The sequence below is a fragment of the Agromyces bauzanensis genome (assembly GCF_014645655.1).
Taxonomy (GTDB): Bacteria; Actinomycetota; Actinomycetes; order Actinomycetales; family Microbacteriaceae; genus Agromyces; species Agromyces bauzanensis.
This window is the reverse complement of sequence record NZ_BMMD01000001.1, coordinates 1-111,930: the sequence shown is the minus strand read 5'-3', so window position 1 is coordinate 111,930 and position 111,930 is coordinate 1. Positions and strand designations below refer to the sequence as shown.

Below are 111,930 nucleotides of genomic sequence, written 5' to 3'. Positions count from 1 at the left end.
CACCCGGGCCACCTCGCGTGGGTGCTCGAGGAGCTCGTCGCCGGTCGCGTCGTCAACCGCATCGCCGTGGCCGACGAGGTGGCCGAGCCGGCGCGCCTCGCACTCGAGCGGATGCTCGCGGCGAAGCCGCCGGTCGCGGCGCCCGGCGCGCCCGCGGCACCCGGGGCGGCCTGACATGGTGCACGTCCTCGTCGTCGGCGGCGGCATCGCCGGGCTCTGGACGGCGGTGAAGGCCGCCGACGCCGGGCACACGGTCGAGCTCGTCACGAAGACGGCACTCGTCGACGGCAACACGCGGCACGCTCAGGGCGGCATCGCCGCGGCGCTCTTCCCCGACGATTCCACCGAGCGGCACTTCGACGACACGATCGCGGCCGGCGCGGGCCTCGCCGACCCCGAGGCCGTGCACGTTCTGGTCGACGAGGGCCCGGCGCGGGTACGCGACCTCATCCGGTTCGGTGTCGAGTTCGACCGCGGCGAGTCGGGCCTCGAGCGCGGGCTCGAGGCGGCGCACTCGCGCGCGCGCATCCTGCACGCGGGCGGCGACGCGACGGGCGCGGCGATCGAAGCGGCGCTCGTGGCGACCGTGCGGCGCCGGGCCGTGCGGATCGAGGAGGAGACAATGCTCGCCGACCTCCTCGTCGAGCGCGGCCGGGTCGTCGGGGCACGCCTGCTCGGAACATCCGGAACCGTCACCGAACGACCCGCCGACGTCGTGGTGCTCGCGACCGGGGGCAGCGGATGCCTCTACTGGCATACGACCAACCCGTCGGTCGCGACCGGCGATGGTGCGGCGGCCGCCTGGCGGGCCGGCGCGGCGGTCGCGGACCTGGAGTTCGTGCAGTTCCATCCAACCGCGCTGGATGCGCCCGGCACGCCGCTCATCTCGGAGGCGGTGCGCGGCGAGGGCGCCCTGCTCGTCGACGGCGACGGCGAGCGGTTCATGCTCGACGTGGACCCGCGCGGCGAGCTCGCACCGCGCGACGTCGTGGCGCGTGCCGTGTGGCGGCGCATGGCCGAGCAGGGCGGTGCGCCCGTGTTCCTCGACGCGACCGGCTTCGGGGCCACGTTCCTGGCGCAGCGGTTCCCGAGCCTCGACGCTGCGATCCGCGATGCCGGGTTCGACTGGTCGGCCGAGCCCGTGCCGATCACGCCCGCAGCGCACTACGCCATGGGCGGCGTCGTGACCGACCTCGACGGGCGCACGACGCTGCCCGGGCTCTTCGCCGTCGGCGAGACGGCCCGCTCGGGCGTGCACGGCGCCAACCGGCTGGCGTCGAATTCGCTGCTCGAGGCGGCCGTCTTCGCTGATCGGGCGGTGCGCGCGCTGGGCTCCCCGGCGCCTGAGCTCGATAGGCGTCGGACTACGTCCGGCGCTGCTCGATCACCGGTCCGGTCGTCGAGTAGCGCCGCCGGAGGCGACGCGTATCGAGACGCCGCGCGCATCGTCGACCGGGCCGAGCTGCAGCGGCTCATGTGGGAGCACGTCGGGCTCGAGCGCGTCGGGGAGGGCCTCGCTGCGGCATCCGCTCGACTCGCCACGTGGCGCGCGCCCGAGGTGCGCGACCGCCGCACCGCAGAGGACCGGAACCTGCTCGACCTGGCGCGGCTCACGGTGGCCGCCGCGCTCGCGCGCACGGAGAGCCGGGGCGCGCACTTCCGCACCGACGACGCGGTGACCGACGACCTCGCGACGATCGTCGCGGCCGGGGAGGCGGCTTGATGACCGGGATCCGCGAGATCGACCGCATCGTCGGCGCCGCCCTCGACGAGGACGCGCCGTGGGGCGACCTCACGAGCGAGACGCTCATCCCCGCTGCGGCGACCGCCACGGCCGAGCTCGTCGCCCGCGAGCCGGGCGTCGTGAGCGGCATCGAGGTGTTCGCCGCCGCGTTCCGCCTCGTCGATCCGCGCATCGTGGTGCAGCGGATCGCCGGTGACGGTGACCGGTTCGCGGCGGGCGAGGTGCTCGCGCGGGTGCAGGGGCCGGCTCGCGGCATCCTCACCGCCGAGCGGGTGGCCCTCAACCTGCTGCAGCGCATGTCGGGCGTCGCCACGCTCACCGCGCGCTACGTCGACGCGGTCGCCGGCACGAGCGCGCGCATCGTCGACACCCGCAAGACCACCCCCGGCCTGCGCAGCCTCGAGCGCCAGGCGGTCCGGGACGGCGGCGGCCGCAACCACCGCCGCTCGCTCTCCGACGCGATCATGGCGAAGGACAACCACTTGGCGGTGCTCACCGCCAGCGGCCGCGACCTCGCCACCGCGCTCCGCGAGGCACGCGAGCGGATGCCGCACACCGCCCACCTCGAGGTCGAGGTCGACCGGCTCGACCAGCTCGACGCGGTCCTCGCCGGCTGTGCCGACACGATCATGCTCGACAACCTCGACCTCGACGACCTGCGGGAGGGCGTCGCGCGCATCGGCGGACGGGCCGTGGTCGAGGCATCCGGCGGCGTCTCGCTCGAATCGGTCGGCGCGATCGCCGCCACGGGCGTCGACGTGATCTCGGTCGGCGCGCTCACGCACTCCGCCCGCGCGCTCGACCTCGGGCTCGACGTGGTGATCGAGGCGCCGGCGGACGGGAGCCGAGCCTCCGAGGACTCCACGTGATCTTCCTCGACCACGCCGCGACGACCCCCGTGCGACGGGAGGCGCTCGAGGCGATGTGGCCGTTCCTCACCAATGCTTTCGGCAACCCGTCGAGCCATCACGGGCTCGGCGACGAGGCGGCGCGTGCGCTCGCGGCGGCCCGCGCCGAGGTGGCCGCGGTCATCGGATGCCGCCCCGGAGACGTGGTGTTCGCGAGCGGCGGCACCGAGGCCGACAACCTCGCGATCAAGGGCATCGCGCTCGCGAACCCGCGCGGCCGCCACATCGTGGTGACGCCGATCGAGCACGAGGCGGTGCTGGAGTCGGCCGATCACCTGGCGCGGGTGCACGGGTTCCACGTCACCTTCGTCGACGTCGACGAGCACGGGCTCGTGCATCCCGAGGCGCTCGCGCGCGTCATCCGCGCGGACACCACGCTCGTCTCGGTGCAGCTCGCCAACAACGAGATCGGCACGGTGCAGCCCATCGCCGAACTCGCGGCGATCGCGCACGCGTCGGGCTCGGCGATGCACACCGACGCCGTGCAGGCCGCCGGCTGGCTCCCGCTCTCCCTCCGCGCGCTCGGCGTCGACGCGATGTCGCTCGCCGGCCACAAGGTCGGGGCCCCCAAGGGCACGGGCGCGCTCGTCGTGCGCGGCCGCGTCCCGCTCGAGCCCGTGCTGCACGGCGGCGGTCAGGAGCGCGGCCGCCGGTCGGGCACCGAGAACGTCGCCGGCGCCGTCGCGTTCGCGACCGCGCTGCGGCTCGCCGACGGCGAGCGGGCGGATGCCGCGGCCCGCGTCGGCGCGCTCGCCGCCGACCTCGTGGCGCGGGTCACGGCCGAGGTGCCCTGGGCACGGCTCACGGGCGACCCCGTGCGGCGACTGCCGGGCACCGTCTCGTTCGTCTTCCCTGGGACGAGCGGCGAAGCGGTGCTGCTGGAGCTCGAGCGCCAGGGCGTGGTCTGCTCGAGCGGGTCGGCGTGCGCCGCGGGCAGCGACGAGCCGTCGCACGTGCTCACCGCCATCGGCGTGCCCGGCGAGCTCGCGCAGACGGCCGTGCGCTTCACGCTCGGCGCCGAGACCACGGCCGACGAGATCGCCGAGGCCGCGGCATCCGTGGCCCGGGCGGTGTCGGTGGTGCGCGATATCGTCGCGCCATGACCGATCCCACCGCCATCCCGGCCGACGACGAGCCGATCGCCACGTTCTGACCGTCGGCCTCCGGCACCGACACGGTCGCACGGCGCGCGACGCATTTCCATACGTTCCGATTCATCCGGCGATCTGGGAATAGCACGTCGTCCGAGGCCGGTTGTCCCCCATGTTCGATTGTTCGACGCTCTTCTCCGGCGCAGCCTGCGCCGAACTCGATTGGATGCCCTTCTCTTGACAGAACGCACCGCTTCCCATCTCGATGACGTCGTCGTGCCGGACCACGACGACGACTTCCAAGAACACTCCGACGCCGAGGCGTTGCACGGAGCCCGGAACAACCGGGTCATCTGGTTGCTCCTCGCCGCCACGTTCGTCGTCTTCCTCAACGAGACGATCATGGGTGTGGCGATCCCGCACCTCGTCGACGACCTCGACATCACCCTGTCGGCCGCGCAGTGGCTGACCACGGCGTTCATGCTGACCATGGCCGTCGTCATCCCGATCACCGGCTTCCTGCTGCAGCGGTTCGCGACGCGGCCCATGTTCATCGCCGCGATGAGCCTGTTCTCGTCGGGCACGCTCATCGCCGCCCTCGCGCCCGGCTTCGAGGTGCTGCTGCTCGCGCGCGTGGTGCAGGCGACGGGTACGGCGATCATGATGCCGCTGCTCATGACGACCCTCATGACGCTGGTGCTCCCATCCGACCGCGGCCGCATCATGGGTCGCGTCTCGATCGTGATGTCCGTCGCACCCGCCATCGGGCCGACGATCTCGGGCCTCATCCTGAACTTCCTGTCGTGGCGGTTCATGTTCTGGCTCGTGCTACCCATCGCACTCGTGATGCTCGTCATCGGCATGCGTCGCGTCGAGAACGTCAGCGAGACGCGCGTCATCCCCATCGACGTATTCTCGATCGTGCTGTCGGCGTTCGGCTTCGGCGGCCTGGTCTACGGCCTGAGCCTCGTGGGCGGCGCCGTGAGCGGCACCGATGCGGCGGCAGCGCCGCAGATGTGGATCGCGCTCGCCGTGGGTACCCTGGGCGTCGCCGCGTTCATCGTGCGCCAGCTCTTCCTGCAGCGCCGCGACCGGGCGCTGCTCGACCTGCGCACCTTCCGCACCCGCAACTTCTCGGTGTCGGTGGGGCTCATGGCCGTGATGATGGCGGCCCTGTTCGGCACGATCATCCTCCTGCCGGTCTACCTGCAGGACGTGCTGCACCTCGAGCCGGTGTATACCGGACTGCTGCTCCTGCCCGGCGGCCTGATCATGGGACTCCTGGGCCCCACCGTCGGCCGGCTCTACGACCGCGTCGGGCCGACGCCGCTGCTCGTGCCGGGCTCGATCGTCGTGAGCGGCGTCCTGTGGTCGCTCACACTCGTGACCGAGCAGACATCGCCGTGGATGCTCCTCGCGGCGCACATTGCGCTCTCGGCCGCGTTGGCCTTCATGTTCACGCCCCTGTTCACGTCGGCGCTGGGGTCGATCGAGCCGCGCTTCTACTCGCACGGCTCGGCGACCGTCGGCACGATTCAGCAGGTCGCGGGCGCTGCCGGCACCGCGCTGTTCATCACGGTGATGACCTCGCGCACCGCCAGCGCGGCGACGACGGGCGCGACCGCAGAGGTCGCGGCAGCCGCCGGCATCCGGAGCGCGTTCCTCGTGGGCGCGATCCTCTCGCTCGTCGCGATCGTCGGCGCGTTCCTCGTGCGCAGGCCGGCCGACATGATGGCCGGCGCGCATGCCGAGCACGGGAGCGACGAGGCCACCGTCGCCTGACCGCCTGATCGACCGCGAAGGGCCCGGCGCGAGCCGGGCCGTTCGTCGTGCCACTCGTGTCAGCCGCAGTTCGGGCGGCACGTGCGCTGCGACAGCGCGTCGACCAGCACGATGCCGAGGTCCTCGGGCTTCGAGGCGGAGTACGCCGCACCCTTCGTCGCCTGTGCGATGCGCTGCATCGCCGCGAGGTCGGTGTCGGGGCCGAACCCGATCATGATGACCGCGACGGGCTTCGTCGGGTCGTCGATCTTGGCGAGCTCCGCGAGCAGCGTGTCGAGGTCGATGCCGTTCTCGTCCTCGTTCTTGCCGTCGGTGATGACGAGCACCGTGTTGACCTTCTCGGGGTCGTACGACTCACGCACCCGCTGCACGGCGGCGAGCGTCGTGTCGTAGAGCCCGGTGGCACCGCCGAGCCGGCCGGGCAGCGACTGGATGATCCCGGCGACCTCCTGCTTGTGCGCGAGGTCGGCAAGCGGCGCGATGGGCGAGAGGTCCTCGTAGTCCAGGTCGCCGTTGCGCGCGGTCGAAAAGACCCAGACGCCGAGCTCGACCTCGCCCGAGAACTTCTCCATGGCGCCCACGGCCGCCTGCTGGAAGATGTCGATACGGCGCAGGCCGTTCTCGGCGGGCTCCTCCATCGAGCCCGAGACGTCGATCACCGCGAGCATGCGCGACCGCAGCGTCAGCACGCCCCACGCACGCAGGACCTCGAGCTGCGCTCCGGCGTCGAGCTTCGCCTCCGCGGCCGGGGGCGCCTCGGCGGCGAGGCCGGGCACGTCGAGGGCGCCGGTCCCGTCCGAGGCGCGGAATCCCGCGGCCGCGAGCTGATCGGCCCCGTCGCGCACGGTCGCCTCGAACGCCTCGACGAGCTCGGCGTGCGACGGGGCGGCGCCGTCGCCCGCGGCTCCCACGTTGCCGGCGTCGGCATCCGTGTCGTCCGCATCGGCAGCGACGTCACCCGACGTGGACAGTCGCACGAACGGGTAGTCGAGGAGCACCGTCCCGTCGGCGGGATACGCGGCCACGAGCGTCTCGGCCGGCTCGTCGAGGTTGTAGGCGGCCACCTGGGCCTCGGTGGTGACGACGACGCTCGGCTGCGGTGCCGTGGCGAGCGACCCGAAGGCCGCGCTCGTGGAGGCGGGGATGGACTTACCGAGTTCGATCATCGCGCCGGCGAACTGCCGGGGGTCGTCGGGCGAGGAGTGGCCGCGCAGGGCGAGCAGGCCGGCGAGGCTCGCCGACGAAGCCGCGGGGTCGGGCAGAACGGTGGGCAGTGTTCCCGACAGGACGCGGGCCCAGGTCACGGGCTCGGTCGCGATCTGCGCAGCCCTGGTGGCCGGCGCCGCGAACACGACGGGCGTCGACGCGACGGGCTCGCCGATCTGCGTCTCGGGCGCACTCCGCCCGAGCGACGCCGCGGTGGCGACCGTGCGATCGAGCCAGACGCTGGACTCGGGTACCCACACGTCGGCGACGAGGCTTCCGGCGGCGAGCACGGCCGAGGTGTCGGCGGAGTCCTGAGCCCTCACCACCGTGTCGACGCAGGCCTCGGACGCGGCGTCGAAGTCCTCCGCGATCTCGGTGATGGCCGGTGCGATCGAGGTGTCCGCGACGACGATGAGCTGCTCGTCATCGACGCAGCCCACCTCGGCAACGGCGAAGATGGGGTTCAGATACCCGCCGACCCAGAGGAAGACGCCGGTGGCGACGACGCCGACGACGGCGGTGGCGGCGATGAGGGACAGGATGAGCGCGCGGCCCGGCCTCTTCGCCGGGGCCCTGATGCTGTGACGCCCCACGAACACTCCAAGCCCGACGACGCCGTGGCCTCGCCGATTCCCTGTCGGGACGGGTTCCCCCGGTCCTGGGGGAAGGATTTCCTCAGTGTAAGCGACCCGCCCACGAACGCGAACTTCGCTCGCATCGCTCCCGGGCATGGGAAAACGCGGGTCGGATGACCCCCAGTCATCCGACCCGCTCCCCCGCCCTGGGCGTCGACCCCTCAGTCGGCGCGCAGGCGTCTTCGGTTTCCCAGTCCGGCCCACTGCGTCCGGGTGCTCCCCTGATCCGTGGCATTGCGCCGTTCGTAGCAACGACGCTAGGTCCCCGGTTCTCCGCGGCGAAAGGGGTTGACGATGGGATGGCCGCCCGCTAGAGAAAGGGACGAAGCGCATGCCTGAAGGCGCCCCCGCGAGTGCTGGCGTCGACCGTTGCGACGTGCCAGCATGAAACGCACGCGACACCACGAGACCGAGGCACTGCCGAATGACGATCATCCGAACCATCCCCGAGAGCGAGGCCGTCGGCGACGTCGCGGCCCTCTATGCCGAAGACCTCGAGGTCGTCGGCTATGTGCCGACGCACACGAAGGCCATGGCATTGAACCCGGCCGCTTCCCGGGCGTTCGAGGCGCTCATCCGGTCGGTCGCCAAGCCGCTCGGCCTGCGGCGGTACGAACTGGTCACGCTGGCCGCAGCCCGCGGAACGCGGTCGAAGCACTGCCGGCTCGCGCACGGCGTGAAGGCGCTCAGGGTGTTCGGCGAGGAACAGCTCGAACGCATCGCCCGCGACTACACCGACGCCGGGCTCTCCGACGCCGAGGTCGAGATGATGCGGTTCGCCGAGCAGGTGGGCCGGGATGCCGCTGAGCTGACGGACGTCGACGCGCAGCGGCTCCGGGATGCGGGCTTCAGCGACCAGGAGATCGTGGACATCACGATCGCGGCGTCGGCCCGCGTGTACTACGGCAGCGCGCTGCTGGCCCTCGGCGTCGAGGTCGACCTGCCGCCGATGCTCAGCGAACCGCTCCGGGCCGCGCTCGTCGACGGTCTCTAGGGGCCGACGCCGCGGTCGGGCCCGCGTCCGTGGAACGAGGGAGGACGACATGGACTACTTCAACGACCGGCGGGACGCAGGTCGGCGCCTCGCGGAGGCGTTCGAGGGCCGCGAGCTCGATCGACCCGTCGTGCTCGGACTCCCCCGCGGCGGCGTGCCCGTCGCCGCGGAACTCGCACGGGCCCTCGGCGCGCCGCTCGACGTGCTCGTGGTGCGCAAGCTCGGACTCCCGCGTCAGCCCGAGGTCGCCATGGGGGCGATCGGCGAGCGAGGTGCCCGGGTGCTGAACGACGACGTGCTGCGCTCCGGCGGTGTCTCGGACGGAGAGCTCGCGGCGGTCGAGCGCCGAGAGCGGGCCGAGCTCGAGGCGCGGGTCGCGCGGTTCCGCGGCGGCGCACCGCCCGTTGACCTCACCGGGCGCACGGCCGTCATCGTCGACGACGGCGTCGCCACCGGGGCGACGGCTCGGGTGGCCTGCATGGTCGCACGGGAACTCGGCGCGGCATCCGTGATCCTCGCGACACCGGTCGGCGCACCCGACAGCATCGCCGAGATCGCCGCGATGCCCGAGGTCGACGAGGTCGTGTGCCTGTCGAGGCCCCGCGGGTTCATGGCCGTCGGCATGCACTACCTCGACTTCTCGCAGACGACGGATACCGAGGTGCAGGCGATCCTGGCCGAAGCGCACTCGGGCGGCGGCGGTTCGCCGACCTGATCGCGACGCGTCGCGGCGGGGCTCAGCGTCGCCCGACGACGACCGTCGCCGCGATCTCGTCGTCGTGCAGGATGCGGGCGTCGAGTCCGCCCGCCGCGACGAGCGCGGCCGTCGTCGCGGCCTGCTGCCGGCTCGTCTCGATGAGCAGGTGGCCGTCCGGAGCGAGCCAGTCGCGAGCGGATGCCGCGACGAGGCGGTGCACGTCGAGCCCGTCGACGCCGCCGTCGAGCGCCATGCGCGCCTCGTGGTCCCGCGCCTCGGGCGGCATCATGCCGACGTCGTCGGTCGGCACGTAGGGCGCGTTCACTGCGAGCACGTCGACCTCCCCGCGGAGCTCAGCGGGGAGGGCGTCGTAAAGGTCGCCCTCGACCACCAGGGCCCCGAGCGGCTCGAGGTTGTGGCGCGCCGCACGCACCGCGGCCGGGTCGAGGTCGGCGGCCACGAGCCGCATCGGAACCGCAGCATGCGCGACCGCGGCACCGATCGCGCCGGCGCCGCAGCAGAGGTCGACCACGACCGGATCGCGATCCGGGCGCGCCGCAGCTCGGGCCAGCCGGCCTGCCTCGGCCGCAAGGAATTCGGTGCGGCGGCGCGGCACGAACACGCCCGGCTCGAGCAGAATTCGCAGGCCCGCGAACTCCGCCCAGCCGAGCACCTGCTCGAGCGGCTCGCCCGCCACGCGCCGCTCGACGAGCCGCTCGAGCTCGGCCGGAGCATCGGGATGCCCCATGGCGGCCGCCACGAGGAGCACAGCCTCGTCCTCGGCGAAGACGCAGCCGGCGGCGCGCAGCCGGGCGACGGTCCGATCGTCGGGCGTCGAGGGCGTCGCGGGCGTTGCAGAGGTCGCGGGATCGGACGGAGTCGAGGGGACGGTGGGAGGCATGTGCGACCAATGCTAGAGTGCAACGCATGACCGCGTCGACCCGCACCTGGTGGCCCGCCTCCTAGGCGGACTCCACGTTTCGACGTACGACGACCGCCCGAGGGCGGTCGTTTCGCGTTGCAGCGGGATGCTCCGGCCGAGGGCCCGACCGGAGGCCCACATGACCCGCCTGCTCACCTCGCTCGACGCCGCGAGCCAGACCCCGCCGTTCGTGGTGATCCACCGCGAGCACGAATCCAAGCTCGACGTGCTCGTCGGCGACGTCGTCGATGTCGACCTGCTCGCCGGCATCCCGCTCGACGGCGCCGAGGTGCTCGCGCTCGTGCCGTTCCGGCAGGTGCGCGAGCGCGGCTTCGCAGCCCACGACGACGGGGCGCCCATCCGCTGCCTCGTCGTTCGCGAGCGCGAATCGGTGCCGCTCGCCGAGGCGATCGGGCTGCTGCCGCGGCATCCGGTGATCGTCGACGACCTCGACGTCGACGTGAGCGACGCCGACTACGCGGCGACCGTGCGACGGGTCATCGCCGAGGAGATCGGCCGCGGCGAGGGCGCCAGTTTCGTCATCCGGCGCGAGTTCACCGGAACGACGGATGCCGCGCCAGCGACGGCCGTGCTCGGCTGGATGCGGGCGCTGCTCGAGCACGAGTCGGGCGCCTACTGGACCTTCGCCCTGCACACCCCTGGCCTTGCAGCGGTAGGCGCGACGCCCGAGCGGCATGTGTCCTCGATCGACGGGACGGTGTCGATGAACCCGATCAGCGGCACGTTCCGGCACGGCGACGAGGCATCCGACGACGACCGTTTCCTGTCCTTCCTGCACGACGTCAAGGAGCGCGAGGAGCTCGTCATGGTCGTCGACGAGGAGCTCAAGATGATGAGCGCCGTCTGCCCCGACGGCGGTCGCATCCGTGGTCCGTTCCTGAAGCGGATGTCCCGGCTCACGCACACCGAGTACCTGCTCGAGGGGCGTTCCGAGCTCGATCCGCGCGAGGTCCTGCGTCGCACGATGTTCGCGCCCACCGTGACCGGGTCGCCCCTCGGCAACGCCTGCGCCGTGATCGCGCGCCACGAGGCGACGCCGCGGGGATACTACGCGGGGGTGCTGGCGCGGTTCACTCCGCGCGGCGGGGGCTACGACCTCGATGCGCCGATCCTCATCCGCACGGCGTATCTCGGGGCCGGCGGGCGGGTGAGGGTGCCGGTGGGCGCGACGCTCGTGCGTCACTCCGATCCGGCCGGCGAGGTCGCCGAGGCGCTCGTCGTCGATGCGAACGACGACTTCACCACGATGCTCGCCCACCAGCTGCGCCACCTCGGGGTGGCCGCGCGGGTCGTGCCGTGGCACGAGGCGGCGCTCGTGGCATCCGAGGGTCTCGTGGTCTTCGGTCCCGGCCCGGGCGACCCGCGGAACCGGGCCGACCCGCGGGTCGCGCGGCTACGCGAGCTCATCATGGCGCGGCTCGCGTCGGGACGCCCGATGCTCGCGGTCTGCCTCAGCCACCAGGTGCTCGCCGACCTCGCCGGGCTCCCGCTCTCGCCGCTGCCCGTGCCGCGACAGGGGCTGCAGCTCGAGGTGGAGGTGTTCGGGCGGGCCGCGGCGATCGCCTTCTACAACACGTTCTCGGCCGTCGCGCCGAATGGCTCGACGACCCCGGCCCGGGACCTCGAGGTGGCGTCGGATGCCACGACGGGCGTCGTGCACGCGCTGCGCGGTGCGGGCGTGGCCTCCGTGCAGGGCCACCTCGAATCGGTCACGTCGCCCGACGGCCTGGCCACGCTCGAGCGCCTGCTCGACGGACTTCTGCCTGATGAAGAGGTGATTCCCCGGCACGTCACCCTCGCGAGCGCGCGCCGATGATCCCGCACTCGCCGGGGTTTGGCAAGGCATTGCGGCAATTCGTCCGTACGGAGTTCACTGGTGCCGACCCGACCCGAGGAGGCGGATTTCCGTGGAAACCAGCACCATCGTCTGGATCATCGTCGGCATCATCGTCGTCATCGCGATCGTCGTCGTCGTCTGGCTCCTGACCAGCCGGCAACGTCGCGAGGCGCAGCTCGAATCCGAGCGCAGGAAGGCCGCGGAACTGCGGCAGAGCGCACAGGAGGCCGATGTTGCGCGGCGCGAGCGCGAGGCCGAAGCCGCTCGGGCGGCCGCGGCGGCGAAGCAGGCCGAGGCAGACGCCGCGCAGGCCCGGCTCGACTCGGAGCGGTTCGCGCGCGAGAGCACCAGCCACCGGTCCGACGCGGAGAAGCTGCGCGCCGAGGCCGAGGAGCGGTTGCAGGAGGCCGATACGGTCGACCCCGACGTCGACGCAGATCGACGCGACGCCGCGACGACCGCGGAGCGCGGCACCGTGCGCGACGAGCACGAGGCGGCCCGTCGCGAACAGGACGCGGCGTACGCGGCCGACACCGCGAACCGCGACCGCGACAGCCGCGCCGACACGACGCCGAATCGCAACACCGATACCGGCCGACGCGTCTGACGGTTCGTGACGACCGGGCGGCGGAGCACCCACTCCGCCACCCTTCGTCATGCCGAGGCGGCGTGGTGCTCGATGAGCACCCGCACCTCCTCGACCAGGTCCGCGACGGGGCCGTCGACACGCAGGGCGGGCGCCACCGTGGAGATCGGGAGCGTCGCGACCGGCGACGACGCCGCACCCACCGCCGCCCGCCACGACGCGATCTGCTCGGCCGACGCGACGTAGACGATGCGCCCGAGTCCGACCCAGGCGTGCGCGGCGGCGCACATCGCGCAGTGCTCCCCCGACGTGTACACTGTAGCGGCCGCGCGCTGCGCGGGCGTCAGCTGAGTGACCGCCCACCGTGCGATCTCGAACTCGGGATGCCGCGTCGGGTCGCCGGTGGTCGCCTCCCGATTGCGATCGGCGAAACGCTCGATGCCCGCCGCATCGACGAGCACCGAGCCGAACGGGCTGTCGCCCGACTCGGCGGCCTCCCGCGCGAGCTCGACCGTGCGGCGGAGGTGGACGAGATCGGTCTCGGTGATTCCCATGTCTCGAGTCTGCCGCGGACGTCAGCCGAGCGCGATGACCGCGTCGAGGGTCTCGGCGTCGAGTGGTCGGTCGGCGAAGAAGAGGCGCTCGAGGTGGGTCGAGTCATCGGGACCGACGGGCGCCTCGCTCGAGGTGCCCCGCCAGGCGAGCGTGAGGTCGACGCGCTCGAGCACCCGCACCGAGGCGGGATTGCTCGCGGGCACGCGGACCGTGACGGGCGTCTCGGGCCGGATGGACCGCGCCGCGGCGAGCGCGACGCCGGCCGCCTCGAGAGCGAAGCGGGCCGCGCCGCTACTTGAGCAGTCGCGACAGCACCCGGTCGGCGAGCGGCTTGCCGCCGGTCTGGCAGGTCGGGCAGTACTGGAACGTCGAGTCGGCGAAGATCACCTCGCGCACGGTGTCGCCGCACACCGGGCACGGTTCGCCCGTGCGGCCGTGCACCTGCATGCGCGTGCGCTTCGAGTCCTTGAGCTCGTCGGGGCGCTTGCCGGCCGCCGCGTCGATCGCGTCGGCGAGCGTGTCGCGCAGGGCGTGGTAGAGCCGCTCGACGTCGTCGGTCTTCAGCTTCGCGGCGAGCGCATACGGCGACATCCGGGCGTTATGCAGGATCTCGTCGGAGTAGGCGTTGCCGACGCCAGCGAAGATCGACTGGTCGCGCAGGAGGCCCTTGACCTGCGTGCGCCGACCGGCGAGGATCGCTGCGAAGTCGTCGAGCGTGAACCCGGGTGCCGTGGGGTCGGGGCCTAACCGGGCGATGCCCGGCACCTCGGCGGGGTCGCGCACGACGTAGACGGCGAGCGACTTCTTCGTGCCCGCCTCGGTGAGATCGAACCCCGAGCCGTCGTCGAGGCGCATGCGCAGGGCGATGGGCGACTTGCCCGGCTTGATCACCGTCTTCGGCAGCTCGTCGTACCATCGCAGCCATCCGGCGCGCGCGAGGTGGAACACGAGGCGCAGCCCGCCGACCTCGAGGTCGACGAACTTTCCGTGCCGGGATGCCGCGTCGATCGTGCGCCCGGTGAGCTCCTGCAGGGGTGGATCGAATGTCTTCAGCGCCGAGATCGCCGCGACCGAGGCGCCCACGACGGCACGGCCCACCGCGCGCTCGTGGAGAAACCCCACGAGCGCGTCCACCTCGGGCAGCTCAGGCACGCTGCAATCGTCTCACCGTCTGCCGACATCCGGCGCGCGGAATCCGAGGATCGTCGGGTGATCGATCCCATCGCCCTGTGAGTACTCGAGCGCAACGGGTTCACGCACACCGGCTTCGCGCCGGGCTCCCTCAAGATCACCGGCCGATGGCAGGACCACGAGCTCTTCCAGCGCATCCTGCATGACTGAACCGCGAGTGCGTTCAGCTCACCCGACCGGACGGGGCGAGCCGTCGCGATTCCGCCTGCCCCGCGGCATCGGGCCGGGAACGCCTCGCCCCGATGCCACCTCACCGACGACCTCGTGCGGTGTACGGCACCTTCGGTCTCTCAGAGGGCGAGTTCGACGTGCTCGCCACCCTGCGCCGTGCGGGGGCGCCGTTCGAGCGCACGCCGAAGGGGCGTGAGCTCATCGACAAGGCGTTCGCCGCGCACGTGGCGAACGAACGAGGCCTCCTCGACGAAGCCCTCTCGCCGTCGGATGCCGCCGCGCTCGAGCAGGTGCTCACGACGTGGCTCGCGATCTACGAGTCCTGAACGAGCGCCACGGTGGAAGACGTGCGTCACGCTGTGGATGAACGGCGTCACGAGCACCGAGACCACGTTAGGGTCGAAGCCATGCGCACCGACGAACTCAGTGGCGTCCGCGTCCTCTACCTCGACGCCGAGGGCGACCCCATCTCGACCCCCGACGACGCGGCCGACCTGGTCGGCAGCGCCTGGTCGCATCGTGCGACCCTGGTCGCGGTCCCGGTCGAGCGCCTCGATGCGAAGTTCTTCAACCTGCGCTCGGGCCTCGCCGGCGAGATCACGCAGAAGGTCGTGAACTACCGGTTGCAGCTCGCGGTGATCGGCGACATCGGCACGCAGCTCGAGAAGAGCACGGCGCTGCGCGACTACGTGCGCGAGTCGAATGCGGGCGACCACGTCTGGTTCCTCGACGACGAACCCTCGCTCGCCGACAAGCTCGCCCGTCGCGCGGCACGCGCCACGGCCCGCTGAGGTTCGAGGCTCGGCGCCCCCCGCTCAATCGGCGCGTGCCGCTCACTCGGCGCGTGAAGGCGATCGGTCGGATGCCTCCGACAGCAGCACGCCGCCGGTCTGGCAGGTCGGGGAGTACTGCGCCGTCGTGCTCCCGAACGCGAAGTCGCGGATGGTGTCGCCGCAGCGCGGACACGGCTCCCCCGCACGGCCGTGCACCCGCATCGCCGCGACCTTGACCTCCTTGAGCCGATCGATCGGCACGCCGTGCCGCGCCTCGATCGCCGACGAGATGACGCCGACGGTCGCCTCGAAGAGGCGTTCGCGCTCGGCTTCGGTGAGCGCGGACGCGTGCACGACGGGTGACAGCCGCGCCTCGTGCAGGATCTCGTCGGAGTAGGCGTTGCCGATGCCGGCGAGCGACTCCTGGTCTTGCAGGACGGCCTTCAGCTGCTTGCGACGACCGACGACGACCCGATCGAGGTCCTCCCTCGAGAAGCCCGGATCACCCGGGTCGGGCCCGAGCTTGGCGACCGCCGGCACCTCGACGGGATCGTCGACCACCCAGCAGCCGAGCGACACCCAGCTGCCCGCGTCGGTGAACTCGAGGGTGTTGCCGTCGTCGAAGGCCATCGCCACGAGCGTCGGTGGCGGCGGTTCAGCGGATGCCTCGGCAGGGACGGTGCCCGCGGTGGCCTGATCGACGGCGGCGCCCACGCCGGGGCCGCCGTCGGCGTCGGCCTCGCGCCATCGCGCCCAACCGTGCCGGCCGAGGGAGACGACGAGATGCTGGGATGCCCCCACGGCGAGGTCGAGGAGCTTGCCGTGACGCGCGACATCCGTCACGTGCTCGCCGACCAGACCCGAAGGCGGTCGCGCTCGCGTCTTGATCGTGCGGAACTCGACGACGTCGACCTCGGTGATCGCGCGCCCGCGGAGCCGCGCACCGAGTTCGTCGGCGAGCGCCTGCACCTCAGGCGATTCCGGCATGACGCCAGCATGGCACACGCCACCCACCCTCGAATCGGCGCATCAGGATGCCTCGGAGGACCTGCGCCGTGGCATACGGCGGCTCACCGGTGAGTCGCCGCCCGGGTTCCGGCCGGAACGCCACCACGTCGAGCCCCGCCTGCGCGACGAGCATCAGGACGGCCCTGCGCCGGAGCGAATTCGCCGTCGATCGGGCTCGGACGGGTCAGACGTCGAGCACCTCGCGGAGGCCGGCATCGATGTCTCGCATCAGGTACTCCGGAATGCCGCCGACGACCTCGTCTTCGAGCCGATGACGGTCCACCGTGGCGAGGGCGGTCACGTTCACGACTCCGTCCTTCGGAAGTCCAGTCGCGGACGCGGGCAGGAACACGTTGCCGGGCATCTGCGCAAGCGCGGTGTTCGACGTGAGCACGACGACGATGACCGTCTGGAGACGGGAGCGGTTGAAGGCGTCGCCCTGGATGACGACAACCGGCCGACGAAATCCGGGTTCCGATCCGATGGGCTGTCCGAGATCGACCCAGCGAACCTGCCCGCGGCTCACCATTCGGCGCGACGCAGCGTGTCGAGTCCGGCCCGGCCGGCGACCTGGTTCGAGTCGTCTCCGCCCGCGGCATCGAGGGCTGCGTCGATCTGGTGCGTCACCGATGACTCCTCGAGCTGCTTCGCATACGAGTCCGCGGCCGCGCTCATGAACTGGGAGAAGTTCATGCGCGACCGCTTGGCAGCCGACCTGGCTCGCTTCTCGGTCGAGTCCGGGATCGAGATCGTCACCTTCATCACACGAGTATAACCCGGTCATACCGGGTCTGGTGGTACTCGGTCATACCGCAGTTGACGACTCGTCGCGTGCCGACCATGGGATCCAGGCCCGGCCAACGGGACGAGCTCAGGTGTCTGCTCGACGACCTGGTCGCCACCCAGGGACGCGGACGACGCGGATTCCCGGGCAGTACCCGCTGTGAGGTGCTCGATGACCCCGACCTGCTCGTCGAGATCGCGGACTGGGATTCGGTCGAGGCCCGGACGGAGCACCTGCGGCCGGCGCCGCCCGAGTCACACGTTGAAGCGGAACTCGACCACGTCGCCGTCCTGCATGACGTAGTCCTTGCCCTCCATGCGGACCCTGCCCTTCGCGCGGGCCTCGGCGACCGAGCCGGTCGCGACGAGGTCGTCGAACGAGATGACCTCGGCCTTGATGAAGCCGCGCTCGAAGTCGGTGTGGATGACGCCCGCCGCCTGCGGAGCCTTAGTGCCCTTGTGGATGGTCCACGCGCGCGCCTCCTTCGGGCCCGCCGTGAGGTACGTCTGCAACCCGAGGGTGTCGAAGCCGACGCGTGCGAGCTGGTCGAGGCCCGGCTCGTCCTGTCCTGTGGACGCGAGCAGTTCCGCGGCATCCTCGGGGTCGAGGTCGATGAGCTCCGACTCGATCTTCGCATCGAGGAAGACCGCTTCGGCGGGCGCGACGAGTGCTGCGAGCTCCGCCTTGCGAGCGGCATCCGTCAGCACCGCCTCGTCGACGTTGAAGACGTAGATGAAGGGCTTCGCGGTGAGCAGGCCGAGCTCGCGAATCGGTGCGAGGTCGACGGATGCCGCAGACAGGGGCGTGCCCTTCTGCAGCACCTCCTGCGCCTCCTTCGCTGCGGCGAGCACCGACGGATCGAGCTTCTTGCCCTTGACCTCCTTCTCGAAGCGCGGGACGGCGCGCTCGAGGGTCTCGAGGTCGGCGAGGATCAACTCGGTGTTGATGGTCTCCATGTCGGCCTTGGGGTCGACGGTGCCCTCGACGTGCACGACGTCGGAGTCCTCGAAGCCGCGCACGACCTGCGCGATGGCGTCGGCCTCGCGGATGTTCGCGAGGAACTTGTTGCCGAGGCCCTCGCCCTCGCTCGCGCCGCGCACGATGCCGGCGATGTCGACGAACGCGACCGCAGCGGGCAGGATCCGTTCGGAGCCGAAGATGTCGGCGAGGGTCTTCAGCCGCGGGTCCGGCAGGTTCACCACGCCGATGTTCGGCTCGATCGTCGCGAAGGGGTAGTTCGCCGCGAGCACCTGGTTCTTGGTGAGGGCGTTGAAGAGGGTCGACTTGCCGACGTTCGGGAGACCGACGATTCCGATGGTGAGAGCCACGGGGGTCTATCGTACCGGCCGGTCGGTCGTCGCTTCCGCCACCCCCACCCCCGTCGGGCGACGTTGATGCAACGTCAGGTAGACGCCCGCGACCACGAGCGCGCCGCCGATGAATGCCGGCAGCTCGACCGTCGCGCCGAAGGCCAGCGCGATGACGACCGTGAACACGGGCAGCAGGTTGAGGAAGATACCGGCACGCGCCGGACCGATCTTCGACGCGCCGATGTTCCAGAGCGCGTAGCCCGCCATCGACGGGAAGACCACGATGTACGCGAGGCCGAGCGCGCCCGCCCCGCTCGTCGGCAGCGACACCCCGGCGACGGCGACGACCGGCAGCATCGTCACGACCGCCAACACGCCCTGCACGGCCGTCGCGGTGATGGGCGGGGTCACCAAGCGCCGCGAGATCAGCGAGTACGCGGTCCACACGAGCACCGAGCCGATGACCAGCAGGTCGCCGACGCCGAAGCCCTGCTCGACGAGCCGGCCGAGGTCTCCGCCTGTGAGCACCACCGTCACGCCGATGAAGGCGACGACGAGGCCGGCAACCTGCACGCGGTTCAGCCGCTCGTGGAGGAAGAGCGCCGCGGCGAGCGCGATCGTCGCAGGATTGGCGGCGCTGATGACCGCCGCGTTCACGGCGCCCGTGAGTCCCAGCGCCGCGTACAGCAGCAACGTGTAGCCCGTGAGGCCGAGCACCGACTGCAGCAGATGCAGTCTCCACTCGCGCACGGCCTCGCGCCAGTTCGGGCGCTCGATCAGCCACGCGAGCCCGAGCAGCGGCAGGAACGCGAACGCCCACCGGAAGAACGTGAGCGAGATCGGCGTGATCTCCCGCGTGACCATCTCGCCGAACACGTAGTTGCCCGCCCAGAACAGGTTGGCCAGCGCCAGGAAGAGGTACACCCGGCCGCGTTTCACCGATCCAGCCTACGTCGTCGCCGCGCGCACGCCCGACGCGGTCGGGCGGCGCCGCCCGCCCGCACCCGGTCAGCCGAGCCGGGCCCGGAAGCAGCGCGTGACGTAAGGCACCGCGAGCTCGGCCGCTCCCGCGACGTCGGGGTGCGTGTCGAGCAGTGTCTCGAGCGCCGCGAGCGTCGCGGCCCGCTCCGCGGGGGTCGCGGTGATGAAGTAGCTGCGCGATCGCACCAGGTCGAGGAAGCGCGCCCGCGACATCCGCTCGGTCCATTCGACCGTGTGCTCCTCGATCGGGCCGAACGGCGGACCGATCCGCACGTACCCCTCGAACGTCGCGCTCGCGTCGTGGCCCTCGTGCATGATCGCGCCGGCCTGCCTGAGCCAGTCCGAACGGATGTCGCGGCTGTTCCACACGAGGCCCAGCACCCCGCCGGGGCGCAGCACGCGCGCGATCTCGGGCACCGCACGCTCGGGCACGAACCAGTGCCACGCCTGCCCCGCGACCACCGCGTCGACCCAGTCGTCCTCGATCGGGATGTCCTCCGCCGTGCCGAGGATGCGCGGCACGCCCGGCACGGCGACCTCGAGCTCGTCGAGCATCTCCTCGACGGGGTCGACGGCGACCACGTCGCGGTCGAGCGCGACGAGCGCCTCGGTGAGCTTGCCGGTGCCCGCGCCGAGGTCGAGCACGCGCACGGCATCCCCGATGAGCCACTCGATGGCCTCCACCGGGTAGCCGGGTCGCGACTGGTGGTAGACGGATGCCGCGGCGCCGAACGAGCGGGCGACCTGCACCGTCGCGGGATCGCTCGGGTCGACCACGACGCCGTCGGGGCCGCGGTTCACGCGCTCGGCATCCACGCCGCCCATTCCACGCCCGCGGCGGGGCATCCGTCAACTGTCGGCACCGCGTGCGACGATGCTCACGTGCCAGTGGACTTCACCGCGATCGACTTCGAAACAGCCAACTCGTCGGGAGCGTCCGCCTGCTCCGTGGGCCTCGTGAAGGTACGCGACGGCCGGGTCGTGGATCGGATGCACCGGTACATCCGCCCGCCGTTCCCGCACGACGAGTTCTCGGAGTGGAACATCCGCATCCACGGCATCACGCCCGAGATGGTGGCGGACGCACCCGGCTGGGACGTGCACCTGCCCATGTTGCGCGAGTTCGCCGGCAGCGACGTGCTCGTGGCCCACAACGCCGGCTTCGACATGGGCGTCATCGCCAAGACGACCGCCGCGTTCGGGCTCGACGTGCCCGACTTCCGCTCCCTGTGCAGCCTGCAGGTGGCCCGCCGCACGTACCACCTCGATTCGTACCGCCTGCCCGTCGCCGCCATGGCCGCCGGCTTCGAGGGGTTCTCGCACCACGACGCGCTCGCCGACGCCGAGGCGTGCGCCGCGATCATCGTGCACGCCGCGAAGCGGCACGAGGCCGACGACCTCGAGCGGCTCGCGCACGTGACGCGCGTGCAGTTCGGCGCCATCGGCCCCGTCGCCACTCGCGACCAGCGCACCGCGCACGGCCCCATGGCGCTGCAGTAGCTGCCGCCCGGGCCGCCGACCAGTCCTTCGGGTCCGGATGTCCCGCCCGGCCGCGCCCGTTCCCGGGCGATGTCGGCGGCCGCTGCGACACTGTCGACATGGACCTCCTCGCACTCGTCATCGGCCTTCTCGTCGGCGCGATACTCGGCGGCCTCGGCGTCGCCGTGGTGGCGTCGCGCCGCGCCACGAAGGCGCCCGCGGCCGAAGACCCCGCGCTGATCGAGGCGCTGCACCAGGCGCAGCTCGCCGAAGTGCGCGCCGCCGAGGAGTCCGCGAGGTCGCTCCTCCGCGAGGAGCTCGCCGCCACCCAGGCCACGGCCGAGCTGCTGCGCGAGCAGATCGTCGCCGGCCAGCAGCAGCACCGCGAACTCGTCGAACAGCACCGGGCCGAGCAGCAGGCGCGGGAAACGCGCGAACAGGCCGAGAGCCGCGTGCTGCAGGCCCTCGCGCCGGTGAAGCAGTCGCTCTCCGAGATGCAGGCGAAGGTCACCGACCTCGAGTCGCAGCGCAACCTCCAGCACGGCGAGCTCGCCCAGCAGCTGAAGTCGGCCGCGGAGTCCGAGGAGCGGTTGCGCTCGACCGCCGAGTCGCTCGCGTCGGCGCTGCGCTCCAACAGCACGCGCGGCGTCTGGGGCGAGACGCAGCTCCGCAGCGTCGTCGAGGCGGCAGGCCTCATCGAGCGCGTCGACTTCGACATGCAGTCGAGCATCTCGAGCGACTCGGGCGCCGGCCGCCCCGACATGGTCGTGCGCCTGCCCGGCGGCAAGTCGATCGCCGTCGACGCCAAGGTGCCGTTCAACGCCTACCTCGAGGCGAGCCAGATCCCCGCCACGGCGAGCGGGGCGGATGCCGCGCGCCGCGCCGACTTCATGAAGCAGCACGTGCAGGCGGTGCGTGCCCACATCACCGCGCTCGGCTCGAAGGGCTATTGGAATGGCCTCGACGCCTCGCCCGAGCTCGTGATCGCGTTCATCCCGAGCGAGTCGCTCGTCTCGGCCGCGCTCGAGGCGGACCCCAGCATCATGGAGTTCGCGTTCGCCAAGCGCGTGGCGCTCGCCTCCCCCGTGACGCTCTGGTCGGTGCTCAAGACCGTCGCGTTCTCGTGGCAGCAGGACGTGCTCACCAACGAGGCCAAGACCCTGTTCGACCTCAGCCGCGAGCTGTACTCGCGGCTGGCCACCACGGCGAGCCACATCGAGAAGCTCGGCCGCACCATCGAGCGCAGCGTCAAGGACTACAACGCGTTCGTGGGCTCCCTGGAGCGCCAAGTGCTGCCGACCGCCCGCAAGCTCGGCGCGCTCGACGAGTCGAAGGTGCTCGCACCGCTGCGGGGCATCGAGGAGGCACCTCGCGAACTGACGGCCTACGAGCTCGTCGCCGGTGCAGGCGCCGACCTCGATCCTGAGCTCCGTCGGCAGCTCGAGGCCCCTGCCGCGGCGAACGACTGACGCCGGCCCGTCACGGTCGCCACCCGCAGGCGGGACGCGACCGCGATCAGCTAGGAACACGACTCCAAGCATGGTTCAGGACTCAGGAGACGTGGCGAGCCATGCCCGTCGTCCAACTCGAATCGACCGCCCGACCAGAGCGGGCATGGGTAACGATCCTGGATTCTGGACATCACGGCGCGACGCGATCCCGAATTCTGAACATCGCGAGCCGCACGCGGGCACGCGCACGCGTCCCGCGTCCGTCACGGGTGCGGTTCGTCGACGGGCGGCGCGAGGCCGGCCGCCGCCTGGGCGCCCGTGACGGTCGTGGCATCCGGCACCCGATCGAGCGGGTGCGCGAGCTCGTCGCGGCCGAGCCGTGCGAACGCGAGGGTCATCGCGGCGAGCAGCCCCGCGACGCCGAACCCGGCGCCGCGCACGATCTCGACGACGAGCAGGATCCACCGCTGCGGGATGCGGTCGGCGGCGCCGCCGAACAGCACGGCAAGGACGAGCCCGAGGCTGGCGCCGACCGCGACGAAGGAGAGGTCGACCGGCGTGCCCCCGAGTTGCACGACCTGCCACACGACGGCGACGATCCAGGCTCCGGCGCTCAGCAGCGACGCCGAGAGCGCGACGGCGAGCAGGCGGTACTGGGCCGAGCCGAACGGCCGGAGTGCGCGCGGAAGGCGTGCGGCATCGACGGTCATCCGCTCATTTTGTCGTGTGCCGCGGACATCCGCCCGCGGCATCCGGTCACCGGTCGGTCTTGTCGAGCCACTTCTCCACGAGGTGGTCGGCGATGATGCGGCGGATCGTGCCCGACCTGCCGCGCAGCACGATGCTCTCGGTGCGGATGATCGGGCCCTTCTTGCGCACGCCGTCGACGAGCTCGCCGTCGGTCACGCCCGTGGCGACGAAGAAGGTGTTGTCGCTGCGCACGAGCTCGTCGAGCTCGTACACCTTGTCGCAGTCGAGCCCGGCGGTCTCGCCGCGCTCGCGCTCGGCGTCGTCCTTCGGAGCAAGCCGGCCCTGCATGAACCCGCCGAGCGCCTTGATCGCGCACGCCGTCGTGATGCCCTCGGGGCTTCCGCCGACGCCGACGCACATGTCGATGCGCGACTCGTAGCGCGCCGCGTTGATGCCGCCGGCCACGTCGCCGTCGCTGATCAGGCGCGTGCCCGCACCGGCGGCGCGGATGTCGGCGATGAGCTGCTCGTGGCGTTCGCGGTTGAGCACGGCCACGCGGAGCTCGCCGACGTCCTTGCCCTTGGCTGCCGCCAGCGCGCGCAGGTTCTCGCCGATGGGCTTGCGGATGTCGACGACGCCCCTGCCCGAGGCATCCGTCACGATCTTGTCCATGTAGAAGACGGATGACGCGTCGAGCATGGTGCCCCGATCGGCGACCGCGATGACCGACAGCGCGTTCTGGCGGCCGGCGGCCGTGAGCGAGGTGCCGTCGATGGGGTCGACCGCGATGTCGCACGCCGGACCGCGCCCGTTGCCGACCTTCTCGCCGTTGAAGAGCATGGGCGCCTCGTCCTTCTCGCCCTCGCCGATGACGACGACGCCGTCGAAGTTCACGGTGCCGAGGAACGCGCGCATGGCGTCGACCGCGGCACCGTCGGCGCCGAGCTTGTCGCCACGGCCGATCCAGGGGTAGGAACGGATGGCGGCCGCCTCCGTGGCGCGCACCAGCTCGAGCGCGATGTTGCGGTCGGGGTGCAGGTAGAGGGTAGCGGTGTCGGTGCTCACCATCGAGGGGTCCTCCTGGAACGTGGTCAGGTGTCGACGTCCGAATCCGCGTCGAGGGGTGCGGCGGCGTCGCTTCGAGACTATGCGAGAAGACCTCATCGGGCGGTCGAGTTCGGGACGGATCGACGCGAAAGATCGTGCAATCTTTCCGGATGCGGCGAACCCGCGGGCCGGAGCGGCGAACGCGGGTCGCGACGCCGGTGATCTCCGGGGGCCGCCCGCGGCATCCGTCACCACCTGAGGTCTGCTCGGCGACTGGCTAGACTCGTGCTGAACCCACTGTCACCCAGTAAGGAGCAGCATGCCCATCGCAACGCCCGAGCAGTACGCCGAGATGCTCGACACCGCCAAGGCGACGGGCTTCGCCTTCCCGGCGATCAACGTGTCCTCGTCGCAGACCCTCAATGCGGTGCTGCAGGGCCTGGCCGAGGCGGGGTCCGACGGCATCATCCAGGTCACCACGGGCGGGGCCGACTACTTTGCGGGCCACACGGTCAAGGCGCGCACGGCCGGTGCGCTCGCGTTCGCGCGGTTCGCGCACGAGGTCGCGAAGAGCTACCCGATCACGGTGGCCCTGCACACCGACCACTGCCCGAAGCCGGCCCTCGAGGACTTCGTCTACCCGCTCATCGCCGCCTCCGAGGAGGAGGTCAAGGCGGGCCGCAACCCGATCTTCCAGTCGCACATGTGGGACGGTTCGGCGGTGCCGCTCGCCGAGAACCTCGAGATCGCGAAGGAGATCCTGCCCCGCATGAAGGCCATCAACGCGATCCTCGAGGTCGAGATCGGGGTCGTCGGCGGCGAGGAGGACGGCCTCAGGCACGAGGGCTCCAACGAGGCGCTCTACACGACCCTCGCCGACGCCATCTCCATGGTCGAGGCGCTCGGCCTCGGCGAGCAGGGCCGCTACATGGCGGCGCTCACCTTCGGCAACGTGCACGGCGTCTACGCGCCCGGCAACGTCAAGCTCCGCCCGTCGCTCCTCAAGGAGATCCAGGACGGCTTGGCCGCCAAGTACGCCACCGGCGAGAAGCCGCTCGACCTCGTCTTCCACGGCGGATCGGGCTCGACCGACGCCGAGATCGCCGAGGCCGTTGCGAACGGCGTCGTGAAGATGAACATCGACACCGACACGCAGTACGCGTTCACCCGCTCGATCGCCGGCTACATGTTCCAGAACTACGACGGCGTGCTCAAGGTCGACGGCTCGGTCGGCAACAAGAAGCAGTACGACCCGCGTGCCTGGGGCAAGATCGCCGAGACGGCCATGGCCGCGCGCGTCGTCGAGTCGACGCAGCAGCTCGGCTCGGCCGGCCACTCGATCAGCGCCTAGGTTCCGGATGTCGCAGCCGCACGTTCCGGGAACGCCCGACGAGTCCGCCCACACGACGGGCGCCGACGGCGTATCCGGGGCGTCCGCGCAGCCGGCGCCCGCGCAGCGCGACGAGCGGCCGCGGCCGCAGTACGGGGAGTACGCCCCAGAGGGCTGGACGTGGCAGCCGCCCGCCGGCGAGCACACCTCCGACCCGGCGCCGCAGATGTCCGCCCCGCCGCCCCCTGCGCGGGGGCGCTGGGGAGCCGCCGCGGCATCCGGAGCCCCCGGTGCGGTCCCAACCGCCACGCGGGCCCCGTCGTGGGATCGCGTCGCGACGATCGTGCTGCTCGTGGTCGGCGCGTTCGGCGCCTGGAGCACGGCGGCGTCGATGCAACAGCTCGCCCAGCAGATCCGGCTCAGCCACACCATGCTCGGCATCGGCGAGTACACCCCGCCCGCGTGGCTGCCGACGCTCTCCGTCATCGGCATGGTTGCGCAGCTCGCGTTGTACGCGGCCGTGCTCCTGCTCTCGCTGGTGCGCCTCCGGGCGCGCCGAATCGCCTTCTGGATCCCGCTCGCCGGCGGCGGCGTCTCGTTCCTCGTCACGGCGGTGATCCTCGCCGTCGTGATGCTGAACGACCCGACGTACCTGTCGTTCCTCGAGTCGGGCGGAGTGCCGACCGCGCCACCCACGCCCTGAGCCGATCGGGCTCGGGCACGAACCCGCTCGGGCGCGATTCCGCTCAGGCCTGCGTTGCGCGGGCCCGGCCGCCGAGCGCTCGCGCATCGCGGTTGCCGGCGAGGTCGCGGCGGAGCTCCTTCGGCAGTGAGAACATGAGGTCCTCCTCGGCCGTCTTGACCTCGGCGACGTCGCCGTAGCCGGCGTCGGCGAGTGCGTCGAGCAACTCGCGCACGAGCTCCTCGGGAACGGATGCCCCGCTGGTCACGCCGACGGTCTCGACGCCGTCGAGCCACTCCTGCCGCACCTCGCTCGCGTAGTCGACGCGGTAGGCGGCCTTGGCCCCGTACTCGAGCGCAACCTCGACGAGGCGCACGCTGTTCGAGCTGTTGGCCGAGCCGACGACGATGACGACGTCGGCCTCCTGCGCGACCTTCTTGATGGCGACCTGGCGGTTCTGGGTGGCGTAGCAGATGTCGTCGCTCGGCGGGTCCGCGAGCTTCGGGAACTTCTCGCGCAGGCGCCGCACGGTCTCCATGGTCTCGTCGACCGAGAGCGTGGTCTGCGACAGCCACACGACCTTGTCGGCGTCGCGCACCTCGATGTTCTCGACGTCGTCGGGGCTGTTCACGAGCGTCACGTGGTCGGGCGCCTCGCCGGCGGTGCCCTCGACCTCTTCGTGGCCCTCGTGGCCGATGAGCAGGATCTCGTAGTCGTCGCGGGCGAAGCGCACGGCCTCGCGGTGCACCTTGGTGACGAGCGGGCAGGTCGCGTCGATGGCGTGCAGGCCGCGGTCGGCGGCGGCGTTCACGACGGCGGGCGACACGCCGTGCGCGCTGAAGACGATGTGGGCGCCCTCGGGCACCTCGTCGACTTCTTCGACGAAGATGGCGCCCTGCTGCTCGAGCTGGGTCACGACGTGGATGTTGTGCACGATCTGCTTGCGCACGTACACCGGTGCGCCGTAGTGCTCGAGCGCCTTCTCGACCGCGATCACCGCACGGTCGACGCCGGCGCAGTAGCCGCGCGGCGCCGCGAGCAGCACCCGCTTGTGTCCGGGGACCGGGATATCCTTGAGCCGGCCGCGCACGCCCGGCACCCTGGGCATGCCGAGGCCGATCCTGGGGGCATCCATCGTGCTCGTCACGGTGCCCATCCTACGCGGCGATACTGGACAGGCGGCCGTGAGGGCCACGGCGACGGAGGGGACCGACTCGATGGCGGATGCACCGGCGACACGCGAGGCTCCCTGGCCCGTCGCGCTCCTGTCCGGCAAGCTCAAGGAGTACCTCGACCGCCTCGGCACCGTCTGGGTCGAGGGCGAGATCACCCAGTTTGGCGTGTCGGGCGGAAATGTCTACGGCAAGCTGAAGGACCTCGAGGCCGACGCCACGCTCTCGTTCACCATGTGGTCGTCCGTGCGCGCGCGCCTGTCGGAGCAGTTCAAGCAGGGCGACCACGCGGTGCTCCTCGTGAAGCCGAGCTGGTGGGTCAAGGGCGGCTCCCTCTCGATGCAGGTCTACGACATGAAGCACGTCGGCCTCGGCGACCTGCTCGAGCGGCTCGAGCGACTGCGTGCACAGCTCACCGCCGAAGGCCTCTTCGAGGCGAGCCGCAAGAAGCGGCTGCCGTTCCTGCCGGGCGTCGTCGGCCTCGTCACCGGACGCGACAGCGACGCCGAGCAGGACGTGCTGCGCAACGCGCGGCTGCGCTGGCCGAGCGTCGAGTTCCGCATCGCCTACGCCGCCGTGCAGGGCGACCGCACGGCGGTCGAGGTCGTCTCGGCGATCCGACGACTCGATGCCGATCCCGAGGTCGAGGTCATCATCGTGGCGCGAGGCGGCGGCGACTTCCAGAACCTGCTGGGGTTCAGCGACGAGCGCGTCGTACGGGCCGCGGCCGCGGCATCCACCCCCATCGTCTCGGCCATCGGCCACGAGGCCGACCGACCGCTGCTCGATGAGGTCGCCGACCTCCGGGCCTCGACGCCGACGGATGCCGCGAAGCGCGTCGTGCCCGACGTCGCCGAGGAGCTCACGCGTGTGGAGCAGGCGCGGGCACGCCTCGGCATGCGCCTCGCGTCGATGCTCACGCGCGAGATCGACCGCATCGGGCACCTGCGCACCCGGCCGGCGCTCGCCGACCCCGGCTGGATGATCGACCGTCGCGCCGAGGAGCTGACGCGCTGGGTCGCACGCGGCACCGAGCTCATGGAGCGGCGCATCGAACGGCAATCGACCCGCGTCGGCGAGTTGCGAGGCCACCTCAGGGCGCTGTCGCCGCAGGCGACGCTCGACCGCGGGTACGCCATCGTGCAGCGCGACCACGACGGCGTGCTCACGCGCCCCGACCAGGCCCCCGAGGGCACGCGGCTGCGGATCACGCTCGCCGAGGGCGGTCTCGGGGCGGTCTCGACGGGTCGGCCGATGGACGACGAGTCGACGGCCGACGCCGCGGAGTAGCGTCGGCGCCGCCGAATAGAATGGAACCCATGCCCTCACCCACGGATGTCGCCGAGCTCAGCTACGAGCAGGCACGCGACGAGCTCGTACAGGTCGTCGCCGAGCTCGAACAGGGCTCCGCGACCCTCGAGCAGTCCCTCGTGCTGTGGGAGCGCGGCGAGGCGCTCGCCGCCCGCTGCGAGGAGTGGCTCATCGGCGCGAAGGCGCGGCTCGACGCCGCCCGTGCCGGCGCCCGGTCCGCGGCATCCGACGACTCCGGCGTCCGCTGATGGCCGCCCGCAGCCCCCGCGTCGTCGCCGAGCTCGGCCGGCCAGAGACCCCAGAGGAGACCGCGGCCCGCAAGGCCGAGGATTCCCTCAGGCACCGTCAGCGGCAGACCGTCAGGAACCTCGTGCTCGCGCTCGGCGCGAGCCTCCTCCTGGTGCTCGTGATCGTGCTGCTCGTGCCGCGCAGCGACACCCCCGTCGACCGCGACGTCGACGTCGGCGCCGTCGCCGTGCAGGCCCAGGCGGCGAGTGACGATCCGCTCGCGGTGCCCGAACTGCCAGAGGGGTGGCGCGCGAACGCGGCCGAGCTCCGAACGAGCACCGCCGACGGCGTCACGGCCTGGTACGCGGGGTACCTCACGCCGGGCGACGAGTACATCGGCATGTACCAGGGCCTGGAGGCCAACCCCACCTGGGTCGCCGGGCTGCTCGCCAGCACGCTCGCCTCCGGCACCGTCACCATCGACGGCGTCGAGTGGACCGTGTACGACAACCGCCGTTCGAGCGCCGATGTGGGCAACGCCCGCTACGGCCTCACGACCGAGGCGGGCGACAGCACGTTCGTGTTGCTCGGCACGGCGAGCCCCGAGGAGTTCGACACCATCGCGGCGGCGCTCGTGCCCGCGATCGAAGCCCAGGACTGACCCACCCCCGCACACCGACGCCACACCGACGAACCCGAGAGGATCCGCCGTGAGCGAGCAGCCCACTGAACGTCCCGAGACTCCGTCTGCGACGTGGCGCGAGCTCCGTCGCGGCAACGAGCGGTTCATCGCGGGTGAGCCGCGGCATCCCCGCCAGGACGTCGACCACCGCACGTCGCTCGCGGGCGCCCAGCGCCCGCACGTCGCGGTGTTCGGCTGCAGCGACTCGCGACTCGCGGCCGAGATCATCTTCGACGTGGGACTCGGCGATGCGTTCGTCGTGCGCAACGCGGGCCAGGTGGTCTCCGACTCGGTGCTGGGCTCGCTCGAGTACGCGGTCGGCGTGCTCGGCGTGCCGCTCATCCTCGTGCTGGGCCACGACGAGTGCGGCGCGGTGCGGGCGGCGATCGAGTCGCAGGCGCCCGACGCCGCCCCCCTGCCCCCGCACATCGCGAGCGTCGTCGAGCTCATCGTGCCCGCGGTCCGCCGCGTCGCCGGCGTCGAGCCCGATCAGGCCGTCGACCCCGACGACGTCGACGCCGCCTACGTCGGGCGCGAGCACCTCCGCGACACCGTCGCCGAGCTCGTCGAGAGTTCCGAGATGATCAGCGACGCGATCGCGGCGGGTACGCTGGCTATCGTCGGTGCGAACTACCGCCTCGTCGAGGGTCGCGCCGAGACCGACATCGTGGTCGGTCGGATCTGACCGCCGAAGATCTCCGACCGCCGCAGTCGAGGCCCGCGCCGGGTCTCCGGCATGCAACCGAAAGGGAACACACCGTGGTGGACAACGCCGCCGAGTACCGCATCGAGCACGACACGATGGGCGAGGTGAGGGTGCCCAAGTCGGCGCTCTACCGTGCACAGACGCAGCGCGCCGTCGAGAACTTCCCGATCTCGGGCTCGCGCCTCGAGCCGCAGCAGATCCAGGCGCTCGCACGCATCAAGAAGGCGGCCGCGCAGGCCAACGCGCGCCTCGGCGTGCTCGATGCCGACATCGCGAAGGCCATCGAGGAGGCCGCCGACGAGGTCATCTCGGGCCGACACGGGTTCATCGAGCACTTCCCCGTCGACGTCTACCAGACGGGAAGCGGCACCTCGTCGAACATGAACATGAACGAGGTGCTCGCCACGGTCGCCACCGACAAGCTCGGTCGCCCGGTTCACCCGAACGACCACGTGAACGCCTCGCAGTCGTCGAACGACGTCTTCCCGACGTCGGTGCACATCGCCGTCACCGCGGCGCTCATCGACGACCTCATCCCCGCCCTCGACCACCTCGCCGTCGCCCTCGAGGCCAAGGCCGAGCAGTGGGCCGACGTCGTGAAGGCCGGCCGCACCCACCTCATGGACGCGACGCCCGTGACCCTCGGCCAGGAGTTCGGCGGCTATGCCCGACAGGTGCGCCTGGGCATCGAGCGCGTGCGCACGGCGCTTCCCCGCGTCGCCGAGGTCCCGCTCGGCGGCACGGCGGTCGGCACGGGCATCAACACGCCCGCCGGATTCCCGCAGCTCGTCATCGAGCTGCTCCAGCGAGAGACGGAGCTGCCCATCACCGAGGCTGCCGACCACTTCGAGGCGCAGGCCAACCGCGACGGTCTCGTGGACGCATCCGGTGCCCTGCGTACCATCGCCGTGAGCCTCACGAAGATCGCGAACGACCTCCGCTGGATGGGTTCCGGCCCGAACACCGGCCTCGGTGAGCTGCTCATCCCCGACCTCCAGCCCGGCTCGTCGATCATGCCCGGCAAGGTGAACCCGGTCGTGCCCGAGGCCGTGCTCATGGTGTGCGCCCGTGTCATCGGCAACGATGCCACGGTCGCGTGGGGCGGGGCATCCGGCGCCTTCGAGCTCAACGTGCAGATCCCCGTGATGGGCACGGCGCTGCTCGAGTCGATCCGCCTGCTCTCCAACTCGGTGCGCGTGCTCGCAGACAAGACCGTCTCTGGCCTCGAGGCCAACGTCGAGCGGGCCGGGGAGCTCGCCGGCATGTCGCCGTCGATCGTGACGCCGCTCAACAAGCTCATCGGCTACGAAGCCGCCGCGAAGATCGCCAAGCACTCGGTGGCGAAGGGCATCACCGTGCGCGAGGCCGTCATCGACCTCGGCTACGTGGAGCGCGGCGAGCTCACCGAGGAGCAGCTCGACACCGCGCTCGACCTGCTGTCGATGACGCGGCCGCCGCAGGCGAAGTAGAGGGCCTCTGCGCCACTTCCACACCCTGCGCGCCTCCTCGAGTGGCGCAGCGGGCGCGGAAGTGGCGCAGGCGCCGCGCCGCCGGACAGCCGGACCGCCGACGTCTTCCACTGCTCGAAGGCGTTCCCGCAGTCGAAGGCCTGGAGCCCCGAGATGTGGGACGCCGCCGCGCCTCGGCGCGCGCTCATCGCGCACGCCCTCGTCACCGCTCGCCGCGATGAAGTTCACGTACCCCGACCCGTCGAGGCCGAGCGCCCGGCTCGTGAAGTCCGCCCATTCGCGGCCGGCCGCGGCCGCCGCGGGGTCCGGCGAGAGCGCGCCCACCGAGGCCATGAGTGCCCGCGACCGGTGCGCGAACGCCGTGGCATCCTCCGGCACCTGCGCGATCGCGCCGCCCATGTGGCGGAGGTTGACGACGCGCCCTGCGTGGGCGCCTCGCCGACGAGTGAGATCTCGAGGTCGGCGCGATCCGTGTCGAACGCGTCGGCGAAGGCGGTGCGCATGGCCACCCGGTTGGGCGCGACATCCGGTCCCGCCTGGAACATCGCGGGATACGGTCGCTCGCCGACCAGGTCGGCGAGCATCGGTCCGGCCGAACGGAACGACGCGAGCGACGCCTCGGCGTGCTCCGGCCGACCGGAATGGCAGACGAACGCGAGGACGATCGGCCGCCCGTGGTGATCGGCGGGGAGGAAGGGCACCGGCGGTGCCTTCATCACGTTCACCATCGTCGACACCGTGTCGTCCGCCTCGCGCGCGGCGCGGATGAGCGCCTCCACGGTCGCTCCCCGCGCCTCGAACGCGAGGATCCCACCCGTCACGACCGGTGTCTCGTGCAGCCGCAGCCGCAGCGACGTGACGACGCCGAAGTTGCCGCCGCCACCCACACCGATGCGGCGCGCGGGGTCGATCTCCAGGCCGGCCCCCGAACGTCGACCAGAATGCCGTCGTCGACGAGCGCGTGGGCGTAGCCGTGCCCGCCTCCCCGGACGCCGAGCGGCGTGCCCGATTCGGCGGCCACCGTGACCACCGCGGCAATCCCGTGCTCGCCGCGCCGCGCGACCCCGCCGGCCCCGGTCTGCGCTACGTGAGCTCGGCTCCGTCGAGCATCTCCGACACGAGGGCCGCGATCGCCGAGCGCTCCGAGCGCGTGAGCGTGATGTGGGCGAACAGCGGATGCCCCTTCAGCGTCTCGATGACGCTCGCGATGCCGTCATGGCGACCCACCCGCAGATTGTCGCGCTGCGCGACGTCATGGGTGAGCACGACGCGCGAGTTCTGCCCGATGCGGCTGAGCACCGTGAGCAGCACGTTGCGCTCGAGCGATTGCGCCTCGTCGACGATCACGAACGCATCGTGCAGGGACCGGCCGCGGATGTGCGTGAGCGGGAGCACCTCGAGGATGCCGCGGTCGACGACCTCCTCGAGCACGTTGTCGGTGACCACCGAGCCGAGCGTGTCGAACACCGCCTGGCCCCAGGGGTTCATCTTCTCGCCCTGGTCACCCGGCAGGTACCCGAGCTCCTGGCCGCCGACGGCGTAGAGCGGCCGGAACACCATGATCTTCTTGTGCTGCTGGCGCTCGAGCACCATCTCGAGACCGGCGCAGAGAGCCAGTGCCGACTTGCCCGTGCCGGCGCGCCCGCCGAGCGAGAGGATGCCCACCTCGGGGTCGAGCAGCAGGTCGATGGCGAGCCGCTGCTCGGCCGACCGACCGTGCACGCCGAACACGTCGCGGTCGCCGCGGACGAGCTTCACCTCGCGCTCGCCGACGACGCGCCCGAGTGCCGAACCGCGCTCGGACTGGATGACGAGCCCCGTGTTCACGGGCATGCCCTCGACCTCCGCGGTCGTCATGTGCTCGTGCTCGTAGAGCTTCGCCATGTCGTTCGAGCCGAGCGACAGCTCGGCCATGCCCGTCCAGCCGGAGTCGAGGGCGAGCTCGGCACGGTACTCCTGAGCGTCGAGGCCGATCGACGCGGCCTTCACGCGGAGCGGCAGGTCCTTCGAGACGACGGTGACCGCGACCCCGTCGTGCGCGAGGTTGGCGGCGCAGGCGAGGATCCGCGAGTCGTTGTCGCCCAGCTGCAGCCCGCTCGGGAGCACTGAGGGGCTCGAGTGATTGAGCTCGACCCGCAGCGACCCGCCGTCGCCGACGGGGATCGGGAAGTCGAGCCGCTCGTGCTCGATGCGCAGCTCGTCGAGGATGCGAAGCGCCTGCCGCGCGAAGTATCCGATCTCGGGGTCGTTGCGCTTGGCCTCGAGTTCGGTGATGACGACGACCGGCAGGACCACGGCGTGCTCGGCGAAGCGGAACAGCGCCCGCGGATCGGACAGGAGCACCGACGTGTCGAGCACGTACGTGCGTTCGGCCTGCGCCACATCTTCAGGCAGAGACACGTCAGGGCGTGCCTTGGCACGCCCTGTGATCCGACCGTTGGAGTTGGAGGTTTCGAGTGAGGCCACGACCGCTCCTGCCCCGAGCGATTCCGCTCGGCTTCCGAGCCGGCCGGCGAATCCTCCTACGAGCGCTTCACGAAGCCGTCTCGACCGGGCACCTTGCCCGATGTCTCAGACGCTACGTCGCCAGGGCCTGATCCGCGACAGCGACACGCGAATCGTCATCTGCCGTTCACATTCGAGCGGACGCCCCGGGCGGATGCGACCAGGCGGACGCCGCGGGATCCCGCTGTTCGCAGACGGCCGCTCAGTACGACGCCGCCGTTGCGTACGACACGAACGCGGCGCGCAGCATCTCGAGCGTCTCCTCGCTGGTGGCGGCGTGGACGCTGAGGCGAACCCGCCCCTGGCGGGTGGTCGCCGTGACGCCGTGGTTGTGCAACGACGCCGTGAGGAACGTCACCTGCTCGGCGGGCGGCTGGAGGATCACGAGCCCGGCGCGTTCCTGCTCGTCACGGGAGGACGTGACGGCGATCGCGAACTCGTCGGCGAGGTCGATCACCTCGCTCACCCGCTCGGCGATCGCGGCGTTGATCTCGGCGACGCCGGTGGCCGAGATCTCCTCCATGGCGGCGGCGAAGCGCGCCTCGGCGATCGGATCGGGGTTCGAGACCCGATACGCGCGCGCGTCGGGTGCAGGCGGCGGCACCTCGCCCCAGGGCTCGGGCTCCTCGGTGCCGGTGAACCCCGAGAACACGGGCGTGAGCCGTTCGAGCGCACGTTCGGAGAGCGCCATGATGCCCGTGCCCCACCCGGCGCGGCACCACTTCTGGCCGCCCGACAGCACGACGTCCGCGGCCGCCCAGGGCGCGTCGACGACACCGAAGCCCTGGATCGCGTCGACGATGAGCAGCCGGTCGCCGATCACCTGCCGGATGCCCTCGATGTCGCACAGGTAACCGGTACGCGGATCCACGAGACTCACCGCCACCGCCCCGATGTTCGCCTCGAGCTGCTCGCGGATCTGCCCCGGCGTGACCTTGCCGTGATCGGTCTCGAGCCAGACGGGCTGCACCGAGTGCAGTGCCCCCTGTGCACGCACCGCGGCGATGGGCAGGCTCGGGAACTCGCCGGCCGACAGCAGCACGGCGCCGGTGATGCCGAACGTCGCGTGCATGATGCCCTGCGACGTGTTCGGCTGGAAGACGATGTGGTCGATCGGAAAGCCCGTGAGCTCGGCGGCCGCGCGGCGCAGGCGCGCATCCTGCTCGTCGAACACGTCGAAGCTGCCGTGCCGCCCGCGCTGGAGCAACTGCGTGAGCGCCATGCTCTCCTCGGCGGCCGACGTCGCGAGCGGACCGACCCGGGCGTAGTCCAGGTATCCGGGCTCCTCAGCGAACCCCGCGATGTATGCGTCGATCGTCACGATCGCCCCCTTCTCCGAGCCATATCATGGCAGACCCGCGGGGCGCGCACGAACGGGATCAGCCCCCGAACCTGCGGTGACGACTCACGTAATCGCGGAGCGCCCGTAGGAAGTCGACTTGCCGGAGGTCGGGGCCGAGGGCCTCGACGAAGTAGAACTCACTGTGGGCGGCCTGCCAGAGCATGAAGTCGCTCAGCCGCTGCTCGCCCGACGTGCGGATGACGAGGTCGGGATCGGGCTGCCCGCCCGTGTAGAGGTGCTCGCCGATGAGGTCGGGAGTGAGCCGCTCCGCGAGGTCCTCGAGACTGCGTCCCTCGGCGTGATGCGCGGCGACGATGGAGCGCATCGCGTCGGTGATCTCCTTGCGTCCGCCGTAGCCGACGGCGAGGTTCACGTGCATGCCGCGCTTGTCGGCGGTGCGGTGCTCCGCCGCGTCCAGCGCGGCGACGAGCGGTTCTGGCAGCCCAGCGTCGGAGCCGACGTGCTGCACGCGCCAGTCGCGGTAGTGCGAGAGCTCCTCCGCGAGCTCGGCGATGATCTCGATCAGGTCCGCGAGCTCGGAGCTCGGCCGGTTGCCGAGGTTGTCGCTCGAGAGCAGGTAGAGCGTCACCACCGAGATGCCGAGATCGTCGCACCATTCCAGGAACTCGCGCATCTTGGCCGCGCCGGCCCGGTGGCCGTGCGCGGCGCTCTCGTAGCCGAGCTGTCTCGCCCACCGGCGGTTGCCGTCGATGATCATGGCGACATGCCTCGGCAGGGCGGCGGGGTCGAGTCCGCGCTTCAGCCGGTTCTGGTAGAGACGGTAGAGGAGTCCGCGACCGAGGGGCTGATCGCTCTTCTGCACGGCACTACGCTACCCCTCCGCCGCCACGTGCACTCACAGCGGAACGTGATCGACGACGCCCTACGCTGTGTCCATGAGCCCAGAGCACCGCGACGATTCCTCCGACTTCGCCGAGGAGCTCTCCCGCCCCGTCGCCGCCGAGGACACGGCCGATGCCGCCATCACGCGCGAGGCGCACGGACCCGACCTGCCCAACATCCCGCTGCTCGACGACTCGCTCTCGCACGCCGAGCCCAAGCCGACCTGGCGCGGCTGGATCCACGCCGGGACCTTCCCCCTGGCGATCGTGGCCGGCGTCGTGCTCATCGTGCTCGCCGACGGCGCGCCCGCGAAGTGGGCGTCGGCGGTGTTCACGCTCACCTCGATGCTCCTGTTCGGCATGTCGGCGCTCTACCACCGCTTCGACTGGAAGCCGCGCACGAAGGTCCTCCTGAAGCGCATCGACCACGCCAACATCTTCCTGTTGATCGCGGGCACGTACACACCGCTGGCGATCCTCGCGCTGCCGCCCGACAAGGGTTGGCTGCTGCTCGGCTTCGTCTGGGGCGGGGCCCTCCTCGGCATCGGCTTCCGCGTGTTCTGGATCCACGCGCCGCGCTGGCTCTACGTGCCGCTCTACCTACTGCTCGGCTGGGCCGCGGTCATGTACCTCGGCGACCTGCTCGAGGCGAGCGTCGCGATGATGGTCCTCGTGATCGTGGGCGGCCTGTTGTACACGATCGGCGCGATCGTCTACGCGCTCAAGAAGCCGAACCCGTGGCCCGGCCGGTTCGGGTTCCACGAGATCTTCCACACCTGCACGGTGCTCGCCTTCATGGCGCACTGGGCGGCGACCCTGATCATCGCGATCGACCCCGTCTACCACCTCGGGTGACGGATGCCGCGGGCGCGACGGGTGCGGTGGGCGCGACGGATGCCGCGGGCGCGTCAGCGCGTCGGCGGCGTGTCGTCCTCGTCGTCGGATGCCGCGGCCGCTTCGGCCTCCGAGGTCGCCGTCGTGGCATCCGGACCGTCCGCTTCGCCCGCGTCGCTCGCGGCGAGCTCCGCCTCGAGACGCTCGACCTCGAGCTGCTGCCGCACCTCGGCGCGGTAGTTGACGCGGCGGATGCGGCGCACCATGTCGAGGATGAGGAGCACCACCACCACCATGACGAGGAACGTCGCCACGAAGCCCACGACGCCCGGCGTCACGAGGTCGGGGTCGAACTCCTCCTCTTCCGCACCTACCAGGAAGGGCACCGCCGCAGCGATCACGAGCGTCGTCCGACGGCGGGACTGGCGGGCAGGGCGAGCATCGGGATCCCTTCGCGGGGCGGGTTAGGCTGGATTCACAGCCTAGACGATCGAGGTGGGATGGAGCCGTGGTGACCGGGCAGCAGACCGCGGCGCTGGACGCCCGCTACGGGCGCACTCGGCCTCGTCGCACGCGCGACCGACTCCTGCTCGTCGCCGGTGCGGTCGCCGTCGCGATCGTGCTCGTCGCATGGGTCGTCTGGGCCGGCCTCGACGGCTCGACGCCGTCGGTCGAGGCCACCGACACCGGGCACGAGCTCATGAACGACGAACGCGCCGTCGAGGTCTCGTGGACCCTGTCGGTGCCGCCCGGCAATGAGACCGCGTGCATCGTGCAGGCGCTCGACGAGGACTTCACCGTCGTGGGCTGGAAGGTCGTCGAGATCCCCGCCTCGGATCGCCACCTGCGTGAGTTCACCGAGACGGTGCGCGTCGCACAGGAGGCCAACACCGGTTTGATCTCCCGGTGCTGGCTGAGCTAACATAGGAGATTCGCTCCGACCGAACGTCGGGGCGACATCTCTATTCCGACACGTCTAACTCAGGAGTGCACCATGGCGCAGGACGCCACCGTCACCTGGCTCACGCAGGATGCCTTCGACCGGCTCGCCGCCGAGCTCGAGGAGCTCTCGACGCACGGTCGCGAGGAGATCGCCAAGCGCATCGAGGCGGCGCGTGAAGAGGGTGACCTGAAGGAGAACGGCGGGTACCACGCCGCGAAAGACGAGCAGGGCAAGCAGGAGGCACGCATCCGCCAGCTCACCGAACTGCTGCGCCACGCGAAGGTCGGCGAGGCGCCCGAGTCCTCGGGCGTCGTCGAACCCGGCACGGTCATCACCGCGGTCATCGCGGGCGACGAGGAGCGCTTCCTCATCGGCAGCCGAGAGATCGCCGGCGACTCCGAACTCGACGTGTTCAGCGAGCAGTCACCGCTCGGCGCCGCGATCCTCGGCCTGAAGGTCGGAGACGCCACGAGCTACACCGCGCCCAACGGGCGCGAGATCGCCGTGCAGGTCACGGGCGTCGAGACCTGGGGCGGCCAGTAGGGACCCCGGCCGCGGTTCGGACCAACACCGTAGACGACGGCCCCCTCGCTCGCGAGGGGGCCATTCATCATTCGTCGACGATCCGCGGATCGTACCCGGCCCGACGCAGCACTTCGACGACCGAGGCGCGGTGGTCGGGCCCGCGCGTCTCGACCGAGAGCTGCAGTTCCACCTCCGAGATCTGCAGCCCCGAGCCGTGTCTTGTGTGCAGCACCTCGACGACGTTCGCGTTCGCCTCGGCGAGGAGCTCCGCGACCCGTGCGAGCTGGCCGGGACGATCGGGCAGCCCGATGCTCAGCGTGAGGTAGCGGTCGGATGCCGCAAGCCCGTGCGCCACGACGCGCTGCATGAGGAGCGGGTCGATGTTGCCTCCGGAGAGCACCGCGACGACCGGTCCGTCGGACACGACGGCGCCGGTCATGATCGCCGCCACCGCCACGGCTCCCGCGGGCTCCACGACCAGCTTGGCGCGTTCGAGCAGCACGAGGAGCGCCCGGGCGATGTCGTCCTCGGACACGGTGACGACCTCGTCGACCGTCTCGCGGATGATCGCGAAGTTCAGCTCGCCCGGCCGGTACACCGCGATGCCGTCGGCGATGGTGGGCACGACCGGCACCGGGCGCGGCTCCCCTGCCGCGAGCGACGCGACGTACGGCGCCGCATTCTCGGCCTGCACGCCGATGACGCGCAGCGGGCGCCCCTCCCTGGCCGCCTGCTGCTTGGCCGCGCTCGCGATGCCGGCGGCGAGCCCGCCGCCGCCGATGGGGACGACGATGGTCGTGGCATCCGGAGCCTGCTCGAGGATCTCGAGGCCGAGCGTGCCCTGACCCGCGACGACGTCGGGGTGGTCGAACGGCGGGATGATGACGGCTCCGGTCTCGGCGGCGAACGCCGCGGCCGCCTCGAGCGTCTCACCGATCGAGCTGCCGGCCAGCACGACGTCGGCACCGTACGAACGGGTCGCCTCGAGCTTCGGCAGGGCGACGCCGACCGGCATGAAGATCGTGGCGCGGATGCCGAGCTCGCGCGCGGCGAAGGCGACGCCCTGCGCATGGTTGCCGGCGGATGCGGCCACCACGCCGCGCTCCCGCTCGGCCTCGCTCAACGACGACATCCGGTGGTAGGCGCCACGGAGCTTGTAGGACCCGGTGCGCTGCAGGTTCTCGCACTTCAGGTACACGGGCACGCCGAGACGGGCTGCGAGAAACCGCGACGTCTCCATGGGCGTGCGACGGGCCACGCGGCCCACGACTTCGCGCGCCCGTTCGAACTCGGCGAGGCTCGGCCCCGGAATGGTCGTGATCACGCGCTCATTCTCCTCGCTGGTAACCCGGTCGTTGCGGCACGGTGCGCCAGAGCGGCGAGTGCGCCTCCTCCACCGGTGGACCGGCGGCATGCTTCCACGAGCCGCCCGCGATGTAGTTGATCATCACGTTCGCGACGGCGGCGACCGGGACGGCGAACAGGGCGCCGGCGATGCCCGCGAGCAGTGAACCCGTCGCGACCGCGGTGACGACACCGAGCGGATGCACCTTCACCGCCGTTCCCATGATGAGCGGCTGCAGGATGTGGCCCTCGACCTGCTGCACGAGCAGCACGATGCCGAGCATGATGAGCGCGATGACCCAGCCGTTGTAGACGAGCGCCACGAACACGGCGAGCCCACCCGTGACCACGGCGCCGACGATGGGGATGAACGAGCCGAGGAACACCAGGATCCCGATGGGCACGGCCAGCGGCACGCCGAGGAAGAACGCGCCGAGGCCGATGCCGACGGCGTCGATCGCGGCGACGAGCACCTGCACCTTGACGAAGTTCTGCAGCGTCGCCCAGCCTGCGTTGCCAGCGCCGTCGACCGCCGCGCGTGCCCGGCGCGGGAAGACGCCGACGATCCAGGTCCAGATCCCGCGGCCGTCGATGAGCACGAAGATGGTCGCGAACAGGGCGAGCAGCATCCCTGCGAGGAAGTGCCCCACGGTCGACCCGGCCGAGAGCGCACCGCTCAGCAGGACGTTGCTGTCCGCCTGAGCCGAGGCGAAGACCTGGTCGACGAAGTCGTTCAGCTGTGTCTCGGTGATGTGCAGCGGGCTCACGAGCAGGAGCGCCTTGAACTCGTCCCACGCGACGAGCGACTGCGCGGCGAGGTCGTCCAAGCCCCGGACGATCTGCGTGATGCCGAGCGTGAGCAGCCCCCCGACGACCGTGAGCGCGGCGAGCATCGCGACCGCGATCGCGAGCCACCTCGGCCAGCGGTGGCGCTGCAGGAACTGCGAGAAGGGCACGAGGAGCGCGCCGAGCAGCACCGCCACGAGGATCGGGATGATGATGAACCGCAGCTGGAAGATCAGGAAGATGACGACCGCGAGCACGCCGCCCACAAGCAGGAGCCGCCACGACCAGGCCGCCGCGAGCCGCATGCCGTAGGGAACGGACTCCGAGGCGTCGCGACGCAACGGCGTTGCAGGGGCCGTCGCCTGCTGCCCCGAGCGTCGGCGCCGCGCGACCCTGCCCCGAGCCCGACCGTTCGACTCAGTCATCGCTCCAGTCTAGGCGCGGGGCATGCGCGAGACGGCATGCGGGCGGAAGCCCACCAGAGGCCGGTGTCGGAGGCGGCGGCTAGTCTCGTGGAACCATGGTCGATTCGGTCAGTCCCGCGCTCGCCCGCCGCATCTCGCTCTCCGCCCAGGGCTTCGGGCGCATCGCGCCCGACACCGCCGGCCTGCGCCAGGTGCGGGGCGTCGTCGAACGCCTCGGGCTGCTCCAGATCGACTCCGTGAACGTGTTCGAGCGCAGCCATTACCTCCCCGCGTTCAGCCGCGTCGGCGCCTACGATCGCGCCCTGCTCGACCGCCTCGCGCACGGCAGGCACGGTCGCCTGCTCGAGTACTGGGCGCACGAGGCGGCGTTCATCCCGAGGGAGCTGTGGCCACATTTCGAGTTCCGCCGCGAAGAGTACCGGCGGCGCGGAAGCGAGTGGGGCGGCTGGCTCGTCGAGAACCGCACGCTCGCCGACTGGCTGCGTCACGAGCTCGCGGCCAACGGGCCCATGCCCGCGAGCGCCATCGAGCACGATGCGAACGAGCGCCGCGGTCCGTGGTGGGGCTGGTCCGACGTCAAGCGCACGCTGGAGTGGATGTTCCGCGTCGGCGAGGTGGTGTGCATCGAACGCCGCCGATTCGAGCGCGTCTACGCCCTCCCCGAGCAGGCGCTTCCGCCCGCGCTGCTCGGCGAGCCGCCCGCCGAGGCCGACGCCGTGCGCGAGCTCATACGGCGTGCTGCATCCGCCCTCGGCATCGCGACCGAGGCCGACCTCGCCGACTACTGGCGCATGAAGCGGCCGGGCGTGCGCGCGGCGATCCGCGACCTCGAGGATGCGGGCGAGCTCCTGCCGGTCGAGGTGCCCGGCTGGACGACGGGTCGGCGCCCGACGCCCACGTGGGTGCATCGCGACGCCCGTCGTCCGCGACGCCTCGAGGCGGCCGCCGTGCTGTCGCCGTTCGACCCCGTGGTGTGGTTCCGCCCGCGCACAGAGCGCATCTTCGACTTCCACTACCGCATCGAGATCTACACTCCCGAGCCCGAGCGCAAGTTCGGCTACTACACGCTGCCGGTGCTCGTCGACGACGACCTGGTCGGGCGCGTCGATCTGAAGAGCGACCGCAAGTCCCGCGTGCTGCGCGTGCAGTCGGCATGGTCCGAGGCCGGGGCCCCGGCCGACACCGCGGCCAGGCTGGTGCCGGTGCTCCGGCGCGCCGCCTCGTGGCAGGGTCTCGACGAGATCGAGGTCGTCGATCGCGGCGACCTGGCGCCTGCCTTGCGCGCAGAGCTCGTTGCGTCCTGACGACGGCGCCGCCTAGAACGCGCCGCCCATCTGCTCGAGCCGCTTGACACGGTCGGCGATCGGGGGGTGCGTCGCGAACAGCCGGTCGATGACGCCGGGCTTCAGCGGGTCGGCGATCCAGAGGTGGGCCATCGAGGAGTTCTGCCGCCGCATGGGGCGTCCGTACGCCTCGAGCTTCTCGAGCGCCTTGGCGAGGGCGTCGGGATGCCGCGTGGTCATCGCGCCCGTGGCATCCGCGAGGTACTCCCGCTGTCGCGACACGGCGAGCTGCACGAGGCTCGCCACGAGCGGGGCGATGAGCATGGCCACGAGGCCCACGATGAGCATGACAGGGTTCTGGTTGTTGTTGCGACCGCCGAAGAACGTCATGCGAAGGAACATGTCGGAGATGAACCCGATGGCCACGACGAGGCCGAAGACGATCATCGAGAGGCGGATGTCGTAGTTGCGCACGTGGCCGAGCTCATGCGCCATCACGCCCTCGAGCTCCGCGTCGTCCATGATGTCGAGCAGGCCCGTGGTGGCCGCGACGACGGCGTGCTCGGGGTCTCGCCCGGTGGCGAAGGCGTTGGGGGCCGGGTCGGAGATGACGTACACCTTCGGCATGGGCGTGCCGGTGGTGATCGAGAGGTTCTCGACCGTGCGCCACAGCCGCGGGTGGTCGGCCTTCGAGTGCAGCTGGACGGCACCCGACATGGCGATGGCCTGCCTGTCGGCGGTGAAGTACTGGAACAGGGCGTACGCCGACGCGACGACGACCGTCACGATGACGATCGTCAGGTCTTGGTAGACCCAGGCCGCGAGCCAGCCCAGCCCGCCGATGATGGCGAGGAAGAACAGGATGATGAAGACGGTGTTGCGCTTGTTCCTGGCGATCGCTCGGTACAACGCCGACCCTTAGAACTGCACGCGCGGCGGCTCTGCGATCGCCGCAGGCTCCGTCACCTCGAAGAACTCCCGCTCGTGGAAGCCCAGGCTGCGCACGAAGAGCGTGTTCGGGAAGACCTTGATCTTCGTGTTGAGCTCACGAACGCCGCCGTTGTAGAACCGACGCGACGCCTGGATCTTGTCTTCCGTGTCGACGAGCTCGGCCTGCAGCTGCAGGAAGTTCTGGCTCGCCTGCAGCTGGGGGTACGCCTCGGCCACCGCGAATATCGACTTCAGGGCCTGCTGCATATGGTTCTCGGCGACACCCGCCTCGGCCGGACCGTGCGCCTGCAGCGTCTCGGCGCGCGCGCGCGTGACATTCTCGAAGACCGCCTTCTCGTGTGCGGCGTAGCCCTTCACCGCCTCGATGAGGTTCGGGATGAGGTCGGCGCGACGCTTCAGCTGCACCGTGATGTCGCTCCACGCCTCGTCGACGCGCACGTTGAGCGTGACCAGCGAGTTGTAGGTCGCCCAGAGGTAGATGCCGATGATCACCACGAGTGCGACGACGACGATGACGGGGATGAGCCATTCCATGGCACGGACTCCTAGCACTCTCGCGACGAAAACGGATGAACGGTGTTCCACCATCCTACTGAGCGGCGGTCGCATGAGCCGGGCTTCCCATGAGACTCGGAGGGAAGTTCCGGCCGGCTCGTGGGCGAGGTTCAGGCAGACGCGAGCCCACGGAGCGTCAGGTGCCGAGCACCCGGTCGAGGTACGGGTTCGCGAAACGCCGCTCGGGGTCGAGCTCGTCGCGAACGCGCAGGAAGTCGTCGAACCGGGGATAGAGGTGGCGCAGCGACTCGGCCGCCTGCGTGTGCATCTTTCCCCAGTGCGGGCGGCCGCCGTACCCGCGCATGATCTCCTCCACGGCCGTGAAGTATTCGCGCGGGTCCTCGCGGACGTAGCGGTGCACGGCGAGGTACCCCGTCTCGCGTCCGTATGCGGTCGAGAGCCAGTTGTCGTCGGATGCCGCGGCCCGCACCTCGATCGGGAAGCTGACGCGCCATCCCTTCCGCTCGATGAGGGCACGCACCTCGCGGAACGCGTCAGGTACCGCCTCGAGCGGCACGGCGTACTCCATCTCGCGGAATCGGACGCTGCGATGCGTCGTGAACACCTTGGGCGAGAAGTCGGCGAAGTCGCGGCCGCCCGAGAGACGTTCGACGATGCGCGCCGAGCGGGGCGTCGTGCCGGGGGCGACGGCGCCGAGCGCGCAGATGGCCCGGTACGCGCCGTTCGCGAGCAGTTCGTCGTCGACCCACCGAGACGTGCGACCGAGCGGCTTCCGCGGCGCGTCGCCCGGAAGCCGCGTATTGGTCTTCGTGAGCGCAGCGTCGGTGTGCGGGAACCAGTAGAACTCGAAGTGGTCGCGGCTCCGCACCCGGTCGAGCCACTGCTCGAGCACCTCCGCGAGCGGCTCTGGCCGCTCGACGGCGTGCAGCACGTACCGCGGCACGAGCTGCAGCGTGAGCTCGACGAGCACGCCGAGCGCGCCGAGGCCGAGGCGCACGGCCGGCAGCAGGTCGGGGCGCTCGGTCTCGCTCACGGTGAGCGGCTCCCCCGTGCCGGTCACGAGCTTCACGGCGACGATCTGCGTCGCGAGCCCGCCGAACGCGAGCCCGGTGCCGTGCGTGCCCGTCGCCGTCGCACCCGCGATCGTCTGCCGGTCGATGTCGCCCATGTTCGCCATGGCGAGGCCGTACGGCGCGAGCAGCGCGGGCAGCTGATGCAGCCGGGTGCCTGCGGCGAGCGCGACCCGGCCGGTCGCGACATCCGCGTCGATGACCCCCGTCAGGTCGGTGAGGTCGAGCTGCACGCCCGGCGCCACCGCGACGCCGGTGAAGCTGTGCCCCGAGCCGACGGGCTTGATGCGCAGGCCGGATGCCGCGGCCGCGACCACCGCGCGCTCCACCGCGCTCGCCGTGGCCGGCCGCTCGACGCGCAGCGGCCGCACCGACTCGGTGCGCGCCCAGTTGCGCCACGTGGCTCCGCTCGCCGTCACAGGAACGCCCTCCCCTCGCCCCGGTACGTCGGGATCGCGTCGACCACGTCGCCGCCGTCGACGACGGCGAACGCGTTCAGGTGTTCGGCGAGCTCGCCCGACTTCGTGTGCCGGAACCACACGCGGTCACCCACGCGCAACCGCCGAGCGGCGCGCCCGGCGACCGGGGTCTGCACCTCGCCCGCGGACTCGCGGGCGAGCACCGAGAGGCCCTCTGGCCACACGATCCGCGGCACGCGGTCGGCGCCGGGCGGCCCCGACGCGATCCAGCCGCCGCCGAGGATGGTGGCGTGCTCGGGACTCGGCGAACGCACCACGTCGAGCGCGAACGCCGCGGCGGGAGCCGGAGTGAACTGCGCGTAGCCATCGAAGAGATGGCCGCCGAACAGACCCGAACCTGCGGCGATCTCGGTGACCGAGGCATCCGCCGCCGTGGCCTCGAGCGAGCCGGTGCCGCCGCCGTTCACGAACTCGAGCTCGACGTGCTCGCGCACCGCGGCGACCGCGTGCGATCGACGCTCCACGAGCTCGGGCATCGACCAGGACTGCATCCACCGGTTCACCGCGCCGTCGACCGGCCGGCCCGCGGGCCGGTTCGCGACCCCGGCGATCTGCGCCTCGTACGCCATCATGCCGACGAGGCGAAACCCCCGCCGGCCCGCGATGTAGGCCGCGAGCGCCCCCGCCTCGGCCGGCTCGTGCACGGGCGAGCGGCGCACGCCGACATGGCCGAGCACGGGAACCTGCCATGACACGTCGAGTTCGAGGCACACCCGGATCGTCTCGCGCTCGCCGGGCGGCAACACGGCGTCGATGAGGTCGAGTTGCTGCGGCGAGTCCACCATGAGCGTGATGCGGCTCGCGAGATCGGCGTCGCGGCCGAGCCGGCGGATGCCGCCGCGCTCCGCCGTGGGATAGCCGACCACGAGGTCGTCGACGGTGTCGGCGAGCCACAGCGCCTCGGCGAGGGTGTAGGCGAGCACGCCGCGGTATCCCGGCTCGCTGAGGAGCGCCTCGATCACGCCGCGCACCCGCACCGACTTCGAGGCGATGCGAATGGGCGTCCCCCCGGCGCGCCGGACCATGTCGATCGCATTGTGCCGCAACGCCGGGAGGTGGATGGCTCCGACCGGCGCGTCGAGGTCGCGCGTGGCGGCGGTGAGGGCGGGCCAGTGCCGTGCGGGATCGAGCCAGCTCGGGGCATCCGTCGTCGCGGCGGCCATGCGCAGGTCGAGGCCCGTCATCGGGTGTCTGCCATTCTCGAGAGGGCGTCCGCGGCTGTTCTCACCACTGCGCGGGCGGCGGCGTCGTCACGGTCGACGAGCCAGGTGATGGTAAGCCCGTCAGTGAACGCGACGAGCACGTGCGCCACCTCGGCGACCGGGCGCCGCCAGGTGGTTCCGGCCGCTTCGGCGGCGATCTCGAGCGAGTGCTCGGCCAGTTCGGCGTAGCGGCGGTACTGCGCGACGGCGAGCGGATACCGCTCCGGCGAACGGAGCGCATACTGCGTGAGCTCGAGCATCGCCTGCTCGTGATCGGGGTCGGCCTCCAAGTGCTCGAGGTAGCGGAGGAGGCCCGATTCGAGGATCCGGCGAAGGTCCTGCCCGGGCACGATGTCGGGGATGACGGCCTGCTCCTCGCGGGCGACGACGGTGGCGATGAGCTCGTCGATGAGCTCATCGCGTGAGTCGAACGCGTAGTGGAAACTCGCGAGCGACATTCCCGCCTCGGCGACGATCGCCCGGGTCGTGGCCCGCGCGATCCCCTGCCGCGACACCACGCGAAGGGCGGCCTCGACCAAGGCGTTGCGGCGCTCGGATGCGGGGATGCGGGCCACCGGGCTCCTCTCGACGCCGTCGCCGACCAAAGTGGGACAGTCGTCCCACTCGCACCAGTATGCAGGAAACGCGTCGTCGGATGCATCCGTCGCCAGTACGCTCGAACCATGCGCCTCGGGGTCCTCGACGTCGGTTCCAACACCGTGCACCTGCTCGTCGTCGACGCCCATCGCGGCGCGCGGCCGATCCCCATGACCTCGCAGAAGTCGGTGCTGCGCCTCATGCGGTATCTCGACGGCGACGGCTCGATCCGTCCCGAAGGCGTCGACGCCATCCTCACCGCAGTTGGCGAGGCATCCGACGCCGCCCGCCGAGCGGGCATCGATGAGCTGCTCGCGTTCGCGACCTCCGCCATCCGCGAGGCGTCGAACGGGGAGGAGGTGCTGGCCCGGGTCGCCGCCGAGACCGGGGTGGAGCTCGACGTGCTCTCAGGCGACGACGAGGCGAGCCTCACGTACCTCGCGGTGCGGCGCTGGTATGGCTGGTCGGCCGGCCGTATCCTGCTGCTCGACATCGGCGGCGGCTCACTCGAGCTCGCGCAGGGCATCGACGAGGTGCCAGATGTCGCGCGGTCGCTGCCGCTCGGAGCCGGCCGCTCGACCATCGAGTTCCTCCCCGACGACCCGCCATCCGCCGATCAGGTCGCGAACCTGCGCGGGCACGCGCGGGCGATCCTCGCCGAGGCGGTCGCCCCGGTCCGCGATCTGCCCGCGCCCGAGCACGTCGTGGGCTCGTCGAAGACGATCCGCTCGCTCGCGCGGCTCGCCGGCACGGTCGAGGAGGGCGTCGGGGCATCCGATCGCAGCATCCTCACCCGTCACGGCCTCGACGACTGGACGCCGCGGCTCGCGAAGATCCCCTCGGACGCTCGACCCGCACTGCCCGGCATCACCGCCGACCGCACGTTCCAGATCGTCGCGGGTGCGGTGGTGCTCTCGGAGGCGATGCGGGCCTTCGGGGTCGATGAACTCGAGGTGTCGCCGTGGGCCCTGCGCGAGGGCCTCATCCTGCGGCGGCTCGACCGGTTCACCGCGTAGCGCCGCGGCTCATACGGCGATCCCGCACGCCGGTGGCCCCCGCGGGAACCGGCCTGAACCTTACTGAGCCCGCCCCAGGTGGACGAACTGATGGCGCTCTACACCTTCGGGACGTTCACGCACGTCATGGAGGCCCTGGGCGACGCCGGCGTGACCGTCTACGTTGTCGGGAACGTCCTTCATCGCCAGATCACGACCCTCATCCTGGACGGGCTCAATGCCGCGCCCACCACATCGCCGAGCGCGTCGAACCGGTCCGAGGCCGAGCGGCGTTGACCTCATGGCCAGAGTCCGGCGATCGCGGCGGGGACGGCGCTCGGTCCGCTGACCTCGGCCGCCCGGCCGCCGACCGCGCGCGCCAGCGCGCGCGCCTGCACGCCGGACTCGTCCGGGCCGACGGGCGCCAGTACGAGTAACTCGTCGAGGGCGCGCGCTGCCGCAACCGGGTCGTCCCCGGTCGTGGCGCGCCCGTCGGAGAGCAGCAGAGTGATGCGCCGCGACGCGGTCGATTCGGACAGTTCGCGAGCGGCGGCCCGCAACGCGGCCGCCAGATCGGTGCGGCCGTGGCCGCGCAGGCTCAGCAGGTCTTCCACGACGCCCTCCACCGCGCGCGGCTGACGCTGCGCCTTGACGATGCGTACGGACGAGCCGAAGGCTATGACGCTGTAGTCCTCGATGTCTCGCAGCGCCACGGCGGCCGCGGCAACCGCCGCCGTGGCAAGCCTCGCGCCCCCCATCGATCCGGACCGGTCCAGCACGAGACTGATCGCGGTCGCTGGCCGGGTCCAGCCGGGCCCGCGCAGTCCGGCGGGGTCGGCGGCCCGTCCGGCGAGGTTCGAGACCATGAGCTCGTCCAAGCTCGCGTCCACGTCAACGTCGACGCCGGGCTCCCAGCGTCGCGATCGGATGCGACCGGCGCCGGGCCGTGGTGCGCCGCGCGGCGACGCCGCACGGACCATGACCCGGCCCGACAGCGCCAACGCCAATCGTCGCAGCCGTTCGTCGGTGGCACCGCTCATCTCCGCGAGCAAGGTCAGCGCGGCATCCGGGTCCCGTCGCTCGAGCTCGCTGAGGGCCCCTTCGTCGAGCATCCCCAACCGCGGGGAGACCTCGTCGAACCCCGCTATCGCCTTCAGCAGGTGACGGCCCGTTGAGGCCTGCGGCTGGTCGCCCCGATCGCCACGCGGCTGCGGGTCGGGGCTCAGCCCGTTGCGAGGGGCGCCGGTCGGGTGGGGCCGGTCGCCCCGCGCGCTTTTCCCGGTTCGGCCCCCGCGTCCGCTCCCGGTTGCGGTACCGCGGTCGGACCGTATACGCGATGCCACAGCTCGATGATGATGTCCTCGGCGCTGCGCTCGCCCCCCTCCTGCACCCGGATGCGTCCGGTCAGTGCGGCGAGCGCCGCATCCAGACTGACACCCGCATCCGTTGCGTCCGTGCCGCGCAGCACGGCGAGCCGGTCGGCGACGAGCATCATGTCGATGGCACCGCGTACCGACGAACCGATGCGGACGTCGGGGTGGCTGCGGGTCGCGCGCACGAGGGCGACCACGAGGTCGACCTCGAGCGGCTGCCGACTCCCGTCGGGCACCGCGGCGGCACCGTCGGCGTTGACGGCGCGCTCGACCACGCGTTTCTCATCGGCGGCACTCTGGTAGTCCATCCGGATGCGACAGGTGCGGTCGTACACGGCCGCGGAGATCCGAGCGGTGCCGACCGCGTCGAACGGATTCATCGCTGCGACGAGAGCGAACCCCGGCGCCGCCGGCACGAGACCAAGGCGCGGAACATGCAGCTCGCCCTCGCTCATCACCGTGATCAGGACGTTGATGGTCTCCTCGGGAACGCGGTTGAGCTCCTCGAGGTACAGCAGCGCGCCGGCCCGCATCGCCTGCACGAGCGGGCCGTCGAGGAAGTTCTCATCGCGGTATCCCTCGGCGAGCAGCCGACTCGGGTCGTGGCTGCCGACCAGTCGACCAGGGGTCAACTCGGCGCTGCCCTCCACGAAGACCAGGCCGATGCCTGCGGCGTCCGCAAGCGTGCGCAGCAAGGTGGACTTGCCGGTGCCCGGCGGGCCTTCCAGGACGACGTGGCGACCCGCCGCCAGTGCCGCCAGGAGTACCTCGGTCTCGCGACGACGACCGATCACCGCCTCATCGAAGGCGGCGAGGGTGGCCGGGGTGAGGATCGCCGCGACCCCGCTCGGCGGACTCGCGGCGATCCCCTGGTGCGAGGTCACGTCAGTTGTAGACGATCACGCCGCGGATGTTCTTGCCGTCGCGCATGTCCTGATAGCCCTGGTTGATCTCCTCGAGGCTGTAGGTCTTGGTGACGAGCTCGTTGAGCTTCAGCTGCCCGTTCTGGTAGAGGCTCAGCAGGCGCGGGATGTCGGCGCGCGGGTTGGCCTCACCGAACAGCGAGCCCTGCAGCCGCTTCTGCGAAAGCGTCAGATCGAACAGCGACATCGTCACGTCCATCTGGGAGCCATGGCCGATGCCGGTGACCACCGCGGTGCCGCCCTTCGTGGTCAGCGCCATGATGCCCGCGATCAGCGCCCCCTCCACGACCCCTGCCGTGTAGATGACCGCATCGGCCATCGCACCGCGTGTGATCTGCTGCACGAGCGGGAACGCCTCCTCGATGCTCGCGGCGGTGTGGGTGGCGCCGAGCGATTGCGCGTTCTCGCGCTTGAACTCCACCGGATCGACCGCGACGATGTACTTCGCCCCGGCGATCCGCGCGCCCTGCACCGCGTTGGAGCCGATCCCGCCCACGCCGACGACGACCACCACATCGCCCGGCTGCACGTCGGCGCTGTTGACCGCCGATCCCCAGCCGGTGGTCACGCCGCATCCGACGAGCGCCGCGAGCTCGAGCGGGATGTCGTCGTCGATCTTCACGGCGGATGCCTCGTTCACGACGGTGTAGGGGGAGAAGGTGCCGAGCACGCACATCAGTCGGGCATCCTCGCCCTTGACGTGGTGGCGGGAGGTCCCGTCGGTGATCTGCAGACCCTCGAGGATCCCGGCGCCGAGATCGCAGAGGTTCTGGTGACCCGTCGAGCACATCTTGCACCGGCCGCACGCCGGGATGAAGCTCAGCACGACATGATCGCCGACCTTGAGGCTCTCCACTCCCGGGCCGACCTGCTCGACGACGCCCGCGCCCTCGTGGCCGCCGATGTAGGGGTGGGCCGGCACCGGCATGTCCCCGGTGAGGATGTGTTCGTCGGAGTGGCACAACCCGGACGCGGAAAGCTTGATGAGGACCTCGCCGTGCTTGGGATCGTCGAGCTCGAGCTCTTCGATACTCCAGTCCTGGCCGACGCCCCAGTTCACGGCCGCTTTGGTCTTCATGGCAATCTCTCCTTCGACATCTTCGTCACAGCAAGCCACTGACGCAGCTGGTCAGCGTGGGTTCAGGCTATGCCTGCCCCGGCCCCGTGTGCAACGAGCGAGCGAGTCTGCACACGGGATGCTCGCGCACGAGTGGTGCAAGGTGCGGTCACGGCTTCCCGGCCCCGAGTCGCCGCGGCAGTGCGCATTGACATGCCCCCGCAGCGGTGGCAGCCTGTGAAGACCAGACGAGCTGTTGCGGAATGGTCCGCGCGAGCGCACGGGACACGCACGGAACCTGGCAACGGAGCTGAGGAGACAAGCCTGTGGGCGCATACGCCACCATCAATCCGGCGACCGGCGAAGCACTCGCCGAGTTTCCGGTGATCAGCGACCGCGAGGTCGACGCGATCCTCGACCGGGCCCACACCGCGTACCTGTCGTGGCGGGAGACGCCGTTGGCCCAGCGCACCGCGGCGCTCGCACGCGCCGCGCAGCTGAGCACCGAGCGCATCGACGAACTGGCGAAGTTGCTCACCCTCGAGATGGGCAAGCCGCTGATGCAGGCCCAGGGCGAGGTGATGCTCGTCGCCTCGATCTTCAAGTACTACGCCGAGAACGCGGAGAAGTTCCTCGCCGACGAGGTGCTCGATGCTGTCGGCGGCGGCGAGGCCGTCGTCCGCACCGAGCCGATCGGCGTCATCCTGGGCGTCATGCCGTGGAACTTCCCCTATTACCAGGTGGCCAGGTTCGCCGCCCCGAATCTGGCTCTCGGCAACACCATCGTGCTCAAGCATGCGCGCAACTGCCCGCAGTCGGCCTTGGCGATGGAGAAGCTGCTGCACGACGCCGGCATCCCGAAGGATGCCTACATCAACGCGTTCATCGACAGCCGTCAGGTCGCCGAGATCATCGCCGACCCGCGCGTGCAGGGCGTCTCCCTCACCGGGTCGGAGAAGGCGGGCTCGGCGGTGGGCGAGGTGGCCGGTCGACACATGAAGCGCTACGTGCTCGAGCTGGGCGGCTCGGATCCGTTCATCGTGCTCGAAGACGCCGACGTCGACGGCGCGGTCAAGGAGGCCGTCATGGGCCGGGTGATGAACGCCGGGCAGGCGTGTACCGCGTCGAAGCGGTTCATCGTCGTCGATTCGGTGTACGACGAGTTCACCCAGAAGTTCATCGGCGCGATGACGCAGATCCCCACCGGCGACCCCACTGATCCCGCCACCATGGTCGGGCCGCTCTCCTCGGCGCAGGCCGCCAAGGATCTCGGCGAGCTCGTCAAGGACGCGGTCGACAAGGGCGCTGAGCTGCACTCGGCACCGCAACCGGACGGCGGTGGAGCTTACTATGCGCCCGCCGTGCTCACCGGGGTCACCTCCGAGATGCGTGCGTTCTCCGAGGAGTTGTTCGGTCCGGTTGCGACGGTCTTCCGCGTGCCGTCGCCGCAGGCGGCGGTCGAGTTGGCGAACTCCTCGCCGTTCGGCTTGGGCGGCAGCATCTTCACGAAGAACCTCGACCTCGCTCGCGAGCTGGCGGGGGATCTGGAGACCGGGATGGTGTGGATCAACGCGGTCACCGGGAGCTCCGCGGAGCTGCCGTTCGGCGGAGTGAAGCGCTCCGGCGTCGGCCGCGAGCTCGGCAAGTACGGGATGAGCGAGTTCGCCAACAAGAAGCTCGTACGCGTGCCGCAGCCCGCGTGATGGTGCGAGCGCGCGCGGTGCACCCGCAACGCAGCGGCCGGGTCATCCGATCGCGCGATGTCGCGCGGTGCCGGGCGCTCCGCCCCGAGCGGTCCCTAAGCAGCACCATCGAACATCGAGGTGACCGAGCCGTCGTCGAAGGCGTCGTGGTCCCACCGCTTCTCCTCCGGAATCGGGAGCGTGTCGGTGACGACGACCGAGTCGATGAACTCGCTGCAGGATCTCGGTCGCCGGATCGGAGAGGATCGCGTGGGTCGCCGCGACCACGACGCCGATCGCACCATTGGTCTTGAGTACCTCGACGGCTCTGACGATCGTGCGGCCCGTGTCGATCATGTCGTCGACGAGCAGGCATACCCGGCCCTGGACTCCACCGACGATCTCTTGCACGCAGACCCGGTTGGGCACCAGCGTGTCGCGTGTGGATGATCGCGAGCGGGGCGCCGAGCTTGTCGCTCCAGATGTCAGCGACGCGCACCCGGCCCATGTCCGGGGAGACGACGGTCAGCATCGCGGGGTCCAGCTGCTTCCGGAAGTGCTCGACCGCGACCGGTTCACGGGCAAGGCGGGGGTTCGAGCCGGCCTCGCGAGGCGGTACAAGGGCATCCCCGACGTGCACTACGGCAACGATCGGCACTTGGTCTGCTCCGACGGCTTCGGCGTGTCCGAATCGACGCCCACCGGCACCTCCATCGCGGGCCAGTCGCTCGAGGTGCGCGGCGTCGACCTGCTCGAGTACGACGACGACGGCAGGATCACCCGCAAGGACTCGTTCTGGAAGCTCCTCGAGTGACGCACGTGGGCGGTGCTCCCGCTGGGACTCGAACCCAGACTGAGGCGATTTTAAGTCGCCTGCCTCTGCCGATTGGGCTACGGGAGCGCGGTGCCACGCCGTGGCGGCACCGCTCCACACTACTTCGCCGCGACCGGCTCGCCCTTGGCTTCGACCTTGGCCGGCCTGGACACCCCGGCTCCGGCCGTCGTCCTCACGGTCTTCGAGGTGTCGCCAGCGGATGCCGCGACCGCGGGTGCCGGCGCAGGAGCCGCCGCGGCGGGTGGCTTCGGACGGGCGGCGAACGCCTCGAACTGTGCGCGCGGGTCCTGGAGCGCGGCGAGCGACACGATGTCGCGACCGAGCCAGAAGTTGTTCCACCAGCCCCAGAACACGCGAAACTTGCGCTCCCAGCTCGGCATGGCGAGGCCGTGGTAGCCGCGGTGGGCGAACCAGGCGATGAGCCCCTTGAGGGCGAGGTTGCCCGACTGGAAGACGCCCGAGCCGATGCCGAGACCGGCGACCGCACCGAGGTTCTTGTGGAAGTACTCCTTCGGCTCCTCGCCCCGGAGCACCGCGACGATGTTCTTGGCGAGGAGCTTGCCCTGACGCACGGCGTGCTGCGCGTTCGGCACGCAGTACCCGCCGACGCCACCACCCGAGAGGTCGGGCACCGCGGCGATGTCGCCGGCGGCCCATGCGTCGGCCACCCAGTCGTCCTCGTCGCCCACCCGGAGGTCGGCGCGGGTGAGGATGCGGCCGCGCTCCTCGACGGGAAGGTCGCTGGTGCGCACGATGGCCGGGTTGGCCATCACGCCGGCGGTCCAGACGATGAGGTCGGACTCGAAGGTCTCGCCGGTCGAGAGCTCGATCCTGCCGTCGACGGCGCTCGTGAGCTGAGTGTCGAGGTGGATCTCGGCGCCGCGCTGGGCGAGGTGCTTGATCACCCAGTGGCTGGTCGGAAGCGAGACCTCGGGCATGATGCGGCCCATGGCCTCGATGAGGTGGAAGTGCGTCTCGTCGAACGTGAGCTGCGGGTAGTACTCGAGCAGAGCGCTCGCGAACGAGCGGAGCTCGGCGAACACCTCGATGCCCGCGAAGCCGCCCCCGACGACGACGAACGTGAGCAGGCGTTCGCGCTCGGGCCCCGGGGGGAGGGTCGCGGCCTTGTCGAAGTTGGTGACCACGCGGTCGCGGATCGCGACGGCCTCCTCGATCGTCTTCAGCCCGATCGCGTTCTCGGCGATGCCGGGAATCGGGAAGGTGCGCGAGACGGCGCCGCCCGTGACGACGATGACGTCGTACTCGAACTCCCACGGCTCGGCGAGCTCGGGCGTGATCGTGGCGGTCTTGGTCGCGTGGTCGATGCCGGTGACCTTCGCCGAGACGATGTTGGTCTTCTTCAGGTGCCGGCGCTGGGAGACCACCGAGTGCCGCGGCTCGATCGAGCCGGCCGCCACCTCGGGGAGGAACGGCTGGTACGTCATGTAGGGAAGCGGGTCGACGATCGTGACCTCAGCCTCGCCGGAACGCAGCCACTTCTCGAGCTTCCACGCTGTGTAGAACCCCGCATAGCCGCCGCCGACGATGAGAATCTTGGGCACGGTGAATGGACTCCTCAGTTTCTGATCAGTAGCGGGCTGAGCGTGCGATCACTGCTCACGAGTGCGAACAGTCCGCTTGGTATGCCGAGTGGCGCCGATGCCCAACAGCGCTGCTAGCGTACCAAATCCGGCGACCAACGAGAGCGGGACGGTGATGTAGGCCAACGTCCAGGCCGTCGGGAGCAGGGTCTGCGCGCCGTCCGACCGGGGCGGCGGCGGGTCGGCGATCGGCACGATCTCCTGGTTCTCGCCGTCGGTGGCAGGGGCCTCGACGTCCGCCCGCCGATGCAGTTCGATCCAGTCCGCGAGGCTGCCGAGCGGATTGGCATCGACCCCCGGCACGTCGGCGGTGAGCGCCGCGACCGGATCGATGAGCCCCCAGCCGTAGAGCGGGCTCGGCACGTCGTGGCCGTTCGGATCGGCCGTACGGATGACTCGTTCGATGACGTTCGCCGCATCCAGCTCGGGATACTCGCTGCGAACGAGCGCCACGAGACCCGACACGATCGGCGCCGCGGCGCTCGTGCCGTCCCACTGCACGTACCCGCCGTCGGGCAGCACGCCGACAAGGTCCTCGCTCGGTGCCGCCGCCGCGATCGTGATGCCCTGGGAGCTCGCGTCGAAGCTCGCGTTCTTCTCGCGATCGACGCCCGCGACCGTCAGCACGCCCGGGATGGTGGCCGGCGCACCGACCTCGCTGGTGCCGCTGCCGCGATTGCCGGCGGCGGCGACGACCACCACATCGTGCTCGAACGCGTACGTGAACGCGTCGTCCCAGCTCTCGGGCCAGTCGCGGGTGTTCCGGGTCAGCGACATGTTGATGATGTCCGCGCCGGAATCGACCGCCCAGCGCACCGCCTCGGCGATCTGGTCGTCGTTCGACTTCTCGGCGCCGGTGTCCTGCCCGAACGCGACCGACGCCGTCAGGATGTCGGCCGCGGGCGCGACGCCGATGACGCCGTTGCCCTCGCCCGTGCCGCGGCCCGCGAGGAGCGACGCCACGAGTGTGCCGTGGCTCGGATCATCGCCGACCGGGGTCTGGCCGTCGGGACTGCCGAGGCCCGAGACATCCGTGCCGCCGACCACCGCGCCACGCAGCTCGGCGACGTTGCCGTTCACGCCCGTGTCGATGACCGCCACCGTGACGCCCTCGCCGCGCGACGACGTCCACGCGGTCGTGAAGCCGTAGTCGGTGAGCCAGTACTCGAGGTCGCGCACCGTGTCGGCGTGCGCGGGCGAGGCGCCCGCGAGCGCGATCGTCGTGGCCGCGGCGAGCGCCGCTGCTGCCTTCGCCACGCCGGAGCGCACCCGGCCGGCACGCCCGGTCATGCCCGGCTCCGGGTGTCGTCGTCGGTGGGATCGGCCGGATCGGGAACGTCGACGCCGTAGTCGGGGCACTGGCAGACGTCTGGCGACCACGACGAGCGCTCGAGCGCGACGTCGCCGATGGGATTCACCCCGGGGCCCGCGGCGAGCGAGTGCGCCGCGAGCGCGTGCAGGCACTTCACTCGCGTCGGCATGCCGCCCGCCGAGATCCCGGCGATCTCGGGCACCACGGCGATCGACTCGCGATCGGCGAGGTACTCGTGGTGCGCCCGCTCGTAGGCGGCGGCGACCTCGGGGTCGGCGGCCAGCAGCTCGCCGCACTCGATCATCACCTGCGCCGCCTCGAGGAACGACATGGCGGCCGTCGCCACGGGGTGCGTGAGGTAGTAGAACGTCGGGAACGGCGTGCCGTCGGACAGGCGCGGCGCGGTCGAAACCACCGTCGGGGCGCCGCACGTGCAGCGGGCGGCGATGCCGACCACGTTGCGCGCACGACGGCCGAGTTGCGCCGACACGATGCGGATGTCGCGCTCGCTCACCGGCGCGAAGGGCGGCCGCGTCATCCATCGCTCCCCTCGGCGGGCGCGGTCGGCTCGGGCGCGAGCCCCGCGATCATCACGGAGTCGAGCAGGGTGCGCATCCAGTCGCCCTTCGATTCGGTCACCTCGGCCGAGACCTCGGTTGCGGCATCCGCCTTGGCTGCATCACTCCGGTCGTCGATGACGAGGTAGCTCACCTCGCCGGGCATCACGTAGTAGAGCCGCTCACGTGCCTGGGTCATGATGAACGTCTCGTCGTTCCAGCGTTCACGCTCGTCGCGGAGCCGCTGCACCTCCTCCTCCTGCGCGGAGACGGCGGCGCGCAGCTCGGCGATCTGCTGACGCTGCTGCGCGAACGCCGCGACGGTCGGCGCCAGCACCACGACCGCGAGCACGAGCACACCCACCATGATGAGCGAGAAGCCTGAGAATCGGATGCCGCTCAGCCACCCCGCGCGCACGGCCGCCGGCGACGTGGTCGTCGTGGCCTTCGTGGCGGGCCGGTGAGGCTCGGACACGGCGGGCGTGCGCGGCACGGGCTTGCCGGGCGCCGGCTTGCCGGAAGCGGCTGCCTTGGCAGACGCGGCAGGCTTGGCGGAAGCGGGCTTCTTGCCCGCACCGGCGGGCCGCCGCGGCGGGCGAGAGGCATCCTGCGTCATCGCCCCTCCTCACCGGCCCGGAAAGCGCGTCGGGGGCGGCCCCACGGCCGCCCCCGACACCCGATCAGGCCGTGAACCGGGGGAACGCCGTGCGGCCGGCGTACACCGCGGCCTCATCGAGCTCTTCTTCGATCCTCAGGAGCTGATTGTACTTGGCGACGCGCTCGGACCGGGCGGGCGCGCCCGTCTTGATCTGGCCGCAGTCGGTCGCGACCGCGAGGTCGGCGATCGTCGTGTCCTCGGTCTCGCCCGAGCGGTGCGAGAGCACCGCGGTGTAACCGGCACGCTGCGCCATCTTGACCGCGTCGAGCGTCTCGGAGAGCGTGCCGATCTGGTTCACCTTCACCAGGATCGAATTGCCGGCGTGCTGGGCGATGCCGTCGGCGAGCCGCGCCGGGTTCGTCACGAACAGGTCGTCGCCGACGATCTGCAGCTTCGTGCCGAGCTCGGCCGTGAGCGTCGCCCAGCCGGCCCAGTCGTCCTCGGCGAGCGGGTCCTCGATCGACACGAGCGGGTAGACGGCGGCGAGCTCGGCGTAGTACGCACCCATCTCCTCGGCGCTGCGATCCTGGCCCTCGAAGCGGTACACGCCGTTCTCGAAGAACTCGGTCGCGGCGACATCCAGCCCGAGGGCGATGTCGCTGCCGAGCGTGAAGCCGGCCTTGCCGATCGCCTCGGCGATCAGGTCGAGCGCGGCACGGTTGTTCGCGAGGTCGGGCGCGAAGCCGCCCTCGTCGCCCAGGCCCGTCGAGAGGCCCTTCGACTTCAGGAGGCTCTTCAACGCGTGGTAGGTCTCGACGCCCCAGCGGAGGCCCTCGGAGTAGGTCGGCGCGCCGATCGGCAGGACCATGAACTCCTGGATGTCGACCCCGGTGTCGGCGTGCGCGCCGCCGTTGATGATGTTCATCATCGGTACGGGGAGCACGTGCGCGTTCGGGCCGCCGAGGTAACGGAAGAGCGGCAGGTCGGCCGAGTCGGCGGCGGCCTTCGCGACCGCGAGGCTCACGCCGAGGATCGCATTGGCGCCGAGGCGGCTCTTGTTGTCGGTGCCGTCGGCGTCGACGAGGGCGGCGTCGACGAGGCGCTGGTCGGCGGCGTCGAGGTCCTCGATGGCCGGGCCGAGCTCGTCGAGCACGGCGTCGACGGCCTTCTGCACGCCCTTGCCGAGGTAGCGGTCGCTGTCGCCGTCGCGCAGCTCGTACGCCTCGAAGGCGCCGGTCGAGGCACCCGAGGGCACCGCCGCGCGCGCGAGCGTGCCGTCCTCGAGGAGCACCTCGACCTCGACGGTCGGGTTGCCGCGCGAGTCCAGAATCTCGCGGGCGCCTACAGCTTCGATGAATGCCACAGTGAACTCCTCTGTGATGGGGTATGCGTCGGACGACTCCGTCGTGATCCGCAGGTCAGTCTAGTGAGGCGCGCTCACGCGTGACGTTCGAGGCCGGATGCCGCGGCTGCCTCCTCCTCACCTCCCTCATCGAACCGTCGCAGACTGTGGGTTTGCGGCCGGGCCGTCGACCGTTTGCGACGGTCGGATGAAGCGACGTGGTCGCGCGAGTGGGCGGGAACGCGGCTCGCGCGAGTGGGCATGGGCGGCTCGCTGGCCGGTCGGCCAAGGAATCAGGCGGTCGCGATCAGCTCGCGGATGCGGGCCGGCAAGCTCGAGGAATCCACGTGGAGATCGTCGGAGGTGACCTCCACGATGCGCCACTGGACGTACTTGAGGTCGGGATGCAGGACCTCTCCGTCAAGGAGCGACGTGGGGTCGTTGAGGAGCGGTTCCGGCAGGCCGGACGTCACCAGGAGCAGGCGCAGGTGCGTCTCGGGCCGCGACTCGGCGCCGATGCGCACGAGCGGCAGCGCCCGCGCCAGCTCTCGGGCTCCCCGTCGCCGACCCCACCACGACGCGAGCCGTTGCAGGTCGGCGGGCGTGCCGAGCGCGGGCTGCCGCTTCCGGCGCGTTCGTGCTCCCGTGACGATCGCTCTCCGACGGCCACGAGATCGGGCACCCCGAGCACGGTCGCGAGTTGGCACCACACGAGCGCCGGCGAGACCACCGGCAGCCCGAGATGCAACCTGATCGGGATCACGCCGGCCAGCTCGTGGCCGGAGACTCCGTCCGATCGCGCACGTTCGACACCGGCTGGCGCGGTCACGTGGAGGTCGACGCCCTTCGACGGCAACGGCGGTCCGTACAGCCCCGGCTGCGGTTTCGTGGCTGAACGCCTCACCCCGACGTAGCAGCGGTTCGTACGCCCAGCACCGGTCGATCAGGTCATCGAGATCGAGGCCGGACGACCGCACGCCGTGGAACGGTCGCTGCAGGTCGAGGGCGCGCAGCCGACCGACACTCGCCTCATGGAATCCGGTTTCGTCGGTGCGGAACGCGGCCCCGCGCAGATGGGACGGGAGCGGTGTCTGACGAGTCACGCGCACACTCTGCCCGCAGCGGCGCAAACGGTCCGCGCACTCTCCACAGCCGCGTCCCCCTCCCCCACCGAACCGTCGCAAACCGCGGATGTTCCGAGAGCGAACCCGCGGTTTGCGACGGTTCGATGAAGGCAGGCGGGCGAGGGTGAGGGCGGGCGAGGGTGCGGGCGGGACCGAAGCATGCGAGTGAGCCGGTGCGCGGGCCGCGGCACGCGTTACGCGTCGAGTTCGCGGAACGCGAGCGACGATGCATCCGTCGTCTCCCCTCCCACCTGGGCCCACGCGTCGAAGCCGTCGGCGGTGACCCGGTCGAGCAGGGCGCGCACGTTCTTGACGCGGCGCTCGAAGCGCACGCGGGTTCCGGATGCCACGAGCTCGTGCTTCAGCGCGAGCAGCGTGGCCGGGTCGACCTCCGCGTCGTAGACGAGCACGACCGAGCGCGGCCGGCCCTCGTCGTGCACGGCGAGCAGGTCGACGATGCGCTCGAACCCGATCGAGAAGCCGCACGCGGGCACCTCCTGGCCGAGGAACCGCCCGATCATGTGGTCGTAGCGACCGCCGCCGCCGAGCGAGTAGCCGAGGTCGGGGTGCGCGATCTCGAAGATCGTGCCCGTGTAGTAGCCCATGCCGCGCACGAGCGTCGGGTCGAACTCGATCGCTGAGTTCGGCATGGCCTCGCGGAGTGCGAGGAGGTCGTCGTACGCCTCGAGGTCGAGCCACGCCGGCAGCCTCACGACGCCGTCGTGCAGGTGCCAGTCGGCCGCCGTGAGCGCCTCGAGCTCGGCCGCGACATCCGGCCCATCCGCGCCGCTGTCCCCGACGATCCCGAGCTCGCGCAGCTCGGCCGCCACTCCACCGGTGCCGATCTTGTCGAGCTTGTCGATCGTGATGAGGGCGCGCTCGCGGAACTCCTCGGGCACGCCCCACGACTCGAGGATGCGGCCGAGGATGCGCCGGTCGTTGATGCGGATGACGCAGTCGCCGAGGCCGAGCGCGTCGAGCGTCGCGACGGTCGCGGTGAGCAGCTCGAGCTCGGCGAGCGGCCCGGCCTCGCCGATGATGTCGATGTCGCACTGCACGAACTGCCGGAAGCGGCCCTTCTGCGGGCGCTCGGCCCGCCACACGGGCGCGATCTGGATCGCCCGGAACACGGGCGGCAGCGCGGCCCGGTGCGTCGCGTAGAACCGCGCGAGCGGCACGGTGAGGTCGTAGCGCAGGCCGAGGTCGGCGAGCGAGAGGGCGTCGCCGGATGCCGCGGCCGCCGCGAGGTCGTCGGGCGTGAGGCCGCGCCTCATCACGGCGAACGCGAGCTTCTCGTTGTCGCCGCCGAGGCCGGCGTGCAGACGATGCGAGTCCTCCATGACGGGCGTCTCGATCTCGTCGAAGCCGTGCGCCCGGTACACGTCGCGGATCACGCCGAGGGCATGCTCGCGGCGGGCCTTCTCGGCGGGCAGGAAGTCGCGCATGCCGCGCGGTGGGGTGACGGTTGCGGCCATGCCGACCATTCTTCCAGCACGCCGTGGTGCTCCCGGGACGGCGGGCACGCCGAAGCGGGGCCGGGCGCCGCCGCGCTCAGCCGTACAGGTCGAGGTCGACGCCCCGGTCGCGCGCCGCGCGCTGCAGCGCCTCGGCCTCGTCGATGCCGACCGCGAGGTACACGTGCAGCCCGTCGGCGTCATCGCGCAGCAGGTATTCGTAGTCGGTGGTGACGATGAGCTCGTCGTCGGCGTCGAGGTGGCTCCAGCGCACCCGCACGGTCACGATGCGGTCGGTGAGGGCGCTGACGGCGCGGATCTCGGGCACGGCCGACTCGAGGCCGAGCATGCGGTACGCGGGATACGACGAGGCCAGGCCCGCCGACATGTCGGCGCGGCTCTCGAGCGCGCCCGCGAACTCGTCGGTGACGATCATGCCGGGCAGCCCCCACAGCCGCGCGGTCGCGTCGGCGTCGAACTCCCGCAACGCCGCCGCGTACTCGTCGAAGAACTCTGCGATGCGCTCCTCGTCGATGGCCATCGCGCCTCCTCGGTGATCGCGCCGACGTGTGCCTGCTCCGACGGTACGCCGAGGGCGTCGCATCCGCGACCCTAGTCGCCCGGCCTGTCGCTCTCGGCGTCCTCGCCCGTGCGTTCCTCCGCGGAGCGCACCTGGCCCTCGAGGTCGCGCACGGCGTGACGCAGCGCACGCTCCGCATCGAGCCCCTGCGCCCGAGCGGATGCCACGAGCGCGAGCAGCGTGCGACCGAGCTCGCCCTCCGTTGCCGGCGGCTCCGGGCCATCAGGAATCGACGCCGACGTCACCCGCACGCCCACCTTCTCGGCCTTGCCGAGCACCTTCTGCGCGAGGGCGAGCGCGGGCATGCCGCGCGGGATGCCGTCGAGCACGCTCGTGCGGTGCGGCTTCTCGTCGGCCTTCAGCTCGTCCCAGAACGAGACGACGTCGTCGGCCGTCTCGGCGGTGCGGTCGCCGCCGAAGACGTGCGGATGCCGCGACACCATCTTCTCGGTCATGTGCGCCGCGACGTCCTGGATGTCGAAGTCCTCACCGGGCGTGTGGGCGGCGAGGTCGGCGTGGAACAGCACCTGGTAGAGCACGTCGCCGAGTTCCTCGATGAGCTCCGCGCGGTTGCCAGACTCGATCGCCTCGATGAGCTCCCAGCTCTCCTCGACGAGGTACTGCACGAGGCTCTCGTGGGTCTGGTCGGCGTCCCACGGGCAGCCGCCGGGCGCCCTCAGGAACGCGACGGTCTCGATGAGCTCATCGAGCGGCGTGGCCGACCGCGCGGTCGGTCCGGGCGTGGTTGCCCCCGTCGACGTCAGGTGCCGGATGTCGCCCACGATCGCTCCCCTCCGGGCTGTCGCCCTCGCAGCCATGCTAGGCGCTGCCGCTAGGATCGGAACCGGGAGTGCCGGGAAGTCTGGTCGGCCGGGGCGAGGCATCGCATCCGTTCATCCGAACGCGACCCGGCGGCGCGCCGCCAGACGGGGATCACATGACCGACAGCCGCACGCCCGTGCGCGGGTTCTCAACTGCTCTGGTGCGGAACTTCCTCGGGAGTGCGCCGCGCTGGTACAAGCTCACGATCGTCGCGTTCCTCGTGCTGAACCCCGTCGCGCTGCTCCTCGTCGGGCCCTTCGTGACCGGGTGGCTGTTCGTGGCCGAGTTCATCTTCACGCTGGTGATGGCGCTCAAGTGCTACCCCCTGCAGCCCGGAGGCCTGCTCGCGATCGAGGCGGTCGTCCTCGGCATGACGAGCGCCGAGAGCGTCTACCACGAGACCACGGCGAACTTCTCCGTGATCCTCCTGGTGATGTTCATGGTCGCCGGCATCTACTTCCTCCGCGAACTCCTGCTGCTGGTGTTCTCGAAGCTGCTGGTCGCAGTGCGCTCGAAGATCCTGCTCTCGATCACCTTCACCGGGGTCGCGGCCGTGCTCTCCGCCTTCCTCGATGCCCTGACCGTGATCGCGGTCGTCATCGCCGTGGGGACCGGCCTGTACGCCGTCTACCACCGCTTCGCCTCGGACCGCGGGTTCGACGACGATCACGACCACGAGGACGACGAACTCGTCAACGACCCGTTGCGCGGTGACCTGGATCGCTTCCGCGACTTCCTGCGCAACCTCATGATGCACGCGGCCGTCGGCACGGCGCTCGGCGGGCTCGCCACGCTCGTGGGGGAGCCGCAGAACCTCCTCATCGGCGAGATCGTCGGATGGGGGTTCGCCGAGTTCCTCGTCCGAATGCTCCCGGTCTCCATCCCCGTGCTGATCGCCGGGCTCATCACGACGTTCCTGCTCGAGAAGACGGGCTGGTTCGGGTACGGAGCCCAACTGCCGGCATCCGTCCGCGAAGTCATGGAGCGGTGGGAGCGACAGCAGGCGGCCAAGCACGACCCGCGACGCCGGGCCAGACTGACCATGCAGGCGATCACCGCCGTCGCCCTCGTGGCGGCACTGGCCTTCCACCTCGCCGAGGTGGGACTGGTCGGCCTGCTGGTCATCGTCCTCGTGACCGCCTTCAACGGCATCATCGACGAGCATTCGCTCGGTCGCGCCTTCCAGGACGCGATGCCGTTCACGGCCCTGCTCGTGACCTTCTTCGCGATCGTCGCGATGATCAACACCCAGGGACTCTTCACGCCGATCATCGACGCCGTCCTCGCCCTCGACGGCCAGCAGCAGTTGACCGTGCTGTTCCTCGCCACCGGCGCGCTCTCGGCGATCAGCGACAACGTGTTCGTGGCGACGGTCTACATCACCGAGATCGCGAATGCCTTCGACGCCGGCACGATCACGCACGATCAGTTCGAGGCCCTCGCGATCGCGGTGAACGCCGGCACCAACGTGCCGAGCGTGGCGACGCCGAACGGCCAGGCCGCCTTCCTGTTCCTGCTGACCTCGGCGCTCGCCCCGCTCATCCGCCTCGGCTACGTTCGCATGCTGTGGATGGCGCTGCCGTACACGATCACGCTCACGACGACGGCGCTGCTCGCCATCACCTACCTCGTCTGATCGAGCGCCGTGAGAATCCTCAGATCCGAACGGTGGGCGGCAGGCCTCCTGCTCGCCGCCGCCGTCATCGGCCTCGTCATCGCGAACCTCCCCATCGGGCCGACCGTCATCGACGTGATGGATCGCCATCTCGAGCTCCCCGTCCTCGGGCTCGATCTGTCGGCCGGCCACTGGATCAGCGACGGCCTGCTCGCCGTCTTCTTCTTCATCGTGGCCGTCGAGCTCAAGCGAGAGCTGGTGATCGGCGAGTTGAACAGCTTCACGAAGGCGCTCCTGCCCGCGCTCGCCGCGCTCGGCGGCGTCATCGCACCCGCCCTCATCTACCTCGGCTTCACGGCGGACCGCGACACGGTCAGCGGTTGGCCGATCCCGACGGCCACCGACATCGCGTTCGCGCTCGGCGTGCTCGCCGTGTTCGGGCGCTGGATCCCGACCCGCGTGCGCGTGTTCCTCCTGGCCCTCGCGTTGCTCGACGACCTCATCGCGATCCTCATCATCGCGTTCTTCTTCACGAGCGACGCCGACCTGGGCTCACTCGGGTTCGCGACGATCGCGATCGCGCTCTTCGGGACGGTGAGTCGCCTGCTCAGGCCGCGATCCGAGTGGATCCTCGAGCGCCGGTCGCAGTGGCCGATCGTCGCGGTGCTCGTCGTGCTCGCGTTGGTCGCGTGGTACTTCATCTACCGGTCGGGCGTGCACGCGACGATCGCGGGGGTCGCCCTGGGTCTCGTGATGTCGCGTCGACCGGGTGGTCGAGCGGCGCATGAGCTCGAGCCGTGGTCGAACGGCGTCATCCTGCCGCTGTTCGCGCTCACCGCGGCCATGGTCCCGGTGCCGCAGGTGCAGCCCGCACAGCTCGATCCCGCGTTCTGGGGCATCCTCGTCGGCCTGCCGGTCGGCAAGATCGTCGGCATCGTCGCAGCCGGCCTGTTCGGCAGCTTGATCGCGAGGCGGCGGCGGGCCGGTAGCCCACTCACCCTGGCTGATCTCGCCATGGTCGGCGCGCTCGGCGGCATCGGATTCACCGTCTCGCTGCTGATGAACGAGCTGGCATTCGCGGATCTGCCCGGCGTACAGGACGAGGGCACCTTGGCCGTGCTCGTCGGATCGGGCATCGCCATCGTGCTGTCGGCGATCGTCGTGACCCTGCGGTCGAGGCACTACCGCAACCGTGGCGAGCACGCCGGCATGGGCGGGCCGTTCTCGCACTGATTGGGCCCCTCCGCTCAGCCCGTCGCCGTTGCGGGCTCGCCCGCGGCATCCGCCTGAGTCGCCGCCTCCTCGACGGGGAAGATCGCGATGATGAGCTGCGACACCCACGCGATGAGCTCGCCGTCGCCGGGAAGCGCACTGCCGGACGTGGGGAACGGCACGATGATCACGTCGTTCTGCGCGAAGTGCTTCGCACCCGGGTAGAGCCGCTCGAGCCGCACGCGGCGGGAGTCGGGAATGCGGGCGGGCGCGATCCGGAGCTTGGAGCCGGTCGCGATGACGTCGGAGAGCCCCGCGAGCTGGGCGGTGCGACGCAGTCGCGAGATCGCGATGAGGTGCTTCACGGCGTCGGGCGGCGTACCGTACCGGTCGACGAGCTCATCGAGCACGGCGTCGATCTGCCCCTCCGTCGCCGCAGGCCCGCTCGCCGCGGAGAGCTTCTGGTAGGCCTCGAGTCGCAACCGCTCGGAGTCGACGTAGTCCTCGGGGATGTGCGCGTCGACGGGCAGCTCGAGCCGCAGCTCGGTCTGGCCCTCGGCGACGTCGCCGCGGAACGCCGACACCGCCTCGCCGATCATGCGCAGGTAGAGGTCGAAGCCGACGCCCGCGATGTGCCCGGCCTGCTCGGCGCCGAGCAGGTTACCCGCGCCGCGGATCTCGAGGTCCTTCAGCGCCACCTGCGTGCCGCTGCCCAGTTCGTTGTTGGCGGCGATCGTGGAGAGCCGGTCGTGCGCGGTCTCGGAGAGGGGCTTCTGGGGATCCCAGAGGAAGTACGCGTACGCGCGCTCGCGGCCGCGGCCGACGCGACCGCGGAGCTGGTGCAGCTGCGACAGTCCGTACTTGTCGGCGCGGTCGATGATGATCGTGTTGGCGTTCGAGATGTCGAGTCCCGTCTCGATGATCGTCGTCGAGACGAGCACGTCGAACCTGCGCTCCCAGAAGTCGACGACGATCTGCTCGAGCACGTGCTCGTTGAGCTGGCCGTGCGCCACGGCGATGCGGGCCTCGGGCACGAGCTCGGCGAGCTTCGCGGCCGCCCGGTTGATCGACGACACGCGATTGTGCACGAAGAACACCTGCCCCTCGCGGAGCATCTCGCGGCGTATCGCCGCGGCGACCTGCTGGTCGGAGTACGGCCCGACGTACGTGAGGATCGGGTGGCGGTCTTCGGGCGGGGTCGCGAGCGTCGACATCTCGCGGATGCCGGTGACCGCCATCTCGAGGGTGCGCGGGATCGGGGTCGCGCTCATCGCCAGGATGTCGACGTTGGTCTTGAGCTTCTTGAGCGCGTCCTTGTGCTCGACGCCGAAGCGCTGCTCCTCGTCGATGATGAGGAGCCCGACGTCCTTGAACCGCACCTGCTCGGTGAGGATGCGGTGTGTGCCGATGACCATGTCGACCGTGCCGTCGGCGAGGCCCGCGACCGTCTCGCGCACCTCCCGGTCGGTCTGGAAGCGCGAGAGCGCGCGGACATGCACCGGGAAGCCGGCGAACCGTTCCCTGAACGTCTCGAGGTGCTGCCTGACGAGGAGCGTCGTCGGCACGAGCATCGCGACCTGCTTGCCGTCCTGAATGGCCTTGAACGCGGCCCGCACGGCGACCTCGGTCTTGCCGAACCCCACGTCGCCGGCGAGCAGGCGATCCATCGGGATCGGCCGTTCCATGTCGGCCTTCACCTCGTCGATGGTCTGCAGCTGGTCGGGCGTCTCGGTGAACGGGAACGCCTCCTCCAGCTCGTGCTGCCACGGCGTGTCGGGTCCGAACGCGTGCCCCTTCGCCGCCATGCGCGCCGAGTACAGCTTCACGAGCTCCACCGCGATCTCGCGCACGGCCCTGCGCGCGCGGCCCTTGGCCTGCGCCCAGTCGCTGCCGCCCATCTTCGACAGCGCGGGCGCTTCGCCGCCGACGTAACGGCTCAGCAGGTCGAGCTGGTCGGTGGGCACGAAGAGCCGATCGCCGGGCTGGCCGCGCTTCGACGGCGCGTACTCGAGCACGAGGTACTCGCGCACGGCCGTCGGCGCCTGCTGGATGCCCGCCGTGCGGCTCGGGCCGGTGGGCCGACTGCCGGTGGCGACCTCGCGCTGCATCATCTCGACGAACCGGCCGATGCCGTGCGTCTGGTGCACGACGTAGTCGCCGGCCTCGAGCTTCAGCGGGTCGACGACGTTGCGGCGCCGGGTGGCGAGCTTCGTCCTCTTCCGCGCGTCGTAGCCGGCCGCACGCCCGTAGAACTCCGACTCGGAGATGAGACCGAGCTTCACCTCTGGCACCTCGAATCCCTGTGCGGCATCGGCCTGCACGAGGTAGGCGACCCCAGGCTCGAGGTCGGCCGGCACCGCATCGACAAGGCGCGCGGCGAGCCCGGCCTCGGCGAGCACGTCACGGGCCCGCTCCACCAGGCCGTGACCGGCGGATGCCACGACCAGCGACCACCCGTCGCGCAGGCGCTCCCCCGCGTGATCGACGGCGCCCGCGACGTTGCCCGCGAAGCTCGGCATGGCGCTCGCGGCGACGCGCACGTACTCGGATGCCGCGCCCGCCGCCGCCCCGGCCGCCTCCGCCCCGGCCGCCTCCGCCCCGGCCGCCTCCGCATCGACGCCGGATGCCACGACCACCGCCGCGGCATCCCCGAGGTCGAAGCTCGAGAAGGTCCACCAGACGTGCCTCGGATCGCGCTCGCCCGGTGCGCTGAACAGGGTCGACTCGCGGAGCTCGCGCATCGTGACGAAGTCGCCGGCCGCGAGGTCGATGGGTGCCTCGGCACCCGCCGTCGCCGCCGTCCACGCCGCGGCGAGGAACTCGCGGTTGGTCTCGGCGAGGTTCACGGCGCGGCCGGCCACCCGCTCGGGCTGCAGCACGGCGACCGCCGCCCCGGCGGGCAGGTAGTGCGTGACCGGCACGAGGCGTTCGAGCAGGGCGGGCGCGAGCGATTCCATGCCCTCGACCGGAATGCCCTCGGCGATCTTCTGCAGGAGGTTCGACAGGCTCGGGAACTCGTGCAGCATCTCGCGGGCACGCTGCCGCACCGCCGGCGTCAGCAGCAGTTCGCGGCTCGGCGCGAGCGAGACGCGCTCGACGATGTCGGGAAGGGAGCGCTGGTCGGCCACCGAGAACGCGCGGAGCTCCTCCACCTCGTCGCCGAAGAACTCGACGCGCACGGGGTGATCGGCGGTCGGCGGGAACACGTCGAGGATGCCTCCGCGCACCGCGAACTCGCCGCGACGGGCGACCATGTCGACCCGCACGTAGGCGAGGTCGACGAGCTTCAGCGCCAGCTGCGAGAGGTCATACCCACGTCCGCCGGCCACGAGCTCGACGGGCGCCGGCTCGGCCAGGTTGTCGGCGAGCGGCTGCAGGGTGGCGCGCACCGACGCCACCACGATCAGCGGATGCCGCGAGCCCGCCGCCGACCATTCGTGCATGCGCCGGAGGGCATACAGCCGTCGGCCGACGGTCTCGGCCGACGGGCTGAGCCGTTCGTGCGGGAGCGTCTCCCACGCGGGGAACTCGAGGATCTCGGCGTCGTCGAAGTATGGCGCGAGCGACGAGCGCACGGACTCGCCCTCGCGGCTCGTCGCGGTGACCACGAGCAGGGCGGGCGGCAGGCCGGCCTCGACCCGGCGCTGCAGGAGTCCTGCGAGCAGTGGCGCGTCGATGCCGGCGGGAGCCGAGAAGTCGGCGTTCCGCAGGGCCTCGGCGAGCGCGCCGTCGATCGTGGAGGCGCGCGAAAGCGCCGCGTTCAAGCCCTGCAGGATCACCGTACGAGTCTACGCGCGCCCTCCGACGCGGCGGCAGCCGCGCTGCCGATACGATGAGCGCGCACCATTCGAAGGGACTCGCATGATCACCGCCGCAGCCGACGGATCGGCCCTCGGGAACCCCGGCCCCGCCGGGTGGGCGTGGTACGTCGACGACCATTGCTGGGCCGCCGGCGGCTGGCCGCACGCCACGAACAACCAGGCCGAGCTGACCGCCGTGCTCGAGCTGTTCCGGGCGACCGCGCACCTCGACGACGAGCTGCACGTGCTGTGCGACAGCCAGTACGTGATCAACGCCGTCACGAAGTGGATGTCTGGGTGGAAGCGCAAGGGCTGGCGCAAGGCCGACGGCAAGCCCGTCATGAACGTCGAGCTGCTGCAGCTCCTCGATGCGGAGCTCGCCGGTCGCCGCTACCGCTTCGAGTGGGTGCGTGGGCACGTGGGCCACGACCTCAACGAGGCGGCGGACTCCCGCGCCCGCGCCGTGGCCGAGGCCTATCGTCGGGGCGCCGCGGTGCCGTCCGGCCCCGGCTGGACGTACGAGGCCGCCTCCGCGGTCGAGGCTGCGGCGATCGTGGGCGACCTCGAGGCCGAGCTCGAGCCCGAACTCGATTCGGGGCCCGAGGCGGCGTTCGAGGCGGCATCCGACGACGCGGCCCTGTTCAGCCTCGACGAGCCCGTCGACGCGTGGCACACGCTGACGCTCGACCTCTCGACGGAGGAACTCGAACGGCTGGTGCAGCGGGCGCGCGCCGAGGGCGTGTCGCCAGAGGAGTTCCTGCGCGGCTTCATCTGATCCGCGCCCGCTGATCCGCCCCGTCGGCGGAAGCAGGACCCGGCAGGGCTCAGGCGGGCGAGTGGAACCGCTGCTGTGCGGCCACGAGGCCGAGCTCGACGATCGCCTCGACCGCGTCCGCGGCATCCGACAGCAGGTTCGGCAGCGCCTGGCGCTCGGCGGCGGAGAAGTCCTTGAGCACGAAGTCCGCGGCATCCTGCCGGCCGGGCGGACGGCCGATGCCGACCCGCACCCGTGTGAATGCGCCATCGTCGGTGGCCTTCGCGACGTCGCGGATGCCGTTGTGGCCGCCGTGCCCGCCGCCCTGCTTGAGCCGCACGGTGTCGAAGGGGATGTCGAGCTCGTCGTGCACGACGATGAGCCGGTCGACGGGCAACGAGTAGAACGTGAGCAGTGCCGACACCGGCCCGCCAGACGTGTTCATGTAGCCGTTCGGCTTCGCGATGACGAGCTTCGGCCCGCCCGGCCGGAGGAAGCCCTCCGCGACCCGCGACGGCGTCTTGTGGGTCTTGAAGGTCGCCCCGATGCGCGCGGCGAGCTCGTCGGCGACCATCTGGCCGACGTTGTGCCGATTCGCCGCGTACCGGGCGCCGGGGTTGCCGAGCCCGACCACGAGCCACGTGTTCTCGGCCACGGCGTCGTCCTTCCGGCGGGGCCGCAACCGGTCGAGGAGGCCCATGACGACTCCTTCCGGCGCTGCGGTGGTGGGGGGAATGCGAGGGGCCTGCGGCCCGCTTCCGAGCGTACCCGGATGCGACGCCGCAGGCCCTGTGCGCGAGTGCTGCGGGTGCTGCGCCGGCGGCGTTACTCCGCCGACTCGGCCTCGCCCTCGGGGGCCCCCTCGGTCTCGGCGGCTTCGGCGGCTTCAGCGGCCTCAGCCTCTGCGGCCTCCTCACCCAGGTCGACCTTCTGCGGCACGTGCACGTTCACGACGAGGGCGTCCTCGTCGCTGATGAGCGTCGCGCCCGCGGGAAGCTCGACGTCCTTCGCGTGGAGCTGCGCGCCCTCCTCGAGACCCTCGACCGACACGACGATGGTCTCGGGGATGTGCGTGGCCTCGACCTCGAGAAGCATGGTCTTGGCGTCGAGGTCGGCGATGGTGCCGGCGAACGGCTCGCCCTCGAGGTGCACGGGCACCTCGACCTGTACCTTCTCGCCGCGCCTGATGATGATCAGGTCGAGGTGCTCGATGACCTGGTGCACCGGGTCCTTCTGCACATCCTTCACGAGGGCGAGCTGGCTCTCGCCCGCGATCTGGAGGTCGAGCACGGCGTTCGCCTTGCGGATGAGCAGCGCGACCTGGTGGCCGGGCAGCGTCAGGTGCCTGGGGTCGGTGCCGTGGCCGTAGAGCACGGCGGGAATCTTGCCGGCGGCGCGGAGCTTGCGTGCTGCGCCCTTGCCGAACGAGTCGCGCGCGGCCGCTTCGACCTTGTTGTCTTCGTCCATGGTGGTTCTCCTTGCGGGCTCACTCGGCCCAGATCGTGTGTCTGTGTCGTTTCGACTCGAACGCGCGCACGTCGCGTGCGCAGTGCGTGAGGAACAGCCGTGAAGCCTGGATTCCACCGCGTCGATCACGGATGTCGCGACCGGCCGCCAGGCCGGCTGCGAGGCATCCCTCGCCGAAGTACAGTCGCCAAGTTTAGCGGATGTCGCGGAGCGCGGCGATCACCCGCTCGACGACCCGCTCGACCGAGCCGGTGTTCTCGATCCGCACGCCTCGCTCGTCGTCGCCGAGGCCCTCCAGCGTGTCGAGTTGCGCGGCGACGAGCGTCGCCGGCATGAAGTGTCCCGCGCGCCCTCCGACGCGGGCACCGAGCTCGTCGGGCGGCACGACGAGCTCCACGAACTGCGCGTCGGAGCACGCGGCGCGGATCACGTCGCGGTACGCACGCCGCAGCGCCGAGCAGGCGACCACCCGGCCGCCCGTCCCCGCCCCGAGCGCCCGGCCGACGGCCTCGAGCCACGGCATCCGGTCGGCATCGTCGAGGGCGAGGCCGGCGCGCATCTTGGCGACGTTCGACGACGGGTGCAGGTCGTCGGAGTCGACGAAGTCGAGCCCGGCGAACTGCTCACCGAGACGGCCGGCCAGCGCGGCGCCCACGACCGACTTTCCCGCGCCGCTCGGGCCCATGACGACGACGCGCGGCCGTGCGGCGGAAGGAACGGCGTCCATGCGTTGCAGGCTAGTCCACCCGCCTGGCGGCACGGCCGCGGCATCCCCTCACCGCAACGGGAGGCAACGGTGAGCCGCGCTCACAGTACGCTGGTTGGCGACCCCCGGAAGCTCACGAGGAGACCATTCGTGCCTGAAAGCGGAACTGCAAACATCGGCGTCGTCGGACTCGCGGTCATGGGGTCCAACCTCGCCCGCAACCTGGCGAGCCGCGAGGGCAACACCGTGGCGGTGTTCAACCGCTCGCCCGAGCGCACGCAGACCCTCGTGACCGAGCACCCCGAGGCCGGATTCGTCGCGTCGGAGGGCTACGACGAGTTCGTCGCCTCGCTGGCGAAGCCGCGCACGGCGATCATCATGGTGCAGGCGGGCACGGGCACCGACGCCGTCATCTCCGACCTGGTGCAGCGCTTCGAGCCAGGCGACATCATCGTCGACGGCGGCAACGCGAACTTCCACGACACGATCCGCCGCGAGGCCGACATCAAGCCCACCGGCATCCATTTCGTCGGCATGGGCGTGTCCGGCGGCGAGGAGGGCGCCCTCAACGGCCCGTCGCTCATGCCGGGCGGCGCCGCCGAATCGTACGAGACCCTCGGCCCGATCCTGCAGACCATCGCGGCGGTGGCACCCGACGGCGAGCCGTGCGTGACCCACGTCGGCACCGACGGCGCCGGCCACTTCGTGAAGATGGTGCACAACGGCATCGAGTACGCCGACATGCAGCTCATCGCCGAGGCCTACGACCTCATCCGCCAGGGCACCGGCAGGAGCCCGGCCGAGATCGCCGACGTCTTCGCCGAGTGGAACACCGGCGAGCTCGAGAGCTACCTCATCGAGATCACCGCCGAGGTGCTGCGCCAGACGGATGCCGCGACCGGCCGGCCGCTCGTCGACGTCATCCTCGACGAGGCGGGCGCCAAGGGCACGGGCGCGTGGACGGTGCAGAACGCGCTCGACCTCGGCGTTCCGACGTCGGGCATCGCCGAGGCCGTCTTCGCCCGCAGCCTCTCGTCCAAGCGCGGGCAGCGCGAGGCGGCCGCCGACCTGCCGGGCCCCTCGGGCGAGTGGAAGGTCGACGACGCCGACGCGTTCATCGAGGACGTGCGCCGGGCGCTCTACGCCTCGAAGATCATCGCCTACTCGCAGGGCTTCGACGAGATCGTCGCGGGCGCAGAGCAGTTCGGCTGGGACATCCACAAGGGCGACATCGCGAAGATCTGGCGCGCCGGCTGCATCATCCGCGCCCGCTTCCTCAACCGCATCGCCGACGCGTACGCCGAGGACCCGTCGCTCGTCGCGCTCGTCGTGGCCCCGTACTTCCGCGACGCCGTCGCCGGCGCGCAGGAGAGCTGGCGCCGCATCGCCGCCATCGCGGCGCAGGCCGGCATCCCGACGCCCGCCTTCGCTTCGTCGCTCGCCTACTACGACGGCCTCCGCGCCGAGCGGCTCCCGGCCGCCCTCATCCAGGGCCAGCGCGACTACTTCGGCGCGCACACGTACCAGCGCGTCGATCAGCCGGGCGTCTTCCACACGCTCTGGTCGGGCGACCGCTCCGAGATCGAGACGACGCCCTCGTCGCACTGACGGGCGGAACCGCACGATCGACGGCCGAACGGAAGGGGCGAGCAGATGCCGGAACCGGCGTGGCGGAATGAGGGCACCGAACCCGACTACCGCTTCACCCTCGCGAACGAGCGCACGTTCCTCGCGTGGATCCGCACGGCGCTCGCACTCCTCGCGGGCGGCGTGCTGCTGCACCAGTTCGCGACCGAGCTCGACCCGAGGATCGTCGTCACGGTGCTTTCGGCCGGGCTCGGCGTGGTCGCCGCGGTGCTCAGCGTCGTGTCGTACACGAGGTGGCGTGCCAACGAGATCGCGATCCGGCAGGGTCGGCCGCTGCCGTTCAGCTGGGTGCTGCCTGCCCTCGCGGCCGTGTGCCTCCTGACCAGTGCGGTGCTCGTGGTGCTGCTCCTCATCGCATGACCCGGCACGGGAACCCAGGGCGGACGGCATGCGCCCGCACGTGATCGATGCGACGGGCGATCCGGGGCTCCAGCCCGAACGCACCGCGCTCGCCTGGACGCGCACCGCGCTCGCCATCGCGGTGAATGCGCTGCTGTCGATCCGCGCGGGGTTCGTGGCCGGCGAACCGTGGCTCGTGGCGATCGGGGTGCTGCTGTTCGCGGCATCCGGTGCGGCCTTCGCGATCGGCACGGTGCGCCGGCGACAGCTGTCGGGCGAGAGGCTCGTCATCTCGCCGCCGCGCGGCGCCCTCATCGGCGTCGCGGCGGCGACGCTCGCGGCGAGCGCCGGCGGCGTGGCCTCCGTGTTGGTGATGCCCTCGTGAGCGACCGGTTCCCCGAGCTCGACGGCGAGCCGCACGACGACGGGCCGGTCTACGGCGAGCGACGCCGACGTGCGCTTCGCATCGCGGTGCTGGTCGCGCTCGGTGCGCTCGTGCTCCCGATCGTGCTCTCGATGTACGGGGTCGCGCACTCGGCGGCGCAGCGTGCGTGCGCGGTGTCCGTCGCCGCCTACGACACGGATGCCGCGGGGGCGCGCGTCGCCTTCGACCTGTTCGCATGGGGCGGCCCGGGGTGGCAGTGCTTCGCCGTCGCCGGGAACGGCAGCGAGACGCTCATCGCCGAGCTCGGACTCCTGCCGGGCGCACCGCGGTTCATCGGCGAGAACGAGCGCGACGCCTGAGCCCGCCGTTCACTGCTCGTCAGGCGCGGGCCCCTCGTCGGGCGCGGGCCCCTCGTCGGGGAACACCCGCTTGTACGAGCGTCCGTCGGCCAGCTCGACCGTCGCGGCCCGCAGCAGTCCACGGTTGACGCGCTGGTAGATCGCCTGCGGGGTGACCCCCAGCCGCTTGGCGGCCTCCGAGACCGACAGTCCCGGAAGGTCGGTGGGAGCGCTCGACGGGCGATCGCGCTTGCGCCTGCGGCTCGCCTCCTGGCGGATTGCGATGGCGTCGTCGTCGCCCGCCCAGCGGTACTTCGCGGCCGACGGGCTGAGGCCGGCAGCATCCGCCACCTCGTCCCACGTCGCGCCCGCATCGAGCGCGTCGCGCACCGCCCGCAGAGCTGCCGGGTCGGCCTCGAGGGCGACGACGAGCGAGCGGATGCCGCGGAGCCGGTCGAGCGGCGCGGCATCCGCCTCCCCCGCCTCACCGGCCTCGAGCGCGGAAAGCCGCTCGAGTGCTCGCGCGGCGTCGGCGGAGAGGAACGACACGACGCTTCCGGTCACCCGGCCAGGAGGCCGTTGCGCACCTGGCGGCGCAGCACCTTGCCGATCAGCGAGCGCGGCAGGTCATCGGCCTGCACGACACGGCGGGGCACCTTGTAGGGCGTGAGTCGGTCGCGAACGAACTCGCGGATCGCGTCGCCGTCGAAGGTCGCGCCCTGCTTCAGTACCACGACGGCGACGACTTCCTCGCCCGACCGCTCGTCGGGCAGGCCCACGACGGCGCAGTCCTCCACGTCGGGGTGGTGGCGGATCGCCTCCTCGACCTCGCTCGGGGCGACGTTGAACCCGCCCGTGATGATGAGTTCCTTGATGCGGTCGACGATGCGCACGAACCCGTCGTCGTCGATCGAGACGACGTCGCCCGTGCGGAACCAGGGCGCGCCGCCCGCGGGGTCGTCGACGAACACCGCCTCGGTCTCCTCCGGCTTGCGCCAGTAGCCCGAGAACACCTGCGGGCCGCGCACGACGAGCTCACCCTCGGTGCCGGGCTCACGATCGACCGTCGGGGCGTCGGGGTCGACGACACGCGCCTCGGTCGACGGCAGCGGCAGGCCGACGGTGCCCGCCCTGCGATGCGGCGACACCGGGTTGGCCATGAGCACCGGGGAGCACTCCGAGAGCCCGTAGCCCTCGACGAGGTACCCGCCGGTCGCGGCCTCCCACGGCTCGACCACGTCGGCCGAGAGCGGCATGGCGCCCGAGATGGCGATCCGGATGCCCCGGAGCGAGACGCCCGCCTCGGCGGCGGCCTTCGTGAGGCGATCGTAGATGGGCGGCACGGCCGGCAGGAACGTCGGCGGGTGCTGCTTCACGACCTTCAGCACGAGCTCGGGGTCGAACCTGGGGAACAGGACGAGTCGCGATCCCATGCTCATGGCGAAGGTCAGGCAGAGCGTCAGCCCGTAGGCGTGGAACATCGGCAGCACGGCGTACACGACCGACGTGCCGCGCTCGACCTGGGGCACCCACGCCCTCGCCTGCGCGGCGTTCACGCCGAGGTTCGCGTGCGACAGCACGGCCCCCTTGGGGTTCCCGGTGGTGCCGCTCGTGTACTGGATGACCGCGACGTCGTCAGGTCCGGGCGCGATGATGTGCGGCTCGATGGGGTCGGATGCCACGAGCCGCTGCCACGGCATGGTGCCGCGCACCTTCGTGGTGAGCGCCGACCTCGACTCGCGCGCCGTGGCCACGGGCAGCCGGAGCAGGGCACGCGTGACGAGGGGCATGGCGCGGGTGAGGTCGACCGAGACGATGTGCCGCACCGCGAGGTCTGCGGGGAGGGCCTGGATGGAGTCGACCACCTTGTCCCACGCGATCACGAGGCGGGCGCCGTGGTCCTCGAACTGGTGGCGCAACTCGCGCGGGGTGTAGAGCGGGTTGTGCTCGACGACGATGGCGCCCAGGCGCAGCACCGCGTAGAACGCGACGACGTGCTGCGGGCAGTTCGGGAGCACGATGGCGACGGGGTCGCCCTTCTGCACGCCGAGGAGGCGCAGCCCTTCGGCGGCACGCTCCACCTGTGCGCCGAGTTCCGCGTAGGTGGTGGTGGCGCCGAAGAACTCGAGCGCGACGTTCTGGCCGTACTGCTCGACGGAGCCGTGCAGGAGGTCGTAGAGCGAGCCCTGCTGGGGTTCGATGTCATGGGGCACGCCGTCGGCGTAGCTCGAGAGCCAGGGTCGCGGGGTCGTGATGGCCATGGTCGCCTCAGGCCGCGCCGTCGAACATGCTCGTGACCGAGCCGTCCTCGAAGACCTCGCGGATCGCGCGCGCGAGGAGTGGGGCGATGGGCAGCACCGTGAGGCGGTCCCAACGTTTGGACTCGGGGACGGGCAGGGTGTCGGTGACGACGACGCGGTCGATCGACTCGTCCTGCAGGATGTCGACCGCCGGTGTCGAGAGCACGGCGTGCGTCGCGGCGACCACGACGCCGATCGCGCCGTTGGCCTTGAGCGCCTCGGCGGCCTTCACGATGGTGCGGCCGGTGTCGATGAGGTCGTCGACGATGAGGCACACGCGCCCCTCGACGGTGCCGACGATCTCGTGCACCGACACCTCGTTGGGCACCAGCGGGTCGCGTCGCTTGTGGATGATCGCGAGCGGTGCGCCGAGCTTGTCGCTCCAGATGTCGGCGACGCGCACGCGGCCCATGTCGGGCGAGACGACCGTGAGGGTCTGCGGGTCGAGGAGCTGGCGGAAGTGCTCGAGCAGCACGGGCATGGCGAACAGGTGGTCGACGGGCCCGTCGAAGAAGCCCTGGATCTGCGCGGCGTGCAGGTCGATCGACATGATGCGGTCGGCACCGGCGGCCTTGTAGAGGTCGGCCACCAGCCGTGCCGAGATCGGCTCACGGCCGCGGCCCTTCTTGTCCTGGCGGGCGTACGGGTAGAACGGCGAGACCACCGTGATGCGCTTCGCGGAGGCGCGCTTCAGCGCATCGACCATGATGAGCTGCTCCATGAGCCACTCGTTGATCGGCGTGGCGTGCGACTGGATGACGAAGGCATCGGTGCCGCGCACGCTCTCGTCGTAGCGGGCGTAGAGCTCGCCATTCGCGAACGTGCGCGCGTCGGTGGGCATGAGCTCGGTGCCGAGTTCCGCCGCGATCTGCTCGGCGAGCTCGGGGTGGGCCCGTCCACTCACGAGCACGAGCCGCTTCGATCCGGTGGTCTCGATTCCAGCCATCTGGCCTGTCCTCTCCACCAGCCTCGACCGGTGCGTCAGTCTTCGACGGGACCGGATGCCGCTTCGGCGACCTCGGCTGCCTGTGCCGCCGCGGTGCCGGACCGGTGCTTCCGGACCCATCCCTCGATGTTGCGTTGGGGTGCCACGTTCACGCCGAGCGCGCCCGCGGGGATGTCGTGGCGGACGACGGTGCCGGCGCCCGTGTAGGCCCCGTCGCCAATCCTAACGGGCGCGACGAACACGCCGTGCGCGCCGGTCTTCACGTGCGAGCCGACGTCGGAGTGGTGCTTCCGCACGCCGTCGTAGTTGGCGAAGATCGAGCCTGCGCCGATGTTCGAGTCCTCCCCGATCGTCGCGTCGCCCACGTAGGTGAGGTGCGGCACCTTGCTGCCGGTGCCGATCCTCGCGTTCTTCGTCTCGACGAACGTGCCGATCTTGCCGTCGGCACCGAGCACGGTGCCCGGTCGGAGGAAGGCGAATGGACCGACGGATGCCCCCGCCCCGATGACCGACAACGTGGCATCCGTGCGCTTCACCTCGGCGTTCGCGCCGACCTCGCTGTCGACGAGGGTCGTGTCGGGGCCGACGACGGCGCCGGTCGCGATGACCGTGGCCCCCTTCAGCTGCGTGCCCGGGCGGATGGTCACGTCGGGTTCGATCTTCACGTCTAGGTCGATCCACGTGGTGGCCGGGTCCTCGATGGTGACGCCGTTCAGCTGCCACCCGCGCACGATGAGCGCGTTGAGTCGCGCGGCGGTCTCGGACAGCTGCGCGCGGTCGTTGATGCCCGCGACGAGCCACGGCTGCACCACGGGCACCGCCTCGACCTCGCTGCCCGCCTCGCGCAGGTGCTGGATGACGTCGGTCAGGTACTTCTCGCCCTGCGCATTGTCGGTCGTGAGGTTGGCGAGCTGGTCGCGCAGCGCACCGGCGCCGAAGGCGTAGATGCCCGCGTTGATCTCGGCGATGCCACGCTCGTCGTCGGTCGCGTCCTTCTGCTCGACGATGCGGTGGAACGCGCCACGCTCGTCGCGCACGATGCGCCCGTAGCCGCTCGGGTCGTCGTAGACGGCCGAGAGCACGGATGCCTGCGCGGCGTGGCCGCGGTGCTGCTCGAGGAAGGCGGCGAGGGTTCCGGCATCGAGGAGCGGCACGTCGCCGTTCAGCACGAGCACCTCGCCCTTGAAGTCGGCGGGGAGCGCGGCGAGCGCCTGCTCGACCGCTCGGCCGGTGCCGGGGATCTCGTCCTGGTCGACGACGACGCAGCCGGGGAGCGTGGCCTCGACCTCCGCGGCGACCCGGTCGCGCTCGTGGCGCACGACCGCGATGACGTGCGCGGCGTCGAGCGCCTGCGCGGTGCGGAGCACGTGCGAGACGATCGGCGACCCGGCGAGCGGGTGCAGGAGCTTCGGGGTGGCCGACTTCATGCGCGTGCCTTGCCCGGCGGCGAGGACGATGATGGCGAGTTGTTGATCCATGCTCCGCCACCAGGATTCGAACCTGGTCCTCACAGCTCCAAAGGCTGTCGTGCTGCCGTTACACCATGGCGGACCGCGAGGGGTGGGGCCCTGCGCGCCAACCAGTCTGCCATGGCGCATGGGGGTGCCCGGGGCTTCCGCTCGCCCGCGAGCGACCTCGCGACTCGCGCCCACTGCCCGCCGCCACGGGGGCATCCGCCCATCATGCGACGGGATAATGGCGGGATGACGGAAGCTGACGAGGTCGACCGGATCGTGCGCGACTGGGAGCGCGAGCGCCCCGACCTCGACTTCGCGCCCCTGCAGGTGCTGTCGCGCGTCGCGCGCCTGTCGAAGCACCTCGATCGCGCGCGTCGGCAGGCGTTCACGCGCTCGGAGCTCGAGTCGAGCGAGTTCGACGTGCTCTCGGCCCTGCGGCGTGCGGGTGCTCCCTATCGGCTTTCGCCCAAGCAGCTGCTGCAGCAGACGCTGGTCTCGAGCGGCACCATGACGAACCGCATCGACCGGCTCGTCGATCGCGGCCTCGTCACCCGCCAGACCGACCCGCACGACGGCCGCGGCATCCTGGTCGAGATGACCCCCGCCGGCCTCACGCGCGTGGATGCCGCGATCACACGGCTCGTCGACGCCGAGGCTGAGCTCCTCGCGGAGCTGCCCGCGGCGGAGCAGAAGCGGCTTTCGGGACTGCTGCGGAAGCTGAGCCTCGGATTCGACTGAGGCGGGCCGCGGTTCGAGGCCGTGCCCTCCACCGGTCACGCGTAGTCGTCGGGTGCGAGCCAGCGGACCCCGCGGTCGTGGAGGATGAGCTGCGCTCGAACGACGACGCCCTCGGCACGGCATGCGGCCGCGAGGGCGCCCGCCCACTCGCGATCGGCCGGCGTCGTCTCGGCGCGCCCAGGTCGTTCCCACACGAACACCACCTTCGCCGCCCCGACCTCCCTCACGATGACCGAGAGACGGTCGGCGAGCAGTTGGGCGGCCGTTCCCTCGTCGCCGCCCGGCTCGTCGGGTCGATCGGGGTACCCGGCCATCGGCATGATGAGCGGCATCTGCACGTCGTCGGCATCCAGGTAGAGCGTCCACCACTGACGCCTGACCGCGTGCTGCAGGAGGCCCGCGACGCGCTCCTCCACGTCGTGGTCGGTCGTGATCGGCAGGTGGGCGGCCTCGTCGGCGTCGATTCGGGTCATGCCGACGATGGTTGCCCGACAGCGCCGGCCGCGGGCATCCGGCCATCCGAGATGTGGACCGACCGGCGTGCCGCGATGGTGAGGAGGACAAGTGCCGCCGTCTCACGCCGCCGTCCGCCGCCGGTGATACGCGAGCGCCGCGACCCCCGGGGTTCGTGCCGCGCGGACCCCGCCCGGCCCTCACAGCACCTGCGGCGTCATCCTTCGATCGCCTCGGACACTTCGAGCCAGCGTGTCTCCAGCTCGGCGACGGATGCCTCGAGCTGCTGCAGTCCGTCGCCCAGCACGGCGAGGCCCGCGTAGTCGCTCTGGTCGTGCACCGCGAGGCGCTCGTGCAGCCGGGCGACCTCGGCCGCGAGCTTGTCGAGTCGGCGGTCGATCGACGACAGCTCCTTCTCCGCCGTCCGGCGCTCGGCGCCGGTGAGCGTCGGCGCAGCCGGCTCCGGCTGTGGAGTCCGCACAGCGGGCGTCTCGAAACCCGGCCGCCCCGAGTCCGCCGGCCGCGCGGCATCCGCCTGCTGCCGGCGCAGCTCCAGGTACTGGTCCACGCCGCGCGGCAGGTCGCGCAGGTGCCCGTCGAGGATGGCGAACTGCCGGTCGGTGACGCGCTCGATGAGGTATCGGTCGTGGCTGACCACGAGGAGGGTGCCGGGCCACGAGTCGAGGAGGTCCTCGATCGCGGCGAGCATGTCGGTGTCGAGGTCGTTGGTGGGCTCGTCGAGGATGAGCACGTTGGGCTCCTGCAGCAGGATGAGCAGCAGCTGCAGCCGGCGCTTCTGGCCGCCCGAGAGGTTCTTCACCGGCGTCGAGAGCTGCGAGCTCGTGAAGCCCAAACGCTCGAGCAGTTGCCCCGGCGTGAGCTCGACCGCCTTGGAGCCCTGGCCGACCCGGTATGCGCTCCGCTGCTCGGCGACGACGGCGCTCACCCGCTCGTCGGCCCACTCGGCGAGCTCGGCGAGCTCCTGGCTCAGCGTCGCGATCTTCACGGTCTTGCCGCGCTTCACGCGTCCGGTGGTCGGCTGCACGGCACCCGTAACGAGGCCGAGGAGCGTCGACTTGCCCGCGCCGTTGACGCCGAGGATCCCCGTGCGCTCCCCCGGCGCGATGCGCCACTCGACGCCGTGGAGCACCATGTGCTCGGCCGGGGCGCCGGCAGCGGCATCCACCACCGGATAGACCACCGACACGTCGAGCAGGTCGACGACATCCCTGCCGAGCCGCGACACCGCGAGCCGGTTGAGCTCGACCGGGTTGCGAACCGGCGGCTCGTTCCCGATGAGCTGGTTCGCCGCCTCGATGCGGAACTTCGGCTTCGACGTGCGGGCAGGAGCGCCGCGGCGGAGCCACGCGAGCTCCTTGCGCATGAGGTTCTGCCGTTTCGCCTCGGATGCCGCGGCCATTCGGTCCCGCTCGACGCGCTGCAGCACGTACGCCGCGTACCCGCCCTCGAACGGCTCGACGATGCCGTCGTGCACCTCCCACGTGCCGGTGCACACCTCGTCGAGGAACCACCGGTCGTGCGTCACGACGACGAGCGCACCTGCATCCGACGCCCACCGGCCCTTCAGGTGGCGCGCCAGCCAGGCGATGCCCTCGACATCGAGGTGGTTGGTGGGCTCGTCGAGGAACACGACGTCCCAGTCGCCCACGAGCAGCGCCGCAAGTCCCGCGCGACGACGCTGCCCGCCCGAGAGCGCGGCGATGTGCGCGTGCCACGGGACATCCGCGAGCAGCCCGGCGATGACGTCGCGAACCTTCGCATCGCCCGCCCACACGTGCTCCGCGATGCCGCCGACGACCGACTCGGCGACCGTCTTGCCGGGATCGACGACGTCGGCCTGGTCGAGCATGCCGATCCGGATGCCACGACGGCGCGTGACCCGCCCGCCGTCGGGCTCGAGGCGACCCGCGAGCAGCTTCAGCAGCGTCGACTTGCCGTCGCCGTTGCGGCCGACGACGCCGATGCGATCGCCCTCGTCGATGCCGAGGGTGACCTCGTCGAAGACGACGCGAGTCGGGAACTCGAGGTGCAGGCGCTCGGCGCCGAGGAGGTGTGCCATGTCGCGCTCAACCCTAGCCGCCGCGCCCGCGGGCGACTGCCGCGCGCCGCGCCGCGCGCGCAACCGCGCAACGCCCGCGCGCCGCGTGCCCCCACCGCTGCGCTCGCCCCGGCCCCCGGGCCGNGCCATCTGCACCGCTCGCCGCCTCAGCCGGTGCGGATCGCCACAACTCGTGCCCGGCCCGCCGCCCGCGAGTCGCGCGCCGTGGCTGCCGGCCCACCGCGCGCGAGCCGCGCGGAGCCGCGTCAGCTGCTCGACGCCAGCGTGACGCTCGAGTCGATGCCATCTGCACCGCTCGCCTGTTCAGCCGGTGTGGATCGCCTCAGCTCGTGCCCGGTCGCCAGCCGCGTGCCCGGAGGCGACGTGCCACGCGCTCCTGCAGGGCCGCGGAGTTGCGCACCGCTCCGTCGGCACTCACGTCGTCCGAGGTCACCTGGACGATCATCCAGTCCACGTCGCTGAGGCGCTCGAGACGGCCGATGTCTCGGCGGAACGCCGCCGCGGGGCGATGCAGATCGCTCTGGTACTCCAGTCCGACCCGGTACGACGGATACGCCAGATCGATCATGGCGACGAGCGATCCGTCAGGACCGAGCACACGGTGGTTGCACTCGGGCTCCGGAAGGCCGCCTCGCAGGAGGTCGAGCCGGAGCAGCGACTCCCGCCGCGACAGCGGACCCGAGCGCGCCAGCTCGAGCGCCTGGCGCAGGAGGGTGGCCCCGCGGCATCCGGCATGCCGCTCGATTGCCGCCGCGAGATCATCGCGCGTGCAGCGCGGCGCGCGACCGTCGAGGGGCTGCGTGCCGGTGAGGAGGAAATCGGCGGCGGCGGCGAGGTCATCGAGTGACAGTCGGGCAGCACACTGCACCCACGCGCTCGCGGGATCGACGACCCGCAGCCCGCCGTGGACGTAGATCGTGAGTCGCTCGAACCTCAGGACGTGGCCGACGACTCCGCGAGCCGTCGGAGGTGCCGAGCCTCGCGGCACCGAGACGTGGAGCCGCGGCGCGGGCTTGACGACTCCGTCGGACGACGGCGGTTCGGTGATCCGGAGCGCCGTATCCGACGGGGCCGGCTCGGCCGCCGGCGAATCGCCGGCGGCCGGAGCTGGCGAGACCGTTGGCATCCCCTCGGACGCCGGCAACGGCATGCCCCACAGCGCGGCCGCCGTCTCGTGGCTGAACACCTGCCGCTTCGGCATCCGCTTGGCATAGGCCTCGGCGAGCTCGCGCACGGATTGATCGGAACCGGCGAGGCGACGGACGCCGTGGAACGGACGCTCGAGATCATCGGCGGCGAGTCGTCGCCAGTGCACCCCTCGCTTGTCCGCTTCGCGGCGGGTGAACGACTTCACGGTGCGGAGACTCCACGGCAGTTCGCGCGATCGAGACACCCGATCAGGGTGCACCGGACCGCGGTAGCGCACGTGAAGCCGTCCACAGGGCGTGTACGGCTGGGCCGCGAGTCGAGGCCGACTGCACCGGATGCATCGCCGAGCGGTGCAGGCGACATCAACTCGTGAACCGTGAAGGCGTGTGGCGCACGACCCCGGACCCGGCAGTCGCGCGGGCCTCCAACCCGAGAACGCGCCCTCAGGCGTACGTGATCCGTGCGCCGTGCACGGGGCCGTGCACGTGCACGGCGTTGAGACGGGCCGCCGACAGCGCCACCTGCAGGTCGATCGCCGAGCTCGCGTCCTCGGCGAGGAAGGCCATCGTGGGCCCCGATCCCGACACGATCCCGGCGAGCGCGCCGTGCGCCTCGCCGAGCTCGAGGATGCCGCCGAGCCCCGGCGCCAGTGCGATCGCCGCGGGCTGGAGGTCATTGTGCAGCGCATCGGCGAGGCGGCGCGGGTCCCCGGCGCGGAGCGCCTGCAACACCGAGGCGGCGACCACGGGCGACGCGCCGACCGCGACCGGCCGTGTCTTGTCGGCGCGCTGCCGGTCGAGCTCGCCGTACACCGCGGGCGTCGACAGGCCGAACTCGGCGAGCGCGAGCACCCAGTGGAACGATCCGGTGGCGAGTGCCGGGCTCAGCCGGTCGCCGCGGCCGGTGCCGATTGCCGTGCCGCCCGAGAGCGCGAACGGCACGTCCGCGCCGAGCTTCGCCGCGAGCACGTGCAGCTCCTCCTTCGACAGCGCCGTTCCCCACATGGCGTCGCACGCCACGAGGGTGGCCGCGGCATCCGCCGAGCCCCCGCCCATGCCGCCGGCGATCGGCACGTGTTTCTCGATCTCGAGGCGCACGCCGCCCGGCACGCCGGCCGTTCGGGCGAGCAGCTTCGCCGCGCGGATCGCGAGGTTCGAGGCATCCGTCGGCAGCCCCGACGTGTCGACGCTGCCCGAGAAGCCGACGCTGAACTCGTCGTCGGGCCACGCGCGCACGTCCTCGTAGAGCGACACCGCCTGATACGCCGTGGCCACGTCGTGGTACCCGTCGGGCTGCACCTCGCCGACGCGCATGAAGAGGTTGATCTTGCCGGGCGCCCGAACGCGTACCGTCTCGTCGGTCGCCGCGATCGTCATGGTGCCACGCTATCCCACGGCACCGGGTGGTCCTCGGTCAACCGACCGCCCGCAGCCACTCGCGCAGCTCGCCCTTGACCTCGGCGAGGCGCGTGCCGTCGGTCATCCTGCCCCACGTCAGTCCGATCGACGAGCGGCCGTCGCCGAGCGGGCTCGCGCTCGCCAGCACGAACTCGCCGCTGTCGAGCGGGAATCGGGCGGTCGGATGCTTCGCCGTGAGGTTGAGGGCGAGCGGCTCGACGCCCAGCTCCGCCGTGACGACCGCGGCGAGCGCCTGCAGCGCGTCCGCCGGGTCGAGCGCGACGGTGCGGCTCACGCTCGCCTCGAACGTGCCGTCCTGCCGCTGGCCGGGCTCGCGGATGCCGCGGGCCTGCTCGTACGCGACGGTGAGGTGCTGCGCCCACCACGCGTCGACGCCCTGCTCACCCGAGAGCCACGCGGCGATGTCCTTGTGCCGCCAGGTGGCCGCGTCGGCCCGGTCGAGCAGCGCGAACCACTCGGATCGCTCGCGTCCCGTGGCGCCGAGCACGGCGCCGTCGCCGACGCCCTCGGTGCTGCCCTCGACCGACGTGCCCATGCGACCACGTTAGTGCGCGCGCCCGCGACGAGGAAGGACAGGCGGGGTCGGCGACGCGTTCATGCTCCGACGGGCGCGGCCGCGGCCCGCGCGATCGCCAGGAAGTCGCCGACCTGCAGTTGCTCACCGCGCGACTGCGGATCGACGCCGGCTCGCCCGAGCACGGCCGTCGCCGTCGCCGACGACCCGCCGAGCACGGCCGACAGCGACTGGCGCAGCATCTTGCGGCGCTGCTGGAACGCGGCATCGACGATCGCGAAGGTCGCCCGCCGCTCGGCCTCGGTTCCCGGCTCCACGCCACGCTCGAACCCGACGAGCACCGAGTCGACGTTCGGCACCGGCCAGAACACCATGCGCGAGACCTGTCCGGCGATCCGCCACGTGCCGTACCACGCGGCCTTCACGCTCGGCGCGCCGTACACCTTCGACCCGGCCTCGGCGGCGAGCCGGTGGCCGACCTCCGCCTGCACCATGACGATGCCCGACGTCAGCGACGGGAAGTGCTCGAGCAGGTGCAGCAGCACGGGCACCGACACGTTGTACGGCAGGTTCGCGACGAGCCGCGAGGGCGCTTCGCCAGGCAGTGCGGTGACGCGCAGCGCATCGTCGCACACGACCGTGAGCTGCGTGCCGGGCTGCATGACACGCACCGTATGCGGCAGCTGCTCGGCGAGCCGACGGTCGATCTCGACGGCGGTGACGGATGCCCCCGCCTCGAGCAGCCCGAGCGTCAGCGATCCCAGGCCGGGGCCGATCTCGAGCACTGTCTCGCCGCGCTGCACGCCGGCGGTCTGCACGATGCGCCTGACCGTGTTGGCGTCGTGCACGAAGTTCTGGCCGAGCCGCTTGGTCGGCGTGACGTCGAGCAACGCGGCGAGGTCGCGGATCTCGGCGGGCCCGAGCAGGCGAGGCGTGCTGTCGCCGCCCTCGGCCGCATGCCGATGCGCATTCACCCCGCTGCCCCCCGCACGGGGTCATCATGCCACGGCCCGTACACGGCGAGGGTGTTCGACGCGACCTGTCCGCAGAACTCGTCGAGGTCGGCGCCGAGCACCCCGGCCATGAAGCGCACGGTGTGCGGCACGAGGTAGGGCGCGTTCGGGCGCCCGCGGAGCGGCACGGGCGTGAGGTACGGGGCATCCGTCTCGACGAGGATCCGGTCGCGCGGCGCCACCCTGAGCGCGTCACGCAGGTTCTCGGCGTTCTTGAACGTGACGTTTCCGGCGAACGAGAGGTACCAGCCCTCGGCGGCCGCGAGCCGGGCCAGCTCCTCGCCGCCCGAGAAGCAGTGGAACACCGTGCGCTCGGGCGCGCCCACGCGGCGCAGTGTCTCGACGACCGCGTCGTGCGCGTCGCGATCGTGGATCTGCAGGGCCAGCCCGTGGCGCTTCGCGATGTCGAGGTGCGCCTCGAACGCGCGGAACTGCGCGCCGCGCCCCTCGTCGCCCGTGCGGTGGAAGTCGAGCCCGGTCTCGCCGATGGCGCGCACGCGCGGCCGGGCGCCGAGCTCGTCGATCGCGGCGAGGGCGTCGTCGAGGGTTCCGGATGCCTCGAGCTCGGGCGCCTCGTTGGGATGCAGCGCCACGGCGGCGAGCAGCCGCGGCTCACGCTCCGCGACGTCGGCCGACCAGCGGCTGGTCGCGACATCCGTGCCCACCTGCACGGCGCCGAGGACGCCGACGGATGCCGCGCGCTCGAGGTGCTCGTGCGCGTCGAGCGGCAGCGCGCCGTCGGCGATCTCGAGGTGCGTGTGGTTGTCGTACACGCCGACCGCGAGCGGCTCGGGCAGCGGCGGGTACTCGACCGCACGCCCGACGTCGCCGCGCGTGCGCAGGTGCTCGGGTTGCGCTCCCCTCACGCACTCACCTCGACGCGCGGGAACAGCGCCTCGAGCGGCGTGACCCGCTCACCGACGCTCCACTCGTGGGCGCGGTCGATGCGCTGCTCGTGCACGGCGCCGGACGCGCCGAGCGCGGTCCACAGCTTCGCCGTCGCCTGCGGCAGCACCGGCGAGAGCAGCACCGCGAGGGTGCCGAGGCCGTGGTACGCGGTGGCGAGCACCGTCTCGAGGCGGGCGCGCTGGTGCGGGTCCTTCGCGAGCGTCCACGGCTCCTCGACGGTGAGGTACCCGTTGAGGGCGTCGACGAGCTCCCAGGTCGACGAGATCGCCTCGTGGATCGCCAGCCGCCCGATCGCCGACCACGAGGCATCCGTCGCCCGTCGCTCGACGGCCGCGATCTCGTGGTCGGCGGCCGAACGTTCGGCGGCCGACGGCACGAAGCCGTCGCAGTAGCGGATGATCATGGCGACGACCCGCGACGCGAGGTTGCCGAATCCGTTCGCGAGCTCCGCCTGGTAACGCGCAGCGAGGTCCTCCCACGAGAACGAGCCGTCCTGGCCGAAGTGGATCGCCGAAAGGAAGTAGTAGCGGAACGCGTCGGAGCCGAACGTCTCGGTGATCTGCTCGGGGGCGATGCCCGTGAGCTTCGACTTCGACATCTTCTCGCCGCCGACGAGGAGCCAGCCGTGTCCGAACACGCCGCGCGGCACCTCGAGCCCTGCCGCCATGAGCATGGCGGGCCAGATCACGGCGTGGAAGCGCAGGATGTCCTTGCCGACCAGGTGCTGCGCCGGCCAGCGGCGCGCGAACTCCGCCTCGTCCTGCCCGTAGCCGACGGCCGTGATGTAGTTGAGCAACGCGTCGAACCACACGTAGACGACATGCGACTCGTCCCACGGCACCTCCACGCCCCAGTCGAACGTCGACCGCGAGATCGAGAGGTCGGCGAGACCCGACCGCACGAACGAGAGCACCTCGTTGCGCGCCGACTCGGGCTGCACGAAGTCGGGGCGCTCCTCGTACAGCGCGAGCAACCGGTCTGCGAACGCCGACATCCGGAAGAAGTAGTTCTTCTCGTGCAGGAGTTCGACGGGCTTGGAGTGGACGGCGCAGACGAGCTGTCCCTCGTACTCCCCCGTGCCTTCGACCAGCTCGGACTGCTGCTTGTACTCCTCGCAGCCGACGCAGTAGTAGCCCTCGTACTCGCCCGTGTAGATGTGGCCGTCGTCGTAGAGCTTCTGCAGGAACTTCTGCACGTTCCGCTCGTGGCGCTCGTCGGTCGTGCGAATGAAGTCGTCGTTCCGCACGTCGATCGTCGCGAGCAGCGGCTGCCAAGCCTCGGCGACCAGCTTGTCGGCCCATTCCTTCGGCGTCACGCCGTTGGCGGTCGCGGTGCGGAGGATCTTCTGGCCGTGCTCGTCGGTGCCGGTCAGCATCCACGTGTCATCGCCCGCCTGGCGGTGCCAGCGCGCGAGCACGTCGGCGGCCACCTCCGTGTACGCGTGCCCGATGTGGGGCACGTCGTTCACGTAGAAGATGGGCGTGGTGATGTAGAACGAGGAGGCGTCGGCCATACGTGCAATCCTATGGGCGCACGAATGGTGCGACCGCCGCGTTACGCCGGTCGCGCGGGGCCTCGGATCACTCCGCCGGTACGTCGCCCTCCGCCCGCGCCACAGCCTCGTGTTCCCGCTCCTCGCGCTCGTGCTCCTCGCGGTGGCGCCGCCGGACGCTCCCATCGGCGAGCGCCGACGGGATCGCCTCCTCGACGTCCAGATGCGCGTGCGGGGTGAGCACGCCGAGCGTGACGTCCTGCTCCTTGAGGTCGGGTTCGCGCACGCGCTGCCCGTGGTAGTCGACCACGCGCAGGCCGAGCACGATCTTGCCCGGCGCCTCCCGCTTGTCGAGCGCACGGTACGCGTCGGCGACCGAGTCGAGCGAGAACACGTCGGCGATCGGCAGTCGGATGCGCCGGGCCGCCGCGAGCGCCGCGACCCGGCCGAGCGCCACCACATCGCCTGCAGAGATGCGTATGGCGCCGTGCTCGTCGACGGCGTCCCAGTCGAGCACCGTGAGGACGCGCGACGAGGGCACTCCGAGCGCCTTCGCCTCTGCGGCCTCGCGGCCGAGGAAGTCGATGAACGCGCTGATCGGCTGCGACGTGAGCGCCCGCACGCGGTCGGCGAGCCCCGGTCCGTATCCCGTCGGGATCACGCCGAACTGGCGGAGAAAGTCGAAGCGCGCCTCGGCGCTCGTGCCGATGACCGTGGCGCCGCGCATGCGTGCGAACTGCGCGGCGAGGCATCCGACCCCGCCGGCGGCCGCGGTGATGACGACGGTGTCGTTCGGCCCGAGCCCGAGGCCCTCGACGGCGTTCCATGCCATGGTTCCCGCCGAGTACAGCGAGCCCGCGACCTCCCAGGAAAGCGCCGGCGGGCGAGGGAGCAGGTTCGCCTCGGGCACGAGCACGTGCGTCGCCTGCGCGCCGTGGTCGACGAAGCCCATGACCTCGTCGCCCCGGCCGAACCGCGACGCGCCCGGGCCGGTCGCGACGACCACGCCCGCGAGGTCGCGCCCCTGCGTGGCCGGCAGCTCAACGGGCCATCGCTCGGGATGCTCACCCCGCCGGATCGAGCTCTCGACGGGGTTCAGTCCGGTCGCGAACACCTCGACGAGCACCTCGCCCTCGCCCGGTTCGGGCGTCGGCATCTCGACGACCTCGAGCACCTCCGGGCCCCCGTGTGCGGAGTACCTCACTGCGTGCGCCATGTCGCACCTCCCCACCGACGTGCGGTACTGCCATTGTCCCCCTCTTGGGGGAGAAACGACAGGGCGACGCGGCGTGCCGGCGGGCGCCGACGCGGGGCCCGGGGCGGAGCCTCAGTCCGCGCGGCGGGCGGCGAGTGCGGCTTCGTAGAGGTCGCGCTTGCCCACGCCGGTCTCGGCGGCCACGAGCGCCGCTGCATCCTTCAGGCGAGTTCCGGATGCCGCGAGCCCGAGCACGCGCTCGAGCGCAGCCGCGGCATCCGCCCGCTTCTCGGGAGCCCCGCCGACGACGACCACGATCTCACCGCGCACGCCGCCCTCGGCCCAGGCGGCGAGCTCGGCCAGGCCGCCACGGCGCACCTCCTCGTGGAGCTTCGTGAGCTCGCGGCACACGGCGGCGGGGCGCTCGGCGCCGAACGCATCAGCGAGGGCAGCGAGGCTGGCCGCGAGCCGCGACGGGCTCTCGAAGAACACGAGGGTGCGGCGATCGCCGGCGAGCTCGGCGAGGCGTCGCGCACGCTCGCCCGCCTTGCGCGGAAGGAAGCCCTCGAACGCGAACCGGTCGGTGGGCAGCCCAGACACGGCGAGCGCCGTGACCACGGCCGAGGGGCCAGGGATCGCGGTGACCTCGACGCCCGCCGCCACAGCCGCCTGCACGAGCGGGAAGCCCGGATCCGACACGGTCGGCATGCCCGCATCGCTCAGCACGAGGAGGTCGCGGTCCTGCGCGAGCTCGACGAGTTCGGCGGCCTTCTGCCGCTCATTGTGCTCGTGCAGGGCGATGAGCCGGGGGCGGTTCGCGATGCCGAGCCCGGCCAGCAGGCGCTGCGTGACGCGGGTGTCCTCGGATGCCACGACCGACGCTTGCTCGAGCGCCTCACGCAGCCGCGCCGACGCGTCGCCGAGGTTGCCGATGGGCGTCGCCGCGAGGATGATCATGCCCCAGTGTCTCAGGGTCGCGCCGCGGGGCCGGGTTGCCTGGCGCGTCTCGGACCGCGGTCCGGGGGCGTGTCCCGGTCCGCGGTGCCCGGCGCCGTCCGATTACGCTGGGCGCATGGGTGCTGAGACCGGGGGCCGCCGACGTGCGCGCATCGCGTGAGGCCGCGGCATCCGTCTACGACGCCCCCGATTCCGGCAGCGAAGCCCCGCGCCCCGTCGAGCGCCGCGGCACGCGCCTCGACGACTGGTGGGCGCGGGTGCTCGCCACGCCGCGCCGGCGCGTGCTCTGGTACTGGGGCGGTCCGATCCTCGTCACCCTCCTCGCCGCGGTGCTGCGGTTCTGGAACCTCGGCCACCCGCAGGCGATCATCTTCGACGAGACCTACTACGTGAAGGACGCCTGGACGCTCCTGCACAACGGGTACGAGTCCGACTGGCCCGACGGCGCCGACGAGGACTTCGCGCGCGGCGACACCGACATCTTCAGCGACGACCCCGCGTATGTGGTGCATCCGCCGCTCGGCAAGTGGATGATCGCGCTCGGCATGGCCGCGTTCGGAGCCGACAGCGCGTTCTGGTGGCGCGCCTCGACGGCCCTCGCGGGCACGGTCGCCGTGTTCGTGCTCGCCATGGTCGCCCGGCGGCTCTGGCCGTCGACGATCGTCGCGGTGATCGCCGCGCTCCTGCTCGCCGTCGACGGCAACGCGATCGTGATGTCGCGGGTGGCCCTCCTCGACAACTGGCTCATGCTGTTCGCGCTGCTCGGGTTCTGGTTCGTGCTGCTCGATCGCGAGGACGCGCGGCGCCGGCTCGAACAGCGACTCGCCACGGCCCGGGCCGCGGGCCGCGATCCGCACTACGGGCCCGCCATCTGGACGCGTCCGTGGGTCGTCGCCGCCGGCGTCGCGTTCGGCGCGGCGTGCGCCGTGAAGTGGTCGGGCCTGTGGTTCCTCGCAGCGTTCGGCCTCTACCTCGTGGTCGTCGACGCCCTGGCCCGGCGCCGGGCCGGCGTGCCGTTCTGGCTCACGGCCGCCGTGCTCAAACAGGGTCCGGTGACGTTCCTCCTGCTCGTGCCGGTCGCACTGGTTGTCTACCTCGCCTCCTGGACGGGATGGCTCGTCACCGACGGCGGCTACTACCGGCACTGGGCGGATGAACCGGGCAACGCGGCGACGGGATGGCTCGCCTTCGTGCCGAACGCGCTGCAGAGCCTCTGGCACTACCACGAATCGGCGTACACCTACCACGTCGGAGTGCACGGCGAGCACCCGTCGCAGTCGAGCCCGCTGTGGTGGCTCATCATGTTCAAGCCGACGAACATGTACTTCGCCGCGACCGAGGACGGGTCGGGCGGATGCGGCGCCGACACCTGCTGGGAGTCGATCATCGGCATCGGCAACCCGCTCGTCTGGTGGGCGGCGGCCGCGGCATCCGTCTACCTCGTGTACCGGCTGGTGCGCCACCGCGAGTGGCAGACGGGCGCGATCCTCATCGGCCTCGCCGCCGGGTACCTGCCGTGGCTCCTGTACCTCGACCGCACGGTGTTCCAGTTCTACTCGATCGCGTTCCAGCCCTACACGATGCTCGCGCTCACGGCCGTCATCGCGCTCATCCTCGGCGGTCGCGACGACCCGGCGTGGCGACGGATGCGCGGCCTCGCGACCGTCGCGATCTTCCTCGGCTTCGTGCTGCTCGTCTCCGCGTTCTACTACCCGATCTGGTCGGCCATGCCGGTGACGCCCCAGTTCCGTCAGCTGCACTTCTGGACCCCGGCCTGGGTGACGTGACGAACGTTTCCGGATCGGATGACGCGACGCGACGCCGCCCCGTACCGCCGGTGTGGATGCCGGGACTCGTGGTCGCGGCATCCGCCGCACTCGTCGCGTGGCTCGTGCACCTGGCCGTTCCGGCGGTGCCCATCCTCACTGCGGCGGTCGCGCTCGGCATCGTGGTGGGGCAGGTGCCCGCGCTCCGGCCCGCGCTCGCGGGTGGACTCGCGCCGGGACTCCGCGTCGCGGCGCGGCGGCTGCTGCGGCTCGGCATCGTGCTGCTCGGGCTGAAGCTGAGCCTGGTCGACATCGCCACGCTCGGCTGGGTGTCGATCCTCACCACGGTCGCGGTGGTCGTCGTGACGTTCGTGGGCACGATCGGGCTCGGGCGGGCGCTCGGACTGCCGGGGCACCAGCCCGTGCTCGTCGCAAGCGGATTCGCGATCTGCGGCGCGTCCGCGATCGGCGCGATGGCGGCCACCGTGCGGGCCCGCGACGAGGAGCAGGCGGTACCGGTCGCGCTCGTGACGCTGTGCGGCACGCTCGCCATCGCCGTGCTGCCCGCGCTGTGGCATCCCCTCGGTCTCTCGACCACGGGATTCGGGCACTGGGTCGGTGCGGGCGTGCACGATGTGGGACAGGTCGTGGCGACCGCCCAGCTCGCGGGCTCGGCGGCGCTCGCGGTGGCGGTCGTGGTGAAGCTCACGCGCGTGCTCATGCTCGCCCCCATGGTGGCGATCACTGCCGCGGTCGAGCGTCGGCGCGCGATCGAGCCGACCGGGCCGCGACCCGCGATCGTGCCGCTGTTCGTCGCGGGCTTCCTCGCCGCGGTGCTGCTCAACACGTTCGTTCCGCTGCCCGAGCCGGTGCTGGCAGGTGCCGACCTCGTGCAGACGGCGCTGCTCGCGACCGCGCTGTTCGCGCTCGGCGCCTCGATCCGGTTCGCCGAACTCGCGCGCACCGGGTGGCGGGCGCTCGTGGTCGGACTCACGTCGTGGGCGCTCGTCGCGGCGCTGGCCTACGGCGCCGTGCTCATCGGGTGACATGCGGGCGAGGTTCGGCGCCGGGCCGCACGACCTCACACCTCGAGCACGAGCTTGCCGCGCACGGTGCCCGACTCGAACCGGGTGAGCGCGTCGGCGGCGCGCTCGAGCGGGAACACCTCGTCGACGACGGGGCGCACCTCGCCCGCGTCGATGCGGCGCGCGAGCTCGGCGAGATCGTCGCCGTTGCGTCGCGCGGCGAGCGACCGAAGTCGCTGCGACACGAACGGCGAGAGGACCGATGCGCGGAGCATGCGACCCATCGGGCCGAACACCTTCCCGCCCTTCCCCGACGACAGCACGAGCGTGCCGCCCGGCGCGAGCGCCCGGCGGAGGCGCCCGAGCGGGTGGTCGGCGACGAGGTCGATGATCACGTCGTACCTGGGCCCGTCGGCCGTGAAGTCCTCGGTGGTGTGGTCGATCACGTGGTCGGCGCCGATGGCACGCACGTGCTCGGCCTTCGACCCGCGGCAGACGCCCGTGACCTCGGCGCCCATGGCCTTGGCGAGCTGCACGGCGAACCCGCCGACGCCGCCCGAGGCGCCGTTCACGAGCACGTGATGCCCCGGCGTCACCCGGGCCAGCCGCAGGCCCTGCAGTGCCGTGGTGCCCGACACCGGCACCGCCGCCGCATGCACGGCATCGACGGTGGCGGGTCGCACCGCCACGAAGTCCTCGTGCACGGCGACGAACTCCGCGTACCCGCCCTGGTCGGACTCGGCGTACACGGGGTCGCCGATGCGGAAGCGGGTGACCCCTGCCCCGATGGCGGCGACCTCGCCCGCGACATCCCGCCCGATGGTCGGCTGCTTCGGCCGCCGGAGCCCGAACGCGAGGCGAACCGCCCGGGGCTCGCCGCGCATCACGAAGTCGTCGCCGGCGCTCACGCCGACGGCGCGCACCCGGATGAGCACCTCGCCGCCGGCCGGCACCGGCGCCGCCACCTCGGCGAGCGCGAGCACCTCGGGCCCGCCGTAGCGGTGCTGGACGATCGCCTTCATGACGCCGCCTTCCGCGAATCGGCGGCGACGGGCCGCACCACCACGCTGCCGGCCTTGTGACCGGTGTCGACGATGCGGTGCCCTTCGGCGATGTCGTCGAGCGGCACCTCGCGTTCGATCGGCGGCCGGAACGCTCCGGATGCCGCGAGCGCGGCGAGCTCCCCCAGGTCGGGGACCTTGTCGGCGTCCTTGCGGAGGCCCGTGAACATGATGACCGCCCTGCGGCTGCCCACTTTCGAGGTGAGCTGCTGGAGCATGATCGCCCAGGACGGCACGGTCGTGAGGTAGGTGCCTCCCGACGAGAGCGCGCGCCGGCAGCGTCGGAAGGTGCTCTTGCCCACGGCGTCGAAGATCACGTCATAGGCGTCGCGTGCGGCCGTGAAGTCCTCCCGGGTGTAGTCGATCACCCGGTCGGCACCCAGTGAGCGCACGAGCTCGACGTGGCTCGGACCGCAGACGGCCGTGATCTCGGCGCCCAGGTGCTTCGCGAGCTGCACGGCCGCGGCGCCGACGCTTCCCGACGCGCCGTTGACGAGCACGCGCATGCCCGGGCGGACGCGCGCCCCGTCGCGGAGGAAGGGCAGCGCGGTCAGGCCGCCGTCGCAGATGGCCGCGGCATCCGTCATGTCCACCGCGGCCGGAAGCGCCACGATCGCACTCGACTCGGGAGTGATGAGCAACTCGGCGTGCCCGCCCGCGTCGACGCCGGTCGCGCCGAACACCCGGTCGCCGACGGCGAAGCGCGTGACCCCCGGCCCGATGGCGTCGACGATGCCCGCGAAGTCGGAGCCCATCACCGACCGTTTCGGCGCCCGGAGCCCGAACGCGAGGCGTGCGAACCACGGCGTGCCCGATCGGGCCGCGCTGTCGGCCGCGCCGATCGAGGCGGCGTGCACCCGGACGCGCACCTCCCCCGCTCCGGGTTCGGGCGTGGGCCGTTCGGCGACGGCGACCACCTCGGGCGGACCGTACCGTTCGTAGGCTGCGACTCTCATGATGCTGCTCCCTGCTGGTCTGAGTTTGGGTCGGGGTACTGGAAGACGTCATCGAGCGGGACCCCGAACACCCGCGCGATCTGGAAGGCCATCTCGAGCGACGGCGAGTACCGGCCCTGCTCGATGGCGATGACGGTCTGGCGGGTGACGCCGAGGCGCTTGGCCAGGTCGGCCTGGGTCATCTCGCCGTGCCGGAACCGGAGCGACCGGATGTCGTTCGTGACCCGCGTGGGCTTCACCACGTCGGCACGCCCTTCCGGTACGCGACGAGCTTCGTGATGCTGAGGAGGACCGCCGAGAGCACGAAGCAGAGGTAGACCGCGTTCGCGATCCAGAACCAGTGCACCTGGAGCATCGCGAGCGCGAGCGCCGCGAGCGCGCCGATCACGACGAACGAGTTGCCGACGCGGTCGCCGAGCCGATCGATCTCCCGGTCGCGCACGTCGGGCGACCGGGTCTCGCTCGGGCTCACGATCTCGAGCACGATGCGCCCGATGATCGCGGCGACGATCGCGCCGCCGATGGTCCAGAGCATCGGCCCGGCGTAGTCGACGTCGTCGATCGCGGTGCCGGCCGCGAGCTGCGGCAGCACGAGGGCGAGGTAGACGCCGTAGCCCGTGATCGCGACCACGAGGAACACCCACGTGCCCTTCTCCTCGTATGACACGGTTTCCTCCCGGATGTCAAGAATGCTCGACATTCAGTGTCAAGCATCTACGACATGATGTCAAGCATTCTTTACACTTTCGGGATGTCGCATCCACGAGTCGAGGTGATCTGCACCGCTGCCGGCGGTGATCGGTGCGGATGGCATCACCTCGACCAGGTGACGCCCGCCGCTCAGCCCACGCGCGAGCCCCCGAGCCCGGTCGGCGAACCCACGCCCGCCGCGACCGCGCGATCAGCGGCGAACAGTTCGGGCGCGCGACCCGACCCGTCGGCGAGGTCCGCGAGGATGCGCCCGATCACGGGCGTGAACTTGAAGCCGTGCCCCGAGAACCCGGCACCCACCACGAGCGGCCCGAGCCGGTCGAGCACGAAGTGCTCGTCTGGCGTCGTCGTGTAGGTGCAGCTGACCGGCACGGCGAGGTCGGCGTCGACGCCCGGCAGCCACTCCCGCGCGTAGCGCTGCAGCGCCGCGAGTTGCTCGGGCACCGCCTCGAAGTCGCGCGCGTCGGGATCGACCACCGGCCCGACGCCGTGCCATCCCGCCTTCACGCCCTCGCCGGGCGAGAGCATCCCGTAGACCGGAGAGAGCCAGTAGTCGTACGCGTCGCCGGCACCCCGGAAGTGGTTGAAGCTCGGCCAGGCCGTCGCCTCGTCGCGCACCGCGAAGTGCGCCGGCTGCTCCTGGGTGACCACGAGCCGCGGCAGGCGCTCGGCGCCGATGAGCTTCGTCGTCCACGCGCCGACGGTCACCACGGCGGTGCGTGCCTCGAACACCTCGGCGACGCCGGCATCGCTGACGGATGCCACGCGCACGAGCCCGTCGTCGACCCCGTCGATGCGTGTCGCCTGCATGCGGTGCCGAACGTCGGCCCCGGCAGCGGCCGCGGTCTCGTGGAGCGCGCGCACCGAGGCATCCGCCCGCACCCGGCCGGCCTGCTCGTTGAACAGCACGCGCGTGTCGAAGCGGATGCCCGGCCAACGCTTTGCGGCCTGCTTCGCGCTCAGGGACTCGGCCGGGATGCCCGCCGCCGTGAGCGCCGCGTGCACGTCGTCGAATGCCTCGCTCGGTCCGTGGTTGGCCACGCCCACGAGATCGAGCAGCGTGGTTCCCGACTCGTCCTCGAGTTCGCGCCAGAGCGGCAGCGCCTCGGCGAGCATGCCGACGTAGGTCGGGTCGGCGTAGGCGACGTTGAAGTTGCGGGTGGCGCCGTGCGAGGCGCCCATGCGGTGCCCGGGCTCCCACCGCTCGAGCAGCACGACCTCGCGGCCCCGCCGGGCCAGCTGCCATGCCGTGGCGGCGCCCATGGCGCCACCGCCCACCACGATCGTCCCGACGCGAGTCACCATGGCGCACAGCCTAGGCGGGCGCCCTGAGGACTTCCGTGAAGTGCGCGACCACCGGGAACGGCTCGTAGAACCCGTGCAGCAGCTCCCGTCAACGCGCGTAGTCCGGCGAGCCCCGGAACCCCTGCTCGTGCGCCTCGACGCTCTCCCAGTGCACGAGCAGCAGGTACGTGTTCGGCGTCTCGATCGATCGCGTGAGGCGAAGATCGACGAAGCCTGGCATCGAGGAGATGATCGGGGCCGCCTCTCGCGATCGACCGTGCGGTGCCCCGAAACACGGCAGGCTGCCTGGTTTCGCACACAATGCGCCAGATCGTCCGGCCGCTGCGGCATCCGGCACCTGAGGGCGGCACCATGGAGGCATGACCGACGCCTTCGACGACACCGCCGCCCTCATCGTGATCGACGTGCAACAGGGCTTCGACGACCCGTCATGGGGCGCTCGCGACAACCCCGACGCCGAGGCGAACGTCGGCCGCCTGGTGCAGGCGTGGTCGGATGCCTCGCGGCCGATCGTGCTCGTGCGCCACGATTCGCGCTCCCCGGGGTCGCCGCTCGCACCCGGCTCCCCCGGCAACGCGCTGAAGGACGTGGTGGCGGATGCCCCGCACGACCTGTTCGTCACGAAGCACGTGAACTCGGCGTTCTACGGGGAACCCGACCTGCACGCGTGGCTCACCGAGCGCGGCATCCGGCAGCTCGTGATCTGCGGCATCCAGACCAACATGTGCGTCGAGACCACCACCCGCATGGCCGGCAACCTCGGCTACGACGTCACGCTGCCGATCGACGCCACGCACACGTTCGACCTCGAGGGCCCCGGCGGCGTCCGTCTCACGGCAGCAGAACTCGCTCGCGCGACCGCGGTGAACGTCCAGGGCGGCGGCTTCGCGCGCGTCGTCACGACCGACGAGGTCGTCGGCGCATGACCCGGGCCACGCGGCATCGGTTGCCCCGCGTTACGACATCGAGCGGATGCCGCCACCGCACGCAGTAGCGTGAGCGCATGGCAGACCGCGAATTCGGCTTCAAGACCCGCGCCATCCACGCGGGCAACATCCCCGACCAGGTGACGGGAGCGCGGGCACTGCCCATCTACCAGTCGACGGCGTTCGTCTTCGACGACACCGCGGATGCCGCGGCCCGGTTCGCCCTGCAGAAGTACGGCAACATCTACTCCCGCCTCGCCAACCCGACGGTCGCGAGCTTCGAGGAGCGCGTCGCGAGCCTCGAGGGCGGCCTCGGTGCGGTCGCCACGGCGAGCGGCCTGAGCGCGCAGTACATCACGTTCGCGAGCCTCGCCGGCACGGGCGACCACATCGTCGCCTCGGCGAACCTCTACGGCGGATCGATCACGCAACTGGATGTCACGCTCCGCCGCTTCGGCGTCGAGACCACGTTCGTGCGCTCGTCGGACCCGGCCGACTACGCCGCCGCGATCACCGACACGACCAAGGCGCTCTTCGTCGAGACCATCGCGAACCCGTCGGGCGAGATCGCCGACCTCGAGGGCCTCGCCGAGGTCGCCCGCGCACACGGCATCCCGTTCATCGTCGACTCGACCATCCCGACGCCGTATCTCAATCGCCCCATCGAGTGGGGCGCCGACATCGTCACGCACTCGGCCACGAAGTTCCTCGGCGGACACGGCACCACCCTCGGCGGCGTGGTCGTGGAGTCGGGTCGCTTCGACTGGCACTCCGACAAGTTCCCGCTGTTCGGCCAGCCCGTGCCGAGCTACGGCGGCCTGCAGTGGTCGGGCAACTTCGGCGAGTACGCCTTCCTCACTCGCCTGCGCGCCGAGCAGCTGCGCGACATCGGGCCGGCGCTCGCACCGCACTCGGCGTTCCTCCTGGCACAGGGCGTCGAGACGCTGCCGTATCGCGTGCAGGCGCACGTCGACAACGCCCGCGCCGTGGCCGAGTGGCTCGAGGCCGATCCGCGCATCGAGCACGTGTGGTGGGCGGGCCTTGCGAACCACCCGCACCACGATCGTGCGCAGAAGTACCTGCCGAAGGGACCGGGCTCGGTGTTCAGCTTCGAGGTGAAGGGCGGCCGGGCCGTCGGACAGCGGCTCATCGAATCGGTGAACCTCGCCTCGCACCTCGCGAACATCGGCGACGCGAAGACGCTCATCATCCACCCCGCCTCGACGACGCACGCGCAGCTCGGCGAGCAGCAGCTCGTCGACGCCGGGGTGCTGCCGGGCGTGGTGAGGATTAGCGTGGGCATCGAAGACGTTGAAGACATCATCGACGATCTCGACCAGGCCCTCACGGCCGCGACAGGAGGCACACGATGACGACGACGGATACCACGACCACTCCGGTCGACGCCACGGCGGATGCCGCGGCATCCACCCCGGCCGACGACCTCGAGACGGTGCGCCTCGTCAACGGCCTCTCCTGCGAGCTGCCGGCGAGCTCGCCGCTCGCGAAGCTCCTGAAGTCGCAGCGCACCTGGGTCGGCCCCGACGCCAAGCAGCGGCTGCGCATCCTGAACGCCGCGAAGTCGATCGCGATCGTGGGCGCCTCGCCGAACCCGGCTCGATCGAGCTACTTCGTGGGCACGTACCTGCAGCAGTCGAGCGACTACCGCATCTATTTCGTGAACCCCAATGCGACCGAGATCCTCGGCCAGCCGGCGTACGCAAGCCTGGCCGACCTTCCCGAGGTGCCCGATATCGTCGACGTGTTCCGGCGCGCGAGCGACATCCCGAGCGTGATCGACGAGGCCCTCGCGATCGGCGCGAAGACCGTCTGGGTGCAGCTCGGCATCTGGAACGAGGAGGCCGCACGCTACGGCGAGGAGCAGGGGCTCACGGTGGTCATGGATCGCTGCGTCAAGGTGGAGCACGCGCGCTTCCACGGCGGGCTGCACCTGCTCGGCTTCGACACGGGCCAGATCACCTCGCGCAAGACGATTCGCTGACGCAACGGCGTCGCCGTCGGGCCACCGATCCTCGACTGGGCATCTTGTCGATCCCGCCTGAGGTGCGATCGAAGGATGCACGACGATGTCGAGTTCTCCGATGACCCTGCACGACTCGATGGCGATCGCATCCACGCCTGGCTCTCCGAGGAGTCGTACTGGGCGATGGGTCGTCCTCGGGAGGCGCACGACGCCGCGCTCGAGGCGTCCCGCAACTTCGGCGTGACGCCCGCGGACGCGGACGCGGAATCGGCGTCATCGACGGCGTGGCCGCGGCACTCGAACCGCTCGGGCTGCGACGCGCCATGCTCAGGACGCTCGACGCGCCCGGGCTCTACGCGAAGTCCGGGTTCGGGCCGGGCGCGAACCCGGGGGAGTTCATGGAGCCCCAGGGCGGCTGACCGAAACCGGAGCGTGGGCCTCTCCGTGCGTCAACGGCCCCTGCGGCGCACGATCCTGCGACCTCACGCCCGATCCGTGCGCGGATTGCCACGTAGCCTTGGAGCGTGACAGCGTTCGTCTCAGCCCTCGATCTGTTCTCGATCGGGATCGGGCCCTCGAGTTCCCACACGGTCGGCCCGATGCGGGCCGCTCGTGCCTTCGCCGAGCAGCTCGCGCGGGACGGCCTCCTCGAACGGGTCGCCCGCATCACGTGCTCCCTGTACGGCTCGCTCGGCGCGACCGGCCTCGGCCACGGCACCCCCGACGCGGTCGTCGCGGGACTCGCTGGCCTGAAGCCAGACGACTGCGACCCCGACCAGGTGCGCGGCGCGTGGTCACGGCTCGGCCCCGAGGGCGGCACCGTGTGCGTCGCGGCGCGGCATCCGATCACCATGACCCGGGCCGACCTCACGCTCGAGCCGCGCACGCGACTGCCCGGGCATCCGAACGCGATGACCCTGCAGGCCTGGGGCGACGACGACGCGCTCCCGCTCGCCGAGGAGACGTACTACTCGGTCGGGGGCGGGTTCATCCGCCGGGAGGGCGATGCGACGAGGGAGGCGGAGGCGCTGCGGCATCCGCTCCCCTACGACACCGCCGACGAGCTGCTCGCGCTCTGCGAGGAGCACGGCGTGTCGCTCTGCGACATCGCGCGCTCGAACGAGGTCGCGGTGCACGGCGAGGACGGCATCGACGCCGGGCTCGATGCGATCTGGGCGGCCATGGCCGAGTGCGTCGAGCACGGGCTCGCCACCGAGGGCACGCTGCCCGGCGGACTCGGCGTCAAGCGCCGCGCGCCCGAGGTGCGCCGTCGGCTGGAGGAGTACGACCGCGACGCTGCGCCCACCGCCGAGCTTCGCGACACGTCCACCGAGTGGCTGCACGCGTTCGCGCTCGCCGTCAACGAGGAGAACGCGGCGGGCGGTCGCGTCGTCACGGCGCCGACGAACGGCGCCGCGGGCATCATCCCCGCGGTCGGGCACTACTACCTCCGCTTCGTTCCCGGCGCGGATGCCGCCGGCATCCGCCGCTACCTGCTCACCGCTGCCGCGATCGCGTCGCTCGTGAAGAAGAACGCGTCGATATCGGGCGCAGAGGGCGGCTGCCAGGCGGAGGTCGGGTCGGCGTGCGCGATGGCCGCCGGAGCGCTGTGCGCCGTGCTCGGCGGCACGCCGCGGCAGGTCGAGAACGCCGCCGAGATCGCCATGGAGCACCACCTGGGGCTCACCTGCGACCCCGTCGCGGGGCTCGTGCAGGTGCCATGCATCGAGCGCAACGCCATCGCCTCGTCGACTGCGGTGTCGGCCGCCCGTCTCGCCCAGCACGGCGACGGCACGCACCTCGTCTCGCTCGACACCGTGATCGAGACCATGCGGCAGACCGGACTCGACATGATGACGAAGTACAAGGAGACGAGCGAGGGCGGCCTCGCCGTCAACGTCATCGAGTGCTGATCGAGTCGGCGGCCGCGGATCGCGCGTGTCCCCCATTCTGGCCGCTCGCGCGACGGTCGCACCATCTGGCAACCTGACGGGATGGAAACCCCCGACCCGAACGTCACCGACTTCCTCAACACCGCCGGCCTCATCGGCCTCGTCGTCGGCCTCGTGATCTACCTCGCGATCCTGGCCCTGATGCTCTGGATCGGATACCTCATCATCAAGGCCGCCGTGCGGAACGGCCTGCGCGAGCACACGCTCTGGCTCGAGCAGCGCCGGGGTCCACTGCGCTGACGCCGGCTTCGGCGCTGACGCAGGCTCCGGCACTGACCCGGCGGCTCAGCACGCGCAGGTGATGTCGGCGTTCACGACCGTGCCACCGGCGAGGCCGGTCTCGGCGACGTTCGTGAGCGCGTCGGGCGGCAGCTGCGCGAGCCCGTCGGCGGTGTCGAACGCGAAGCCCTCGCGCACCCAGTACTCGAAGCCGCCGATCATCTCCTTCACGGGGTACCCGAGCAGCGCGAATTCGAGAGCGGCGCGGGTGGCACCGTTGCATCCGGGGCCCCAGCAGTAGACGACGACCTGGGTGCCGGCCGGGATCCGCTCGGCGGCCTCCGCCGCGATGCAACGCCGCGGCAGGTGCAGCGCGCCCGGCACGTGGCCCTGCGCCCACGACTCGTCGCTGCGCGTGTCGACGAGCACGAACCCGGGCTCGGGCTCGGCGAGCGCCGCCGCGACATCCGACACGTCGGCCTCGAAGCCGAGCCGGCCCCGGAAGTGGGCGATCGCGTCGGCCTGCGTGGCCACGTGCTCGAAGAGATCGGATGCCGCGTGCGTGGTGGTCTGGGTCATGCCTTCACCCTCGCATCCGCGTGCGGGCGGCGGCGCGTGAAATCGTGCCGCCGTGCCGCGAGATCCCGCCATGTCGCCGGCTCGCTGCTCCGTGGCGCGGCGGCCCTCAGTCCGCAGGTGCGAAGAACGCCGCGACCGCCGCGGCGAGCGCGACCAGGTCGTCGACGTGCGCGAGTTCGCGAGCGGAGTGCATCGAGAGCAGCGGCGTGCCGACGTCGACCGTGCGGATGCCGAGGCGCGTGGCACTCAGCGGGCCGATCGTCGACCCGCACGGGATCGAGTTGTTCGACACGAACGGCTGCGTGCCGACGCCGCCCTGCCTGCAGACCCGGGCCCACAGCGCGGCACCCACGGCGTCGCTCGCGTAGCGCTGGTTCGCGTTGAGCTTCAGGAGTGGCCCACCGCCGAGCCGCGGGCGGTTGCCGGGGTCGTGGCGTTCGGGGTAGTTCGGGTGCACGGCGTGGCCCGCATCGGAGGAGAGCAGCCACGAGTCGGCGAAGGCGCGGCGGCGCGCCGTCGCGTCGGCGCCGAGCCCTGCCGCGATGCGCACGAGCACGTCCTCGAGGAACGGCCCGCTCGCGCCCGAGCGCGACTCCGAGCCGAGCTCCTCATGGTCGAACGCCGCGAGCACGCTCACGTGCCCGGCGTCGGCGGGGGCGGCGAGCAATGCGACGAGCCCGGCGTGCACCGAGGTGAGGTTGTCCATGCGACCGGCCGCGAAGAACGCATCGTGGAGCCCGAACCGCTCGGGGGCCTGCGTGTCGGCGACGAGCAGGTCGTGTCCGCCGACGTCGCCGAGTTCGACACCCGCGATTCCGACGAGGTGCGCGAGCAGGTCGCCCGCGGTCGCCGAGCCCCACACGGGCTGCAGGTGCCGCTGCTTGTCGAGGGTGAGCGCTTTGCTCACGTCGCGGTCGAGGTGGATCGCCAGTTGCGGGATGCGCAGGAACGGTCCGGTGCGCACGAGGTGCTCGGCGCCGTCGCGGGTGACGATGCGGCCCGCGAGCTCGAGCTCGCGGTCGAGCCACGAGTTCAGGAGCGGGCCGCCGTACACCTCGACGCCCGCCTGCAGCAGGCCCTCGGCGGTCGGCGACGGGCCGGGCTTCAGCTTGAACGAGGGCGAGTCGGTGTGCGCGCCGAGAATCCGGAACGGCGTCGTGTCCGTCGCAGCCTCGGGCTGTACCCACGCGATGACAGCGCCGTCGCGCACGACGACGCGCCGGCCGGCCGTGGACGGCCACTCGTCGCGCTCCTCGAGGCGCTCGAACCCGTCGGCCCCGAGCCGCGCGGCGACCGCTGCGGCCGCGTGGTACGACGACGGGGATTCCCGGATGAAGTCGGCGAAGTCGGCGATGTGGGCGTCACGATCGAGCTCAGGCACCCCTCCATCCAACACCCCGATGCCCCGGCTACGCGAACCGCACGACCGCCTGCAGGCGCGAGCGCACCTCCATGACCTCGGTTCCGCCGAGGTGCGCCGACCCCGGGATCCCCTCGCGCACCGCGCTCGCGAGCCGGGAGCTGCGAACGAGGGACACGACAGCGCCCCGGATGCTGCCGCCGAGCTCGAGCGGCTCGGGCGCGTGGTCGTCGGGCACGACGATGACGAGTGCGGTCGGCTTCACGCGCGCGGCCCGCCCGATGGCCCTGGCACGCGCGGCGAGCGCACGGAACGGCCGTTCGCCGGCGAGCGCCTCGCCGACGAGCTCCCCTCGCTTCAGCGCGACCGGCGCGCCCCAGTCCTCGGACTGGATGGCGATCAGTCCCGTGGGCCCGAGCACGAGGTGGTCGAGCTTCGGCGGCAGGCCGGGGCCTGCGGCATCCGTCGCCACGTCATGCCAGACGGTGTAGGCGATGCCGAGCGTCGACAGCGCCCGCGCCGTCGACTCCTCGGCGAGCGCGTCGGCCAGGATGTGGCGGATGTCGCGGGGCGCGCTGCGCACGAGTGCGGGATCGTAGGGGTCGGCCAGAGTCACGCCACGGCCCGCCCACTCGCGGATGCGGTCGAGGTACAGCTGGCGCGTCAGGCCGCCCGGGTGGCCGTACGAGCGGGCGAGCGGCCGCGAGTCGCGCGGGCGGCGCGGTGCCGCCGGGGCCCAGGCCTCACGCGTGGGCGACGGGGTCGCGCCGACGGTCCCCCGGTCGAATGCCGCCCTCGCCTCGGGCGTGCCCACGAGTTCCCACGCGCGCTGCACGGCGTGGAACGCGGCCGAGTCGCCGCCGGTGTCGGGGTGCGCGTTGCGCAGCGCCCGGCGGTACGCGAGGCGGAGGGCTGCGGCATCCGCATCGGCGGAAACGCCCAGGATCTCATACGGGGAGTCGGAGAGCGGACTGTCGGCCATGGGCTCGCTTTCGGAGTGTGCGACCACGAGACTACCGCCGCCGACTCGACGATCGCCGAGTCGTGGCGCTCCCGGTTCCGAGGGATGCTCGACGCTGGACTCCGGGCAGGCGCGGCGGGGCCGCGAAGGGGGGAGGCGTCGGTTCGATCGCAGCGCCGTGGGGCCGCTCGTCACGACCGTCATCGTGAGCTTCATCTCGGCGTGGGTGTCGCGCTCGCCACGCAGGCGATGGTCATGGCGCTCATCATCGGCGCCTGGCCGCCCGCCGTCACCGCGTGAGCCGCGGATGCCCCGACGAGGGGTCATTCGTCGGGCGGTAGGAGCAGCATCCCGTCGTCGATGAACGCACGCACGGCCGGCAGCAGGTCGGCGCCCAGGGCCGCCTCATCCACCTCGAGGAGCTGCGCGATGGCCGAGACGACGGCCCCGACTGTGAGCTCGCCGTCGCACGCACCGACCTGCGCGGCGAGTCCGGTGTCGAGCTCGACCACACGCCCGAACCCGCCGCCCTGCCGCAGGAGCATCGCCGTCGGATGCTCCTCACCCGGCCAGTGGTGGCGCTCCTCGGTGACGTCGCCGGCGACCGTGAGCCGGGTCTCCGACAGCGCCCGGTCGTCGAGCGCCGTCTGCCGGTCGTGCGCCGCGATGCAGGCCGCGAGGTGCACGCCGAGGCCGCCCGGGCTCGCGCCGAGCGGCCCGTGCCGGCGTTCGATCCGGCCGAGGCGCGCACCGTGCGCCGAGAGCGCCCGCCCCGCGCCACGTCGCAGCAGCACGTAGCCGAAGCCGATCTCGCGCACCCCTCGTCGCTCGAAGTCGTCGAGCCAGGCTTCGTAGAGCCGATCGAACTCGTGGCTGCCGGGGCGCGTGCCGCCGTCGCGAATCCATGTCTCGGCGTACTCGGTGACGCGCTGCACCTCGCGTTCGACGATCCAGTACTCGAGCTCGCCCGCCCAGTCGCGCAGCCGGTCGAACGCATCGTCACCGTCGCGGACCTCCCAGTTGCCGAGGAGCTGCGCCACGCCGCCCGGGCGCAGGTGCTCGGCGGCACCGCACATCACCGCCTCGACGATGGCATCGCCGACGAGGCCGCCGTCGCGGTACTCGTACTCGGGCACGCCGGCCACGCGCGGCGTGATCACGAACGGCGGATTCGACACGATGCGGTCGAACCGCTCCCCAGCGACCGGCTCGAACAGGCTGCCGAGCCGGAAGTCGACACCGTCGATGCCGTTGAGCTCGACGTTGAACCGTGCGAGCCGCAGCGCCCGCGCGGAGATGTCGGTGGCGACCACCTGCGACGCGAACCGCGAGGCGTGCATCGCCTGGATGCCGCAGCCCGTGCCGAGGTCGAGCACGTGCTCAGCCGGCGTCGGCAGCATGAGCCCCGACAGCGTCATCGACGCTCCCCCGACGCCGAGCACGTGCTGTTCGCCGAGCGGGCCGCCGAGCGCGAGCTCGCCGAGGTCGGAGACGATCCACCAGTGCCCCTCGCCGTGCGCGTCGGTGAACGCGTACGGTCGAAGGTCGAGCCGAGCGCGCACCGATGACCCGCCCGCTTCGCGCGCCACGAGACCCAGTCGGGTCGCGCCCTCCAGCCCGAGCGACGGGAGCGCCCCGGCGGCGTCCGCGGCGGGCACGGGCAGGCCGAGCACGAACAGCTCCGCGAGCGTCGCCAGGGCGGCGGATGCCCCGTGGCCCGTGCGTCGGGCGTCGAGCACGCGACGCGCCGGCACGCGTTCGCCGCGATGCAGTGCGGCCGCGGCATCCGCGCCCCAGAGCGCCTCGAGCGATTCGACCGTGAATCCGGTCGCTTCAAGATCGGCGCGCAGGAGCGCCACGAGCTCGGCGGTGCGACGTCGATCGGTCGTCGGGTCGGTCACGTCGTTCACCGCACCATTCAACCGCAGCGCCGGGCCGAGAGATCGTCACGTGCGCGTCATCCGCCGTCCATCTGAGGACGACCGGCGTAACCCGCACGTCACACGGTCCACGTAGCGTTGGCTACGATCGAATCAGCGAGGGGAGGTCGCGACGTGGCTGAGGCATCGACGCTGGAACGCCTGCGGCAGGACGCACGCGACGAACTCGCCGCACTCATCGAGCTGCGCTGCCGGCTCGGCGAGGACCCGTGGATCTTCCTCCCAGAGCTCCCCTCGGTCGACGAACAGGTCGTGTCGACGCTTCGCGAGGAGCGCCTCCATTCCGAACGCTGGAGCCCTGCTCGCGCCCGGGCGTACCACCCGACGGCCCGTCGCGGCGACGCCTCCCGCTTCGAGTACGAGCTGCTCCGCGAGATCGCCCTCGACCATCCCGACCTCAGCACGGCCGTGTGGTCGTTGCTCGACCGCGTCGACCGGCTCAGTCGCTAACGCCGAGCAGTGGGCTGCCGTCGCATCAGCGTGGCGAGGCCCCGCGAGCCGACGAGGAACAGCCCGAGCGTCAGCGTCGCGACGATGATGAACGCGACGGCCGTGCCCTGTCCGCCGGCGAATCGGAGCAGCATGCCCACGACGAGCGTGGCCACCCAGATCACGACTCCCGTGGGCCAGACGGCGAGCGGATGACGCCACGCCCGTGCCCCGGCCCAGCCGACCGCGAGTCCGGCGAGGAACGGCCAGGCCGTTCCCCAGACCCCGGCGAGCGTCAGCCCCTCGGCATGGCTCATCCGGCCGACCACCGCGAACCCGACGACGAGCACCGCGTCGACGACGAGTGCCCCGACGATGCCGCCGGCCGAGATCCCACGCCGTTCGATCATCCGACCATCCTATGGATCAGCGGTCGGGTGCCAGCGCCACGAGGTCCGCGGCGCTGTGCACCGGCAGCGCGCACACGAACGCCTGGCATCGGTATGCGGTCGGCCGCCGCTCCGAGGCGATGCGCGCCTCGAACAGCTCGAATCCGGCTGCGGCGAGGGCGCGCGCCTGCGACTCGGTGACGATGGTGGCGACGGATGCCTCGTGCCGCCGCGTCGCGTCGAGGAGGGTCTCCGAGCCGGGTTCGACCGCTTCCCCGGGGTGACCGTCGGGCGTGACCGTGACGAGCTGCACCAGGGGTTCCGCGAGCCGCGCCATGACAGCGAGCGCCCCGCCGAACGCGATGGGCCGCTCCACGGCCATGCCGGCGACCGACCGCATCGCGCGCTCGGCGAGCTCGAGGTACCGGTCTCCCGCGCCGAGCGCGTGCAGGCGCCAGGCGGCCTCGGCGCAGGCCGTGACGCCCGACGGAGTGGCCCCCTCGGCGGGATCCGGCGGCAGCGCCAGACCACGTGCGACGAGCACCGGGTCGCCTCCGGCCGGCGCGGCGAAGGGAGCCGCTGCATCGGCCGGAGCCGCGTCTGCCGCGCGGTCGATCAACTCGCGGGCGGTCGTCGCGTACCGCGCCTCGCCCGTGGCAGCGGCGAGTTCGAGCAGCGCGCCCGCGAACATGCCGGTGTCCTCGAGCGTCGCGGCCGCCGGCGACAGCACGCCGTCGAGTGACGCACGTACGAGCGACCCGTCCCCACGTCGATGGTGCTCGAGCAGGTAGTCCGCCGCCCGCCGCGCCGCCGCCACCGCGTGGGCACGGTCGAACACGAACCCCGCCCGGGCGAGCGCGCCGATGGCGAGCCCGTTCCATCCCGTCAACACCTTCGTGTCGAGTGCCGGTGGTTCGAGCCCCTCGCGGCCCGCGGCGTCACGATGGTAGTACCCGCCCTCGCTGCGCTCGCCGTCGATAATGCTCTCGGAGTCCTGGGCGCTCGCGAACCCGCCCGACGGAAGCTGCATACGCTCGGTGAGGAACCCGATGACGCCGTCGGCGAGCGGTTCGACGAAGTCGGGCGACGCCTCGCCCCGACCGAGCTCGGCGACGACACCGAGGAGCAGCGCGTTGTCGGTGAGCATCCGTTCGTAGTGCGGCTCGCTCCAGTCGGCGCGGGTCGAGTACCTGAAGAACCCGCCCTCGACGGGGTCGCGGAGCGGCGAGGCGCCCATGCGCTTGAGCGTCCGCGACGCGAGCCCACGTCCGTGTGGTCCAGAGCGGGTGAGGAAGTCGAGCACTGGAGCGACGGGGAACTTCGGCGCGCGTCCGAAGCCGCCGTGCACGCGGTCCTCGTCGACGGCGAGCATCGCTGCGGCGGACTCGAGTCGGGCACGATCCGGCAGGTCACCGGACGTGTCGGCGACGGATGCGGCATCCAGCGCCCTGGCGACGGCCCGCGCGGTCTCGTCGAGTTCGCTGCGACGCTCGCGCCACGCCTCGGCGACGGCGGCGAGCACGTCGGGAAACGCGGGAACATCGCGGACGCCGCGGGGTGGGAAGTACGTGCCCGCGTAGAACGTGCGACCGTCGGGCGTGGCGAACACCGTGAGGGGCCAGCCGAGTTCGCGGGTGAAGGCGGAAGCCGCGGCGAGGAAGCTCGCGTCGACCTCGGGGTGTTCCTCGCGGTCGACCTTGACGGCAACGAACCACTCGTTGATGAGACGAGCCGTATCCGGATCGCTGAAGCTCTCCCGCGCCATGACGTGACACCAGTGGCACGTGGCGTAGCCGATCGAGACGAGCACGGGCACATCCCGTCGGCGTGCCTCGGCGAAGGCCTCCTCACCCCACGGGTACCAGTCGACGGGGTTGTCCGCGTGGGCGCGGAGGTATGGGCTCAGCGCGTCCTTCAGGCGGTTCGGCATGCCTTCAGCGTACGGGCGGATGCCTCGGACGATCGCGGGCTTGACGACCATCGTGGAAGTCAACTGAGGAGAGCCGCCCAACCTTGGGCGGCTCTCTTCGAAAGAATGTCCGGCGGTGTCCTACTCTCCCACAGGGTCGCCCCTGCAGTACCATCGGCGCTGCGAGTCTTAGCTTCCGGGTTCGGAATGTGTCCGGGCGTTTCCCTCGCGC

At 71.5% G+C, this 111,930-nt stretch carries 115 protein-coding genes, 2 tRNA genes and 1 rRNA gene (1 of these 118 only partly in view); 45 read left to right on the top strand and 73 right to left on the bottom strand.

Annotated features, from left to right (window positions below; all coding sequences use genetic code 11):
• The 5 genes from nadA to IEX31_RS00570 all read left to right on the top strand — a co-directional run.
• Positions 1-174, top strand: partial view of a quinolinate synthase NadA gene (gene nadA / locus IEX31_RS00590; RefSeq protein ID WP_188741495.1) — the 3' portion only. Its footprint begins 1,176 nt before the window's first position; only the last 174 of its 1,350 coding nucleotides appear in the window; the start codon falls outside the window, past its left edge; it ends in the stop codon at positions 172-174.
• Position 175: 1 nt separating this feature from the next.
• The gene (nadB, locus tag IEX31_RS00585) at positions 176-1,723 is read left to right on the top strand and encodes an L-aspartate oxidase (RefSeq protein WP_188741494.1); all 1,548 of its coding nucleotides are present in this window, start codon (positions 176-178) and stop codon (positions 1,721-1,723) included.
• Positions 1,723-2,613, top strand: a complete 891-nt coding sequence (gene nadC / locus IEX31_RS00580; RefSeq protein ID WP_188741493.1) for a carboxylating nicotinate-nucleotide diphosphorylase — start codon at positions 1,723-1,725, stop codon at positions 2,611-2,613. Before nadB ends, nadC begins: the two co-directional genes overlap by 1 nt.
• The gene (locus tag IEX31_RS00575; protein WP_188741492.1) at positions 2,610-3,755 is read left to right on the top strand and encodes a cysteine desulfurase family protein; all 1,146 of its coding nucleotides are present in this window, start codon (positions 2,610-2,612) and stop codon (positions 3,753-3,755) included. The genes nadC and IEX31_RS00575 overlap by 4 nt, the downstream gene beginning before the upstream one ends.
• Positions 3,756-4,019: 264 nt before the next feature.
• Positions 4,020-5,525 (top strand): DHA2 family efflux MFS transporter permease subunit, encoded by a 1,506-nt coding sequence (locus tag IEX31_RS00570; protein WP_229662005.1) that lies wholly within the window; start codon positions 4,020-4,022, stop codon positions 5,523-5,525.
• Between the two features lie 59 nt (positions 5,526-5,584).
• Here IEX31_RS00570 and IEX31_RS00565 read toward each other — a convergent pair whose 3' ends face one another.
• The gene (locus tag IEX31_RS00565) at positions 5,585-7,324 is read right to left on the bottom strand and encodes a VWA domain-containing protein (protein ID WP_188741491.1); all 1,740 of its coding nucleotides are present in this window, start codon (positions 7,322-7,324) and stop codon (positions 5,585-5,587) included.
• 466 nt (positions 7,325-7,790) lie between these two features.
• Here IEX31_RS00565 and IEX31_RS00560 point away from each other — a divergent pair, with 466 nt between their 5' ends.
• Both IEX31_RS00560 and IEX31_RS00555 read left to right on the top strand, forming a co-directional pair.
• Positions 7,791-8,360, top strand: coding sequence for a carboxymuconolactone decarboxylase family protein (locus IEX31_RS00560; protein WP_188741490.1), 570 nt, complete (start codon positions 7,791-7,793; stop codon positions 8,358-8,360).
• A 49-nt stretch (positions 8,361-8,409) separates the two neighbouring features.
• A complete protein-coding gene (locus IEX31_RS00555) occupies positions 8,410-9,075 on the top strand; it encodes a phosphoribosyltransferase (protein WP_188741489.1) in 666 nt (221 codons plus the stop codon).
• Between the two features lie 22 nt (positions 9,076-9,097).
• Here IEX31_RS00555 and IEX31_RS00550 read toward each other — a convergent pair whose 3' ends face one another.
• Entirely contained in the window at positions 9,098-9,958 is an 861-nt protein-coding gene (locus IEX31_RS00550; protein ID WP_188741488.1) for a putative protein N(5)-glutamine methyltransferase, read from the bottom strand.
• Positions 9,959-10,118: 160 nt separating this feature from the next.
• On the opposite strand from IEX31_RS00550, the gene IEX31_RS00545 reads away from it, so the two are divergent.
• Both IEX31_RS00545 and IEX31_RS00540 read left to right on the top strand, forming a co-directional pair.
• Complete coding sequence (locus tag IEX31_RS00545; RefSeq protein ID WP_188741487.1) at positions 10,119-11,816, top strand: anthranilate synthase family protein; 1,698 nt, start codon at positions 10,119-10,121, stop codon at positions 11,814-11,816.
• Between the two features lie 91 nt (positions 11,817-11,907).
• Positions 11,908-12,444, top strand: coding sequence for a hypothetical protein (locus tag IEX31_RS00540; RefSeq protein ID WP_188741486.1), 537 nt, complete (start codon positions 11,908-11,910; stop codon positions 12,442-12,444).
• Positions 12,445-12,491: 47 nt separating this feature from the next.
• On the opposite strand, the gene IEX31_RS00535 is transcribed toward IEX31_RS00540, so the two are convergent.
• The 4 genes from IEX31_RS00535 to IEX31_RS19380 form a co-directional block, all read right to left on the bottom strand.
• Entirely contained in the window at positions 12,492-12,977 is a 486-nt protein-coding gene (locus tag IEX31_RS00535; protein WP_188741485.1) for a nucleoside deaminase, read from the bottom strand.
• Between the two features lie 21 nt (positions 12,978-12,998).
• Positions 12,999-13,181 (bottom strand): hypothetical protein, encoded by a 183-nt coding sequence (locus IEX31_RS00530; RefSeq protein WP_188741484.1) that lies wholly within the window; start codon positions 13,179-13,181, stop codon positions 12,999-13,001.
• A gap of 88 nt (positions 13,182-13,269) precedes the next feature.
• Positions 13,270-14,130 (bottom strand): Fpg/Nei family DNA glycosylase, encoded by an 861-nt coding sequence (locus tag IEX31_RS00525; RefSeq protein WP_188741483.1) that lies wholly within the window; start codon positions 14,128-14,130, stop codon positions 13,270-13,272.
• Positions 14,131-14,142: 12 nt separating this feature from the next.
• Positions 14,143-14,313: a hypothetical protein gene (locus tag IEX31_RS19380; protein ID WP_188741482.1), complete on the bottom strand. Its 171-nt coding sequence runs from the start codon at positions 14,311-14,313 to the stop codon at positions 14,143-14,145.
• 125 nt (positions 14,314-14,438) lie between these two features.
• On the opposite strand from IEX31_RS19380, the gene IEX31_RS00515 reads away from it, so the two are divergent.
• Together IEX31_RS00515 and IEX31_RS00510 are read left to right on the top strand one after the other, a co-directional pair.
• Positions 14,439-14,666, top strand: a complete 228-nt coding sequence (locus tag IEX31_RS00515; protein ID WP_229662004.1) for a winged helix DNA-binding protein — start codon at positions 14,439-14,441, stop codon at positions 14,664-14,666.
• Positions 14,667-14,747: 81 nt separating this feature from the next.
• Positions 14,748-15,131, top strand: a complete 384-nt coding sequence (locus tag IEX31_RS00510) for a DUF4180 domain-containing protein (protein WP_188741481.1) — start codon at positions 14,748-14,750, stop codon at positions 15,129-15,131.
• Between the two features lie 42 nt (positions 15,132-15,173).
• Here IEX31_RS00510 and IEX31_RS00505 read toward each other — a convergent pair whose 3' ends face one another.
• The 6 genes from IEX31_RS00505 to IEX31_RS00480 form a co-directional block, all read right to left on the bottom strand.
• Positions 15,174-16,100, bottom strand: coding sequence for a DNA-formamidopyrimidine glycosylase family protein (locus IEX31_RS00505; RefSeq protein ID WP_188741480.1), 927 nt, complete (start codon positions 16,098-16,100; stop codon positions 15,174-15,176).
• A gap of 205 nt (positions 16,101-16,305) precedes the next feature.
• Positions 16,306-16,650: a type II toxin-antitoxin system PemK/MazF family toxin gene (locus tag IEX31_RS00500; protein ID WP_188741479.1), complete on the bottom strand. Its 345-nt coding sequence runs from the start codon at positions 16,648-16,650 to the stop codon at positions 16,306-16,308.
• On the bottom strand, positions 16,644-16,883 hold the full coding sequence (locus IEX31_RS00495; RefSeq protein ID WP_188741478.1) for a CopG family transcriptional regulator: 240 nt from the start codon (positions 16,881-16,883) through the stop codon (positions 16,644-16,646). The genes IEX31_RS00500 and IEX31_RS00495 overlap by 7 nt, the downstream gene beginning before the upstream one ends.
• A 276-nt stretch (positions 16,884-17,159) precedes the next feature.
• Positions 17,160-18,233 carry a redox-regulated ATPase YchF gene (gene ychF, locus IEX31_RS00490; protein WP_188741477.1) on the bottom strand — a complete coding sequence of 358 codons (1,074 nt, stop codon included), beginning with the start codon at positions 18,231-18,233 and terminating at the stop codon, positions 17,160-17,162.
• Positions 18,234-18,239: 6 nt separating this feature from the next.
• On the bottom strand, positions 18,240-19,154 hold the full coding sequence (locus tag IEX31_RS00485) for a DMT family transporter (RefSeq protein WP_188741476.1): 915 nt from the start codon (positions 19,152-19,154) through the stop codon (positions 18,240-18,242).
• Between the two features lie 69 nt (positions 19,155-19,223).
• On the bottom strand, positions 19,224-20,042 hold the full coding sequence (locus IEX31_RS00480) for a class I SAM-dependent methyltransferase (RefSeq protein WP_229662003.1): 819 nt from the start codon (positions 20,040-20,042) through the stop codon (positions 19,224-19,226).
• A gap of 36 nt (positions 20,043-20,078) precedes the next feature.
• Here IEX31_RS00480 and IEX31_RS00475 point away from each other — a divergent pair, with 36 nt between their 5' ends.
• Both IEX31_RS00475 and IEX31_RS00470 read left to right on the top strand, forming a co-directional pair.
• Positions 20,079-20,696 carry a 3'-5' exonuclease gene (locus IEX31_RS00475; RefSeq protein WP_188741475.1) on the top strand — a complete coding sequence of 206 codons (618 nt, stop codon included), beginning with the start codon at positions 20,079-20,081 and terminating at the stop codon, positions 20,694-20,696.
• Between the two features lie 98 nt (positions 20,697-20,794).
• On the top strand, positions 20,795-22,144 hold the full coding sequence (locus IEX31_RS00470) for a DNA recombination protein RmuC (RefSeq protein WP_188741474.1): 1,350 nt from the start codon (positions 20,795-20,797) through the stop codon (positions 22,142-22,144).
• A 245-nt stretch (positions 22,145-22,389) separates the two neighbouring features.
• On the opposite strand, the gene IEX31_RS00465 is transcribed toward IEX31_RS00470, so the two are convergent.
• A complete protein-coding gene (locus tag IEX31_RS00465) occupies positions 22,390-22,836 on the bottom strand; it encodes an MFS transporter (protein WP_188741473.1) in 447 nt (148 codons plus the stop codon).
• Between the two features lie 46 nt (positions 22,837-22,882).
• Complete coding sequence (gene glpX, locus IEX31_RS00460) at positions 22,883-23,884, bottom strand: class II fructose-bisphosphatase (RefSeq protein ID WP_188741472.1); 1,002 nt, start codon at positions 23,882-23,884, stop codon at positions 22,883-22,885.
• Between the two features lie 298 nt (positions 23,885-24,182).
• Here glpX and fbaA point away from each other — a divergent pair, with 298 nt between their 5' ends.
• Together fbaA and IEX31_RS00450 are read left to right on the top strand one after the other, a co-directional pair.
• A complete protein-coding gene (gene fbaA / locus IEX31_RS00455) occupies positions 24,183-25,214 on the top strand; it encodes a class II fructose-bisphosphate aldolase (protein WP_188741471.1) in 1,032 nt (343 codons plus the stop codon).
• 7 nt (positions 25,215-25,221) lie between these two features.
• Positions 25,222-25,896 (top strand): DUF6264 family protein, encoded by a 675-nt coding sequence (locus IEX31_RS00450; RefSeq protein ID WP_188741470.1) that lies wholly within the window; start codon positions 25,222-25,224, stop codon positions 25,894-25,896.
• Positions 25,897-25,939: 43 nt separating this feature from the next.
• Here IEX31_RS00450 and IEX31_RS00445 read toward each other — a convergent pair whose 3' ends face one another.
• The gene (locus IEX31_RS00445) at positions 25,940-26,983 is read right to left on the bottom strand and encodes a 4-hydroxy-3-methylbut-2-enyl diphosphate reductase (RefSeq protein ID WP_229662044.1); all 1,044 of its coding nucleotides are present in this window, start codon (positions 26,981-26,983) and stop codon (positions 25,940-25,942) included.
• Positions 26,984-27,092: 109 nt separating this feature from the next.
• On the opposite strand from IEX31_RS00445, the gene xseA reads away from it, so the two are divergent.
• The 5 genes from xseA to IEX31_RS00420 all read left to right on the top strand — a co-directional run bounded on the left by xseA (position 27,093) and on the right by IEX31_RS00420 (position 31,443).
• On the top strand, positions 27,093-28,337 hold the full coding sequence (xseA, locus tag IEX31_RS00440) for an exodeoxyribonuclease VII large subunit (RefSeq protein ID WP_229662002.1): 1,245 nt from the start codon (positions 27,093-27,095) through the stop codon (positions 28,335-28,337).
• A gap of 29 nt (positions 28,338-28,366) precedes the next feature.
• Positions 28,367-28,606, top strand: coding sequence for an exodeoxyribonuclease VII small subunit (locus IEX31_RS00435; protein ID WP_373285481.1), 240 nt, complete (start codon positions 28,367-28,369; stop codon positions 28,604-28,606).
• On the top strand, positions 28,606-29,247 hold the full coding sequence (locus IEX31_RS00430) for a DUF4245 domain-containing protein (RefSeq protein ID WP_188741467.1): 642 nt from the start codon (positions 28,606-28,608) through the stop codon (positions 29,245-29,247). Before IEX31_RS00435 ends, IEX31_RS00430 begins: the two co-directional genes overlap by 1 nt.
• A gap of 49 nt (positions 29,248-29,296) precedes the next feature.
• On the top strand, positions 29,297-29,953 hold the full coding sequence (locus IEX31_RS00425; protein WP_188741836.1) for a carbonic anhydrase: 657 nt from the start codon (positions 29,297-29,299) through the stop codon (positions 29,951-29,953).
• Positions 29,954-30,027: 74 nt separating this feature from the next.
• On the top strand, positions 30,028-31,443 hold the full coding sequence (locus IEX31_RS00420; protein ID WP_188741466.1) for a class II fumarate hydratase: 1,416 nt from the start codon (positions 30,028-30,030) through the stop codon (positions 31,441-31,443).
• A gap of 224 nt (positions 31,444-31,667) precedes the next feature.
• Here IEX31_RS00420 and IEX31_RS00415 read toward each other — a convergent pair whose 3' ends face one another.
• The 4 genes from IEX31_RS00415 to IEX31_RS00400 all read right to left on the bottom strand — a co-directional run bounded on the left by IEX31_RS00415 (position 31,668) and on the right by IEX31_RS00400 (position 36,113).
• Positions 31,668-32,330: an FAD-binding oxidoreductase gene (locus tag IEX31_RS00415; RefSeq protein ID WP_188741465.1), complete on the bottom strand. Its 663-nt coding sequence runs from the start codon at positions 32,328-32,330 to the stop codon at positions 31,668-31,670.
• Between the two features lie 196 nt (positions 32,331-32,526).
• Positions 32,527-33,843, bottom strand: coding sequence for an RNA 5'-3' helicase PhoH2 (gene phoH2, locus IEX31_RS00410; protein ID WP_229662001.1), 1,317 nt, complete (start codon positions 33,841-33,843; stop codon positions 32,527-32,529).
• 307 nt (positions 33,844-34,150) lie between these two features.
• A complete protein-coding gene (locus tag IEX31_RS00405; protein WP_229662000.1) occupies positions 34,151-35,269 on the bottom strand; it encodes an aminotransferase class V-fold PLP-dependent enzyme in 1,119 nt (372 codons plus the stop codon).
• A gap of 58 nt (positions 35,270-35,327) precedes the next feature.
• Positions 35,328-36,113, bottom strand: coding sequence for an isoprenyl transferase (locus tag IEX31_RS00400; RefSeq protein ID WP_188741464.1), 786 nt, complete (start codon positions 36,111-36,113; stop codon positions 35,328-35,330).
• Positions 36,114-36,186: 73 nt separating this feature from the next.
• Between IEX31_RS00400 and trhA the strand changes: the two genes are divergently transcribed.
• Positions 36,187-36,987, top strand: coding sequence for a PAQR family membrane homeostasis protein TrhA (trhA, locus tag IEX31_RS00395; protein WP_188741463.1), 801 nt, complete (start codon positions 36,187-36,189; stop codon positions 36,985-36,987).
• 53 nt (positions 36,988-37,040) lie between these two features.
• Here trhA and IEX31_RS00390 read toward each other — a convergent pair whose 3' ends face one another.
• Positions 37,041-37,352 carry a hypothetical protein gene (locus tag IEX31_RS00390; protein ID WP_229661999.1) on the bottom strand — a complete coding sequence of 104 codons (312 nt, stop codon included), beginning with the start codon at positions 37,350-37,352 and terminating at the stop codon, positions 37,041-37,043.
• A gap of 125 nt (positions 37,353-37,477) precedes the next feature.
• Between IEX31_RS00390 and IEX31_RS00385 the strand changes: the two genes are divergently transcribed.
• Positions 37,478-37,888 (top strand): DUF4307 domain-containing protein, encoded by a 411-nt coding sequence (locus IEX31_RS00385; RefSeq protein WP_188741462.1) that lies wholly within the window; start codon positions 37,478-37,480, stop codon positions 37,886-37,888.
• A 72-nt stretch (positions 37,889-37,960) separates the two neighbouring features.
• Positions 37,961-38,452 carry a transcription elongation factor GreA gene (gene greA, locus IEX31_RS00380; protein WP_188741461.1) on the top strand — a complete coding sequence of 164 codons (492 nt, stop codon included), beginning with the start codon at positions 37,961-37,963 and terminating at the stop codon, positions 38,450-38,452.
• 67 nt (positions 38,453-38,519) lie between these two features.
• Here greA and ilvA read toward each other — a convergent pair whose 3' ends face one another.
• Positions 38,520-39,758: a threonine ammonia-lyase gene (gene ilvA, locus IEX31_RS00375; protein ID WP_229661998.1), complete on the bottom strand. Its 1,239-nt coding sequence runs from the start codon at positions 39,756-39,758 to the stop codon at positions 38,520-38,522.
• A 4-nt stretch (positions 39,759-39,762) separates the two neighbouring features.
• Positions 39,763-40,989: an AI-2E family transporter gene (locus IEX31_RS00370; protein WP_188741459.1), complete on the bottom strand. Its 1,227-nt coding sequence runs from the start codon at positions 40,987-40,989 to the stop codon at positions 39,763-39,765.
• Between the two features lie 95 nt (positions 40,990-41,084).
• Between IEX31_RS00370 and IEX31_RS00365 the strand changes: the two genes are divergently transcribed.
• The gene (locus IEX31_RS00365) at positions 41,085-42,293 is read left to right on the top strand and encodes a winged helix-turn-helix domain-containing protein (RefSeq protein ID WP_188741458.1); all 1,209 of its coding nucleotides are present in this window, start codon (positions 41,085-41,087) and stop codon (positions 42,291-42,293) included.
• A gap of 12 nt (positions 42,294-42,305) precedes the next feature.
• On the opposite strand, the gene IEX31_RS00360 is transcribed toward IEX31_RS00365, so the two are convergent.
• From IEX31_RS00360 to IEX31_RS00340, 5 genes are all read right to left on the bottom strand, one after another.
• Positions 42,306-43,181, bottom strand: coding sequence for a M48 family metalloprotease (locus tag IEX31_RS00360; RefSeq protein WP_188741457.1), 876 nt, complete (start codon positions 43,179-43,181; stop codon positions 42,306-42,308).
• Positions 43,182-43,190: 9 nt separating this feature from the next.
• Positions 43,191-43,757 carry a LemA family protein gene (locus tag IEX31_RS00355; protein WP_188741456.1) on the bottom strand — a complete coding sequence of 189 codons (567 nt, stop codon included), beginning with the start codon at positions 43,755-43,757 and terminating at the stop codon, positions 43,191-43,193.
• 157 nt (positions 43,758-43,914) lie between these two features.
• Positions 43,915-45,228, bottom strand: coding sequence for a D-arabinono-1,4-lactone oxidase (locus IEX31_RS00350; protein ID WP_188741455.1), 1,314 nt, complete (start codon positions 45,226-45,228; stop codon positions 43,915-43,917).
• Positions 45,225-46,472, bottom strand: a complete 1,248-nt coding sequence (locus IEX31_RS00345; protein ID WP_188741454.1) for an alanine racemase — start codon at positions 46,470-46,472, stop codon at positions 45,225-45,227. The genes IEX31_RS00350 and IEX31_RS00345 overlap by 4 nt, the downstream gene beginning before the upstream one ends.
• A complete protein-coding gene (locus IEX31_RS00340) occupies positions 46,469-47,065 on the bottom strand; it encodes a TetR/AcrR family transcriptional regulator (protein WP_188741453.1) in 597 nt (198 codons plus the stop codon). The genes IEX31_RS00345 and IEX31_RS00340 overlap by 4 nt, the downstream gene beginning before the upstream one ends.
• Positions 47,066-47,173: 108 nt before the next feature.
• On the opposite strand from IEX31_RS00340, the gene IEX31_RS00335 reads away from it, so the two are divergent.
• Both IEX31_RS00335 and IEX31_RS00330 read left to right on the top strand, forming a co-directional pair.
• Positions 47,174-48,103: a Ppx/GppA phosphatase family protein gene (locus IEX31_RS00335; RefSeq protein WP_188741452.1), complete on the top strand. Its 930-nt coding sequence runs from the start codon at positions 47,174-47,176 to the stop codon at positions 48,101-48,103.
• Positions 48,104-48,181: 78 nt separating this feature from the next.
• Positions 48,182-48,379, top strand: coding sequence for a hypothetical protein (locus tag IEX31_RS00330; RefSeq protein ID WP_188741451.1), 198 nt, complete (start codon positions 48,182-48,184; stop codon positions 48,377-48,379).
• Positions 48,380-48,381: 2 nt separating this feature from the next.
• On the opposite strand, the gene IEX31_RS00325 is transcribed toward IEX31_RS00330, so the two are convergent.
• From IEX31_RS00325 to IEX31_RS00315, 3 genes are all read right to left on the bottom strand, one after another.
• Complete coding sequence (locus tag IEX31_RS00325) at positions 48,382-49,062, bottom strand: VWA domain-containing protein (RefSeq protein ID WP_268236940.1); 681 nt, start codon at positions 49,060-49,062, stop codon at positions 48,382-48,384.
• Positions 49,063-49,304: 242 nt separating this feature from the next.
• Entirely contained in the window at positions 49,305-50,339 is a 1,035-nt protein-coding gene (locus tag IEX31_RS00320; RefSeq protein WP_229661997.1) for an AAA family ATPase, read from the bottom strand.
• 1 nt (position 50,340) lies between these two features.
• Positions 50,341-51,456 (bottom strand): NDMA-dependent alcohol dehydrogenase, encoded by a 1,116-nt coding sequence (locus tag IEX31_RS00315; RefSeq protein ID WP_188741449.1) that lies wholly within the window; start codon positions 51,454-51,456, stop codon positions 50,341-50,343.
• A gap of 305 nt (positions 51,457-51,761) precedes the next feature.
• Here IEX31_RS00315 and IEX31_RS00310 point away from each other — a divergent pair, with 305 nt between their 5' ends.
• Positions 51,762-53,138 (top strand): NAD-dependent succinate-semialdehyde dehydrogenase, encoded by a 1,377-nt coding sequence (locus IEX31_RS00310; protein WP_188741448.1) that lies wholly within the window; start codon positions 51,762-51,764, stop codon positions 53,136-53,138.
• Between the two features lie 42 nt (positions 53,139-53,180).
• On the opposite strand, the gene IEX31_RS19485 is transcribed toward IEX31_RS00310, so the two are convergent.
• Positions 53,181-53,528 carry a phosphoribosyltransferase family protein gene (locus IEX31_RS19485; protein ID WP_188741447.1) on the bottom strand — a complete coding sequence of 116 codons (348 nt, stop codon included), beginning with the start codon at positions 53,526-53,528 and terminating at the stop codon, positions 53,181-53,183.
• Between the two features lie 31 nt (positions 53,529-53,559).
• Here IEX31_RS19485 and IEX31_RS00300 point away from each other — a divergent pair, with 31 nt between their 5' ends.
• Positions 53,560-53,931: a nuclear transport factor 2 family protein gene (locus IEX31_RS00300; RefSeq protein WP_188741446.1), complete on the top strand. Its 372-nt coding sequence runs from the start codon at positions 53,560-53,562 to the stop codon at positions 53,929-53,931.
• Positions 53,932-53,944: 13 nt separating this feature from the next.
• Here IEX31_RS00300 and IEX31_RS00295 read toward each other — a convergent pair.
• From IEX31_RS00295 to IEX31_RS00250, 10 genes are all read right to left on the bottom strand, one after another.
• Positions 53,945-54,018: transfer RNA gene (locus IEX31_RS00295), tRNA-Leu, on the bottom strand.
• Positions 54,019-54,050: 32 nt separating this feature from the next.
• Positions 54,051-55,514, bottom strand: coding sequence for an NAD(P)/FAD-dependent oxidoreductase (locus IEX31_RS00290; protein WP_188741445.1), 1,464 nt, complete (start codon positions 55,512-55,514; stop codon positions 54,051-54,053).
• 48 nt (positions 55,515-55,562) lie between these two features.
• Positions 55,563-56,843 carry a S8 family serine peptidase gene (locus IEX31_RS00285; RefSeq protein WP_188741444.1) on the bottom strand — a complete coding sequence of 427 codons (1,281 nt, stop codon included), beginning with the start codon at positions 56,841-56,843 and terminating at the stop codon, positions 55,563-55,565.
• Complete coding sequence (locus tag IEX31_RS00280; RefSeq protein ID WP_188741443.1) at positions 56,840-57,403, bottom strand: DUF501 domain-containing protein; 564 nt, start codon at positions 57,401-57,403, stop codon at positions 56,840-56,842. The genes IEX31_RS00285 and IEX31_RS00280 overlap by 4 nt, the downstream gene beginning before the upstream one ends.
• A complete protein-coding gene (locus IEX31_RS18575; RefSeq protein WP_229661996.1) occupies positions 57,400-58,038 on the bottom strand; it encodes an FtsB family cell division protein in 639 nt (212 codons plus the stop codon). Before IEX31_RS18575 ends, IEX31_RS00280 begins: the two co-directional genes overlap by 4 nt.
• A gap of 64 nt (positions 58,039-58,102) precedes the next feature.
• Complete coding sequence (gene eno / locus IEX31_RS00270) at positions 58,103-59,383, bottom strand: phosphopyruvate hydratase (RefSeq protein WP_188741442.1); 1,281 nt, start codon at positions 59,381-59,383, stop codon at positions 58,103-58,105.
• A gap of 272 nt (positions 59,384-59,655) precedes the next feature.
• Positions 59,656-59,886 carry a hypothetical protein gene (locus IEX31_RS00265; protein ID WP_188741441.1) on the bottom strand — a complete coding sequence of 77 codons (231 nt, stop codon included), beginning with the start codon at positions 59,884-59,886 and terminating at the stop codon, positions 59,656-59,658.
• 794 nt (positions 59,887-60,680) lie between these two features.
• Positions 60,681-61,961: a histidine--tRNA ligase gene (hisS, locus tag IEX31_RS00260; protein WP_188741440.1), complete on the bottom strand. Its 1,281-nt coding sequence runs from the start codon at positions 61,959-61,961 to the stop codon at positions 60,681-60,683.
• A 76-nt stretch (positions 61,962-62,037) separates the two neighbouring features.
• Complete coding sequence (locus IEX31_RS00255; protein WP_188741439.1) at positions 62,038-62,481, bottom strand: DUF6841 family protein; 444 nt, start codon at positions 62,479-62,481, stop codon at positions 62,038-62,040.
• A 71-nt stretch (positions 62,482-62,552) separates the two neighbouring features.
• Positions 62,553-63,293, bottom strand: a complete 741-nt coding sequence (locus IEX31_RS00250; protein ID WP_229662042.1) for a nucleoside triphosphate pyrophosphohydrolase — start codon at positions 63,291-63,293, stop codon at positions 62,553-62,555.
• 164 nt (positions 63,294-63,457) lie between these two features.
• On the opposite strand from IEX31_RS00250, the gene nhaB reads away from it, so the two are divergent.
• A complete protein-coding gene (nhaB, locus tag IEX31_RS00245; RefSeq protein WP_188741437.1) occupies positions 63,458-64,978 on the top strand; it encodes a sodium/proton antiporter NhaB in 1,521 nt (506 codons plus the stop codon).
• Between the two features lie 9 nt (positions 64,979-64,987).
• Complete coding sequence (locus tag IEX31_RS00240) at positions 64,988-66,190, top strand: Na+/H+ antiporter NhaA (RefSeq protein ID WP_188741436.1); 1,203 nt, start codon at positions 64,988-64,990, stop codon at positions 66,188-66,190.
• A 14-nt stretch (positions 66,191-66,204) separates the two neighbouring features.
• Here the strand turns inward: IEX31_RS00240 and mfd are convergent, their stop codons facing one another.
• Entirely contained in the window at positions 66,205-69,948 is a 3,744-nt protein-coding gene (mfd, locus tag IEX31_RS00235; RefSeq protein WP_188741435.1) for a transcription-repair coupling factor, read from the bottom strand.
• A gap of 82 nt (positions 69,949-70,030) precedes the next feature.
• Between mfd and IEX31_RS19375 the strand changes: the two genes are divergently transcribed.
• Entirely contained in the window at positions 70,031-70,744 is a 714-nt protein-coding gene (locus IEX31_RS19375; RefSeq protein ID WP_188741434.1) for an RNase H family protein, read from the top strand.
• Between the two features lie 49 nt (positions 70,745-70,793).
• On the opposite strand, the gene pth is transcribed toward IEX31_RS19375, so the two are convergent.
• From pth to IEX31_RS00215, 3 genes are all read right to left on the bottom strand, one after another.
• A complete protein-coding gene (pth, locus tag IEX31_RS00225; RefSeq protein ID WP_188741433.1) occupies positions 70,794-71,423 on the bottom strand; it encodes an aminoacyl-tRNA hydrolase in 630 nt (209 codons plus the stop codon).
• Positions 71,424-71,548: 125 nt separating this feature from the next.
• Positions 71,549-72,190, bottom strand: coding sequence for a 50S ribosomal protein L25/general stress protein Ctc (locus IEX31_RS00220; protein WP_188741432.1), 642 nt, complete (start codon positions 72,188-72,190; stop codon positions 71,549-71,551).
• Between the two features lie 193 nt (positions 72,191-72,383).
• Positions 72,384-72,917 carry a gluconokinase gene (locus IEX31_RS00215; protein WP_188741431.1) on the bottom strand — a complete coding sequence of 178 codons (534 nt, stop codon included), beginning with the start codon at positions 72,915-72,917 and terminating at the stop codon, positions 72,384-72,386.
• 129 nt (positions 72,918-73,046) lie between these two features.
• Here IEX31_RS00215 and gnd point away from each other — a divergent pair, with 129 nt between their 5' ends.
• The 4 genes from gnd to IEX31_RS00195 are packed head-to-tail and all read left to right on the top strand — an operon-like array spanning position 73,047 to position 75,626.
• A complete protein-coding gene (gnd, locus tag IEX31_RS00210) occupies positions 73,047-74,504 on the top strand; it encodes an NADP-dependent phosphogluconate dehydrogenase (protein ID WP_188741430.1) in 1,458 nt (485 codons plus the stop codon).
• 45 nt (positions 74,505-74,549) lie between these two features.
• Positions 74,550-74,903, top strand: coding sequence for a YidH family protein (locus IEX31_RS00205; RefSeq protein ID WP_188741429.1), 354 nt, complete (start codon positions 74,550-74,552; stop codon positions 74,901-74,903).
• Positions 74,904-74,931: 28 nt separating this feature from the next.
• The gene (locus IEX31_RS00200; protein ID WP_188741428.1) at positions 74,932-75,267 is read left to right on the top strand and encodes a DUF202 domain-containing protein; all 336 of its coding nucleotides are present in this window, start codon (positions 74,932-74,934) and stop codon (positions 75,265-75,267) included.
• A complete protein-coding gene (locus IEX31_RS00195) occupies positions 75,264-75,626 on the top strand; it encodes a hypothetical protein (RefSeq protein WP_188741427.1) in 363 nt (120 codons plus the stop codon). Before IEX31_RS00200 ends, IEX31_RS00195 begins: the two co-directional genes overlap by 4 nt.
• Positions 75,627-75,635: 9 nt before the next feature.
• Here the strand turns inward: IEX31_RS00195 and IEX31_RS00190 are convergent, their stop codons facing one another.
• The 5 genes from IEX31_RS00190 to IEX31_RS00170 form a co-directional block, all read right to left on the bottom strand.
• Positions 75,636-76,169, bottom strand: a complete 534-nt coding sequence (locus IEX31_RS00190) for a helix-turn-helix domain-containing protein (protein ID WP_188741426.1) — start codon at positions 76,167-76,169, stop codon at positions 75,636-75,638.
• Positions 76,166-77,866, bottom strand: coding sequence for a long-chain-fatty-acid--CoA ligase (locus IEX31_RS00185; protein ID WP_188741425.1), 1,701 nt, complete (start codon positions 77,864-77,866; stop codon positions 76,166-76,168). Before IEX31_RS00185 ends, IEX31_RS00190 begins: the two co-directional genes overlap by 4 nt.
• Before the next feature lie 7 nt (positions 77,867-77,873).
• On the bottom strand, positions 77,874-78,851 hold the full coding sequence (locus IEX31_RS00180; protein ID WP_188741424.1) for a ribose-phosphate diphosphokinase: 978 nt from the start codon (positions 78,849-78,851) through the stop codon (positions 77,874-77,876).
• Between the two features lie 35 nt (positions 78,852-78,886).
• A complete protein-coding gene (gene glmU, locus IEX31_RS00175) occupies positions 78,887-80,329 on the bottom strand; it encodes a bifunctional UDP-N-acetylglucosamine diphosphorylase/glucosamine-1-phosphate N-acetyltransferase GlmU (RefSeq protein ID WP_188741423.1) in 1,443 nt (480 codons plus the stop codon).
• 1 nt (position 80,330) lies between these two features.
• Positions 80,331-80,402 (bottom strand) — tRNA-Gln (locus tag IEX31_RS00170).
• A gap of 152 nt (positions 80,403-80,554) precedes the next feature.
• On the opposite strand from IEX31_RS00170, the gene IEX31_RS00165 reads away from it, so the two are divergent.
• Positions 80,555-81,046, top strand: a complete 492-nt coding sequence (locus IEX31_RS00165) for a MarR family winged helix-turn-helix transcriptional regulator (protein ID WP_188741422.1) — start codon at positions 80,555-80,557, stop codon at positions 81,044-81,046.
• A gap of 35 nt (positions 81,047-81,081) precedes the next feature.
• Here the strand turns inward: IEX31_RS00165 and IEX31_RS00160 are convergent, their stop codons facing one another.
• The 10 genes from IEX31_RS00160 to rsmI form a co-directional block, all read right to left on the bottom strand.
• Positions 81,082-81,519: a hypothetical protein gene (locus tag IEX31_RS00160; RefSeq protein WP_188741421.1), complete on the bottom strand. Its 438-nt coding sequence runs from the start codon at positions 81,517-81,519 to the stop codon at positions 81,082-81,084.
• A gap of 197 nt (positions 81,520-81,716) precedes the next feature.
• The gene (locus IEX31_RS00155; protein WP_188741420.1) at positions 81,717-83,579 is read right to left on the bottom strand and encodes an ABC-F family ATP-binding cassette domain-containing protein; all 1,863 of its coding nucleotides are present in this window, start codon (positions 83,577-83,579) and stop codon (positions 81,717-81,719) included.
• 322 nt (positions 83,580-83,901) lie between these two features.
• Entirely contained in the window at positions 83,902-84,972 is a 1,071-nt protein-coding gene (locus tag IEX31_RS00150) for an RAD23 family protein (RefSeq protein ID WP_188741419.1), read from the bottom strand.
• A 199-nt stretch (positions 84,973-85,171) separates the two neighbouring features.
• Positions 85,172-86,104, bottom strand: a complete 933-nt coding sequence (locus tag IEX31_RS00145; RefSeq protein WP_188741418.1) for a 4-(cytidine 5'-diphospho)-2-C-methyl-D-erythritol kinase — start codon at positions 86,102-86,104, stop codon at positions 85,172-85,174.
• Between the two features lie 37 nt (positions 86,105-86,141).
• Complete coding sequence (locus tag IEX31_RS00140; RefSeq protein WP_188741417.1) at positions 86,142-86,681, bottom strand: hypothetical protein; 540 nt, start codon at positions 86,679-86,681, stop codon at positions 86,142-86,144.
• 59 nt (positions 86,682-86,740) lie between these two features.
• Positions 86,741-87,634: a 16S rRNA (adenine(1518)-N(6)/adenine(1519)-N(6))-dimethyltransferase RsmA gene (gene rsmA / locus IEX31_RS00135; RefSeq protein ID WP_188741416.1), complete on the bottom strand. Its 894-nt coding sequence runs from the start codon at positions 87,632-87,634 to the stop codon at positions 86,741-86,743.
• Positions 87,631-88,539 (bottom strand): TatD family hydrolase, encoded by a 909-nt coding sequence (locus IEX31_RS00130; protein WP_188741415.1) that lies wholly within the window; start codon positions 88,537-88,539, stop codon positions 87,631-87,633. Before IEX31_RS00130 ends, rsmA begins: the two co-directional genes overlap by 4 nt.
• Positions 88,536-90,095, bottom strand: coding sequence for a methionine--tRNA ligase (gene metG, locus IEX31_RS00125; RefSeq protein WP_188741414.1), 1,560 nt, complete (start codon positions 90,093-90,095; stop codon positions 88,536-88,538). Before metG ends, IEX31_RS00130 begins: the two co-directional genes overlap by 4 nt.
• A 67-nt stretch (positions 90,096-90,162) precedes the next feature.
• Positions 90,163-91,290, bottom strand: coding sequence for an NADP-dependent oxidoreductase (locus IEX31_RS00120; RefSeq protein ID WP_188741413.1), 1,128 nt, complete (start codon positions 91,288-91,290; stop codon positions 90,163-90,165).
• Between the two features lie 111 nt (positions 91,291-91,401).
• Positions 91,402-92,226 carry a 16S rRNA (cytidine(1402)-2'-O)-methyltransferase gene (gene rsmI / locus IEX31_RS00115; RefSeq protein ID WP_188741412.1) on the bottom strand — a complete coding sequence of 275 codons (825 nt, stop codon included), beginning with the start codon at positions 92,224-92,226 and terminating at the stop codon, positions 91,402-91,404.
• Positions 92,227-92,345: 119 nt separating this feature from the next.
• Here rsmI and IEX31_RS00110 point away from each other — a divergent pair, with 119 nt between their 5' ends.
• Both IEX31_RS00110 and IEX31_RS00105 read left to right on the top strand, forming a co-directional pair.
• Positions 92,346-94,013, top strand: a complete 1,668-nt coding sequence (locus IEX31_RS00110; RefSeq protein WP_229661995.1) for a dolichyl-phosphate-mannose--protein mannosyltransferase — start codon at positions 92,346-92,348, stop codon at positions 94,011-94,013.
• A gap of 56 nt (positions 94,014-94,069) precedes the next feature.
• On the top strand, positions 94,070-95,038 hold the full coding sequence (locus IEX31_RS00105; RefSeq protein ID WP_188741411.1) for a YeiH family protein: 969 nt from the start codon (positions 94,070-94,072) through the stop codon (positions 95,036-95,038).
• Positions 95,039-95,073: 35 nt separating this feature from the next.
• On the opposite strand, the gene IEX31_RS00100 is transcribed toward IEX31_RS00105, so the two are convergent.
• From IEX31_RS00100 to IEX31_RS18565, 6 genes are all read right to left on the bottom strand, one after another.
• The gene (locus tag IEX31_RS00100; protein WP_188741410.1) at positions 95,074-96,039 is read right to left on the bottom strand and encodes an NAD(P)-dependent alcohol dehydrogenase; all 966 of its coding nucleotides are present in this window, start codon (positions 96,037-96,039) and stop codon (positions 95,074-95,076) included.
• Positions 96,036-97,034 (bottom strand): NAD(P)-dependent alcohol dehydrogenase, encoded by a 999-nt coding sequence (locus IEX31_RS00095; RefSeq protein WP_188741409.1) that lies wholly within the window; start codon positions 97,032-97,034, stop codon positions 96,036-96,038. Before IEX31_RS00095 ends, IEX31_RS00100 begins: the two co-directional genes overlap by 4 nt.
• Positions 97,031-97,276, bottom strand: a complete 246-nt coding sequence (locus tag IEX31_RS00090) for a helix-turn-helix transcriptional regulator (protein ID WP_188741408.1) — start codon at positions 97,274-97,276, stop codon at positions 97,031-97,033. Before IEX31_RS00090 ends, IEX31_RS00095 begins: the two co-directional genes overlap by 4 nt.
• Complete coding sequence (locus IEX31_RS00085; RefSeq protein WP_229661994.1) at positions 97,270-97,734, bottom strand: hypothetical protein; 465 nt, start codon at positions 97,732-97,734, stop codon at positions 97,270-97,272. Before IEX31_RS00085 ends, IEX31_RS00090 begins: the two co-directional genes overlap by 7 nt.
• Before the next feature lie 140 nt (positions 97,735-97,874).
• Positions 97,875-99,050 carry an FAD-dependent oxidoreductase gene (locus IEX31_RS00080; protein ID WP_188741407.1) on the bottom strand — a complete coding sequence of 392 codons (1,176 nt, stop codon included), beginning with the start codon at positions 99,048-99,050 and terminating at the stop codon, positions 97,875-97,877.
• A gap of 88 nt (positions 99,051-99,138) precedes the next feature.
• Entirely contained in the window at positions 99,139-99,411 is a 273-nt protein-coding gene (locus IEX31_RS18565; RefSeq protein WP_308423458.1) for an antibiotic biosynthesis monooxygenase family protein, read from the bottom strand.
• Between IEX31_RS18565 and IEX31_RS00070 the strand changes: the two genes are divergently transcribed.
• The 6 genes from IEX31_RS00070 to IEX31_RS00045 all read left to right on the top strand — a co-directional run bounded on the left by IEX31_RS00070 (position 99,410) and on the right by IEX31_RS00045 (position 104,152).
• The gene (locus IEX31_RS00070; protein ID WP_188741406.1) at positions 99,410-99,976 is read left to right on the top strand and encodes a cysteine hydrolase family protein; all 567 of its coding nucleotides are present in this window, start codon (positions 99,410-99,412) and stop codon (positions 99,974-99,976) included. The genes IEX31_RS18565 and IEX31_RS00070 overlap by 2 nt on opposite strands.
• Positions 99,977-100,053: 77 nt before the next feature.
• Positions 100,054-101,349, top strand: a complete 1,296-nt coding sequence (locus tag IEX31_RS00065) for an O-acetylhomoserine aminocarboxypropyltransferase/cysteine synthase family protein (protein ID WP_188741405.1) — start codon at positions 100,054-100,056, stop codon at positions 101,347-101,349.
• Positions 101,346-101,978, top strand: a complete 633-nt coding sequence (locus tag IEX31_RS00060) for a CoA-binding protein (RefSeq protein ID WP_188741404.1) — start codon at positions 101,346-101,348, stop codon at positions 101,976-101,978. The genes IEX31_RS00065 and IEX31_RS00060 overlap by 4 nt, the downstream gene beginning before the upstream one ends.
• A gap of 266 nt (positions 101,979-102,244) precedes the next feature.
• Positions 102,245-102,379, top strand: a complete 135-nt coding sequence (locus IEX31_RS19195; protein WP_268236934.1) for a hypothetical protein — start codon at positions 102,245-102,247, stop codon at positions 102,377-102,379.
• Between the two features lie 105 nt (positions 102,380-102,484).
• Positions 102,485-103,873, top strand: a complete 1,389-nt coding sequence (locus IEX31_RS00050) for an L-serine ammonia-lyase (protein ID WP_188741403.1) — start codon at positions 102,485-102,487, stop codon at positions 103,871-103,873.
• Between the two features lie 81 nt (positions 103,874-103,954).
• Entirely contained in the window at positions 103,955-104,152 is a 198-nt protein-coding gene (locus IEX31_RS00045; RefSeq protein ID WP_188741835.1) for a hypothetical protein, read from the top strand.
• Positions 104,153-104,197: 45 nt separating this feature from the next.
• Here IEX31_RS00045 and IEX31_RS00040 read toward each other — a convergent pair whose 3' ends face one another.
• From IEX31_RS00040 to IEX31_RS00025, 4 genes are all read right to left on the bottom strand, one after another.
• Complete coding sequence (locus tag IEX31_RS00040) at positions 104,198-104,710, bottom strand: rhodanese-like domain-containing protein (protein WP_188741402.1); 513 nt, start codon at positions 104,708-104,710, stop codon at positions 104,198-104,200.
• A 106-nt stretch (positions 104,711-104,816) separates the two neighbouring features.
• A complete protein-coding gene (locus tag IEX31_RS00035; protein ID WP_188741401.1) occupies positions 104,817-106,091 on the bottom strand; it encodes a M18 family aminopeptidase in 1,275 nt (424 codons plus the stop codon).
• 28 nt (positions 106,092-106,119) lie between these two features.
• Positions 106,120-107,052 carry a J domain-containing protein gene (locus tag IEX31_RS00030; protein ID WP_188741400.1) on the bottom strand — a complete coding sequence of 311 codons (933 nt, stop codon included), beginning with the start codon at positions 107,050-107,052 and terminating at the stop codon, positions 106,120-106,122.
• Positions 107,053-107,354: 302 nt separating this feature from the next.
• Positions 107,355-108,941 carry a DUF7059 domain-containing protein gene (locus IEX31_RS00025; protein WP_373285478.1) on the bottom strand — a complete coding sequence of 529 codons (1,587 nt, stop codon included), beginning with the start codon at positions 108,939-108,941 and terminating at the stop codon, positions 107,355-107,357.
• 144 nt (positions 108,942-109,085) lie between these two features.
• Here IEX31_RS00025 and IEX31_RS00020 point away from each other — a divergent pair, with 144 nt between their 5' ends.
• Complete coding sequence (locus IEX31_RS00020) at positions 109,086-109,421, top strand: hypothetical protein (protein ID WP_188741399.1); 336 nt, start codon at positions 109,086-109,088, stop codon at positions 109,419-109,421.
• On the opposite strand, the gene IEX31_RS00015 is transcribed toward IEX31_RS00020, so the two are convergent.
• The 3 genes from IEX31_RS00015 to rrf form a co-directional block, all read right to left on the bottom strand.
• Entirely contained in the window at positions 109,418-109,810 is a 393-nt protein-coding gene (locus tag IEX31_RS00015; protein ID WP_188741398.1) for a DUF3054 domain-containing protein, read from the bottom strand. The two genes, IEX31_RS00020 and IEX31_RS00015, sit on opposite strands and share 4 nt — an antisense overlap.
• 16 nt (positions 109,811-109,826) lie before the next feature.
• Positions 109,827-111,719 carry a thioredoxin domain-containing protein gene (locus IEX31_RS00010; RefSeq protein WP_188741397.1) on the bottom strand — a complete coding sequence of 631 codons (1,893 nt, stop codon included), beginning with the start codon at positions 111,717-111,719 and terminating at the stop codon, positions 109,827-109,829.
• A 107-nt stretch (positions 111,720-111,826) separates the two neighbouring features.
• Positions 111,827-111,930 (bottom strand): 5S ribosomal RNA (gene rrf, locus IEX31_RS00005); the annotation flags it as partial.

Excerpts from the sequence above, each read along its gene's own strand:
- IEX31_RS00215 (WP_188741431.1), bottom strand. The coding sequence starts at position 72,917 with ATGGACGCCGTTCCTTCCGCCGCACGGCCGCGCGTCGTCGTCATGGGC.
- IEX31_RS00200 (WP_188741428.1), top strand. The coding sequence starts at position 74,932 with ATGCGCCCGCACGTGATCGATGCGACGGGCGATCCGGGGCTCCAGCCC.
- xseA (WP_229662002.1), top strand. The coding sequence starts at position 27,093 with ATGGCGGATGCACCGGCGACACGCGAGGCTCCCTGGCCCGTCGCGCTC.
- IEX31_RS00015 (WP_188741398.1), bottom strand. The coding sequence starts at position 109,810 with ATGATCGAACGGCGTGGGATCTCGGCCGGCGGCATCGTCGGGGCACTC.
- IEX31_RS00080 (WP_188741407.1), bottom strand. The coding sequence starts at position 99,050 with ATGGTGACTCGCGTCGGGACGATCGTGGTGGGCGGTGGCGCCATGGGC.
- IEX31_RS00545 (WP_188741487.1), top strand. The coding sequence starts at position 10,119 with ATGACCCGCCTGCTCACCTCGCTCGACGCCGCGAGCCAGACCCCGCCG.
- IEX31_RS00430 (WP_188741467.1), top strand. The coding sequence starts at position 28,606 with ATGGCCGCCCGCAGCCCCCGCGTCGTCGCCGAGCTCGGCCGGCCAGAG.
- IEX31_RS00105 (WP_188741411.1), top strand. The coding sequence starts at position 94,070 with ATGCCGGGACTCGTGGTCGCGGCATCCGCCGCACTCGTCGCGTGGCTC.
- IEX31_RS00165 (WP_188741422.1), top strand. The coding sequence starts at position 80,555 with ATGACGGAAGCTGACGAGGTCGACCGGATCGTGCGCGACTGGGAGCGC.
- IEX31_RS00180 (WP_188741424.1), bottom strand. The coding sequence starts at position 78,851 with ATGGCTGGAATCGAGACCACCGGATCGAAGCGGCTCGTGCTCGTGAGT.
- IEX31_RS18565 (WP_308423458.1), bottom strand. The coding sequence starts at position 99,411 with ATGCCTCCATGGTGCCGCCCTCAGGTGCCGGATGCCGCAGCGGCCGGA.
- glpX (WP_188741472.1), bottom strand. The coding sequence starts at position 23,884 with ATGGTGAGCACCGACACCGCTACCCTCTACCTGCACCCCGACCGCAAC.
- IEX31_RS00370 (WP_188741459.1), bottom strand. The coding sequence starts at position 40,989 with ATGACTGAGTCGAACGGTCGGGCTCGGGGCAGGGTCGCGCGGCGCCGA.
- IEX31_RS00095 (WP_188741409.1), bottom strand. The coding sequence starts at position 97,034 with ATGAGAGTCGCAGCCTACGAACGGTACGGTCCGCCCGAGGTGGTCGCC.
- fbaA (WP_188741471.1), top strand. The coding sequence starts at position 24,183 with ATGCCCATCGCAACGCCCGAGCAGTACGCCGAGATGCTCGACACCGCC.
- IEX31_RS00160 (WP_188741421.1), bottom strand. The coding sequence starts at position 81,519 with ATGACCCGAATCGACGCCGACGAGGCCGCCCACCTGCCGATCACGACC.
- pth (WP_188741433.1), bottom strand. The coding sequence starts at position 71,423 with ATGGGCCTCCTCGACCGGTTGCGGCCCCGCCGGAAGGACGACGCCGTG.
- IEX31_RS00185 (WP_188741425.1), bottom strand. The coding sequence starts at position 77,866 with ATGGCCATCACGACCCCGCGACCCTGGCTCTCGAGCTACGCCGACGGC.
- IEX31_RS00220 (WP_188741432.1), bottom strand. The coding sequence starts at position 72,190 with ATGGACGAAGACAACAAGGTCGAAGCGGCCGCGCGCGACTCGTTCGGC.
- IEX31_RS00140 (WP_188741417.1), bottom strand. The coding sequence starts at position 86,681 with ATGGGCACGTCGGTCGAGGGCAGCACCGAGGGCGTCGGCGACGGCGCC.
- IEX31_RS00470 (WP_188741474.1), top strand. The coding sequence starts at position 20,795 with ATGGACCTCCTCGCACTCGTCATCGGCCTTCTCGTCGGCGCGATACTC.
- IEX31_RS00465 (WP_188741473.1), bottom strand. The coding sequence starts at position 22,836 with ATGACCGTCGATGCCGCACGCCTTCCGCGCGCACTCCGGCCGTTCGGC.
- IEX31_RS00480 (WP_229662003.1), bottom strand. The coding sequence starts at position 20,042 with ATGCCCCGCCGCGGGCGTGGAATGGGCGGCGTGGATGCCGAGCGCGTG.
- IEX31_RS00535 (WP_188741485.1), bottom strand. The coding sequence starts at position 12,977 with ATGGGAATCACCGAGACCGATCTCGTCCACCTCCGCCGCACGGTCGAG.
- IEX31_RS00060 (WP_188741404.1), top strand. The coding sequence starts at position 101,346 with ATGACGACGACGGATACCACGACCACTCCGGTCGACGCCACGGCGGAT.
- metG (WP_188741414.1), bottom strand. The coding sequence starts at position 90,095 with ATGGCCGACGCCTCCTCGTTCTACATCACCACGCCCATCTTCTACGTG.
- IEX31_RS00435 (WP_373285481.1), top strand. The coding sequence starts at position 28,367 with ATGCCCTCACCCACGGATGTCGCCGAGCTCAGCTACGAGCAGGCACGC.
- IEX31_RS00555 (WP_188741489.1), top strand. The coding sequence starts at position 8,410 with ATGGACTACTTCAACGACCGGCGGGACGCAGGTCGGCGCCTCGCGGAG.
- glmU (WP_188741423.1), bottom strand. The coding sequence starts at position 80,329 with ATGGATCAACAACTCGCCATCATCGTCCTCGCCGCCGGGCAAGGCACG.
- nadC (WP_188741493.1), top strand. The coding sequence starts at position 1,723 with ATGACCGGGATCCGCGAGATCGACCGCATCGTCGGCGCCGCCCTCGAC.
- IEX31_RS00065 (WP_188741405.1), top strand. The coding sequence starts at position 100,054 with ATGGCAGACCGCGAATTCGGCTTCAAGACCCGCGCCATCCACGCGGGC.
- IEX31_RS00365 (WP_188741458.1), top strand. The coding sequence starts at position 41,085 with ATGGTCGATTCGGTCAGTCCCGCGCTCGCCCGCCGCATCTCGCTCTCC.
- IEX31_RS00045 (WP_188741835.1), top strand. The coding sequence starts at position 103,955 with ATGGAAACCCCCGACCCGAACGTCACCGACTTCCTCAACACCGCCGGC.
- IEX31_RS19380 (WP_188741482.1), bottom strand. The coding sequence starts at position 14,313 with ATGCAGGATGCGCTGGAAGAGCTCGTGGTCCTGCCATCGGCCGGTGAT.
- IEX31_RS00070 (WP_188741406.1), top strand. The coding sequence starts at position 99,410 with ATGACCGACGCCTTCGACGACACCGCCGCCCTCATCGTGATCGACGTG.
- IEX31_RS00335 (WP_188741452.1), top strand. The coding sequence starts at position 47,174 with ATGCGCCTCGGGGTCCTCGACGTCGGTTCCAACACCGTGCACCTGCTC.
- IEX31_RS00345 (WP_188741454.1), bottom strand. The coding sequence starts at position 46,472 with ATGACGGGCCTCGACCTGCGCATGGCCGCCGCGACGACGGATGCCCCG.
- IEX31_RS00040 (WP_188741402.1), bottom strand. The coding sequence starts at position 104,710 with ATGACCCAGACCACCACGCACGCGGCATCCGATCTCTTCGAGCACGTG.
- IEX31_RS00505 (WP_188741480.1), bottom strand. The coding sequence starts at position 16,100 with ATGCCGGAATCGCCTGAGGTGCAGGCGCTCGCCGACGAACTCGGTGCG.
- IEX31_RS00085 (WP_229661994.1), bottom strand. The coding sequence starts at position 97,734 with ATGTCGAGCATTCTTGACATCCGGGAGGAAACCGTGTCATACGAGGAG.
- IEX31_RS00010 (WP_188741397.1), bottom strand. The coding sequence starts at position 111,719 with ATGCCGAACCGCCTGAAGGACGCGCTGAGCCCATACCTCCGCGCCCAC.
- IEX31_RS00450 (WP_188741470.1), top strand. The coding sequence starts at position 25,222 with ATGTCGCAGCCGCACGTTCCGGGAACGCCCGACGAGTCCGCCCACACG.
- IEX31_RS00550 (WP_188741488.1), bottom strand. The coding sequence starts at position 9,958 with ATGCCTCCCACCGTCCCCTCGACTCCGTCCGATCCCGCGACCTCTGCA.
- rsmI (WP_188741412.1), bottom strand. The coding sequence starts at position 92,226 with ATGATCATCCTCGCGGCGACGCCCATCGGCAACCTCGGCGACGCGTCG.
- IEX31_RS00500 (WP_188741479.1), bottom strand. The coding sequence starts at position 16,650 with ATGGTGAGCCGCGGGCAGGTTCGCTGGGTCGATCTCGGACAGCCCATC.
- IEX31_RS00355 (WP_188741456.1), bottom strand. The coding sequence starts at position 43,757 with ATGGAATGGCTCATCCCCGTCATCGTCGTCGTCGCACTCGTGGTGATC.
- IEX31_RS00445 (WP_229662044.1), bottom strand. The coding sequence starts at position 26,983 with ATGCCCAGGGTGCCGGGCGTGCGCGGCCGGCTCAAGGATATCCCGGTC.
- IEX31_RS00325 (WP_268236940.1), bottom strand. The coding sequence starts at position 49,062 with ATGGTCCGTGCGGCGTCGCCGCGCGGCGCACCACGGCCCGGCGCCGGT.
- IEX31_RS00280 (WP_188741443.1), bottom strand. The coding sequence starts at position 57,403 with ATGACGCGGCCGCCCTTCGCGCCGGTGAGCGAGCGCGACATCCGCATC.
- IEX31_RS00205 (WP_188741429.1), top strand. The coding sequence starts at position 74,550 with ATGCCGGAACCGGCGTGGCGGAATGAGGGCACCGAACCCGACTACCGC.
- trhA (WP_188741463.1), top strand. The coding sequence starts at position 36,187 with ATGAGCCCAGAGCACCGCGACGATTCCTCCGACTTCGCCGAGGAGCTC.
- IEX31_RS00315 (WP_188741449.1), bottom strand. The coding sequence starts at position 51,456 with ATGAAGACCAAAGCGGCCGTGAACTGGGGCGTCGGCCAGGACTGGAGT.
- IEX31_RS00285 (WP_188741444.1), bottom strand. The coding sequence starts at position 56,843 with ATGACCGGGCGTGCCGGCCGGGTGCGCTCCGGCGTGGCGAAGGCAGCA.
- IEX31_RS19375 (WP_188741434.1), top strand. The coding sequence starts at position 70,031 with ATGATCACCGCCGCAGCCGACGGATCGGCCCTCGGGAACCCCGGCCCC.
- IEX31_RS00145 (WP_188741418.1), bottom strand. The coding sequence starts at position 86,104 with ATGACGATCGCGGCGACCGACGAGACGGTACGCGTTCGGGCGCCCGGC.
- IEX31_RS18575 (WP_229661996.1), bottom strand. The coding sequence starts at position 58,038 with ATGACGCAGGATGCCTCTCGCCCGCCGCGGCGGCCCGCCGGTGCGGGC.
- greA (WP_188741461.1), top strand. The coding sequence starts at position 37,961 with ATGGCGCAGGACGCCACCGTCACCTGGCTCACGCAGGATGCCTTCGAC.
- nadB (WP_188741494.1), top strand. The coding sequence starts at position 176 with ATGGTGCACGTCCTCGTCGTCGGCGGCGGCATCGCCGGGCTCTGGACG.
- IEX31_RS00560 (WP_188741490.1), top strand. The coding sequence starts at position 7,791 with ATGACGATCATCCGAACCATCCCCGAGAGCGAGGCCGTCGGCGACGTC.
- IEX31_RS00030 (WP_188741400.1), bottom strand. The coding sequence starts at position 107,052 with ATGGCCGACAGTCCGCTCTCCGACTCCCCGTATGAGATCCTGGGCGTT.
- IEX31_RS00510 (WP_188741481.1), top strand. The coding sequence starts at position 14,748 with ATGCGCACCGACGAACTCAGTGGCGTCCGCGTCCTCTACCTCGACGCC.
- hisS (WP_188741440.1), bottom strand. The coding sequence starts at position 61,961 with ATGGCCGCAACCGTCACCCCACCGCGCGGCATGCGCGACTTCCTGCCC.
- IEX31_RS00100 (WP_188741410.1), bottom strand. The coding sequence starts at position 96,039 with ATGAAGGCGATCGTCCAGCACCGCTACGGCGGGCCCGAGGTGCTCGCG.
- IEX31_RS00120 (WP_188741413.1), bottom strand. The coding sequence starts at position 91,290 with ATGGCGCACGCAGTGAGGTACTCCGCACACGGGGGCCCGGAGGTGCTC.
- IEX31_RS00255 (WP_188741439.1), bottom strand. The coding sequence starts at position 62,481 with ATGGCCATCGACGAGGAGCGCATCGCAGAGTTCTTCGACGAGTACGCG.
- nhaB (WP_188741437.1), top strand. The coding sequence starts at position 63,458 with ATGACCGACAGCCGCACGCCCGTGCGCGGGTTCTCAACTGCTCTGGTG.
- IEX31_RS00155 (WP_188741420.1), bottom strand. The coding sequence starts at position 83,579 with ATGGCACACCTCCTCGGCGCCGAGCGCCTGCACCTCGAGTTCCCGACT.
- IEX31_RS00495 (WP_188741478.1), bottom strand. The coding sequence starts at position 16,883 with ATGAAGGTGACGATCTCGATCCCGGACTCGACCGAGAAGCGAGCCAGG.